The 115,343-nt window shown below is 33.2% G+C and carries 82 protein-coding genes (1 of these 82 running past the window's edge); 33 read left to right on the top strand and 49 right to left on the bottom strand.

Features of this window, described 5'->3' with window-relative positions; all coding sequences use genetic code 11:
• A protein-coding gene (gene hrpB, locus HGP29_RS20545; RefSeq protein WP_168884316.1) for an ATP-dependent helicase HrpB crosses the window boundary here: on the top strand, nt 1–1,928 show its 3' portion. The gene continues 562 nt to the left of window position 1, outside the view; only the last 1,928 of its 2,490 coding nucleotides appear in the window; its start codon lies beyond the left edge, outside the window; the stop codon is at nt 1,926–1,928.
• Between the two features lie 100 nt (nt 1,929–2,028).
• Nucleotides 2,029–2,322: a hypothetical protein gene (locus HGP29_RS20540; RefSeq protein ID WP_168884315.1), complete on the top strand. Its 294-nt coding sequence runs from the start codon at nt 2,029–2,031 to the stop codon at nt 2,320–2,322.
• 44 nt (nt 2,323–2,366) lie between these two features.
• Here the strand turns inward: HGP29_RS20540 and HGP29_RS20535 are convergent, their stop codons facing one another.
• The 4 genes from HGP29_RS20535 to HGP29_RS20520 all read right to left on the bottom strand — a co-directional run bounded on the left by HGP29_RS20535 (nt 2,367) and on the right by HGP29_RS20520 (nt 7,964).
• On the bottom strand, nt 2,367–5,600 hold the full coding sequence (locus HGP29_RS20535) for a response regulator (protein WP_168884314.1): 3,234 nt from the start codon (nt 5,598–5,600) through the stop codon (nt 2,367–2,369).
• 1 nt (nt 5,601) lies between these two features.
• Entirely contained in the window at nt 5,602–6,144 is a 543-nt protein-coding gene (locus HGP29_RS20530) for a heme NO-binding domain-containing protein (protein WP_168884313.1), read from the bottom strand.
• A 115-nt stretch (nt 6,145–6,259) separates the two neighbouring features.
• Nucleotides 6,260–7,240 (bottom strand): SGNH/GDSL hydrolase family protein, encoded by a 981-nt coding sequence (locus HGP29_RS20525; protein WP_168884312.1) that lies wholly within the window; start codon nt 7,238–7,240, stop codon nt 6,260–6,262.
• A 64-nt stretch (nt 7,241–7,304) separates the two neighbouring features.
• Nucleotides 7,305–7,964: a hypothetical protein gene (locus tag HGP29_RS20520; protein ID WP_168884311.1), complete on the bottom strand. Its 660-nt coding sequence runs from the start codon at nt 7,962–7,964 to the stop codon at nt 7,305–7,307.
• 160 nt (nt 7,965–8,124) lie between these two features.
• On the opposite strand from HGP29_RS20520, the gene HGP29_RS20515 reads away from it, so the two are divergent.
• A complete protein-coding gene (locus tag HGP29_RS20515; protein WP_168884310.1) occupies nt 8,125–9,276 on the top strand; it encodes a porin in 1,152 nt (383 codons plus the stop codon).
• 210 nt (nt 9,277–9,486) lie between these two features.
• Nucleotides 9,487–9,855 carry a hypothetical protein gene (locus HGP29_RS20510; RefSeq protein ID WP_168884309.1) on the top strand — a complete coding sequence of 123 codons (369 nt, stop codon included), beginning with the start codon at nt 9,487–9,489 and terminating at the stop codon, nt 9,853–9,855.
• A gap of 37 nt (nt 9,856–9,892) precedes the next feature.
• Here the strand turns inward: HGP29_RS20510 and HGP29_RS20505 are convergent, their stop codons facing one another.
• The 4 genes from HGP29_RS20505 to HGP29_RS20490 form a co-directional block, all read right to left on the bottom strand.
• Nucleotides 9,893–11,878 (bottom strand): TonB-dependent receptor plug domain-containing protein, encoded by a 1,986-nt coding sequence (locus HGP29_RS20505; protein ID WP_168884308.1) that lies wholly within the window; start codon nt 11,876–11,878, stop codon nt 9,893–9,895.
• Nucleotides 11,878–12,759, bottom strand: a complete 882-nt coding sequence (locus tag HGP29_RS20500; RefSeq protein WP_168884307.1) for a FixH family protein — start codon at nt 12,757–12,759, stop codon at nt 11,878–11,880. The genes HGP29_RS20505 and HGP29_RS20500 overlap by 1 nt, the downstream gene beginning before the upstream one ends.
• A 142-nt stretch (nt 12,760–12,901) precedes the next feature.
• On the bottom strand, nt 12,902–13,294 hold the full coding sequence (locus HGP29_RS20495) for a hypothetical protein (RefSeq protein WP_168884306.1): 393 nt from the start codon (nt 13,292–13,294) through the stop codon (nt 12,902–12,904).
• A 262-nt stretch (nt 13,295–13,556) separates the two neighbouring features.
• Nucleotides 13,557–13,787 carry a hypothetical protein gene (locus tag HGP29_RS20490; protein WP_168884305.1) on the bottom strand — a complete coding sequence of 77 codons (231 nt, stop codon included), beginning with the start codon at nt 13,785–13,787 and terminating at the stop codon, nt 13,557–13,559.
• 103 nt (nt 13,788–13,890) lie between these two features.
• Here HGP29_RS20490 and HGP29_RS20485 point away from each other — a divergent pair, with 103 nt between their 5' ends.
• Nucleotides 13,891–16,443 (top strand): CHAT domain-containing protein, encoded by a 2,553-nt coding sequence (locus HGP29_RS20485; RefSeq protein ID WP_168884304.1) that lies wholly within the window; start codon nt 13,891–13,893, stop codon nt 16,441–16,443.
• Here the strand turns inward: HGP29_RS20485 and HGP29_RS20480 are convergent.
• From HGP29_RS20480 to HGP29_RS20460, 5 genes are all read right to left on the bottom strand, one after another.
• Complete coding sequence (locus HGP29_RS20480) at nt 16,411–16,929, bottom strand: hypothetical protein (protein WP_168884303.1); 519 nt, start codon at nt 16,927–16,929, stop codon at nt 16,411–16,413. The genes HGP29_RS20485 and HGP29_RS20480 overlap by 33 nt on opposite strands.
• A 98-nt stretch (nt 16,930–17,027) precedes the next feature.
• Nucleotides 17,028–17,678, bottom strand: a complete 651-nt coding sequence (locus HGP29_RS20475) for an RNA polymerase sigma factor (protein WP_168884302.1) — start codon at nt 17,676–17,678, stop codon at nt 17,028–17,030.
• A 107-nt stretch (nt 17,679–17,785) separates the two neighbouring features.
• Nucleotides 17,786–18,100, bottom strand: a complete 315-nt coding sequence (locus HGP29_RS20470; RefSeq protein ID WP_168884301.1) for a hypothetical protein — start codon at nt 18,098–18,100, stop codon at nt 17,786–17,788.
• Between the two features lie 307 nt (nt 18,101–18,407).
• Entirely contained in the window at nt 18,408–20,717 is a 2,310-nt protein-coding gene (locus tag HGP29_RS20465; RefSeq protein ID WP_168884300.1) for a GH92 family glycosyl hydrolase, read from the bottom strand.
• Nucleotides 20,718–20,739: 22 nt separating this feature from the next.
• Complete coding sequence (locus HGP29_RS20460) at nt 20,740–23,022, bottom strand: GH92 family glycosyl hydrolase (protein WP_168884299.1); 2,283 nt, start codon at nt 23,020–23,022, stop codon at nt 20,740–20,742.
• 579 nt (nt 23,023–23,601) lie between these two features.
• Between HGP29_RS20460 and HGP29_RS20455 the strand changes: the two genes are divergently transcribed.
• The 7 genes from HGP29_RS20455 to HGP29_RS20425 all read left to right on the top strand — a co-directional run bounded on the left by HGP29_RS20455 (nt 23,602) and on the right by HGP29_RS20425 (nt 42,884).
• A complete protein-coding gene (locus HGP29_RS20455; protein WP_168884298.1) occupies nt 23,602–24,672 on the top strand; it encodes a PorP/SprF family type IX secretion system membrane protein in 1,071 nt (356 codons plus the stop codon).
• A 21-nt stretch (nt 24,673–24,693) separates the two neighbouring features.
• A complete protein-coding gene (locus HGP29_RS20450; protein WP_168884297.1) occupies nt 24,694–31,623 on the top strand; it encodes a PKD domain-containing protein in 6,930 nt (2,309 codons plus the stop codon).
• A 191-nt stretch (nt 31,624–31,814) separates the two neighbouring features.
• Entirely contained in the window at nt 31,815–32,873 is a 1,059-nt protein-coding gene (locus tag HGP29_RS20445; protein WP_168884296.1) for a PorP/SprF family type IX secretion system membrane protein, read from the top strand.
• Between the two features lie 11 nt (nt 32,874–32,884).
• Entirely contained in the window at nt 32,885–39,337 is a 6,453-nt protein-coding gene (locus tag HGP29_RS20440; RefSeq protein ID WP_168884295.1) for a PKD domain-containing protein, read from the top strand.
• Nucleotides 39,338–39,455: 118 nt separating this feature from the next.
• Nucleotides 39,456–40,673, top strand: coding sequence for a M20 family metallo-hydrolase (locus tag HGP29_RS20435; RefSeq protein ID WP_211093353.1), 1,218 nt, complete (start codon nt 39,456–39,458; stop codon nt 40,671–40,673).
• 118 nt (nt 40,674–40,791) lie between these two features.
• Nucleotides 40,792–42,192, top strand: coding sequence for a YfcC family protein (locus tag HGP29_RS20430; RefSeq protein ID WP_168884293.1), 1,401 nt, complete (start codon nt 40,792–40,794; stop codon nt 42,190–42,192).
• Between the two features lie 32 nt (nt 42,193–42,224).
• The gene (locus tag HGP29_RS20425; protein WP_168884292.1) at nt 42,225–42,884 is read left to right on the top strand and encodes a cysteine hydrolase family protein; all 660 of its coding nucleotides are present in this window, start codon (nt 42,225–42,227) and stop codon (nt 42,882–42,884) included.
• Nucleotides 42,885–42,913: 29 nt separating this feature from the next.
• On the opposite strand, the gene HGP29_RS20420 is transcribed toward HGP29_RS20425, so the two are convergent.
• The 6 genes from HGP29_RS20420 to HGP29_RS29125 form a co-directional block, all read right to left on the bottom strand.
• A complete protein-coding gene (locus HGP29_RS20420; RefSeq protein WP_168884291.1) occupies nt 42,914–43,801 on the bottom strand; it encodes a DUF3307 domain-containing protein in 888 nt (295 codons plus the stop codon).
• Between the two features lie 10 nt (nt 43,802–43,811).
• Nucleotides 43,812–44,441: an AsnC family protein gene (locus HGP29_RS20415; RefSeq protein ID WP_168884290.1), complete on the bottom strand. Its 630-nt coding sequence runs from the start codon at nt 44,439–44,441 to the stop codon at nt 43,812–43,814.
• Nucleotides 44,442–44,532: 91 nt separating this feature from the next.
• Nucleotides 44,533–45,126, bottom strand: coding sequence for a hypothetical protein (locus HGP29_RS20410; protein ID WP_168884289.1), 594 nt, complete (start codon nt 45,124–45,126; stop codon nt 44,533–44,535).
• A 98-nt stretch (nt 45,127–45,224) separates the two neighbouring features.
• Nucleotides 45,225–49,466 (bottom strand): DEAD/DEAH box helicase, encoded by a 4,242-nt coding sequence (locus HGP29_RS20405; RefSeq protein WP_168884288.1) that lies wholly within the window; start codon nt 49,464–49,466, stop codon nt 45,225–45,227.
• A gap of 2 nt (nt 49,467–49,468) precedes the next feature.
• Nucleotides 49,469–50,569, bottom strand: coding sequence for a hypothetical protein (locus HGP29_RS20400; RefSeq protein ID WP_168884287.1), 1,101 nt, complete (start codon nt 50,567–50,569; stop codon nt 49,469–49,471).
• A 644-nt stretch (nt 50,570–51,213) separates the two neighbouring features.
• Nucleotides 51,214–51,288 (bottom strand): DegQ family regulator, encoded by a 75-nt coding sequence (locus tag HGP29_RS29125; RefSeq protein ID WP_394354073.1) that lies wholly within the window; start codon nt 51,286–51,288, stop codon nt 51,214–51,216.
• A gap of 100 nt (nt 51,289–51,388) precedes the next feature.
• Between HGP29_RS29125 and HGP29_RS20385 the strand changes: the two genes are divergently transcribed.
• A complete protein-coding gene (locus HGP29_RS20385; RefSeq protein ID WP_168884285.1) occupies nt 51,389–51,871 on the top strand; it encodes a hypothetical protein in 483 nt (160 codons plus the stop codon).
• Between the two features lie 487 nt (nt 51,872–52,358).
• A complete protein-coding gene (locus tag HGP29_RS20380) occupies nt 52,359–52,709 on the top strand; it encodes a DUF6984 family protein (RefSeq protein WP_168884284.1) in 351 nt (116 codons plus the stop codon).
• A gap of 82 nt (nt 52,710–52,791) precedes the next feature.
• Here the strand turns inward: HGP29_RS20380 and HGP29_RS20375 are convergent, their stop codons facing one another.
• On the bottom strand, nt 52,792–55,476 hold the full coding sequence (locus HGP29_RS20375; protein ID WP_168884283.1) for an alpha-L-rhamnosidase-related protein: 2,685 nt from the start codon (nt 55,474–55,476) through the stop codon (nt 52,792–52,794).
• Between the two features lie 296 nt (nt 55,477–55,772).
• Here HGP29_RS20375 and HGP29_RS20370 point away from each other — a divergent pair, with 296 nt between their 5' ends.
• Entirely contained in the window at nt 55,773–57,347 is a 1,575-nt protein-coding gene (locus HGP29_RS20370; protein WP_168884282.1) for an arylsulfatase, read from the top strand.
• Between the two features lie 90 nt (nt 57,348–57,437).
• Here the strand turns inward: HGP29_RS20370 and HGP29_RS20365 are convergent, their stop codons facing one another.
• From HGP29_RS20365 to HGP29_RS20355, 3 genes are all read right to left on the bottom strand, one after another.
• The gene (locus HGP29_RS20365; RefSeq protein WP_168884281.1) at nt 57,438–57,836 is read right to left on the bottom strand and encodes a hypothetical protein; all 399 of its coding nucleotides are present in this window, start codon (nt 57,834–57,836) and stop codon (nt 57,438–57,440) included.
• 16 nt (nt 57,837–57,852) lie between these two features.
• The gene (locus tag HGP29_RS20360; protein ID WP_168884280.1) at nt 57,853–58,971 is read right to left on the bottom strand and encodes a M48 family metallopeptidase; all 1,119 of its coding nucleotides are present in this window, start codon (nt 58,969–58,971) and stop codon (nt 57,853–57,855) included.
• Between the two features lie 63 nt (nt 58,972–59,034).
• Nucleotides 59,035–59,982 (bottom strand): YjgN family protein, encoded by a 948-nt coding sequence (locus HGP29_RS20355; RefSeq protein ID WP_168884279.1) that lies wholly within the window; start codon nt 59,980–59,982, stop codon nt 59,035–59,037.
• Nucleotides 59,983–60,200: 218 nt separating this feature from the next.
• On the opposite strand from HGP29_RS20355, the gene HGP29_RS20350 reads away from it, so the two are divergent.
• Complete coding sequence (locus HGP29_RS20350) at nt 60,201–61,763, top strand: protein adenylyltransferase SelO (RefSeq protein WP_168884278.1); 1,563 nt, start codon at nt 60,201–60,203, stop codon at nt 61,761–61,763.
• Between the two features lie 27 nt (nt 61,764–61,790).
• Here HGP29_RS20350 and HGP29_RS20345 read toward each other — a convergent pair whose 3' ends face one another.
• Complete coding sequence (locus HGP29_RS20345) at nt 61,791–62,417, bottom strand: HAD family hydrolase (protein WP_168884277.1); 627 nt, start codon at nt 62,415–62,417, stop codon at nt 61,791–61,793.
• 246 nt (nt 62,418–62,663) lie between these two features.
• Between HGP29_RS20345 and pyrF the strand changes: the two genes are divergently transcribed.
• From pyrF to corA, 4 genes are all read left to right on the top strand, one after another.
• Nucleotides 62,664–63,479: an orotidine-5'-phosphate decarboxylase gene (gene pyrF / locus HGP29_RS20340; protein WP_168884276.1), complete on the top strand. Its 816-nt coding sequence runs from the start codon at nt 62,664–62,666 to the stop codon at nt 63,477–63,479.
• A 94-nt stretch (nt 63,480–63,573) separates the two neighbouring features.
• Complete coding sequence (locus HGP29_RS20335; RefSeq protein ID WP_168884275.1) at nt 63,574–64,569, top strand: 3-oxoacyl-ACP synthase III family protein; 996 nt, start codon at nt 63,574–63,576, stop codon at nt 64,567–64,569.
• 181 nt (nt 64,570–64,750) lie between these two features.
• Entirely contained in the window at nt 64,751–66,298 is a 1,548-nt protein-coding gene (locus HGP29_RS20330; protein ID WP_168884274.1) for an SLC13 family permease, read from the top strand.
• A gap of 32 nt (nt 66,299–66,330) precedes the next feature.
• Nucleotides 66,331–67,389, top strand: a complete 1,059-nt coding sequence (gene corA, locus HGP29_RS20325; protein WP_168884273.1) for a magnesium/cobalt transporter CorA — start codon at nt 66,331–66,333, stop codon at nt 67,387–67,389.
• Between the two features lie 87 nt (nt 67,390–67,476).
• Here corA and HGP29_RS20320 read toward each other — a convergent pair whose 3' ends face one another.
• Nucleotides 67,477–69,030: a sulfatase family protein gene (locus HGP29_RS20320; RefSeq protein ID WP_168884272.1), complete on the bottom strand. Its 1,554-nt coding sequence runs from the start codon at nt 69,028–69,030 to the stop codon at nt 67,477–67,479.
• A gap of 610 nt (nt 69,031–69,640) precedes the next feature.
• On the opposite strand from HGP29_RS20320, the gene HGP29_RS20315 reads away from it, so the two are divergent.
• Both HGP29_RS20315 and HGP29_RS20310 read left to right on the top strand, forming a co-directional pair.
• Nucleotides 69,641–69,922: a T9SS type A sorting domain-containing protein gene (locus HGP29_RS20315; RefSeq protein ID WP_168884271.1), complete on the top strand. Its 282-nt coding sequence runs from the start codon at nt 69,641–69,643 to the stop codon at nt 69,920–69,922.
• 199 nt (nt 69,923–70,121) lie between these two features.
• Nucleotides 70,122–70,358 carry a hypothetical protein gene (locus HGP29_RS20310; RefSeq protein WP_168884270.1) on the top strand — a complete coding sequence of 79 codons (237 nt, stop codon included), beginning with the start codon at nt 70,122–70,124 and terminating at the stop codon, nt 70,356–70,358.
• Between the two features lie 69 nt (nt 70,359–70,427).
• Here the strand turns inward: HGP29_RS20310 and HGP29_RS20305 are convergent, their stop codons facing one another.
• The 5 genes from HGP29_RS20305 to HGP29_RS20285 all read right to left on the bottom strand — a co-directional run bounded on the left by HGP29_RS20305 (nt 70,428) and on the right by HGP29_RS20285 (nt 80,453).
• Nucleotides 70,428–71,681, bottom strand: a complete 1,254-nt coding sequence (locus tag HGP29_RS20305) for a cystathionine gamma-synthase family protein (protein ID WP_168884269.1) — start codon at nt 71,679–71,681, stop codon at nt 70,428–70,430.
• A 179-nt stretch (nt 71,682–71,860) separates the two neighbouring features.
• Nucleotides 71,861–74,320: a glycoside hydrolase family 95 protein gene (locus tag HGP29_RS20300; RefSeq protein WP_168884268.1), complete on the bottom strand. Its 2,460-nt coding sequence runs from the start codon at nt 74,318–74,320 to the stop codon at nt 71,861–71,863.
• A gap of 28 nt (nt 74,321–74,348) precedes the next feature.
• Nucleotides 74,349–75,929, bottom strand: coding sequence for a right-handed parallel beta-helix repeat-containing protein (locus HGP29_RS20295; protein ID WP_211093352.1), 1,581 nt, complete (start codon nt 75,927–75,929; stop codon nt 74,349–74,351).
• Between the two features lie 229 nt (nt 75,930–76,158).
• Nucleotides 76,159–78,726, bottom strand: a complete 2,568-nt coding sequence (locus tag HGP29_RS20290) for a carboxypeptidase-like regulatory domain-containing protein (RefSeq protein WP_168884266.1) — start codon at nt 78,724–78,726, stop codon at nt 76,159–76,161.
• A 104-nt stretch (nt 78,727–78,830) separates the two neighbouring features.
• Nucleotides 78,831–80,453, bottom strand: a complete 1,623-nt coding sequence (locus HGP29_RS20285; RefSeq protein ID WP_168884265.1) for a hypothetical protein — start codon at nt 80,451–80,453, stop codon at nt 78,831–78,833.
• A gap of 263 nt (nt 80,454–80,716) precedes the next feature.
• Here HGP29_RS20285 and HGP29_RS20280 point away from each other — a divergent pair, with 263 nt between their 5' ends.
• Together HGP29_RS20280 and HGP29_RS20275 are read left to right on the top strand one after the other, a co-directional pair.
• Nucleotides 80,717–81,691 carry an oxidoreductase family protein gene (locus tag HGP29_RS20280; RefSeq protein ID WP_168884264.1) on the top strand — a complete coding sequence of 325 codons (975 nt, stop codon included), beginning with the start codon at nt 80,717–80,719 and terminating at the stop codon, nt 81,689–81,691.
• Nucleotides 81,688–82,494, top strand: a complete 807-nt coding sequence (locus HGP29_RS20275) for a 3'(2'),5'-bisphosphate nucleotidase CysQ family protein (protein WP_168884263.1) — start codon at nt 81,688–81,690, stop codon at nt 82,492–82,494. Before HGP29_RS20280 ends, HGP29_RS20275 begins: the two co-directional genes overlap by 4 nt.
• A 22-nt stretch (nt 82,495–82,516) precedes the next feature.
• Here the strand turns inward: HGP29_RS20275 and HGP29_RS20270 are convergent, their stop codons facing one another.
• Entirely contained in the window at nt 82,517–84,685 is a 2,169-nt protein-coding gene (locus tag HGP29_RS20270) for a hypothetical protein (protein ID WP_168884262.1), read from the bottom strand.
• A 771-nt stretch (nt 84,686–85,456) separates the two neighbouring features.
• On the opposite strand from HGP29_RS20270, the gene HGP29_RS20265 reads away from it, so the two are divergent.
• On the top strand, nt 85,457–86,620 hold the full coding sequence (locus HGP29_RS20265; protein ID WP_168884261.1) for a T9SS type A sorting domain-containing protein: 1,164 nt from the start codon (nt 85,457–85,459) through the stop codon (nt 86,618–86,620).
• Between the two features lie 45 nt (nt 86,621–86,665).
• Here HGP29_RS20265 and HGP29_RS20260 read toward each other — a convergent pair whose 3' ends face one another.
• On the bottom strand, nt 86,666–87,295 hold the full coding sequence (locus HGP29_RS20260) for a hypothetical protein (RefSeq protein ID WP_168884260.1): 630 nt from the start codon (nt 87,293–87,295) through the stop codon (nt 86,666–86,668).
• Between the two features lie 225 nt (nt 87,296–87,520).
• A complete protein-coding gene (locus tag HGP29_RS20255) occupies nt 87,521–87,925 on the bottom strand; it encodes a hypothetical protein (protein ID WP_168884259.1) in 405 nt (134 codons plus the stop codon).
• 124 nt (nt 87,926–88,049) lie between these two features.
• Between HGP29_RS20255 and HGP29_RS20250 the strand changes: the two genes are divergently transcribed.
• The gene (locus HGP29_RS20250) at nt 88,050–88,679 is read left to right on the top strand and encodes an SRPBCC family protein (protein WP_168884258.1); all 630 of its coding nucleotides are present in this window, start codon (nt 88,050–88,052) and stop codon (nt 88,677–88,679) included.
• A gap of 2 nt (nt 88,680–88,681) precedes the next feature.
• On the opposite strand, the gene HGP29_RS20245 is transcribed toward HGP29_RS20250, so the two are convergent.
• Nucleotides 88,682–89,101, bottom strand: a complete 420-nt coding sequence (locus HGP29_RS20245; RefSeq protein ID WP_168884257.1) for a hypothetical protein — start codon at nt 89,099–89,101, stop codon at nt 88,682–88,684.
• Nucleotides 89,102–89,228: 127 nt separating this feature from the next.
• On the opposite strand from HGP29_RS20245, the gene HGP29_RS20240 reads away from it, so the two are divergent.
• A complete protein-coding gene (locus HGP29_RS20240; protein WP_168884256.1) occupies nt 89,229–89,576 on the top strand; it encodes a tellurite resistance TerB family protein in 348 nt (115 codons plus the stop codon).
• Nucleotides 89,577–89,615: 39 nt separating this feature from the next.
• On the opposite strand, the gene HGP29_RS20235 is transcribed toward HGP29_RS20240, so the two are convergent.
• The 6 genes from HGP29_RS20235 to HGP29_RS20210 form a co-directional block, all read right to left on the bottom strand.
• Nucleotides 89,616–90,368: a class I SAM-dependent methyltransferase gene (locus HGP29_RS20235; protein ID WP_168884255.1), complete on the bottom strand. Its 753-nt coding sequence runs from the start codon at nt 90,366–90,368 to the stop codon at nt 89,616–89,618.
• Between the two features lie 114 nt (nt 90,369–90,482).
• The gene (locus HGP29_RS20230; protein ID WP_168884254.1) at nt 90,483–91,445 is read right to left on the bottom strand and encodes a transglutaminase domain-containing protein; all 963 of its coding nucleotides are present in this window, start codon (nt 91,443–91,445) and stop codon (nt 90,483–90,485) included.
• A 32-nt stretch (nt 91,446–91,477) separates the two neighbouring features.
• A complete protein-coding gene (locus HGP29_RS20225) occupies nt 91,478–92,092 on the bottom strand; it encodes an alpha-ketoglutarate-dependent dioxygenase AlkB family protein (RefSeq protein ID WP_168884253.1) in 615 nt (204 codons plus the stop codon).
• Between the two features lie 17 nt (nt 92,093–92,109).
• Nucleotides 92,110–92,877 (bottom strand): LytR/AlgR family response regulator transcription factor, encoded by a 768-nt coding sequence (locus tag HGP29_RS20220; RefSeq protein WP_168884252.1) that lies wholly within the window; start codon nt 92,875–92,877, stop codon nt 92,110–92,112.
• Nucleotides 92,877–93,923, bottom strand: coding sequence for a sensor histidine kinase (locus HGP29_RS20215; RefSeq protein WP_168884251.1), 1,047 nt, complete (start codon nt 93,921–93,923; stop codon nt 92,877–92,879). The genes HGP29_RS20220 and HGP29_RS20215 overlap by 1 nt, the downstream gene beginning before the upstream one ends.
• 71 nt (nt 93,924–93,994) lie before the next feature.
• Nucleotides 93,995–94,654 carry an outer membrane beta-barrel protein gene (locus tag HGP29_RS20210; protein ID WP_168884250.1) on the bottom strand — a complete coding sequence of 220 codons (660 nt, stop codon included), beginning with the start codon at nt 94,652–94,654 and terminating at the stop codon, nt 93,995–93,997.
• A 221-nt stretch (nt 94,655–94,875) separates the two neighbouring features.
• On the opposite strand from HGP29_RS20210, the gene HGP29_RS20205 reads away from it, so the two are divergent.
• Nucleotides 94,876–96,189 (top strand): O-acetylhomoserine aminocarboxypropyltransferase/cysteine synthase family protein, encoded by a 1,314-nt coding sequence (locus HGP29_RS20205; RefSeq protein ID WP_168884249.1) that lies wholly within the window; start codon nt 94,876–94,878, stop codon nt 96,187–96,189.
• A gap of 76 nt (nt 96,190–96,265) precedes the next feature.
• Here the strand turns inward: HGP29_RS20205 and HGP29_RS20200 are convergent, their stop codons facing one another.
• Together HGP29_RS20200 and HGP29_RS20195 are read right to left on the bottom strand one after the other, a co-directional pair.
• Nucleotides 96,266–96,628 carry a phage holin family protein gene (locus HGP29_RS20200; protein WP_168884248.1) on the bottom strand — a complete coding sequence of 121 codons (363 nt, stop codon included), beginning with the start codon at nt 96,626–96,628 and terminating at the stop codon, nt 96,266–96,268.
• Nucleotides 96,628–98,172 carry a serine hydrolase gene (locus HGP29_RS20195; RefSeq protein ID WP_168884247.1) on the bottom strand — a complete coding sequence of 515 codons (1,545 nt, stop codon included), beginning with the start codon at nt 98,170–98,172 and terminating at the stop codon, nt 96,628–96,630. The genes HGP29_RS20200 and HGP29_RS20195 overlap by 1 nt, the downstream gene beginning before the upstream one ends.
• 134 nt (nt 98,173–98,306) lie before the next feature.
• Here HGP29_RS20195 and HGP29_RS20190 point away from each other — a divergent pair, with 134 nt between their 5' ends.
• Nucleotides 98,307–98,987 (top strand): hypothetical protein, encoded by a 681-nt coding sequence (locus HGP29_RS20190; protein ID WP_168884246.1) that lies wholly within the window; start codon nt 98,307–98,309, stop codon nt 98,985–98,987.
• Between the two features lie 2 nt (nt 98,988–98,989).
• On the top strand, nt 98,990–100,702 hold the full coding sequence (locus tag HGP29_RS20185) for a hypothetical protein (RefSeq protein ID WP_168884245.1): 1,713 nt from the start codon (nt 98,990–98,992) through the stop codon (nt 100,700–100,702).
• 90 nt (nt 100,703–100,792) lie between these two features.
• On the opposite strand, the gene HGP29_RS20180 is transcribed toward HGP29_RS20185, so the two are convergent.
• From HGP29_RS20180 to HGP29_RS20155, 6 genes are all read right to left on the bottom strand, one after another.
• The gene (locus HGP29_RS20180; protein WP_168884244.1) at nt 100,793–101,734 is read right to left on the bottom strand and encodes a DNA-processing protein DprA; all 942 of its coding nucleotides are present in this window, start codon (nt 101,732–101,734) and stop codon (nt 100,793–100,795) included.
• 187 nt (nt 101,735–101,921) lie between these two features.
• The gene (locus HGP29_RS20175) at nt 101,922–102,692 is read right to left on the bottom strand and encodes a GNAT family N-acetyltransferase (RefSeq protein ID WP_168884243.1); all 771 of its coding nucleotides are present in this window, start codon (nt 102,690–102,692) and stop codon (nt 101,922–101,924) included.
• 1,430 nt (nt 102,693–104,122) lie between these two features.
• The gene (locus HGP29_RS20170) at nt 104,123–104,674 is read right to left on the bottom strand and encodes a DUF1572 domain-containing protein (RefSeq protein ID WP_168884242.1); all 552 of its coding nucleotides are present in this window, start codon (nt 104,672–104,674) and stop codon (nt 104,123–104,125) included.
• A 1,779-nt stretch (nt 104,675–106,453) separates the two neighbouring features.
• Nucleotides 106,454–107,320, bottom strand: coding sequence for a hypothetical protein (locus tag HGP29_RS20165; protein ID WP_168884241.1), 867 nt, complete (start codon nt 107,318–107,320; stop codon nt 106,454–106,456).
• Nucleotides 107,321–107,410: 90 nt separating this feature from the next.
• Nucleotides 107,411–108,295, bottom strand: coding sequence for a ParB/RepB/Spo0J family partition protein (locus HGP29_RS20160; RefSeq protein ID WP_168884240.1), 885 nt, complete (start codon nt 108,293–108,295; stop codon nt 107,411–107,413).
• A 4-nt stretch (nt 108,296–108,299) separates the two neighbouring features.
• Nucleotides 108,300–109,163 carry an AAA family ATPase gene (locus tag HGP29_RS20155; protein ID WP_168884239.1) on the bottom strand — a complete coding sequence of 288 codons (864 nt, stop codon included), beginning with the start codon at nt 109,161–109,163 and terminating at the stop codon, nt 108,300–108,302.
• Nucleotides 109,164–109,982: 819 nt separating this feature from the next.
• On the opposite strand from HGP29_RS20155, the gene HGP29_RS20150 reads away from it, so the two are divergent.
• Nucleotides 109,983–111,050, top strand: coding sequence for a replication initiation protein (locus HGP29_RS20150; RefSeq protein ID WP_168884238.1), 1,068 nt, complete (start codon nt 109,983–109,985; stop codon nt 111,048–111,050).
• A 122-nt stretch (nt 111,051–111,172) separates the two neighbouring features.
• Here the strand turns inward: HGP29_RS20150 and HGP29_RS20145 are convergent, their stop codons facing one another.
• Entirely contained in the window at nt 111,173–111,610 is a 438-nt protein-coding gene (locus tag HGP29_RS20145; RefSeq protein ID WP_168884237.1) for a plasmid mobilization protein, read from the bottom strand.
• Between the two features lie 213 nt (nt 111,611–111,823).
• Here HGP29_RS20145 and sbcB point away from each other — a divergent pair, with 213 nt between their 5' ends.
• Complete coding sequence (sbcB, locus tag HGP29_RS20140) at nt 111,824–113,284, top strand: exodeoxyribonuclease I (RefSeq protein WP_168884236.1); 1,461 nt, start codon at nt 111,824–111,826, stop codon at nt 113,282–113,284.
• Nucleotides 113,285–113,353: 69 nt separating this feature from the next.
• Nucleotides 113,354–115,105 (top strand): hypothetical protein, encoded by a 1,752-nt coding sequence (locus HGP29_RS20135; protein WP_168884235.1) that lies wholly within the window; start codon nt 113,354–113,356, stop codon nt 115,103–115,105.
• Nucleotides 115,106–115,343: the final 238 nt, after the last annotated feature.

Here is a 115,343-nt window from a genome sequence, read left to right as displayed (position 1 = left end):
ATCCAGTGGATTTGCAATATATTGGAGATATTGATCGCTTCTTGATCCCAGAAATGACAGCAAAAGCAGCTATCGATGCCTCAAAAAAACATGAGGGTGATATTTTATGCTTTTTACCTGGACAAGGTGAAATAAAGAAGTGTGAAGGTATTCTTAGAACACAACTAAGAGATTTTGCAGTACACCCTCTTTATGGGCAGCTTCCCCATAGAATGCAGCAAGCTGCAATAATGCCTAACAAAGAAGGTAAAAGGAAAGTAGTATTAGCCACATCAATTGCTGAAACTAGTTTAACAATTCAAGGTGTAACAGTTGTTATTGATACGGGGTTCGGTCGTACTCAACAGTTTGATCCCAACTCCGGTTTATCTAGATTAACTACAGTACAAATTTCTAAAGATGCAGCTGATCAAAGAGCAGGTAGAGCAGGACGTTTGGGTCCAGGAACATGTTACCGTTTATGGAGTAAAGCCACCAATGAGCGTTTAGATGAACAACGTATTCCCGAGATCGAACAAGCTGATTTGTCTTCATTAGTATTAGATATGGCACAATGGGGTATTATCAATCATTCTGAGTTATCATGGGTAACCCCTCCACCACAAGGTCATGTATACCAAGCTAGAGAAACCTTAGAGCAACTTGATGCAATTGAAGATAACCAAATTACAGACCATGGTAAAAATATACATCGATTACCTTGTCATCCTCGTATTGCCCACATGTTATTGTTTGCTGAAGAAAACGATCTTCTTCCTTTAGCAACAGATCTTGCAGCAATTGTTGAAGAAAGAGATCCATTAGGCAGAGAAGCAGGTGTAGACATTAACTTAAGAATAGAAGGACTTAGAAGGTTCCGTAAAGAAGGGCAAAAGAATAGAAGGTTTAATCAGATCGAAAAAATTGCCAATCAGTATAGAAAAATGTTTGATATCAAGGATGATAATTCTTCTGTAGATGATTACGAGACAGGTATTCTATTAGCTCATGCCTACCCCGAGAGAATTGCTTGTTCAAAACCTGGTAATAATGCTCAATTCCAATTGGCTAATGGTAAAATTGCAATGGTGGGACATAAAGATGATCTTGCCTATGAACAATGGCTGGCTGTCGCTCATATCGATGCTCGAGACGGTATGGGGAAAATCTTTATGGCTTCAACATTAGATCCCAAAGATTTGGCTCCAATGGTTAAGGAAAAAGAAATAGTTACATGGGACTCTGATGATGGTGGGTTAATCGCTACAAAAGACCTTCGTATTGGCAATATTGTTTTAAGGAGTGTTCCTCTTAATGATCCAGATCCAGATTTGTTAGAGGAAGCAATTCTGAATGCCATCAAAAAAGAAGGAAAACAACTCTTAAACTTTGATGAAGAAGTAGAACAATGGCAGGCTAGAATCATGTCATTAAAAAAGTGGAACCCACAAGACAAATGGCCTGATGTATCTACCGAAACACTTTTACTTACATGTAAAGATTGGCTACTGCCTTACCTTGATCAGGTGAAAAAACCATCTGACCTTAAGAAATTGAAGTTAAAAGATATCTTGCACCATTCTTTAGATTGGGAGTTACAAGAAAAGTTAGATGTATTGGCTCCGCAACGAATAGAAGTGCCTAGTGGGTCAAATATTAAGATAAAATATCAGAACAATGGAGAGCCAGCAATACTAGCTGTCCGCTTGCAGGAATGTTTTGGTTTAGAAAATACACCGAGCGTAAATCATGGAAAAAATAAAGTGCTTATGCATTTACTAAGCCCTGGATTTAAACCCGTACAGATCACTGCTGACCTAAATAGCTTTTGGAACAATGCATATTTTGAAGTGAAGAAAGACTTGAAACGTAGATATCCTAAACATTCATGGCCTGATAACCCTTGGACTGAAGAAGCGGTTCGAGGTGTTAAAAGAAAGAAACCTTAAACATCTCACTATGAGGAAGTATTAACATTGATTAGAATGTTTTAACTCAAACTTTATCAGTCAATTTCGTATATTTATGTATAAATAATTTATAAACGAAATGGCTGTTATTATGAAAGATTTTAAGGATTACTTTCTAAATTTTATAATAGGCGTATTTCCATTTCTAGCATTAGCTTATCACTTATTTTTTGTGCACAAAGCTTATCGAATGGAAGGTTTATGGGTTGCCATTGTATCATTCTTTACACCTGTAATCAGTGATATATTTTGGTTTATTACTACATTAACACATTACGGTTATCATGTATATCATACGCTTGGAATTTTAGGAATTGGATTTGGAGTATTATGGTACTTCTGGGGTAAAAAGAATCAGCATTTAACCACTTAACTAAAAGAGAGTGAAGCATTACAATAGCTTCACTCTCTTTTCTTTTATAAATATTTCATGATTGATTTTTGAAGTTGTTCCTGACCATATGGTTTAGGAATACAGGCGTTCATACCCACCTTCAAATATTTTTTAACTAGCTCTTTTTCTGAGTTGGCTGTGATTGCAATAATTGGAACATCAATATTAAGTTCATCCCTCATTATTTTCGTAGCATCTACTCCATCCATCACTGGCATTTGAATATCCATTAATATAATATCAAATTGATGTTTTTTACAGAGATCAACAGCTACTTGTCCATTCTCTGCTTCCATTATGTTCATCTTCCAACCTTCTAAAATTCCTTTCAATAATAATAGATTAAAAGAATTATCCTCTACGATAAGAACTCTAATACCTTCCCAGTCCTTTTCTTGTACCTGATTTTTATTTTCATGGGCCTTGTCATTCGTTTCCTGTAAGAAACCTTTAATGGTCTTTTCGAAATCTTCTAGATCAAACGGTTTAGAAACACACGCATCCATACCTGTTTTCATATATAGGTTTTGTTCAGAACGGGAACTATTCGCTGTTAACGCAATTATTGGTAAATTTTTATGCAAGTCTCCTCTGATTATCTTGGTCGCCTCTACTCCGTCCATTACAGGCATTTGGATATCCATAAGAATGATATCAAAATCGTTTTCTTTCACTAAGTCTACTGCCTTCTGCCCATTTTCAGCGGTTTTGATTTCCATTCCCCAACCTTCAAGGATATTGACAACTAATAGTTGGTTAAACATATTGTCTTCAACGACCAAGACTTTCTTCCCTCTCCAACTATCTTCAGGTCGGTGTAATTCAGGTTTAGTTTCATTGGGTTCAAAGTAGAAAACATCATGGATCACTTTCTTAAGTTGCCCTACTTTAAATGGCTTTGGAATACAACCATTCATTCCTACTTCTAAGAATTCTTTCTCGTACTCAGGAGTTAGATTGGCAGAAAAGGCAATAATAGGAACATCTTGGGTAAATGATTTTCTAATTTTCTTAGACGCTTCTACCCCATCCATTTTTGGCATCTGAATATCCATTAGAATAAGATCATATTCTTTTCTTTGGATAAAGGATATTGCCTCATCTCCATCATCGGCAGTATCAACATTCAATCCCCAACGGTTAAGGATATTCACTACAAGAAGTTGATTATATTGATTGTCTTCTACCAACAAGATATTTTTACCAGACCATTTCGAATGATCTACACCATGTTCATCGATAATTTCCTTCTGATCAAAGATCTTACTAAGTTCTCTTTGAAGATCGTCTTGTTGGAAAGGTTTGGTTACACAGGCCTCCATTCCCTTTTCCCTGTATGAGTCTAGATCACTTTTCATTGCATTAGCGGTTAACGCAATAATTGGTGTACCTATCTGAAGTTTATTTCGTATATATTGGGTTGTTTCTATACCATCCATTTCTGGCATTTGAATATCCATCAAAATGACATCATAATTCTTCTTTTTAAGCTTTTCTATCGCAATTTTTCCATTATCAGCGATATCAATATTTAGCTTCCATTGTAAAAGAATATTCTCCGCTAATAATTGATTGAACTGATTATCTTCTACTAAAAGTACATCAAAATCACTCCAGTCAATATCTTCTGAATTCAATAATGGTTTTTCTTCAGTAGTAATTGATTCACATTTTTCGAATGGAATAGAAACAATAAATGTAGATCCTTCGCCTACTTCACTTTCTAGCGATATTTCACCACCCATCAATTCAATAAGGCTTCGACTAATTGTTAGGCCTAAACCGGTTCCTCCAAATTTTCTCGTTACAGAGACATCTGCCTGAGAGAAGCCCTCAAATATTTTATGATGTTTCTCCTTAGGAATCCCCTCACCTGTGTCAATCACTTTAAAAATGATATTCTGAATTTCTTCATTACTCTTTTCTTTATCGATTAAAACCTCAATTTTTACTTCTCCTTCAGTTGTAAATTTGATGGCATTACTGACTAAATTCGTCAAGACCTGATTAAGCCTGTAGGGATCTCCTTTTAGAGTTGGATGAATATCTTCATCCATTGTATGATTTAATAGAATATTTTTTTCTGTTGCTCGGATCTCTAATGATTTTACAAATGATTTGATTCTATCCGTCAAATCAAATTCAATACTTTCTATTTCTAATTTTTCAGATTCAATTTTTGAGATATCCAATACATCATTAATTACAACCAAAAGGTTTTCGGCTGATGTTTTAATGGCATTGATAAATTCAGATTGCTTAGGTAATAATGGTGTTTTTGTTAATAGGTTGGATAGACCAATAATAGCATTCATTGGTGTTCTCAACTCATGTGATGTATTGGCAATAAATCGCTCCTTAACTCTAGAAGATTCAATTGCTTTTTCCCTCGCTCTTTCTAGTGTTTCCTCCATCTCTTTTCTTAAAGAAATATCTATCCCTACGGAAGTATAGCCAATGATTTCATCATTTTCTCCTTTGATAGATATTACCGTTTGGTACAACCATATTATTTTTCCATTTTTATTTGTAATACTAAATTCATAAACATCTTTATCTTTCTTTTGGAGCGTTTGCTGTAAGAACTGTTCAGAGATCTGTTCGTACATATCAGGAGTGATAAAATCAAAAAATGTTTTACCTAGAAGTTCAAATTCAGTATACCCTGTAATACTTTCGGCAGATGGGTTGACATAAAGTAGCTTACCTTCCTTATTGGTTCTAACAATGATTTCCGAAGCATTTTCTACCAGACCTCTATATAATATCTCTTTTTCTTCAACGATACTTTTTTGCTGCTTCAGTTTGGTAGTTAACTCTCTCAATTCCAGTAAGTTGATTTCATTCATTTTTAATAGTTGAACGGCATCAGGAGTTGGGTCATTTAAAGCAAAATCGGTAAGTGAAAGTTTATGGGTGACTAGTTCATCAGTACTTTTCATCCATGGTGAACCCAAAAAAAGTATATTTTTATCTTCCTCAAGAATGATAATCTGTCCTCTTAAGACAATATCTCTTTCTTGATTCTGGAAAACAAATACCTTTTGTAACTGGGTTTGTACCTCCTCATAGCCAAACTCGATGCTCCAAGGACGAACAAGTTTTAAGACTTTATCTAACTTTTCAAATTTACAGTCAGGAAATAACTTTTCGAAGCTTTTCCCGACTGATAATATTGATAGACTTCTATCAAGAAGAAAATGAAATGGATAAAGTTTATTGAAATCTAATTTCGTATTACCAATTTTAAAATCCATACTACCACTTTACAGAAAATTCATCGTATTTTAAGCCATCCTTTCTTCCTTCCAAAAGTTCAGTTGACACTTCAGTATCGAAAGCTTCTCCTAAACCAAGAATTAAACCATGAACAAAATCCGTTAGTCCTTCTCTTTTAGAAAAATATCTTAGTTTCAGCTCATTCTCACTTACACTTTCTACATCAAACTCTGGAGGCTGAATATTTGGATAGAGCAACATTACTCGGCTATGAAAATTTGGTAGATTAACAAAGAACTCTTTCAAGGTATTTCCTCCTGTATCCATTAATGAACCGTAATGTTTCTTTGCTGTATTTAAGACCCAATACTTTCCAAATGCTACTAATACATCCGATAATGGTAATTCTAAAACTTTAGATGCTGCTATCGCAAGATCGAAGGTAATACTATCATCGTAAATCTCATTTCCGGCGAACATATCTATACTTACTCCACTCTCTTTCAAAATTGATCGCCATTTATCCTCTCCAAAGTTCTCAATAACTAGCCCTTGAATCGCCTTGTTTACAATTCCATACATACTCTAAGTAGTTTACTGTTAAGTGTAAAATATTGACAGAATAGAAAATAATCAAAAGCAATTGAGGATCAAAAGTTCACCTAGAAAAGTGAAGTATTATCTCATAATCTTACAACTATATTAATTGATGTTTCCGAATAAACTCAACAAGATATTGAGACATCTTTGTATGCATTTCTACAGATGGATGAGCTAACTTAGCCAAGAAAGGATACTCTAAGTAATAAATTTGGTCATCCCTCATATAATGAATAGCCGACTTGACATATTCTGGAAATACTGATGATTTGCTTGAAATATCCATACAACCTAAAGTACAAATGATAGGTGTATTAGGATACTTTAATCGTATACCCTGGAGAAATTGTGAATATTTTTCAATGATCTCCTCTCCTTCCAATTGCCTTCTTCCAATACGCTTTAAGAAGTTTTCATTATCAGGGTTTTGCATCAACCACTTGTCATTTTGCATTAGGTTAATAACAACAAGATCAGGAATTTTCTTTGAAAAGTCCCATTTTGATTTTTTATCATTTGGGTTTAATCGATCATATAATTCAGGCATAATCAAATCAAACCAACTGACCATTAAACCTATACCACTTCTTGCAATAATCGTTTGTTCTGTATTTAATGCCCTAGATGTTTGTGAAGTATATGCCCAATAATTATTAGTGAAATAACTATCATCATTACCTGTTGTATCTTCATTGGCATATCCTACAGAAATGGAATTTCCATAATATTCGATATGTTTTTTATTGGGTTTTATTTCATCTAGATCTCCATCACAAACTACTGCGTAAAGTGTAGAGGTTCCTTTTGAAAAATCGTTTTTGCGATGTAATTCAACGGTATGATCTTTTTTATCTTTAGGAGCATACAACACATACCATTCTTTATTCTCTGTGGGCTGAATATCCTCTATTTCTTTACCATCAACGATGATTGAGTACCTACTTTCTCCTAAATCATCAGATAGCTGAACTTTTAATGGGCCTCCATTTATTTTGAAAGTGAGAATGGTACCTGGCCAAAATATTTTTATTTGTTCATTACTTTGTTCGACTCTACCTTGTATATATATATTTTCCATTTTTGTTTGGCTAGTTGATGTTTGACACCCCCCAATTATTAGGAATAGTATGGGAACTATTAGATTAGTTTGCAAATACTTCTTGTAGCATTTCTTCTGCTTCATCTTTGTTGTCTTCTTTTATGATCAGTTCACCTTTTGAAAGTAGTTGATGTACCATTTGAAGGTCTTCAAAATTAGCGTTTGAGAGGTGTTTGGGTACTTTATATATTCTCTCATCTTTTTTATCAAACGGACAAGCCACCTTAGATGAGTACAAATATGGAATAAGTATTTTTGAACAACTAAATGCTATTTTTTCTACTGTATTATCCTTAAAATACTCGGTAAGTCTTTCATTAATATGTTCAAAAAAATTGATGGTATTCGCCAACCTTAACCTTGATCCTGCTTTTGACTTACCTCTGGTTTTTAAATACTTTATCTGACTTTTCCCTTGTTTTTTCCTCACTGCATAAGTTGAAAAAGTCTTATGCAACACGATCTCATCGTTTTTTACTAACCCAACTGAAGCACTTTCTGTTTGGATAATACAGATGACATAGACAACATCTCTTGCTTCAAATTGTGTATTTAATTGCCAAGGTAACCTTAATGAATATTGTATCTCAGAATTTTCAAGATATTCTATCGTATGGGAATCCTTATTGTAATGACTTTCAAAATTTTGAAGCTTTTCGCTTAATACATCTAACTTCTTTACCGGAATAGTCCTCGAAATCATTTGGTATTATCTGATTAAAATATTGGTTAATTCTATAAATATACAAGATTGGTTGGCTAATTAATGAATTTTATTTGGGGTAAATGTGTTTCAAATTTGATATTACACTAGAACCATATTTTTAATTGAAGCAATCTCTTGAATTTTATTACCTACTACTATGCAAAATTCGATGATCCTCAGAACTATTATTCTACATCTCTTTTTTCTTGTTCAGGCTATTCCTGTTCTTTCACAATCACATGATAAAGAAGAAAGTGGATGGGAACAATTTACTAGTAGTCTAGATATGCCTATTAACGGGCGCTTTGATTATAGAAATATTCAGTTTGGAAATGATATAGACGGTTATGTAGATGATAGTAGATTCAGAATGTCTTCATTACTCTTTATGTTGAATGGTAAAATAAATGAAAACTTCACTTTTAATTATCGTCAAGCTTTTAACCAAACCGGTGTAGATGATTCTAACTTATCCAATAATATTCAAGTAGCAACAATTAACTATACAACAGATAACAAGAAGTGGCTTTTTAAAGCAGGGAAGTTCTTCTACGGTTATGGTACCATGGAGCAACAGTATTGGCCCTACGATGTTTACCGTTATTCATATGTCAATAATAATGTAAGATTATGGAAAACTGGAGTACATGCGGAACATATTACAGCATCTGGTCAACATATAGCCTTCCAGGTAGCTAATGGAGTGAATGAAATTGATTCTCTAGGGAAACAAATACAAGCTACTCAATTTAATGTGTATTGGTGGGGACATATTGTAAAAGATTTTATCAAGGTATATTCTAACGTTACCACCTTAAGTAACTATAACCTGTATGATGGCATGCCCTTCGCCTTCTCTTTTGGCTTACAATGGAATTTTGATACATTCTGGATCGATACAGATTTTATCACAGCGCGAAATATGCCCAATTTTAATAAAAATGGCACCTACTACTCGACCCCTATTAAGTTTAAATATAATGGTAAACATTTCAGACCTTTTATAAAATTAATATTCGACCAAGTGATGTTCGACTCTGAAAATGATGCTGTAATTGTGACTAATCCCGTTACAGAGAAGCCAGAGTTAGTAAAGAATTCTCTTATGATTACCTATGAAGTTGCTTTGGAATTCTATCCTTGGGAAGACAAAGATTTTAACCTTCATATTGTTGGAACGTATGCGGATGCAAACAATCATTATTTCCAACAAGAAAACACAGATCCATCTTCAAGGAATGAATACAATACACAGTTTCAGTTGTTGGCAGGTATCAGTTTTAACTTCGATGCTTTTCACTTAAAATAATAAAAATCACATTTCACTATAAACCTTACTTTATATGTAACCCTAAAAATAAGGATTAAAAAGAGATAACAATTGTACTTTACTAATAGGTTACATCTAATTTAGTCATCAATGGATATTTTGGTTTGTATTCTCATGTTAATCTAACATTACAAGAATTAATTTTTCTTACGTGATGTTTAATTAATACAACCAGATCATTGACCAGATATGAAAGCCTTACTTACTTTATCAATTGCACTTACTCTTAGCTTTTCTTCATTTGCAGATGTAAATGATTGGTATTTCAAATACATCCGTATTATTGATGTTGAATTGAATGACCACCTTGCTCAAGATATTTTACAGCAATGGGTAGGTATCACTGAGGAAGACAACGCTACATATCTGTACAATTTGACAACTAAAAATATATTCTGTGAATTTAAATCGGGGATAAAAACGGCACAAATTCAAGATGTAATCACAGAGTCTGGAACAGTACATGTAAGGCTTGTTGTCAATGAGTTTGTAATGATCAATGTTGCACTATGTAAACAGTCTGGAAAAGTTATTTATACTAAAGCTTCACATATATAAACGACAAAAGCCTCACAATTTGTGAGGCTTTCCTTTTTTAGAAATTATAATTAATTCCCAATTTTATATTTCTTCCACTACTAGGTATTTCATTCCAGGCAAAAGGGTCTATATAGTAAGCATCAAATATATTCTGAACAGCACCAATAAACTTTAATTCTCCTTTATTTAAATCTAGAGCATATTCTCCTTGTAAGTTAAACAAGTGATAACTGCTCGTTGGCAGCTCTCCTAATTCTTCAGCAGGAGTTGACATACCAGAATTGTAAACATATTCTACCCCAAAAGCAAAGTTCTTTAACTGTAACTGAATATTCTGTTTCACTGTCAAAGGTTGCATATAAGGCATAGAAGAATGTAACTCTTCAATTGTACCATTATCAAATGACAAGTGAATACCATATTTCAACCAATTGGAAATTAATTTACTACCATAAATATTTAAATGTGATGAATTCGCTTTACCCACATTCATATATTTCTTCACTCCTAGTGCTCCTATAGTCATTGGTAATAAGTCTTCTTGTACAATTCCAACAATATAATCATTGATAAATACTTTTCTTGCACTCATACCAAATACCCAACCATCTGAATTATATTCAAGATTAAAAATAAAATCAAATGCTTTTTCTGTATCCAAGTCAGGGTTTCCTATATAATCAAAGCGATCTCTTGCATTAAAAAGGTAATAACCATATAGTTCTGAAGCAGTAGGTAATCTATGCGTATAATCTATTCCAAATGATGAGGTAATTGATTCTGTTAAATGATAGTTGAAAGCAGAAGAGAAGGTACCTCCCAATTGAGAAATTGGACCATCTACAGTATAGTTTAATGTTTCAAATTGTTTTCTTGCCAATTCATTCGATAAGTTAATTGAATTGGCTTCAATACGAATACTGTTTTCCCATTCTAAACGGTCGTCCAGTTTCCAAGTATCTTTCAAAAATGTTGCTATTGAATATCTTTGAATATCTCCCCAAGTGATCATATACATATCCTTTCCACCTGTTGGAGAATACATCGTCATATCTGCAAATAAGTGGTTTGCGAATGCATCTATCTTTAAAGAAAACTGATGTTTCTCTGTTTTTCTACCCAATTTAGCCCAAGCTCCAAAAGTATTGCTCCTTCCTGGCATATCCATACGAATTGCTACATTCTCACGATTCGTATCGTCCATGATATGCTCAATAAAGTTGTAATAAACCTTAGCTTCTAAATGCTGAAATTTTGCTTGGTCATTATGTTTTTTATAACCAATGTTACCCATTATCCCAGTAGCAGAACTTACATCCATTGGTAATGCTGGATAACCAATATTTTTCCCTTGATCAAACATCAACATTGCTGTCAGTGTTTCGTTTTCAGATAATTTATACCCTGAAGTTAACGTATGGTTCTGTCTCTGATATTGTGTATATAGTACTAATTCTCCATTTCCATCTGTATAACTTTGATGTTTTCTATATGCACCAGAGTACCTTACTCCAAACTTCTCAGACGACTTTTCCAAGAAAATATTCCCATCATAACCGTTAGTATTTGTACTATAAAAGTTTTGAATACCAAAGTGTGTTTCCCCATCAAAATTGGGATATTTCATACTTGCGTTGATACTTCCTCCTAAAGAAGTTCCAAATTCTTGTGCGTCAGAAGATCTTAATACGTCAAATGACTCTAGATTAATGGGCTCAAGATATGAAGTAGCAGGGTCCATCTTATCAGTACAAGCACCAAATACTCTCATCCCATCTATCACAACAGCTATCTGTCCATCAGAATATCCATTGATAATGGGCTCCCAAGCAAAACCACCTCTTTTTACAATATTCAATTCGGGCTTTTCTGCCATTACTTGATCTATTGTTAACTGATAGTCTTTGTTTTCTATAGTATCTGAAGTAATTGTCACCTCACCTAAATAATAAGTCTTTAGTTGAGCTTGAGCAAACGTTGAAGTAATCGGTAGTAGAACTAAAAATAGTACACTACCGATTAATAGTTTAATACTTTTCATTAAAACTCAAGGTAAAATGATAAACCTTCTTCATTAATAATTTCTGTTTCTCCGTCTTTTACATTTAACTGAATTTGCCAGTCACCAGTCATAGAGAAATTCACTACACCAGTATAAACTCCTTCTTCCGTTTCTTCTGGATCAACATTATTTGACGAACCATGTGACATTGAAGGCATCCATGGAGTTGTTTTAATTGATAATTGAGTATATGGCTCATATGTTTCAAAATCATGACCATGTCCCTCTTCGTGGTGACCATGATCCATTGCTGGAATTCTCTTAAATGCTAAGATTTCAATATCGTTTGCTCCCATTTCTGGCCCACCAGATAGGAAGTTATATCCTAAGACAATTCTTTCTTCACTACCATCTAATTGTTGCATAATCACTGTTTTGTAATTAGCCTCTGATGTTTCGAATGTCACCGCATTTACCTCAATTGGCATCATCCACATTGCTTCGACAGCATCATTTACGATATATTCAATATGTAATTCCCAAGCTCCCTTTTCTACTGTAGGCATTACAAATAAAATTTGGCCTTCACCAGAAGTGGTATTCGAACTACCAATATCAAATCCTTTTATTGGTGTTGAGTGCATGTGTTTCATCCCATTATCCATCGTCATTTCCATAACAGGAGTAATTTTCCAAGTACCACCTTCAGATAAAGATTGACCATTACCAAGAGAGAACGTTACATTATTAACACCTTCATAAAGTGCTTCTTTCGTTGAAGTTAAGTTTAATACAACCCCCTCATCCGTTGTTGAAGAACCTATAACATTTGATCCTTCTTGTGGGTTGGTTTCATCTTGATTACATGAAATAAAAAATAATGCAAAAATTGAGATTAGTAAAAAAGATACGTTTTTCATGATTAAAATATTACGACAAAGGGTATACAATTCAACCCTTCATAAAGTTTTTATGATAGATATAATGATTAGTACTCAATAAATTGAGAAAAAAAGGCATGAGTTTTAGACCTTTAGATAAAAGGTGACTCATTAAAGTTATCTATACTATTGGAGGTCGTAATAATCGATCGACAAGATCTTTAGAAGTAAGAAGTACTTCTGTAGAATTTTGTACCACTCTTACAGGCAATACTTGGGTTTGATCTAAAGTAGGAATTAAAGTTTCAGAAGCACATAACGACATTACTACCTCTTTAGTAGAATGCATATTAGACTCTTTTTGCTTCTCTGCTTCCTTCTTAAGTTGTTTGTTGATAAAACATTGTCCGTGACAAGACATTTCAGGTTTGTCCTTATTAATACAAAAGACCTTTTCGATAAAGTCTCTTTGATCTTCAAGATCCATTTTAAGTAAGGACACAGAAAATGCATTGAACAGAATGGCTACTGCACAGACAAGGTGTAAACCGAATTTGAAATAATCTGTTTTCAATACATTTAACTTTGATTCGCGTCAAAATTAAGATGTGAAAACAGTTAATTCAAAAAAATTGTATAAAAATGTTGATTTTTATCACTTTTTATATGTTAATAAAAAACTTTTTTATAAATTTGGATTACAAATATTAACATCATGAAATATTAGGCTAAAGTCTTACTTCAGCCTTGAATATAAAGATTAATTAATAGTTAGTTTTCAGTTTTAGAGTTATACTCTAAAACAAGTAAAAGAGGCACTTTATAAGTGCCTTTTTTTATATATCTTGGCCGAGATTTTTATCTGTTTCCGTAGGATCAGTAAAATATTTAAGCCTTACTTTTTTCTTATTACTATTATTTAGAGAATCTTGTTCTGGAAACATTACCTCAAATTCAGTATTAACTGGATTATATTCAATAGGTTCTACCTCATTTTCTTGCATTGAACATGAAAAGGCAGTTAGTATAACTGAAAAAATAATTAACTTTTTTGATAGCGATTTCATAAAATTTCCCGAATTACTTGTTAATAAAAACTTTCTAACTAATCTTAGTAGTACTAGTAAGACATGTTCCTAGATAATATGTAATCAGTACTCTAAATAAATTATGATATTTTTTCTAATCATATTACAAATTCTCAATTATCCTTTTCTAAAAAACGATGATAGTAAATTAGCGGATGATGCATATATCAACTTTAAAAATAAAAACTATGAAACCTCTATTAATAGGTTTGAGTCTTTGAAAGAAAAAACCACTGACTATAATGCAAAGACATTTGCGTGTTTCTTTCTTGGGCACCTTTATTTAAAAGAAACATTAGAAATAGAAAAAGGAATTTGTAACTACAGAGAAGCTATTCAAATTCAAGAAAAGAATGGAATAAAATACGAATGGTTATATTCTAATTCTTTGAAAGCTATTGGAACCTATCACAATAGAGTAGGTTCATTAGATTCAGCCGAATATTATTTCCATAAGGCAAATAAATCATTTATCAAGCAAAATTCGAATGTTCAAAATAGTATGGCAGCAAAGCTTGGCCTTATCTATTATTTAAAAAAAGAATATTCATTTGGTGATTTATTATATCAAAAATACCATTCAAATATAAAATCACCATCCTCTGATTATTTTAGTTACTTGACACTTACCAAAAATGATTCTGTTATTGATGATTATTTTAAACAATGCCATGAATATTATAAAAATAAGAAGTTCAACAGAAGCAACTATTTTTACTTTTATGCTAAATATCAATATGAGAAAAATAAATTGATTGAAAGTATTACTATAGTAGATGAGTTCTTGGAATTATCTAAAGAAAATATCACTAAAAATATTAATGTATATAGTACAGATGAATTACTAATGACCCATTTCTACTTCTCAAGAGCCCACTTATTAAAAGCATTAGCTTATGAGAAGTTAGAAAAGAATGATCAAGCACTCACAGAATTCAATATTGCTTTAAATGAAATTAACCTCGCACTACCTGCCAAATATCAAAGAAATCTAATTCTCAAGAATTTAATATTTAGGAACCTTACTCAATTTCATCATGATCGTGGTAAAGAGTATCTTCAATATTTAGATAGTTCTGAATTGGTTTTGGATCAATATGTAAATGTAGGGAAGGACAGTACAGGTGTGGTTCATCATGAATATATGGAGCACTATTACCTAAAAGGCCTCTATGAAGATGATGAACAATTAAAAGACAAATATTATTGGAAAAGTTACCATCACTTTAAGAAGTTTATTGGTAAACAGCATGGCGACAAAGATCAATTAGTATCCTTTATTTCTCAAAAAGATTTACAGGATGAGTTTATACACTTTTATATCCATCAATATCAAAAAAATCAAAATGAAGATGATCTATTAAAAGCCTTAGAAATTATTGAAAATACAAAATCAACTATTCTTAATAAAAGAAGTTCTAACGTTAAGAATTTGTCTATTGATGAATATTTTGCCTTGGATAATGTTTTTGATTTCAAAAAGAAATTAAAAGAGACTCCACTACTCACACCAGATATTCTTAGGTCATATTTTAAAGAAAATTTTGAGGAGAAGAATATTGGATTTGTTTCTTATTACCAAGACGAACATAACAGGTTTGTTATCATTTCTTATAGCAAAGGGAAGTTTAATCTTGAAGTAGTGAATGCCCAAGAAAGAGACTTTAATTTACTGAAAGCATTTTCTGCAAAATTATATCAGAGTGATTATTTTATTGATCGAACCTATATTAATCAGTTAGATTCAATTAGTCATTTGTTGTTACCTCAAAAGGTATTCAACAATCAAGAAGATAGAATAATGATATCTGCTGATCAATTAACATCAACTATACCTTTGGGTATATTGAACCTTTCAGATGGAAAGAAGGTGATTGAAGAACATAGTATAAGCTATGCTTTTTCTTTACATCATGAGTACTTTATTTCTTCTCTCCCTAAGGTAAAGAATGATCAGATTGATATTCTAGGTATTGCACCTTTTGCAAATAAGGATTTGAAATTTTCTCAAGAAGAAGTAGAAGGCATCACTGAGAATACTTTGATCAATGAAGAAGCCACTAAAGAAAATGTTATCAAGGCAGTTAATGATTATGATATCATCCACTTTGCTACACATACAGTAATTGGTGACGATGAACAAAGTTCTCGAATTTTCTTGTACGGTCATGATTCCCTTCCGGAAGGTTTTACCTTTGATCAGGTAGAGGAAATGGATTTTTCAAAACACAACTTAATCTCTGTTAGCTCTTGCTACTCTGCTAACGGTAAATATATAAAAGGTGAAGGTTTGATGAGCTTTCAGAGAGCATTTGCCTACTCACAAGCTCCTTCGGTTTTAGCCGGTCTTTGGAAAGTAAATGACCAAGCCTCACTATATATTTCAAAGAAGTTCTTCAAGTTTTTAAAAGATGGATATGAAAAAGATATCGCCTTACAAAAAGCCAAGTTAGAATTCTTTGAAGATTTCCCTGCGCTAAAACAGAACCCAATGTTCTGGGGGAGTTTGATTATCAGTGGAGATATAGACCCTATAACAAAAAAGAGCAACCATTGGTTATGGTTACTCTTCCTCATTCTAATTCCCTCAATTTGTTACTTCTTATGGAAGAAGTTCAAGCATAAAGACCTTTAGTTTTAATGAATTGGTTATTTCTCGATGGTAAAGGTGAGCAGGATCTTTTTCCATTTTTTCCATAAGAACTTTCGCATCTTCATAATTTCCTGCACCTATTTCTGCCATGCAAAGAAAGAAATCTTTATGATCAGACTCTTTCGCTGTCATTAAAATCATTTCTGCATCATGGAACTTCTGTTCGTGTAAAGCTTTTACACCAACTTGTAGCGGTAATCGTTCTTCCGTTAATGTGTATGATCTGTCCGATAGGTTATACTTATCGATTGAATCATTAACAACTGATTGGGGCGAGATTAGTAAGGTTACATAAACAGAGCCAAGCAAAAGCAATGTTGTTGCAGCAACAGAAGCGACCTTCATTGATTTCAACCACACTGAAGAAGTCTTCTTCTTCATCTGTTGTCTAATCTTTCCGATTTCTTCTTTCTTGAATTCAAGATATACCCTTTGCTCAATCTCCGTAAAGTTATTGAGTTGTTCCATAGTTTTATTTTCTTAGCATTGAAAATATTTGACCATAAATGTTTTTCTATACATATATGACACAAATGCTAATAAATGTAATCACTTAGATTAATTTTTTATTCCTCTTTGTCCAAGCAAGGTCCTATCATATTGATCATATCCTCTTTACTAAGATCCTTGTCATCACCAAGACTTTTTCTTAAATATTTAATACAGCGGCTCTTCTTATTACGGATTGCCTGCTCAGAACTATACTTGTCTTTATGGGTTGTTAACAGCATTTCATAAGTCATAAGGTCAAAGTACAGTTTTTTTAGTAAATTCCTACAATCTGTTCCAATGCTTTTAAATGCTTCCGAAAATTTCTTTACAGTTTTCTGGTCTTCCTCGATAAAAGGTATTTCATCTATTAGGTCATAATCTTCTAATAGATGATCTGCACTTTCATCAAAAAAGCTGTACTTGTTCTGTTTTTTTTGCGTATTGATCCATGCATTTCTACAAATACTGTATAAGTACGTGGAAATGTTCGCCCTTCCTTTAAATTGAGATGTTTCAATACTCATAATTAGTTTTGAAAGGCTATCCTGAAAGATATCTTCAGCATCTGCTTCGCAACCACCCATTTTTATGATCATCCTTAGTATTTTATCAAAGTTGTCTTGATAAATAAATTTGATAGTATCTGAGTAGTTTTGCTTACGAATGATGTTATTGATAATCTGTTCAGAAGTATAGTTAATTTTAGATTTAAAAATCTTAAACATTATACATGTTATTTATGTCGTCTTACAGCACAAATAGTGATTTATTAATTTGTGATAAAAGATATATTTAATTGACACTTAAATAAGTTCGAGTAGTGTTTCAGCTCTTATTTATTGTTTTCAAAACAAGCTATTATCAAATCCTTTGCCATTTCAAGCGAATCTTCTTCTTCTAAGTTTCTTAACTTCAGCTCGCCTTTGTAGTAATCCCCTCCATCTTCTAAAAACCCTTGTCCTTTGGGGGTAAAAACAGGAAAGTTATCAGGAGTAGATACTTCATATCTTCCATCATCGTTGACTGTCAGAGTTGTTGTTACCTGAAAGTAAAATGCTTTTGTTCTTTCAAACATATTTTTTAAAGCATTCGAGATGTTGATGAGTTGTTCTGTGTTAAGATAATTGATAAGTTCTTCTCTTGTCATACTATAAATCCTATTGTATTAAACAAATTTAGAGATTTCTACATAATAATAAAGTTTTATTGAAAATGTTTTTAATTATTTATCCTTTCGGTAAAAACATTACAACATTACTATTAATGGCATGAATTAGTCAATTTATAAATACACCTTTATATCTATAACAATTTCAACCACTTAATGTTCCCTGTAGTTAGATTAATTATAATTTGCTATAATTTAATTCCTTACATGTAAATTGAGTTACAGAAAATAATAAAGGCACATTAACAACCGTAATGTGCCTTTAAATATTATATCAAAAATTGAATTATTTTTCTCTTGACATTGAATAAGGTGCACTATCTTCTGCAGTACCCCAGTTCTTATTTGGTTGATCACCCATTTCAAAAACTAACTCACCTCCAGCCATAATTTGATCATGTGTGATGAATGTTTTATTAAAGTCTTTCCCATTTAACTTTGCTGATTGAATATAAACATTCTTTTCATTATTGTTATTGGCAATCACTTTGAATGTGTTTCCATTTTCTAAAGACATTGTTGCCTCTTCAAACTCAGGTGAACCGATGGCATATTCTCCAGTTCCTGGAGCAACTGGGTACATTCCTAAAGCAGAGAATACATACCAAGCAGAAGTTTGTCCATTGTCTTCATCACCACATAAACCATCAGGAGTTGGGCTGTAAAGGTCTTTCAATACTTTTCTTGTCCATTTCTGTGCTTTCCAAGGTTGACCTACATAATCATATAAGTATATACCGTGTTGTATAGGCTGGTTACCATGTGCATATTGGCCTGTTCCATATTTTTCATCAGCTACTTTCATTTCAGTAATCTCATGAATTTCGAAACCATAGTAATCATGATTGGCAATAGATGGAGTTGAGAATACAGAATCTAATTTTGCTGCAAATGCTTCTCTACCTCCCATTAAGTCTGCTAAACCTTCTGGATCATGGAATACTGACCATGTATAATGCCAAGATGAACCTTCAGTAAATGCACCACCCCAAGCTTCTGGGATAAATGGAGTCTGCCAAGAACCATCTTTCATTTTTGCTCTCATAAAGTTTGTTGATGGATCAAAAACATTTTTATAATTATCAGCTCTCTTACGGAAAAGATCAATCTCTTCTTGAGGTCTATTCAAAGCTTTAGCTAATTCCATGATTGTAAAATCAGCGTAAGCGTATTCCAATGTTCTTGCTGTGTTCTCATGGATGCCTACATCGTAAGGGATGTATCCAAGATCATTATAATAATCCACACCCATACGACCGACAGAACCTAATGGACCATGGTTTTTAGTATTCTTGATAATTGCAGCATAAAGTGTTTCAATATCGTATCCTCTGATACCTTTAAGGTAAGAATCAGCGATAATAGCTGCAGAGTTTGAGCCAATCATACAATCTCTGTGACCCGGTGAAGCCCATTCTGGCAACCAACCACTTTCATTATATGTATTAACTAAACCAGCCATAATATGACTATTTAACTCCGGATACATCACTGTAAAGAATGGGAAAACAGCTCTAAAAGTATCCCAGAAACCATTATCAGTAAACATATACCCATCTTCTACTTGACCGTTATAAGGACTATAATGCACTAGTTTGTTATTTGCATCATACTCATAGAATTTTCTAGGGAAAAGCAATGTTCTGTACATTGAAGTATAGAAATTCTCCATACTTCTTTGAGTACCACCTTTCACCATTAACTTATTAAATTCTTTGTTCCATGCATATTGTGCTTCTTCTTTTACAGTAGTGAAAGATTTCTCACCAATTTCTCTTTTTAATGTAATCTCAGCCTGATCTATTGAGATAAATGAAGAAGCTACTTTTGCTGTAATCACTTCACCATCTTTTGTATCAAAGGTAACATAACCTGCTGTTCTATCTGCTTTTACCTCTTTTGATGAAGTAGCATCTTTACCATTCCAAGTACCTTGTGTTTTAAAGGGCTTGTTGAAAACAATAACAAAATAGTTGGCAAAGTTATCTGGCACACCACCAGAGTTGTTTTTACAATAACCGACAATTTTATTTTCCTCTGGAATTATCTTCACATAGGAACCTTTATGATATGCATCTACTAATACACTACTTTCACCTGATTGAGGGAATGTAAATTGGAAGACAGCACCTCTAGTTGTAGGTGTTACTTCTGCTCTTGTATTATATGTTTCTAAATCTACACTATAGTAATGTGGCTTCGCCGTTTCAGTATCATGAGAATATTTTGATTGTCTTTCTTTCTCATTAAACTTCACTTCTCCTACCATTGGGAATAATGCAAATGCTGCATAGTCATTTATCCATGGTGATGGTTGGTGCGTTTGTTTTATTCCGTTAATACTATCTTTTTGGTACATATAAGCCCATCCATCTCCATTATTATTGGTTTGTGGAGTCCAGAAGTTCATTCCCCAAGGAGTTGCCACTGCTGGATAAGTATTACCTGTAGATAATCTAAAGTCTGACTTTGACCCTACTAATGTACTTACGTATTTGGTTAAGTCTTCTAATTCCTTTTTTTCTTCTTTCTTCTGTCCACAGGACATAATCGTAATAAGAAGAAGTAGATAAGGTAGTATTGTATTTTTCTTCATTATGATAATAGGATTGTAGTAATTATTGTATTGGTGATTTAGGAATATCATTAACATCAGTTCCCCAATTTTTATTTGGTTCTGGTCCCATAACAAACTTAAGGATACCTCCTGCCATTATTTCTTCTTGTGTAATATAGCTTCTATCTAGGTCTTTACCATTAAGAGAAGCTGCTTGGATATAGACATTTTTATCCGATTGATTCTTTGCTTCGACAGTAAAAGTTTTACCATTGCTTACTTGCATTGATACTCTATCGAACAAAGGAGAACCAATAATATATTGTTTATCGCCTGGGCAAACAGGGTAGAATCCCATTGCAGAGAAAACATACCAAGCAGACATTTGGCCACAATCTTCATTATTAATCATGCCATCGGGTTTATCTGAATACATCTCGTCCATTATTCGGCGAATCATGGCTTGGGTTTTCCAAGGTTGACCAGCAAAATTGTACAAGTATGCATTCGCATGCCCTGGTTCATCTCCATGTGCGTAGCTACCGATAAATCCTGAAATATCTACATGTTCTTCACCTTTCATATCTAACTCTTGTGAAAATAAAGTATCCAAATCAGCAGCGAACGCATCTTTTCCTCCTTTCATTTCGATGAATTGAGAGATCGCTTGTGGAACAAAGTAATCATAAGCCCACTTATTGCCAGAGATCCAATGTTTCTGTAAAGGTTCCCATTGATCCATCTCTATATCACCAAACCATTGTCCATTTGACTTTCTTGGCCAGAATGTTTTTTTCTCTGGGTGATAAAGATTCGTGAAGTTCTGGGCTCTTTGCATGTATTTTTCATACAGTTTTTTATTACCTGCTTTTTGAGCTACTTGAGCAATTACCCAATCTTCGTAAGCATATTCTAATGTCTTCGAGACGTTTTTGGGAATATGAGCTGGTACATAGCCTAACTTGATATATTCATTTAATCCACCATCGCCATCAGATGAAGAAATTTTATTAAAATGTGCAATATCATCCATAGCAGCCAAAGCCTCATTAACATCAATTCCTTTGACATCTTTCTGCATTGCTTCATAAATCACTGGTACTGATGGATAGCCAATCATACAAGTATTATCAAACCCTGCTAGTTCCCATAATGGTAAATGTTCTTTTGCATCTCTATGTCTTGAAATTAATGATTCTACAAAATCAGCAGAGTAATTAGGCGTCAGAAAACTGATAAGTGGTTTTGTTGCTCTAAAAGTATCCCAAGTAGAGAAGTTTGAATAGTTCGTAAAACCATCTGCTTCTAACTTCTTACCCATGGCTACATACTTCCCATCAACATCCATTGAAAGATTGGGGGCAATAAAGTTATGATAGATACCTGTATAGAAGATTCTTTTCTGTTCTTCTGTTCCTCCATCAATAGAGAATTTATTAAGAACTTCGCTCCATTGTTCCTGTGCATGTTGTACCGCTAAAGCAAATGAATTGTGACCTTCTGATAATAGGTTTTTTCTTGCTCCATCTAGACTAACTGCAGAAATAGCAACTTTAACTTCGATAGGATCATTTTCTCCCACTTTAAAGGTGGCAAAACCTTTTACATCTTTATCTTTTACTTTTAGATGAGAAGATATTTTCCCATTTCTCGAAATTTGAAACTTATCATAAGGCTTTGTAAACTTAATGATGAAGTATACATATCTTTTACCTCCCCAACCATTTGATTTACAATAGCCCACAATTTCAGTTGGATCATCAGTTGATATTTGAGTTTCCAGAACCTCACCAAAAATCAAGTTAGTGGGATCTATAATGATATTAGCTGAATCGGTTGCAGGAAAAGTATATTTATGAAAACCTACTCTTTGCCCGGCTGTTAATGCTGCAGTAATTCCATAATCTTTTAGGTTTACCTCATAAAAACCTGGTTCTGCTATTTCTTCATCATGTGAGAATCTAGATCTCCATCCTAAATCTGGCTGATCTTGTGGTCCCGATTCTAATTGAATATCTCCAACAGTTGGCATAATCAATATATCACCTAAATCAGACCATCCCGTACCACTTAAATGGGTATGGCTAAAACCTTTTATTGTTGAGTCATTATAATGATAACCACTACAATGGTCCCACCCTTTTGTGTCTGTATCCGGGCTTAATTGGATCATAGAAAACGGGATCGTTGCCCCAGGAAAAGTATGCACGATTCCTCCTGTTCCAATAAATGGGTCAACATAATCAATTGGTTTTTGTTGTATTTCTTTAACTACTTCTTTTTCACAAGATAATGTGATAATAGTTAATAGAACTGATGATAAAAGTAATATAGATTTCCTCATTAAATTACGATGATTGATGAATCATAACTGCACAAACAAGCAATTTCATGCAACATTACGCAAGATATCTTTGAAAGATAAATTATCAAAATGACACTTATAAGAAGTTGGGTTTTCTTTAGAATTATTTACAGGAAATATGATTTTTAAAGTTTCTCAACCAACAATTGGGTTGCCATAACATTGAGATATCTTTAATCACAAAAAGATGGTCTTGTATAACGATTACCTATATTTCATGACAAAAAGGATTTTTTTTCTACATGTGAAAGTAAAAAAGAATATTTTTTTGAATGAGAGAAGTACAACATTTGAAAAATAGTAAGTGAAGGGTAAAACCTTCAAATTAAAGGTAATGAATCCACATTAAGAACAAATGTAAGTTCTTTCAAAAAAGGTTCTATCTAGGAAAAATTCAATCATATCTCACCTTAATCTTACAATTGAACTAATTTTTCTACTCGTATACACAAGTACTTATCGCATTAGGTACGAAGATTGCAATTATATCGATACTACTAAATAATTGTATAATTCTAAGACCATGTACTGCAATACTTAACTTAGAAGACGAATTCAATGAGAAAGCAAATAACAAAAGTTATCCATTTTTTTTTCTGGTTGACTTTACTACTTTATAATCAATACTCTCACGCTCAAGATGCACATCTGTCACAATACTATGCAGCTCCATTGTATTTAAATCCTGCATTGGTGGGCACAGCTGGCGATGGGCGAGCAAATATTAATTACCGTAATCAATGGGTAGGATTACCTTCTAATTACAGTACTTTTTTGGCGTCTTTCGATACTCCTATTCCAAAGAAGAATATTGGGGTAGGTGTTTCTTTGCATCAGGATGTTCTTGCTCAGAATTCTGGAGCAGTAATGGATCGATTTATTTTTAATGCGACAGGCGGTTATAAACTACAGATCACAAATAAGTATCAGTTAAGTTTTGGATTACAATTAGGTTTTGAACAATCATCTTTAGGGTTTTACCACCTTCTTTTTGGTGATCAAATTGATGACGATGGTATCACTGGTAATCCAACTGGTGATCGAGTGGATAGGGATAGTAGGATTTACCCGGATATTTCTGCGGGTACAATGTTTTATGGAAAAGACTTTTGGGTAGGTGTTTCCTTCTTCCACATCAATCAACCAAATATTTCAAGATATGAGGTAGGGCAAGATAACCTTCCTCTTCGCTTCAGTATGAATGCTGGCTATAGAATTCCCCTTACCTATCGTTGGCATGGCACTATTGGAAACTATGATGATAGAACGGTAAGTTTTATGATGCATTACCAGTCTCAAGGAAGAAAAGATCAGCTGTCAACTGGCGTCAATTTAAATTATCATCCTATTATTTTAGGATTATGGTATAGAGGATTAATAATTAAAGATAACGAACACCCTTCTCAATTTAATCAAGATGCAATTGTCATCATGAGTGGTGTACAATTAAAGCGATTTACTATTGGATATAGTTATGATCACCCTATTGGAGGTCTTAGTGTTTCTGAAGGAAATTCACATGAATTATCACTTAGATATGATATGAATTTCTACCCTGATTACAGAAAGAAAAAGAAAAAAGGCAAAGTAGGTGTACCGACAGATAAATGTCCTATTCCAAACCTGTAACATTGATAAACGACATACAAAATGAAACTGAGGATTTACGATATATTACTTTTATTTTTACTTACTTTATTTTTTGTTCCTGATATATATGCACAGCAGCTCATGGTGGGTAACCAAAATGCTGGCAATCCTTTTCCAAGTGACCTTGGTGGATGTAATAACTTCAATTCAAAATTCTATATTGATGAACAAGGTAATGGTAGTATCACCAATTTAAGATGGGATTTTGGTGATGGTAGTCCCATTATTTATGGCAATACAAACCCTACAAAGATATTTTTCAATACTTCTGACAATACCATTGTATATACCATTACGGCAACATTCGATCAAGGTGGTGGAGAGAAAGTATTAACAGGAGATGTGACGATCTTCCCTGCTCCAGAAGTAGAATTTGAAGCAAGTGTTTACCAAGGATGTACTGGAACACAGGTCGCATTTACTAAAACATCAACTATCAATGTTAATGGACTTCAGTTTCTTATCAATGGTCAAACATTAACAGAAGGTGTCTATTCTAACCCATTACCTGCTAACCCCGGAGGATATGTCGCTTACCTGGTTGGTACTACGGACAATGGTTGTTATATCAATAGTGAAATTCACACAAAAATTGTCATTACTGATATTGTAGAGCTTCAATTAAACCCTGAAGAGGTTGTTAGTTGTTTAAATACTCATACTGAAAACTTTTCCGTCTCTGCTATTCTTGCTGATGGATCAAATACTCCCGTGACACTACCTGATGATGAGTATATTTGGGACTTTGGTGATGGTAGTACAGCTACTGGTCAAAATGTGTCTCATACTTTTGACATTGCCAATGGCGATAACTATACCGTAACAGTTTCTGCTGATAATGGCGGTTGTCCTGTAAGTGAAACTATTCCAGTTTCTATTGGAGTTGGTACAGATATGTTTACTGTGACCGAACCTTCATCGTTTTGTGCTTTTTATCCCGTTACTTTTACTCCTACTCTTCCAAGTAATTTAGACGGTGATAATATTACTTGGGATTTTGGTGATGGCAGTTCAACACAAACTACACAACTTCCAAACAGTGTAAGTCACAACTTTACCAATTCTACAAATGCTAATATTCAATATACAATCACAAGTACATTGGATAATGGATGTGCTTACAGTGAGGTGATTACTGTACCTCCTATGACGTTAAGCGGAATTTCAATTACCGCAGATCAAACAGAGTTTTGTACTGATAATAATTTCACCGTTAATTTAGGAATAGATAACCTAAATAATGTGACCAACTTTTTTTGGCGATTAAAGGGTACTAATGATCAGGATGAAGTGAATAACACCACTCCTTCCTATACATTTTCTAGTTATGGAACTTATACTATCGAATTAGTTGCCAACGACTTTGGTGAGTGTGTGATAGACGAAATAGTTATTACATCAACTCCCATTGTTGTGTCAATTGACGGTATTATTGATGATTGTGAATTTCATAGTTTAGATTTAGATTATTCTTTAACTCAAAATGGCAGTCCTATTACTGATACATCGGTATCAAGGACTTGGACCATAAATGGTAGAAATACAGGGTTTAACGACAATAGCTCAAACACTACCTTTAATTTAAGTAATCTAGCAGCAGATGAATACGACATCACTATTGATCTAGATTTTGGTAATGGATGTACTTCTACTGTCACTGAAGTATTAAGAGTTGGGGAGAAAATCAACCTAGCTTTCTCTATTGAAATTGATGGAAATGATGGATTGATAGAACCAAATGTGTGTAATGGAACAGTAGTCGACTTTAATAACACAACTGTTAGTTCGATTCCTGATAATGATATTCAATACTTTTGGGATTATAACGTAGCGGATGTCAATAACCCTAATTGGACTCCAGCTAACAATGTTGGTGGTGATGGGCAATTTACCTATGACGATTTAGATGATGGAGAGTATATCGTTGGATTTTGGGCTAGACAAGATGGTTGTGAAACCGATCCAGTGTTCCAAAAGATCAATGTTATTATCCCAAGAGCTAATTTTGACCTCCTCATCACAGATGTCTGCGATCCTAATTCTATTACAATCCAAAATTTATCATCGGGCGCATCTACAGGAGGTGAATATGTCTGGGATTTTGAAGTAAATGGTAGAACTGAACAGATTCGTACCACTGATGAAAACCATGATATCATTAATGATCAACTATATAAAGATTTAAACGTCACTTATGGTGAGACGCTGAATGTGACATTAACTGTGTACAATACTGGTTCTCAACCTACAATTCAACCTCCAACTTATTGTGAGGATGAATTTTCTAGTAGTGTTACAGTAGCTTTAAAACCAGACCCACTGGCCATTACTTGGGGAGAATCAAGTACTAACTATAATATGCCAAGTGATGTTTGTACAAGCACCCCTATCTACTTTAATCCAGGTGTTTCTGATGCAGGAACCTATGAGTGGACTTTTACAAATACAAATACAGGATCCATAGTAAATATTACAAGTAGACGCCCAAATTATACATTTACTGAAGAAGGCACATGGGAATTTGAAGTAGATGTAAACTATGATAATGGTTGTTCTGATCAATTAAAGAGCGGTACGATCAATGTATACGAAATGACACTCTCAATTAGTGATAGTGAAAATAATATATGTTTGGGTGAACCAGTAACCTATTCAGTAGATGCTGGTAGTATTTTAAATGCTCCAAATATTACTTGGGAATGGTGGGTCGACAACCGAGATGGATCTACAGCTATTATGGAATCTTCAGGATCAACTAATGTTATTGATGATTTTACATACACTTATACCTATGTAAATAATCCACAAAGGAGGTCTAAAAGAGTTTACCTAAGAGTTTATTCGGATGCTTGTCCTTTAGAAGTTTTTGAAAATACTAGAGTGACGCAACCTCAACTTGATTTTTCAGGTGATGTCGATGATTATATAAACTTCGTATATAAGTGTGATTACATTGAAACATATGTTGATCCAAAAATTACTGATGAAACCGTCTACAATATTCAAAATGGTTCAACATTGTGGAATATTACAGCTCCTGACGGAAGCACAACGACAGTAACACCTGATGCACAAAGCAGTAATATCTATCAGTTTAATTCTTTCACTGAGGGGCAATACACCATAGAGTTAACGATTACAGACCAAAACGGATGCTCAGTCACTGATGAAATCACTTTTGATGTCCCTGAATTACCTATTGGAGAAGCTAGGTTTACACCAAGTGAGTTATCACTTGACTGTCCATCATCAATTACATTTACTGATTTGGCAGATAACACCGATGGAAATTCCATTACTCGAACAGATGCGGATGGTAATATTGTCCCTATCACTAAATGGACATGGGCCATTGAAAAAGGCGGCAGTACAGTATTCATGTTAGAAGAAACCTCAGGATCAATTAGTTATTTCTTTGAACCTGGTGATTATATAATAAAATTAACAACAGAAGATGCTGAAGGATGTACTTTCACTGCAGATGACTTTGTTTTAGAAGTTGGCGGAGTTAGTGGCTCATTTTACATCTATAAAAAAGCAGGTTATGCTCCTCTAACTACTTCTATGGAAGCTATTCCTGGATATGTTTCTGATGATGTAATTAGTATCGAATACATCTGGGATTCAGATTATGGTGATGGTGGAGACAATCAAATTCAGGAGTTTACTTATGCTTTAAATCAAGATGTTAGTTATACTCCTAAGTTGATTTTCCAATCTCAAATTCAAGCGCCTAATGGCACTATATCCAGCTGTGATTATGGTGCTGTATCAGATGAATTTATTTCAGTTTTCCGTATTCCAGAGGTTGTATTGGGTGATATTCATTTATGTACATCGGCAGGAGATACAACTGTAGAAGGTTATGATAAAACTTTTGAAGTAGCCAATGTAGACATCCCTGGGAAATTTAGTTATAAAGGAGAAACTAAATACCAATGGTTTGTAGATGGCAACCTTATTCCTGAAGCTGATGGAGGTATGGATTCTGTTGTAACATTCACCTATGGAAATACCGGTGGATATTTTGAAGTTGATCCTGACGATGAGGATGGCCGCGATTATACATTAAAAATTTGGGTAGATGCTGAGTATGTAGACTATGTTAATCCTGCATATAATCATACTGATACAGAAACTGCATCTTCAGAAAGGACATTTAATGTGAAGTATGATCCCACCTTAACTCCAGAATTAGAAGAAATTACCTCTATCTGTTTATACGATTCTGCAACATTCGATGCCAGTGCGTCTGGTTTTACACCATTCAGTAGAGGAACGATCACAAACTATACATTTGAAATTTCTGATGGTTCAAATATCATTGAGACAATAGCTCAAGAAGATAGTGTATTAAAATATAAGTTTACAACCGAAGGAACTTATGATATCACTATGACCATCACTTCTGATAATCTCTGTAACGAGGCATCAATTACAAAACAAGTTGTGGTTGAACCAATTCCAACGGTTGATTTCTCATCAACTACTGTTTGTCTTGGTGAACCTACCACATTCGATAACCTATCTTCATTTAATGGAACATTACTATCAACAGATTCTACAACAATACAAGAAGTTCGTTGGTATTTTGATCATTTAAATGCTCCTACTGTTGTACATTCAAATACCATTTCACCAGAGTATATTTTCCCTTCAGAAGGAACTTACGAAGTGAAATTGGAAGTATATACTGTTTTTGGATGTGTAGAAGAAATAATAAAGGAAGTCACTATCAACCCACTTCCATCAATAACACCTGATGAAGACACCTACATTTGTTTTGGTGAGTCTATCACTCTATCAGTTATTGGAGGCACAACATACGAATGGAGTACAAGTGAAACGACACCTAGTATTACAGTCACTCCTACCGCAGATTCTACTACATATTATGTTAAAGCATGGAATGAATTTGGTTGCTTAACAGAAGACAGTGTGAAGATTTATATGATTCCAACTTTCAGAGAATCACTTACTGAATTTAGAGCCTGTGAAGGGGAAACGATTGAGCTAGACGGTAGTATTAATGAATTTGAAGGGACAGTAGAAAATTTTGATTGGTCTAATGGTGAAACTACCTCTAGTATAACAGTTACTGAAACTGGTGATTACACAATAACAAACAGAGTACTCAGACCTGATGGTCAGTATTGTACTTTAGTAAAAACATTTAGAGCAGTATTTAATGAATTGCCTCAAGAATTTGATCAAGATACTTTAGTACATTGCTTTAATACTGGAGACATTACTATTCAAGCACCAGAACAACCAGGTTATACTTACTTATGGGATCAAGGAGAAACTACTTCGTCAGTAACAAGGAGTCAAATTGGCGTTTACTCTGTAACTATTATCGATACCTCAGATACAACCAATTGTGAAACTTATACTTCTGTTGAGGTGATTGATCCAATCACTGATGCCAATTTTACAGCGACTAGTGTTTGTGTTGGTTTCCCAACAACATTAACGGCTGACTATATTAATACAGATGATATTACAGTTGAATATGCTTGGAATTTATCTGGATTTGATACCACCACAACTACTCCAATACTAGAATATACTTTCCCTACACACGGTATTCAAGCGGTTTCATTGGTAGTTACTCCAGTTGGAGGTTGTTCTTCAGAAGAGATCATAAACAATGTTACGGTTTTTGAACTTCCCGAACCCTCTTTTAGTGTTGAAGATATCTGTGTATTTAATGAAGCAGAATTTATCAACCTTTCAACGCTTGAAGGGAGAAATCTTCGATCAGGTGATTTTGGTATAGCTAAAGTAGAATGGGACTTCAATTATGATGGTGTATCGGACAACTTTACCTCAGAAGAATTTTCACCAAGAAACTTATATAATGAAGTCGGAACATTTAATGTCTTACTACAAATAACAACTACTAATGGGTGTATAAAACGCTTCGAAAGAGAATTAAATGTACATCCTGAACCAACGATTACCATTACTGAAGACTTCTATATCTGTGAAGGTGAAACAGCAGATTTAACAGCAGAAGGTGGAGTCGTTTATTTATGGAGTAATAACCAAACAAGTGGAAATATTACTGTTCAACCTACAGAAGATCAAACGTATTCAGTTATGGTTACCAATGAATTTGGATGTGTTAGCTATGACTCTGTTACTGTATTTGTTATTCCAAAAATCGAAACAGAACAAGTAGTTTATGAAGTCTGTGAGACTGAAGAAGTAACATTAGATGCAAATATTGGAAACTACTCTGGAACTACTCAAGGTTTTGTTTGGTCAACAGGAGAAACTTCTTCTACAATTACCGTTAGTGAACCAGGGGAATATTCTGTTGTCAATACAGTATTACATGAAAGTGGAAAGGAATGTACATTTTCTCAAACATTCGAAGTGATACACCGTCCACTACCTCCTGAATTCGCTGTAACAGATACAGTCATTTGTTTTGAAACGGCGATAGAAATAGAACTTCAAGCACCGCAAGACAATGGCTTTTTATATTATTGGGAAGATACAGGAGAAACTACTTCATCCGTAAAAAGAGACGAAGAAGGTGAATATACTGTCAGAATTATAGATGCAAATTACGATACTGAATGTGAAACAATAACAAGTATTCAGGTCACTGATATTTGTCCACCAAAAATGCATACCCCAACAGCAATGACTCCAAACCAAGATGGTTTAAATGACGAGTTTCTGATTAGATCTAAATATGCATTAAACATCGACTTAACCATCTATAATAGATGGGGTGAAATCATCTTCAACCGAAGATATGCTGACTCCGATCAGGCTAGGACTGAAGGTCAAGGTTGGGACGCTAAGTGGAGAGGTAAATTAGTACCTGGTTCAGTGTATACGGTTATCATTGAGTACGATAGTGAGCTTGATGGCTCCCATCATAGAGAATCGTCTCATGTTACCGTTATTCGATGATTGTAATGCTCTGTAATGGGTAATTACAAAGGATGTAACTATTTGTAACGCACTTTGACTACAGAAAAAGCCTTTTTGGTAAAACGATTATTTATATTTACCGTACGATTTATATAAATAAATGTACCGAAAAGGCTTATTTTTTTTGACTGATTAGTACTCTATTCTCATTTCATTGCTTTATATACTACATGAGAAACTACTTTATTCTATTTACTTTCACGATACTATCTTTCTATAATGTATCATCGTACGCACAAGATGCACAACTATCACAATATTATGCATCGCCTCTATACCTGAACCCCGCTTTAGTTGGAACAAGTGGAGATGGAAGAGCTGTGTTAAATTATAGAAACCAATGGGTAGGTTTACCTTCCAACTACATGACAGTGATTGGTGCATTTGACACTCCTATTCCTAAGAAGAATATTTCACTGGGGTTTCAAGTACATGAAGATATAATTGGAACAGGAACTGGGGCACATTACGATAGAACTATTGTTAACGCTACAGGTGGATATAAACTAAAAATAGATAAAAAATACACACTTTCGTTTGGCTTACAAATTGGGTTTGAGCAATCATCCCTTGGATTCTACAACTTGATATTTGGTGATCAGATTGATGATGATGGAATCACAAATAATGCTACAAGAGAGAGTGTTGGCAATACTTCTCTGATTTATGCAGATATATCTTCAGGGTTACTTTTTTATGGAAAAGATTTTTGGATTGGTACTTCATTTTATCATATCAACCAACCTTCTATTACAAGGTATGAAACCGGAAATGATCAATTGCCGTTGCGTTTCTCAATAAATGCTGGGTATCGCATTCCTTTAACTTATAGATGGCATAATTCTGTACCTGATTACGATGATAAAACCATTTCTTTTATGATGCATTATCAAGCACAAGGAAGAAGTGACCAATTAAGTACAGGAGTAAACTTTAATTACAAGCCTCTAATTCTAGGTTTATGGTATAGAGGCTTAATTGTAAAAGAAAATGACCACCCTAATCAGTTCAATCATGATGCTATTGTGATTATGTCTGGTGTTCAGGTGAAACGAATAACTTTCGGTTACAGTTATGACCATCCTATTGGAGGGTTAGCTGTCTCTGAGGGAACAAGTCATGAAATATCATTGCGCTACGACTTTGACTTTTATAAAAACTACAGAAAGAAAAATAAAAAAGGGAAATCAGGTCTTCCATCAGATGAATGTCCGATTCCTAATTTTTAGATGAAATAAATATGCGAAATATCTATTGCTTACTTTTTATCGTACTAACACTAACGGTATTCCATACTTCAGAAGCTCAAGTTCTTAAAGCTAGAAACTTAAGTGTTATTGGAGATGATAATGAATTTAATATTACTGAAGGAGACATTGTGCAAGGTTGTGAAACTTTAAGTTTACAATTTTTTATCGATGGACTAGATCCTACAAAAACTTATACTTATTCTTGGGATTTAGGTAAAAATACATCTTTGTATACTATACCTACTCCAGCAGAGCAGTATCAGCAAAGTGGGGATTATTCAATCTCTGTAACAATTTCAGATGGAGAAAACTCTACTCAATTAGATGGAGTACTTCATGTTGCAGGTATTCCAGATGTCACCTTCACGATTACCAATATTTCTGGGGAGGACCCACAACAAGGGTGTTCTTTAGATGAATATCAATTTTCAGTTGATGATCCATCCGGATTGGCAAGTTATAAATTTAGTGTGGGACAATATCTGATTGATGAAGCACCTTACCAAAAAGAATTGCTAGCCGGTATTTATAATGTTACATTAATTGGTATTACAAATGAAGGATGTCAGGTATATACGTCACAATCCCTTACTGTTCATGATGATATTGAAACGACAATCACTTCTTCACCTTATGTTTGTGAAAATACTGCCGTTATTTCTGCCAATTCAATCGCACAAACACTAAAAAGAACAGCCCCAGATGTAGTTTACTTGTGGAATTTTGGTGATGGCACCCAAGCTACAGGAAACAATATCACACATACATTTAACAAGGAAGGACAATTTATTTATGATGTATCTTTAGTCGCATATAGTGGTTCTTGTACTCCAGTATTAACGACACAACGCTTTTACACTGCAGTTGAGGATAGTTTAATACAAAAACATATTCCTTCAAATTCATGTGAGAGTTATCAAGTGATGTATACTCATAATACTTCTATTTACCCTTCTGATTTAGAGATTGTCTATGATTTTGGAGATGGAAGTGAACCTGTCACTCATTTCGCAAGAGATACAGTATATCATACTTATACTAATATTACTTCGGCAGATATTGACATGTATCCAAAAGCCTATGCTGGCGGATGTGTAATTACAGATACTGTGACTGTTCCTACTTTTAAAGATGCCCTTGAAATTGCTTTTACAACAGATCAAGAGGTTTATTGTGGTGAAGATTTTAGTGTAAACGTCGAAATAGAAAATCGTAGACCATTAGCTAAATACGAGAGCTATTATTGGAAAACCTATCATTATGTTGATGGTGAAGTAAGTACCGTTTCAACTTACGATGGGATCGATGAAACCATAATTTTAAGTGGTTATGGTGATCATACTATTCAACTTATTGGAGTGAAAAATGGTGGAGAATGTACTCTTGATCAGAAGAAAGTTTCGTCTAAAGAAATAAGTATCAAACTAAAAGGAAAAATAAAAGGCTGTGCTCCTATTTCATCTGACCTCAGTTTCACATTATTCGAAGATACTTTAGAGTATGAAAAAGAACCTGAGAGTATTGTATGGACCATTAGAGACCTAAAGACAAATGAATTGTATGAAAGTAGTGTCACCAATTCAATTTCTTACACCGACCTGCCAATGGGACTTTACGTCTCGAAGATTGTTGTTAAGCTAGAAGAAGGTTGCCGTTATACTTTTTTTGAAGTGCTTCAATCTGGTGGAGAAGTGTACCCGAAATTTCATATTCCGGATACTACAATTTGTAATGGCACCTCCTTCTATTTCGAAAACTTAACGACTGATGCTGAAGATGGTGTCAACCTCAATGAAACCATTTATGAATGGAACTTCGATTTAAATAGAGGTGGAAAATGGGAAGTAACTGAAGAAAGAGATGGTTCGATTACACATGAATTTATTGGTGTTGAAGAAGGTACTGTAACTGTTGGTCTAAGAGCAAAACATTATGGCTGTACGTCGGAGGTATTTACTCAAGAGATTAACATCTTAACACCAAACCCTGATTACTCTGTAGTTAAAACACTTTGTAATGCATCCAATTTTTATATTCAGAATACCTCAACAGGACATGATGGACCATTTGACTGGACATTTAGGGTCGGTTCAAGTAAACATAATAAAGCTGATCAACATCTTACATTAACAACAACAACCGTAAGTGAATCTCCAAATGATCATCCAGACTATAATCTTATTGTGCAGGATGGTGATACAGTATATACTGAATTATACCTTGACGATCCTACTTCTTTATTAGAGAATAGCTTAGAATATTGTGAGGTAATTCGTTATGACACCACCATTTTCTCATCCGCTCCGATCGTTTCTGAAATGATTTGGGGGCTTGATGAAACAGACGATAGATCACCTAGTACTATCTGTTTAGGTCAAACTTTCAACTTCCGAACAGACTATGAGCATTTTGATACCCATCCAGTAACCTTTCTATGGATCATCAATAATGATAGTATATATGATCAGCAATTCGATTATTCTTTTAACCGATTAGGTTCTTATGATTTGCGTTTAGAAATGTACGACCGTAGAAGCCGTTGTGAGGTTGAGTTTGATACTATTATTGATGTAAAAGGTTTTCAGATGACTTCTACAGCTGACTCTGTATGTGCTGGTTCTACGATTAACTACTCGATGTATGATCTTAGAATTGAAGATGATGAATTACAATCTTGGGTCTGGTCTATTGATGGTGTTCCTATCGTAAGTGGTACAACAGCTCCGATACAAGACTCTTTTGACTATACTTTTACAGATACAAAAGCCAACCAACATGAAGCTTATGAAGTTTCATTAGAAGTCTTTATTGATGGATGTAGTGTAAAACAAACTATACCTACATATATTACGGGGCCTAAAGATTACCTCTCTTCTGCAACTGCGAGTTATTATTATCAGTGTGATTATGTAGAGGTTACTATCGACCCAAAAATCACATATGAGAACTTTTTCACTTCTTATGAAGAAGAAGGCATCTTTATTTGGGATATTACCAACCTTACTACTGGCGAAACAGAAACCATTTCTCCATCTAATACTGTAAGAGGCATACATAATGATTCTATCTTTATTTTCTCACAAATTGAGACTGGGCAATACCAAGTAACATTAACAGCTGAAGACATTATTGGCTGTACATCAACAAGCTCATTTAATATTGATGTCCCTGCAGTTTTAACAGCTGAAGCTGGCTTTACTCCAGAATACACCTCTGTCTCTTGTCCTCAGTTTATTCAGATTCAGGATCTTGCTGATGGTACTACAGGAAATTCAAGACCTAGATACGATGATATCAATAACGCACAAATTGATATTGTTACTTGGCACTGGAATATTGAAAGAGAGGATGGAAAAGAAACATATTTCCCTACTTCTGAAGGAGCCTTTATCAATTATTTTGAACCAGGAATTCATAAGGTAAGCTTAATTACAGAAGATGAACGAGGTTGTTACTTCTATTCTGATACAATAGATGTAGAAGTTGGTGGTGTAAGAGGTATCACTGATATCGTTCAAAAAATCGGGTACGCTCCTTTCACTGCAGAAATGAATGGTATTATCGAATATACAGCTACAGATGTTGTTGATATTTCACAATTCTGGACCAGTGGACATGGTTATACTGCCACAGATAATCCACAATCTTTTACTTATGAAAATGAGACCAATGAGGATAAAAGCTATTTACCAGAATTAACCTTCGTATTTAAAATTGGTTCTGGTCAACAATGTTCTTATGCATCGCAAAATGATGATACCGTAACGGTACTTCGATTACCTCAACGTACTGTATCTGATATTTTCAGGTGTGCTTATTTGGGAGACACCACATTAGCAGTTTACGACTCTACTTTTACTCCTGCTAATAAAGTAACCGATTCCTATAGTTACATAGGTGAAATGACGTATCAATGGTATGTTGATGGAGAAAAAATAAGTGCTGATCTAGGTGGAGCTGATTCTGTCGTTACATTTACACAATCTGATGAAACTTCACCATTTTATGTTGATCCAAATGGGTCATCTAAAACCTTTATTGTAGAATCTTGGGTAGACGCTCTTTATACTGATTTTGAAGATGATAGTCGTACTCATTGGGACTATAAACAGGGATATCAAAAAGACGAATTTACTGTGCAGTTTGAACCAACTGTAATTCTAGATTTATCACTCGACACACTCAGTTGTACTAATAAATCGATGGTTTTTGAAGCTTTCGAGACTTCAAATTATCAAGGAGAAATCAACAGTTATTTATGGTCATTCTCCAACGGGTTGGATACCACAACCACATCCAATGAGCTAGATATTAGTTTTGTAGATGAAGGTGATTATTCTGTAACTGTTGCTGCTATCACTAACCTATCATGTGAAACGAGTAGTGCTACGGCTTCATTCAGTTTACTTGAAAGCCCTATTTTGGCCTTTTCTGTCCTTCCTACCTGTGAAGGATTGCCTTTAAACATCGAACAACTTTCGACCTACAATACAGACCTTTTAACTGTAGACTCTTCTTTGGTAAGTTCAGTCCTCTGGAGTATAGAAGAAACAGGAAGTCAGTACTCACAGCTCACACCGGATATCTATCTTGAAAATTCTGGAGATTATACCTTCCAATTGGAAATTGCTATGGAAAATGGGTGCTCGTTCTCTTACTCTGAACTTGTTACCATAGAAATCAACACATTACCTACTGATTATTCTTTCGATACATTACATTGTTTTGAAGCATTAGGAGACCTTACTATAGAATTACCCAATAACAGCAATTATGATTATTCATGGGAAGGGTCATCCAATACAACCCCTATCCATACTGTTTCTGAAGCCGGCACCTATTATTGTACAATTGTAGATAATAGTAAATCAACCGCCTGCGAAAGAGTAGTTGAAGTGGAAGTAATAGAACCAAGAATTACCCCTGTGCTTCAATGGGAAAATGTCTGTTTAGGAGAAAGTATGACAATAGACGCCTCTTCCTCATTTAGTAATGTCGATGAAGATACGCTTACATATCAGTATTTCTGGAATATTAATGCATCATTTGACACCGTGACAACCTCTCCAAGTCTATCGTATACTTTTACGACAGAAGGAACGCAAAATATTTCATTGGCATTATTGCCATCACAAGGGTGTTTATCACAAACGATATCACAAGATGTAGAAATTCATTATTTACCAGAAGTTGCCTTTGAAATAGATACGGTTTGTCAAAATGAGCCTGCCTATTTTATTAATTATTCAAGACACCTTGATCAACTGATCAACCGCTCCAGTGATCAAATCGCAAGCGTACAATGGGATTTTGAATACAATGGCACTACTCCAAATTATACTTCCACTGATATTAATCCAACACATCAGTACGATACACACGGTGATCATAACATTCTTCTTTCAGTAACTACAATCTATGGATGTACAGTTAGTTCGGAGGGGCAAATTCATATTCGTGAGATACCAGAAGTCGATTTAATAGAAGATCAAGTCATTTGTTATGGAGAAGTTGTAACACTTACTGTTAATGGAGGTATATCCCAACTCTGGAGTACCAACAGTAATGAAAAACAAATTACTGTAGCTCCAGAAGAAGATACCTTCTATACCGTTACGGTTGACAATGAATTGGGTTGTTCGGTAACAGATACAGTTTGGGTATATGTGATTCCTACTTTTGAAGATACCGCAACTGTATATGAAGTATGTGAAGGAATTGAAATCGAACTATCTGCCAATGTTTCAGAGTACGAAAACATTACGCAAGCCTATTCATGGAGTTCAGGTTCTACCAATCAAACAATTTTGGTGGATCAACCTGGAAATTATACAGTAACCAATACGATCGTTCATGACAGCGGAAAAGAATGTATCATCACAAAAACATACGAAGTTATCTATAGAGATCTTCCTCCTTCATTTGCTAGTATTGATACCGTTGCTTGCTTTGATGATGGTTTCAAGATTGAATTACAAGCTCCACAAGGCGATGGATATGTATATTACTGGCATGATACAGGAGAAACTACGTCATCTGTACTAAGAAGTGAACAGGATACTTATGCGGTGACTATCACTGACACCTCATACCCTACAGCATGTGAGACTTATACAGAAATATTTGTCGATGAGATATGCGGTGACGATTTCTTCAATCCAACTGCTTTTACTCCTAATGGTGATGGATTAAACGATGAATACCATGTCCACTCGAAACATGCTGTTGATATTCAAGTGAGTATCTACAATCGTTGGGGTGAAATCATCTTTGCCAAAAACTATGAGAATTCTGATGCTGCCAAAGAAGAAGGTGAAGGTTGGAACGGCACATACAAAGGTAAAACGGTACCAAGTGGTGTTTACACTGCCGTAGTTAGTTATACATCAGAACTGAACGGCACACAACACCGAACAAGCAACCAAATTACTATTTTACGTTAATTTTTTAAGAAGTCGTATCAACATTTGTGATATTTTGAAACGAATTGTTGATACGACTCGTTACTTCTATACTTTGTTAAACCTACCCATAAGACATTCAATGTCAATTAAATTACTTATGCAACTAGGAAAAGAAACATACCAAGTATTAGAAGAATTATCTAAATATTCGAAAGAAGGTCCCGGTGTAACTCGATTATATCTGACTGAAGAACATAAAGCTGCTTATTCGTACCTTGAAAAGTTAATGACTGATATCGGATTAACGGTTGAAGTGGACAATATCGGTAATATGATAGGTACATATACCTCTCCTGAGAAAACAAATAAAACAATTGTTTTAGGATCTCACCAAGATACGGTTAGAAATGGAGGTAAATATGATGGAGCAATGGGTGTCATTCTTCCATTGATCGCACTAAAACACTGTATTCAGAATAATATTCCCCTTAAATATAATGTCAAGATCGCTTCTTTTGGTGATGAAGAAGGCGTCCGTTTTGCAACTACATATTTAGGATCTAAAGTACTTGCTGGAACTTTTACAAGTGATTTACTTGACAGAAAAAGTGAATATGGAAATACTCTTAAAGAGGAACTTATTTCTTTTGGTCTTGACCCTAATAAGATTCCTGAAGATAAATTAACAGATGATATTGTTGGTTATCTCGAAGTACACATCGAACAAGGGCCTGTTTTACAACATAAAAATTTAGCCGTAGGAGTAGTGAATGCTATACAAGGTTCACACAGATACACTATCAATATAAATGGTATGGCTGGTCATGCAGGAACAATACCGATGCCTCTACGTAAAGATGCAGGTGTTGGTGCCTCTGAAAGCATGGTCGAGTTAACAAGATACCTTGAAACTATTGAGAATATTGTAGCAACATTTGGGATCGTTGAGTTTCTACCTGGGTCCATTAATGTTATTCCTGGTGAAGCCAATTTCACTATGGATATTCGCTCCCTAGATGAAAAGTTGATCAAAGATACTGTCACAAAATTTGATCAAATCTTGAGAGATGTCTGCAACAAAAGAGGGTTAACATACACCTTGACAAATACCAATGAAGCTCCTCCTACAACATGTAGTGATACTATCATAAAGCAACTAGAAACAAGTGTTGCTAATGTAGGGAGCGATGTTTTTACTTTTCCAAGTGGAGCAGGGCATGATGCCCAAGAAATGAAAAACATCACTGATATGGGGATGCTTTTTGTACGATGTAAAGATGGTATTAGTCACAACCCACTAGAATCTGTTACAGAAAATGATCTTGATATTGCAGCAAAAGTTGTCGTTGACTTCTTAAAGAACTATCAAGTATAATATTATAACAAAACACTTTAATAACCTTTTCCCGTCACATAATAGTGATTCAAATACGTAAGTATATCACCCAATACACTTATAACTAAGCTATTCTATGTGAAATAATTAATAACCTATGACACAAAATAAGATATCATGGATAGATAAGATCCCTCACCCATTAGCTATTCTCTTTTTTATGCTAATTGGTGCTTCTGTCCTTACCTATATAATACCTGCAGGAGAGTTTGATAGAGAACTTGTTGATGGCGTTGCGAGAGTAGTCAATGGCACATTCCACTCTGTAGATCAGACACCTGTAAACCTATTTGACACCGTTATTGCCATTGGTATTGGTTTTCAAGAAATCGCAGATATTGTCTTTATCGTTTTTGCCAGTGCAGCAATGTTTGGTATTTTCGAAAAGAACGGCATGCTCGAAGACGTTGTGGGTTCATTTGTAAAAAGTTTAGGACTAAAAAGAAAATATCTTATAGTAGGGATGATGACCTACATGTATGGTTTACTAGGTATCTTCGTAGGTTATGAAAATAACATCGCATTAGCACCAATAGCGGTGATCGTTAGCTTAGCTATCGGTGGAGATGTTCTGCTAGGTGCAGGTATGGCTGTTGGCGGTATTTCTGTTGGTTTTGGTTTGGCCCCTTTTAACCCCTATACGGTAGGTGTAGGACATCAAATTGCCGAAATGCCGTTATTCTCAGGTTGGCAATTTAGAAGTGTATTGGTCTTCGCCTTGCTTACGGTATTGGTGTATTATAACATCAGTTATTTCAAAAAGATATTAGCCAATCCAGAAAAGAGCTTATCTAAAGGCATTGATACACACGGTTTAGAGTTATCAAAACCTCTAGAAGAATATAAAACTTCTGCAAGAGATAAAACCGTCCTTGGTATATTCCTTTTAGGGCTATTAGTTATGCTTTATGGGGTCTTTAACTTGGGATGGTACATCAATGAGATTTCTGCCATTTTTATCATAATTGGTATTGTCAGTGGACTAATATCTAGAATGAGCATTGAAGAAATTAGTCAGGTGATGTCTAAATCATTTGAAACTTGTGCTTTGGCTGCAATACTTATTGGTGCTGCCCAAGGGCTAAAAGTTGTGATGGATGCTGGTCATATCAGTGATACCATTGCCCACAGTTTTATTGGCTTATTAGAATCTTTGCCTAAAACAGCCTCTGCAGTGGTTATGACAATGACTCAATCTATAACCAATATCTTTATTCCAGGTGGTAGTGGTCAAGCATTAGTAACTCTACCAATTATGATCCCTGTTGGCGACACAGTTGGAATTACTCGTCAGTGTACAATATTAGCCTTCCAAATTGGTGACGGAATCACAAATATCTTTACTCCAACTCTAGGTGGTCTAATCGCCATGTTAGGGTTATGTAGAGTTCCTTATGGAAGCTGGATCAAATATATATTCAAGTTTACAGCAATGGCTTATGTCGTTTGTTGGATCGCCATGGCTATAGCAGTAGCTATTAATTATGGTCCTATGTAATCATTTAGAAATGAAATTTTGAGATTAAGAAAATGGAAAATCCAATTGAAGATATGTATGAAGGACAAAGTGTTCCTGAACTAAAAAGAAAAAAGGTAGGTTTAATTTCTATAGATATTCAATATCACGATGCTGCAATCGGTTATGGCTTCTTTAAGGATGCAAAAAGAGAAGACCATAGTTACTATTTTGATCGTTTAGATGATGTTGTTTTTCCTACCGTCAACAAATTACAAGAACTCTTTAGAAGCGAAGGTTTAGAGGTGATCCATGTAAGAATTGAAGCACTAACAGCTGATGGTCGCGACAGAAGCTTAGAACACAAACGTATTGGTTGTCATGTTCCTAAGGGATCAAAAGCTGCTGAAATTATGCCTCAGGTGGCTCCAAAAGATGATGAAATCGTATTAAGCAAAACGGCCTCAGGTGTTTTTAATAGTACAAACTTAGAATATGTACTCAGAAACTTGGGGATCGATCAATTAGTAACGGTTGGTGTGCTTACTAACGAATGTATTGAAACTGCCGTTCGAGATGGTGCCGATAAAGGGTTTACAATGTATATAGTTGATGAGGGAACTGCTGCTTTAACTCCAGAGTTACATGAAAGTTCTATGAAAGTACTCAATGGAGTCTATGGTTACAGAGTTTCCGCCGAACAAATCATCGATATGGTCAAGAATTCAAAATAAGAAGAAGCTACCTTAAGGGTAGCTTTTTTTTAAAACAAGCTTTTGGCTTCTTCACTCGTTAGGCACATCAAACCAGCAAAAATGGCTAAACCAAAACTAATCAGCGTACCTATTAAAATATACTCCGTCATCTGACGGTCTTTTCCTCCTTTCAAGTCGCCAAAACGGAAAACAGATTTTGCTGTTAAGAGAAATCCTATTGACTTAAGGTCTCCGTTTAATACAAAAGTTAGGATCAATATTCTTTCTAAAATACCAATCCATTGTCCTGCATCTTGTAAGGATGCATAAGTAGACCGATCATTCTGAAATTTTGTATTCTTCTGAAACTTAAATTTCTTTTCCAAACGTTTTGGATCGTTACGGTTGAGATCAATTTCAACTTCCATAAGGTTATCATAAGCATCTTGAATAATCTGAGAACTCTCAGGCGTCCAACGTTTCAATAAAACTTTCATGATAATCCCTGCCGGAGTTGTCACAAATAAGTAAGCGACAATAATCTTCCAGGGTATTTCTACATTATAAATCTTAGCGAATAGAAAATTCCAATCGAAGTTAATCGAAAATAATGCTAGAATACCGATATGGATGAGTTGATCTGATGTAAATAATAATACCCCTTTACCTGGAAACTTCTTTGAAAAGTATGTCTTTGCGATATCTACTAACCCATGCAAAGAGGTTAAACTTAGTGTGGCCACCCCTGTCTGAGATAACCCAGAAGCTTCCCAATGCCCAATAAGATGATAATGAAACGCAAATACTACGAAATAACACAAGCCATGTATCACAATATGTTTCCAAAAAGCCGAGGAGAAATAATATTCAGCCTTCTCCACAGCCATTTTCTCTGATTGTAATAAAAAGTCTGCTGTTAAGTGTGCGAACAAAAGTTGGAAAAAGAGTGTATTCATATTAGTTCTGTTAGCTTGTCAGTAGGAGTATTTTCTGTGAAAACCAATTCAAGTAATTGATTAGTCCTTCCATATTATCTTTTTGGATTCTTTTGTGAATGGCAGGCTGTGATACTCCTACTAATTCTGCTAAATCCTTCTGCTTGGTAACACCTAAAAGATAATGTTTTCCTACCGTAAAGCTACTGAATGACCAATTGGAAATCAAATGTTCTATTAGTTGAACACTCTCTTGGAACCCCATAAGATCATAATCCCATGCGGTTGCGATCATAAGTTTTCGATTATTGGCCTGAAGTTTATCAAATGTTCTTCCAGAAAGTTTGTATGCATGTCCATCAGAACTCATTACGTTATCACCTTCATAACCTTCTTTACCAATGCCAATACTTATTCTTACATCTATTTTTAAATCGTATAGTTCTTTCTTTGCATTAATAAATACGCGTAATAAAATGGCTAAGAAAAGGCTTCTACTAGGGTCTGATAATTCTATCTGAAAACTATCTCCTCTAAAAATATCCCATCTTGTATCTTCGAAAAATGGTAAATCCATCACTTCCTCTATGCATGATGACCATAACGCATTATTTTGAGTTTTTGTCGAAGAAACGATATCAGCGGTAAGTATTGCAATCATAATATCAATTTTCAACAAAAATATAACCCATTTATTTATAATCAAAATATATAACCACATGAGTTATAATTAAATTAAATAACCTATTTGGTTATAAACCTAAATCTACTTTTCTGTCCTTGATAAGTTGTGCGACATCAAGCTTCGAATTCATCTCAATAGATTGATCTACGATCAAAAGTTGATATGTTTTTCCCTTCTCCTTGAATAAAATTTCTTGACCAATTTTTAAGTCTACACCACTATTAGAAAAAGGAGATAAATTAGGATTCATCACACCTGGTATAATCAGAGGGATGGATTTAGCGGTATTATTTCTTAAGGTAAATGTAACAAAAGGTTCTTTCATCGCTACAGCTTCTCTTGTCGTTTCTTCAGTAGAAAGAACAATTTTTATAGGTTGGTTAGACGTGTTTTTTAATGTGAGCATTCCTTCTTTTTCAACCAGCACTATTTCTTTAGCATGATGATTCAAGCCAAATCCTCTAATATTTTCTCCAGAAAATTTATTGATTACTTGAACTCCTACTTCTTGGTTACTCTTATTGTTGATTTCACATGCGTAGATATCAAGATTTGATAGATCATAGTTTAAAGTTTGTTGGGCAGGGATAACCACTACAGATTTAGATGTAGAACATGATATCAAAACAATAAATAGCAGAAAGATGGATAGCGTTTTCATAGTTACAGATTTTTGGTGATTATATTGTTTAACCTGTAACCCAGAAAATTGTTTACAAATCATCCTGATTTACAATTCAATAAATCAGGATGATTTGGTTACACATCTAGTAAAACTTCATTATTCTGAAGTAATTTTAATAGCTCCTGTGTATTTAGTTTCGAAGCTTTTGAAGTGCCAGAAAGTAAATCATCTGCCAACTCTCGTTTATCCGCATGGAGGGCTATCATTTTCTCCTCAATAGAATCTTTTGTTATCATTCGATACACTGTAACTGGTCTTGTTTGACCAATACGATGTGCTCTATCTGTTGCCTGATCTTCTACGGCAGGGTTCCACCATGGATCCATATGTATCACGTAGTCTGCAGCTGTGAGATTCAGTCCGGTTCCTCCTGCTTTCAAAGAGATAAGAAATACATCCCCTTCTCCATTTTGAAAAGCCTCGATCCCTTTCTTTCTATTGCTCAAAGTTGTCGAACCATCAAGGTATTGGTAAGATATCCCTTCCTTGTCTAGAGCATCTTTAATTATATGTAAGAAGCCAACAAATTGACTAAATATTAAAGCTCTATGTCCGCCCTCTTTCAATTCATGGACGGTTTCTAAAAGAAGTTTTACTTTATTTCCTTGAACAGTCCAAGTGTGATCTATAAGTCGAGGATGACAACACAATTGTCTCAACTTGGTTAATTCAGCGAGTACTTGAAGCGTAGCATCCTTATTTTCATTTTTCTTAATTATCCCCTCAATTTCTTCCAAAGCAGTTCTTCTGTGTGCCTCATATAGTGTCATTTCATCATCAGAGAAATTCACAGTTAAGACTTGTTCGGTCTTTTGAGGAAGTTCATCCAATACTTCACTTTTCTTTCTTCTTAGGATAAAAGGAGAAATGAGTCTTCTTAATACCTTTTTAGCAGATCTTGCATGATGCTCTTCTCCTGATTCAGAGATTTTTAATACAAAGTTTTTATTAAATGACTCCCAATTTCCTAATAGACCAGGATTGATGAACTCAAACAAATTCCATAGTTCTGCCAAATTGTTTTCTATAGGAGTACCTGTAGTAATAATTCTGGTATTCGCTTGCAATTGCATGGCTATTTTAGAACGTTTTGTCCCTTTATTCTTGATAGCCTGTGCTTCATCGAGCAAAACAATGTTCCAATCTTTATCAATTAATTTTTTATTATTTGATTGTAATAAACCGTAGCTGCAAATGACAAGGTCATGGGGCCCTGCTTCTTTAATTACTTTCTCTCGTTTCGTAGCTTGTGATAACAAATGGACTTTAAAAGTAGGAGCAAATTTTCTAGCTTCATTTACCCAGTTAAAAGTCACAGAAGTTGGAGCAACCACTAAACAAGGTCCTTCAGATGCTTTACTAAGCATTAATGATAAGCCTTGTATCGTCTTTCCTAACCCCATATCATCCGCTAAACAGGCTCCTCCTCCCCATGAAGCTAATCTAGACAACCATTGGAAACCTTCCTCTTGATAGTCTCTCAAGTCTGCCTGTAAGGTAGTAGGTATAGAAAATGACTTCTGATTCGCTTCCTCTATTTTCTCCTGCAGATTTTTCCAGGTATCATCAGAACGGACTAAAGCTTCTTTTGTCAACTCATTTAGAACACCATAAGAAGCCAAACGGTGTACTCTTAATTCTTTATCATCATCTATTGCAACACTTGTAAGAGCAGTAAGTTGCCTTCTTAGTTCATCAGTGAGTGCAATAAATTCATCTTTCTTTATTTCTACATATTTGCTATTCGGGTCATTTTTGAATTGACGCATTAAATCGGCTAAAGAAGTCACCACCTCTTCATTTAGTTTCACATCTCCACCAATAGCAAACCAGTCTCTTTTTTTACTTTGGATGTTTACTGTAACATTACCGCCAGTAACTTTTCCAAGAAGCTTAAAACGAATGCCTTTCGGCCATTCAATAACAGGTTGTATATCTCCAAATTGAAGTTCATTTAAAGCATTTAGGGTTTCTTCTCTATCTGTCAGTTCCCAAGCATGGTGTCCGTCGTTGGTCATATCCAATTGCGGGCGTTGTGCATAGAACTTATGTAATACCTCCTGTTCTTCTTTTAATTGTCTTATGACCCTAGTTCTTTCTCTGTCTACTTCCTCCACTAAGATCTCTTTTCCTTTTCCTGGAACAACATAAGGAGGTTGTGTTTTGAATGGCTTCATGTACAACTCCAAAAGAATATTATTACCTCTTGGTGTAAGTAAAGCATGAAGGGTCTTATCAGCTACCAATTCTGGTAATTCCTCTTTGATATCCTCTACATGTGAATGTACAATTAAAGACTGTCCTAAAGAGGAAACTACCTGTTTTAATTTTTCCTTTCCATTTTTTGGGATGATAACATCAGTAGGGAAATTCCTTGCCCAAGATTTAATGTTACTATCTACATCATACAAAATAACCCTAGTCGGTGTTTCTCTTTTTAAGGGAAAATCGATGTTGACATCCTTATCAAAAAACAGTTTATAGTTCTCCCCTTTCTCTGTGATCTGTAATTCTAATGGTCGTTTTTCAACAATAACAGATACATTATCATCACTTTCCAAGACCACGTTTGGATGATTAGGAAGAAGTTTCCAAACCTCTAGTACATCATAATCAAAGTATCCTCTTCCATAAGCTTTAACTGCTTTATCAAAGATCTCATTATCAATGTCTAACATCCCTTTGATTGACCTTGATAGCATTCGTCGATCGGATATTTTTTTAGGTTTAGACCAGATACCACTTTTCAATTTTGTCTGCTCCATAGGCTGTACATATAACCTGTGGTCGGCAACAACCCAAAGTAGTCTGCTTTCTGATTTTGTTGTTTTCTTTTTCTTGTTGGTCTCTTTAAAGTTTTCTGCTAAGCCTTCAATTTTCTTTAAAACCTGTTCCCACTCTTCTACTTCAGATACCTCTAAAATATCTTTCAGCTGAAGAATATCTTCATCCATTAAATACTCTAGGTCGATATCACTATCAAACTCAAACTTTTTAGCTAATTGGAAAGCCTCAGCAAGGATTGAGGCATACCATAAAAAACCAGATCGATAAAGTTTTAAAGCTCTACCTCCAACTGGATTAATCAAATGGTCTGATAACTTAAACTCTTTACCAAAAACTTGAATATATAGCCAAACCAAATAGGCATGCGAAAAGGGATTCAATAGGTTAGGTTCTTCCAGAAACTCAATAATTTTAAACCTTAGATCATATTTATCATAATAACAATCTAGACTATTCTTATTCTTAAAAACACTCTCTAGGTCCAATTGAGCATGAAGTAATTCTTTATTGATTAAAAGCTTTTTAGCAAGTGCTGAATTGTATCTATTTCTATTTAGAGAAGTCGCATCAGGGATCTCTTTTAAGATGATGGCAGAAAAAATAAATTCTAAGCTATTAGACAAAAACTGCCATGATTTAGAAGATTTCTTCTTTGCATCTTTACTGAGGTCCTTTACTCCGATGGCCTCTAGAAAGTTCGGTAATGCTTTACCATTGCCCTTTCTGATAAAATGACCTAAGCCTACATATTTCTTATCAAGGTGATGAGAAGTAATTTTCTGAAGAGCAGTATCGACATCTCCTCTCAAAATGAAATCAAGTAATTCAAAATTATAGATCACATGAGCATTTGAAGGGAGGAATGTTATAGCATTTCGGAAAAGTTGAATATCTACCTTAGCATCAAAAAAGTCTGCTAAGAAATATTCTACCATTTCATGTAGACGTTTTTCAGGAATTTCATTTAACCATTCTCCTTTATCAAATCCCGCTTTATAAACGGAAAAAACACCAAGAAGTAGTGTTGTGATATAATCAAAATGGCCTGCTTTATTCTGAAATATATTCATGAAAATAATTTCAGAAAGCTGAGAGTTTCCCAACATTAAGTCTCTTACCGAATTTTCAGGTTTATAAACAGAACGCCCAAATGAATGTTCATATGGAGGGAAAGTATCACTCAACTTTTCAATAAAAGAGCCATGAGGTGCATGTTTTTTAATATAAATCACGCCCCAAACAAAAGACTCTAAATCTACTGTATGGTAATATTTTGTCTGTCGATATTCAAATGAATGTAGAAGACCTTCTCCTTCTAATGTATCGAAGAATGAAAAGACTATTTTTTTTACTTTAGATTTTGTTTCAGACAAATAGAACAAACGTTCAAGAACTTCAAGAATTACATTCCGAGGTTCTCCTTTATAACCACTACAAGTATATATTGTAGCAATTTGTAATTTCTCTTTATCAGAGAATACCGCTAACTTTTGATCTATTGATGAATAATTATCTAATGAAAAAAACATGCTTATAGAATGTAGTACCCCGAAATAAATTTATCTTTCTTAGCGTAAGCTTCGTATTCTTCTTCTAATTCCTTCTCTGTTCGTAAGATAATCGAAGATTTACTACCACTGTTTAGGTGTTCAAGCACTCCCCAATAATTATTATTTTTGGCATCTAAATAGTCTTTACTTTCAGGGTCCATCCAGATAAATGCAACATTTTTATTCATTACTTTCAATGCAGAAGACATGAAGTCTTGGATACGATTTTCGTAACCTTTTTTCCAGAATAAACCTTCTACCGTCACAAAAGAATGATTTTTGAAGTTGAATAAACGGTTGGCTAGAGGTATGTAAGGTAATAAGTATTTTGCGACCACTCCTTCAATACCAGGAAGGTGTTTGAATTGCCAATTTCCAACAAACAGTTGTCCGCCTGCTACAATCTCTCCATTTTCTTCCAAGACAAAAACATCTTCATTTTTACAGATATTTTCTGAAGAGAAAAAAGCATAATCTTTATAGAAATCATCAACAAGAGACATATACGTACTCTTCTCTGATTCTTTTATCCTTCTAAAGTTGTTATGAATAGATGGAGAAACCCTACTGTAAGTTAAGGTTGTCATTTTGCCAATCGTTTGGAAGCCTACTTTTTCAGTAAACATCTTCGATCTCAAATTGTCGTTCTCCACTTGTGCATGGAAACATTGAGGTGTACCATTTTCCTTGCTCTCAGGCATCCGGTAATTATTGAAGAAATCGATAAGTTGTTGATCCAATAAACTTACTTTTCTCTTCTTCTTATTTGCTGCCTGCTTAGCACTCTGCATCGTTTGCATAAATGCAAAGTAACGAATATGATAGGTTTCTATTTGTTGTCCCTCATAAAATGTTTCCTTATGGATAAGTGTAATAGTACTTAAGAGTTTATTATTTCTTCTAAGGTTAAGAAAATATGCCTTCTTAGTATCTACTAAACTTTTTCTTGTTTCTGTATGGACATAGCGTAAACCACCCTCAGTACCCCAAAGAGTTCCTTTGAGTATGTCTACAACATCATCTTCGATAATATCTGTTAGTTCTAAAGTAATTGACCCTAATTGGGTAATTATATCTTTCATTTGACTTCCTAAAAATTTCGTATTAAAAACAAAGTAACACTTACTTCTATCCTAATGACATTAGGAGGTTACGATCTTATTCAAATTTAAACCTTTCATCACTGATAATAAAAACCCTTGTAGTGTATTAGATTACTATTAACATTGTTGTGATTAAGCTTCTCACTTCAAATTGAAACAAAAATATTGTTATTTTTTTCATTTCTAAATGAAACCATGAAAACATATCAAAAAAAGACAAATATTCTTTACTTATTGATGTAACATCATAGAAAACATGTTGTATTAAAAAAGACATTATTCATTTATAAAGAACTTCAAGTGATATAAAAGTATAAATCCTTCGTACAGAATAACATACATTAAGAAAATAAATCTTCGATTATGTTAATTTCAATCGGTTGCACTAGTGCTCTAGCATTTATTTACTTACATTTGCATTATATAATAATAACCTAAACCTACCATTAAATATGTTCAACTCGTACTCCATCAGCGAGAACACCCTAAAGTGGGGTTCTGAAACTCTTTTCAATTCTGATAAGAGAAAAGACAATCGCGAAAACAAAAACCAAAAAGGTAAACAACAGAAGCTACAGAAAGGAAAAAACCTTTAACCTTATCCGTAGACTGCATAACCAGAACTAGATATTACTATTACGAAGAGAGGCATTTGTCTCTCTTTTTTTGTTCTTTAACTTTTGTAATAAACGTTTAATGTTGTTTACACTCCAAAAAATGCTGTTGGTCGAAAAGAAATTGTGAAGTAAGGTCTATTCTACACTTTTGTAATGTAATCGTTACAAAATGATTCAGATTATGAGAAAAGGCTCAATTTACATATTACTATTACTGTCAATATTTAGCTGTATTGAAGTAGACCAACAACCCAATATTCAGGGTACATGGGAGCTTATTTCAGCAGTTACCATAAAAGAAGATACAGTAGAGCATCTTGAAATGGATGGTATCAGAATGATTAAGATAATTAATCAGAACCATTTTGCCTTTCTTAATCATGACGAGCACAAAGGAATTGACTCAACCAAAGCAAAGTTTATTGCTGGTGGAGGTGCTTATACTTTAAAAGGAAATCAGTACAAAGAAAACCTAGAATACTGTACTCACAGAGCATTTGAAGGTTATGATTTCGATTTCACTGTAACGATAAAAGGAGACACTCTGACACAAGAAGGATATGAGATTGTAGAAGAGAAAGATATCCATCAAAAAATCATTGAGAAATACGTTAAAGTTCAGGGAGGAAAGGCAAAAAATATTTATGCATTTCCACTGATGTAACGAAAGATATATTATTAGTAGTTTTTCATTTCATTTCATACGATTCTATTTGGACGATAGAAGAGAATATTGAGAAAGCCATTCTATATTTATAGGGTGGCTTTTTAGTTTGTAGACAGGCAATTAGTAACATTTTTCGAATCTATTACTTAATAATTATTGTGTTTTAAAAATAAAGTATCATTGTTACTTTTGAAGAAACAACATTATGGTTAATAAACTTTTGTATCAATGAAAAATACATTAACAACGGAGATTCTTTCCACAATTATCACAACAAGTATTATCTTATTTACAGTTATCGGTTCTATCATTATTGAATTAATCAAATGAGAACCTATTCTGTAGAAAACAGAAAAGTATGAATGACATGTGTACCAACTGATTCTGAGACTAATATTTGAATAAAGAAATATTATATATGCCATCTTACCACAAAGGATGGCTTTTTTGGCTATTTACTTTAATTTTGTTGAAAATTATAATTATGAGTCAAAGAAGAGAAGTGAGACAGGAGGAAATAACTCTTGTACAACACCTAATCACTTTAGGAGGATTAAAACCTGAGAGTTTTGAATTACCAACCATGGTAGATGATTATGAAAATGCTGTTATGGGAAGTATAAACTTTACACCACCTGAAAAGGCGGCCTATGCAGGGGATATTGTCCAAGTGGTTTATAGAGATAGTGATGAAGTTCCTGTAGTGATTACACTCACGAAAAATGTCAATAATGAGATCCTTGACATGGATTTTTGGAAGAAAGATTTCTCAAAATTACAGACTTACCCTATTCCAGAAAAAGTAGCCCTCTTTAATAATAATGGGATGATATAGGGCATTTCGACGATAAAAAAATATAAAAAAAGGAGGTGAAATCTTAATTGATTCTACCTCCTTTATTTTCTATTTAAAGACCTTATTTACTCGCTTTACCGTAGTATACGTTTTCTATAAGTGCTGTATTTACATCAACATTCATATTTTCATCGTACGATTCAAAACGGATAGATAATTTATTGGCTCCTTTCTTTAATTGTACAGGAATATGGTTTGTCATACCAATACTTGACCATTCTTCAGTACCTCGCTGTGCCATAACTAAAGCACCTTGATCCGTTCCATTTACAAATAAATTACGTATTGCACATTTATTATCTGTATTCCATGGACCGCTACCATTTGTGTAAGAGAACCAAACCATATATTCTCCAGATTCTGGAACAGTGATTTTAAAATCTACTTTCTTATTTCTTTTCTTAGAAACTTCTACCATTCCTGACGGAGCTGCTTTAATATCGATTTTCTTACTTGCACTCGCAATTCTCGAAACATTCTTGATTTTGATATCCCCTACTGAAATTGGTTCAGAAATATATGATGGGAAATTATCACTATCTATTGCTCTAACAGCATACTCATCTACCTCTTTCTCTTTCTTGATTGTAAATGACGTTTCATTCTGAGTGGCGATTACCTTACCATTCTTGATGATTTCGTAATTAACTGCTCCCTTCACTGCTTTCCATGTTAATTGATCACCTTTATATGTAACATTTGGGTTTTCAAGGTGGAATTTATTAGCTACTTTGTTTGATGTCGTTCCTTCAGTAATATCATTATCAGCTAAGACTATATCAATTTTATGATTTCCTCCTTTTTTCAAGTTAAAGGTAAATTCATCAGATGCTTTTCCATCTATTGTAAATGATTTGATCTTACTACCGTAACCTTTTAGAGTGATATCAAAGTTATTTTTCCAAAGCTTTACGTTTTTCAATTCTTTGCTACCTCCATATACTTTTGGTACTACAGGATTAAAGCTTAAGATGCCTTTTTCATCAATAGAAATACCAAAATATACTTTGTAAATCATCGCCATGTTACCAGACAAACTCCATAACATCTCATCAGAGTTAACCTCAGTATCCATATAATCACCATCTTCTGCTACAAAATTCTCTTTGTTGGTTAAGAATAAGGCCGCAGGTCTGTAAATCGATGCCAAACCTTGCTCTAAAGCAGTACCATTCCCTGCCTTTGCTGTTGCAATGTTCCAATAAGCCTGTACAAATGGCCAAATACCATTGTTATGATAAGGTCTAATACCAGGAATCTGAGGATAAACACAAGCAGCACCATATGGAGTGATTGGTGAATTTTCTACAATGCTTTTCGCTCTATTTTCATCAGCAACATCAAAAATTACAGCCAATGCCTCACCTAATGCTTCATATTTTGGAGAAAGGATCATATGATCTCTACCGTATAGATATTGTGCGTAGTATCCCTCTTTTTCTAACCAAAGGTGATTATTAATGGCATTTTTAAGGTTAACAGCATACTCATTATATTTTTGGTAGTCTTTTTCTTTTCCTAATAATCGAGCCATTCTAGCAGCGATATTCATGGCCTCAAAATGATCCACATTTGTTCCTAAGTTCAATGATCTGTAGATATCAACGTTATCCATCCATCTAGGGTAAGTCTGCTTTCTCCAATCCAAGAAAGATGACTCTCCTCTCATTAAACCTGTTGCTGGATCATAAACAACATGCATATCATCGTCTATGGTATTTGCAATAACTTTGTATGCTTCTTTTAACCACCCCTGATCACCAGTTGTAGTATAAACATTCCATGCTGCTAAAGCCCAAGTTACTCTATCAGAAGAGACAGGCCATGCTCCACCAGAACCTGTATCTTGAATAATTCTATCTCTTTTTACCTTTCTTCTTAAAGAAGTAATAGCTCTTTGAGGGTCTAAAATTGATAAGCTTAAAACAATAGAATAAGAAATATCTCTTGTCCAAACTCCACCCCATTCTTTACCAGTTCTAAAAGTACCATCTGCTTCAGAATCGGCCACAAGTTCGTTCAATGCTAAATTATAAAGAGCATCTACTAAAGGAATATCAGAAGTAAAGGTTGGATACTTAGATAGATTTTTAGTTGATTTCCACACTGGTGAAGTGATTTTTTCAGGATCTGGCTGATTCATCACTAAAGTGATTTCATAAATACCATCACCATCCTTATCCGTCAGTTGTTCTACATCTCCTAAATTGTCGAAGTCCCAGCGCATTGGAGCACTTCCTCCTGCTACATAAACCCCTTTAAAGTCATTTTGGTAAATCTTCTCACCATGAATATCTTCATAATACCCTTTTGTTTTGAAGGCATTTAATACAGGCGACATATCTAATTTGATAGTTACTTCTGTATTCTTTTCCAACCAATCCATTTTGTCGACCTTCTCATCGTCCAAATGATGTTCTCCAAAAACAATTGTTGGTGAAGTATAGTTTCCATCTTCCGGATGAATAACTAGGCGGTGGTTTTTACCATAGGCTAGTTCATCATCTTTTCCATTTATACTGAATTTAAATTCGATTGCTCTGCTGTATGCATCTTGAAGTGGACTCTTATAGTTAGATGTCATTTCTTTTGGCGATACTACTGTGGCAGTAAAATCTCCTTGGGTAACATGATCTTTATACACATTGTATGTTTCGGATTCATATAAAGTATTTTCATTTCCAGAATCACATGCAGTAAAAGCCATTAGACAGCCTGCTGCCAACAATCGTAGGGTTCTATTCATTTGGTTTAAATTTGATTTTCCTCGATGAATTTAATCTTCAGTAATTTACAACAAGTTTCTATTTAGTAAAATTCTATTCTCTTTTGAAATCGGTTTCGAAATAAAAATTTATCAACCATTAAGAGTTTGTAACATCAAATATTTTGTCAAATTCTCAGTCAGGTTCTCTTAAGCCTACTTTTACTCAACTCCTATTCAAATTATGGGAATCGTCTTTTCTTATCATACCTCAATTTCATTGATATTTTTTGTGATCATATTTGTATTATTAGTTTAACATTAAACAATGAAGAGATATGAAAAAGATACGTTATTACTCCATTTTCAACCTATTCATATTATTACTTACTTTTCATCAAATAGAGGCAAAATCAAAAAGACCCAATATCCTTGTGGTTTGGGGTGATGACATTGGCTTTAGTAACGTTTCTGCTTACAATTTAGGAATGATGGGGTACCAAACACCTAATATAGATAGAGTTGCTCATGAAGGTGGACTATTTACCCATTATTATTCTCAACAAAGCTGTACTGCTGGTCGAGCATCATTTATCCTAGGAGAAGAGCCATTTAGAACAGGTTTACTTACCATTGGTCTTCCTGGTTCTCCTCATGGTATTCCCGAATGGGCACCTACCATCGCAGACCTTTTAAAAAACCAAGGATATACCACAGGGCAATTTGGTAAAAACCATTTAGGAGATAGAGATGAACACTTACCTACAGAACATGGTTTTGATGAGTTCTTCGGTAACCTTTACCACTTAAATGCGGAAGAAGAACCTGAATCTTATTACTATCCAAAAGACGAAGAGTTCAAAAAGAAATATGGACCTAGGGGTGTTATTCATTCTTATACAGATGGTAGAGTCTCTGATACGGGACCACTGACTAAAAAAAGAATGGAAACTATAGATGATGAGTTACTGCAAGGTGCTACTGATTTTATTGAAAGAGCCCATAAAGCGGATAAACCTTTTTTCTTATGGTTTAATTCTACAAGAATGCACATCTGGACACACTTGAAAAATGAATCTGAAGGAAAAACAGGTGTCGGTGAGTATGCTGATGGTATGATTGAACATGATAGACATTTAGGAGTCTTACTAAATAAACTGGAAGAGCTAGGGATCGATGATAACACCATTGTCATTTGGTCGACTGATAATGGTACTCAAAAATTTACTTGGCCTGACGGTGGAGTATCACCATTTAAAGGAGATAAAGGAACCACTTGGGAAGGTGGGTTTAGAGCTCCTTGTGTAATTAAATGGCCAGGAGTAATTAAACCGGGTACCAAATATGATGGAATGGCGTCGCACATGGATTGGATGCCTACATTATTGAGTGCAGCGGGTGTTCCTGATGTCAAAGAACGATTAAAGAAAGGATATAAGGCTAACGGAAAAACATTTAGAGTACATTTAGATGGTTATGATTTAACAGATTATCTAGCAGGAAATGCCAAAGAATCACCTAGAGAAACGTTCTACTATTTCTCATCTACAGGAGATCTAAATGCAGTAAGATGGAAAGAATGGAAAGTAAGTTTTGCTGTGCAAGAAGGTGATATGTCAGAAGCGTATAGAGCGGTACCCGCCTTTCCTAAGGTCGTCAATTTAAAATTGGATCCTTTTGAAACAGCACAAGATCAATCAAAAACTGCATTTAAATGGTATGTTGAAAATATGTGGTTATTTGGTTCAATAGGCGAACAAATTACAAAATTTGTCACCACAGTACCTGCATATCCTTTCCAACCTGCAGCTCCAAGAGCAGACAATATCAATTACGAATATTTCAAGAAAATGGAGAGCATGCAACAGTTAAAAGCACTTGACGATGAAGTTCAGAAATTAAACAGTAAATAAGAGTTGATAAAAAAGGTTTCCTTATCAGTAAAGTACAACTTTAAGTGATAAGGAAACCTTTCATAGTATTAGTGAACTATATAGAAATATCTAGCTTTCTGAGTAAACATTTTCTTCTACCTCTGCTTGATTTCTTTCTCTCCAATACGATAATGAACATTTGATCATTAGATATTCAACAAAGATGACATAGCCCATCAATTCCACATCAAAAATATTTTCAGATGATATAGAATCAGAATAATAGAGGTAAAGTAAAAAAACCGGATATAGTATAGCTGAAAGTCCAAAAATATAGACATTGGCCTTTTCAAAAAGAGCAGATAATACTAAAGCGATAAAAATGATTACAGCAGTAGATATGAGTAGTTCGCCTAGGTAAAAATTATCATCAAAGTAAACTACAAATCCTGCAATTAATGAAATAAAGAATAAACAGGCCAAGACTATGACACCGTTTAATTTTAATTCGTCTTCTGTATTGTTCATAGTAATTGTAATTAAGTTATTCTATACTAAGTGAAGACATAAGGTCTTCATACAACATCAATTCTTTATCAGATACATTATTTTGGTCAGAAGAAATTTCCTTTTCTGCATTTTTCTTTCTCTCATGAATATCAGGGTGCGTCGAAAGAAAAGTCACTTTACTTGCATACTTAAGCACCTCATTATTTTCATATTCATCAATAAGAATATCAAATAAGTGCACCAAACCTTCTTCGGAAGCATGTACATCCTTTAGGAAATAAAGAGCATATTCGTCAGCTTCACTTTCCATACTTCTACTGTAAGAAAGTTTATTTAAATTATGTAGCTGATCTGTAATTACAGCTGTTAAACCATTAATGTCACTCAGCATTAATGATAAAATAGCATACCCAGCAGCAGCTTCAACCAAGGATTTACTAGAATGTCGTTGCTCTACATGGCCTATTTCATGACCTATCAACGCATAAAGCTCATTAATATCTTCCATCTTTTCCAAGAGGCCTGTATACAATACAATCTTACCTCCCGGTAGCGCATAAGCATTGACGATATCACTGTTAACAACGTAGAATTCGATTGGAAACTCTGAGGTAAACCCCGTCTGATGAAACAGCTCATTAGCAAGTAAAGATGCTTCTTTATTGATTTCCTCCTCATCCAAAATGATTTCTGCCGACTTTTCTCCCCATTCAACATCATAGGAAATAGGTAAATTATCTACTAAACGGTGTGATAAAAAAGGAATGGCAAAAAAATAGAAGCTCAATACAGCTGCTAAAAAAGTGACACCCAAGCCCAATGCTTTTAAGGGTGAATTAAAGATATGATAGAAGGATAAATCTCCATCTATTTTTACATCTTTCTCTTTAAGTTCTTTATAAAAATTGATATCATCGACTTCAAGAATAGGATGTGGAAAATCATCAAATATGATTTGTACCAATCCTTTTGTAATCAATTCTATAGTGTCGATTTTTTCGTAGGTAAATGAGTTATTGACGATGACCTCCAGATCTTCTTGTACAGTGATTGTTTCGTAAGTAATCTTTAGTTGGTCTCTGTAATCCCAGGTTACAGTAGCAGTATGAGATTTAGAACTTTTACCGTTATATAGTTTACCTTTGTACATCATATTATGTAAAAAAGCCTTGAAGAGCTTTGATACTCTCCAAGGCTTGTTATTATTGAATTCTTCCTAAAGTTCGATTTCAAGTGCATCTAGCATATCTTCGCCAGTAGCATCCTTGTAATCTTCTTCAGTTTGCTGTACAATATCAAGATCTAACTCTCCAATAATTGTAATTCTCTCAGCAATGAATTTCATTGTTCTAATAGTAACAAATGGAGCACCTAAACCAAATGTAAACATCACGATAAGTAAGTTAACTAAGATTAAACCAAATAGCTCCCCACCAGTTACATCTAGGTCCATATCAAGCTCTTTTCCATTTTGTACTACTTTCATATGTTCATATTCGTAGCGTAAAACTGCTGCTTGGAACCAGAAACCATAGATACCAAATGTGATCATTGTCAAGATTAAACCTTTAAGGTAAATTTTAAATAGCTCCTCACCTTTACCTGTAAACTTCATCTCTACATCTCCATATCGGATATTTCCAATGATGTACTTTCTCAGCTCAACGATAAACCAAGGTGCATAGAAGTTCAATGTAATTAAAGACAAGAACAACCCTTTAAAATACTTTTTAATAAGTTCACCTACTTCACCACGGTAACCAAAATGGATACTCTTCAGAGAAGTTCTCGATAAGCGGTACCTTAATGATCCATGAATTGCAATTGGAATTAATAAGAATAAACCAATATAAAAAACACCAATACCGATAGCCAATAATGTGGAATCACCAGTCATTGCAAGACCCACCATACCTACATAAAAAGCGATCATTAAAGCGACTACTTTAATAAAGCCTTTAAACATTTCTTTACCAGTACCATGAAATGTAAAGCGTTCATTTTGTAAAGAGGTCGAACCATAAAGATATTTAAGTTTCTTAGCCTTTGCCCACGGGTAATACATACCCAAAGTAATACCAGTTAGGAAATAGTTGACGATTTCAATACCAAAGTATTCACTCCCACTCCCACGAAACTGAAGTCTAGTTTTTGTATTCTGCATGATATAAAAAAGTTGAGTTAAGTTTACTTTTTGTTTATATAAAAATTTAAAATGTCTTTCTGATTTATAAATAGTCTGCTTAGCAAATTTAAACACATAATTGAGGAAAAAAAACATTATTACATATTTCAAAGTTAGGTTTAAAAAAATTGGCACTCTCAAGTAGTAGAATTACTTTTGCTGCTTAACATCAGAGTATTTCACAAACAATCTGTACGATGCATCTTAATATCACCAACACTTTTACTTCATTACCAGCAGATCCGGATAAAGAAAATACAAGGCGTCAAGTAATTAACGCTTGCTATTCTACTGTTACGCCTAAAAAAACTGCTCAACCTCAAATTCTTCATCTTTCTGATGAAATGAGAGAAAATCTAGGAATTAGTGAAGAGGAAAGTAAGAGTGAAGAGTTTAGAGATGTCTTTACTGGAAATAAAATTTACTCAGGAACCCAACCTTACGCTATGTGTTATGGTGGCCATCAATTTGGTCATTGGGCAGGTCAACTTGGTGATGGAAGAGCTACCAATCTATTTGAAGTAACACATCTAGACAAACTTTGGGCGGTACAATTAAAAGGTGCAGGTGAAACTCCTTATTCTCGTTCTGCAGACGGGTTGGCGGTACTTCGATCTTCCATCAGAGAGTATTTGATGAGTGAAGCAATGTTTCATTTGGGAGTACCTACAACTAGAGCACTTTCATTGGCATTATCTGGCGATCAGGTAATGAGAGATGTAATGTATGATGGCAACTCTGCCTATGAAAAAGGGGCCATTGTTACTAGAGTTTCACCGAGTTTTATAAGGTTTGGTAACTTTGAAATTTTGGCAGCCAATAATGATGTGGTCACACTTCAGAAATTAGCCGACTATACTATCGAAAATTTCTATCCACATTTAGGAACGCCAAATAAAAAAGTCTATCTAGAGTTTTTCAAAGAGGTAGGGGAAAGAAGCTTAGATATGGTTATCGAATGGTTAAGAGTAGGTTTTGTTCATGGTGTGATGAACACTGATAATATGTCTATTCTTGGATTAACAATAGATTACGGTCCCTATGGTTGGTTAGAAGGTTTTGACTTTGGATGGACTCCAAATACTACAGATAGAGAACATAAAAGGTATCGATTTGGTAATCAAGCCGAAATTATAGCATGGAACTTATATAAATTGGCCAATGCTTTGTATCCACTTATTGGGGAAGCAGAAGGTTTACAAAATGCACTTGAATCATTTAGTGCCATCTATCATCAGAAATATGAAAAAATGATGAAGAGTAAGTTAGGTCTTTTTGAAACGGATACTAATGATAAAGAATTAATAGATCAACTAAATAAGACATTACATTTAGTTGAAACGGACATGACCATCTTCTTTAGAAACCTTGCAAATATCGAAAAAGATAAACCCTTCATTCAACAAACTGATATCATCCTTGATGCTTTCTATCATAAAGAGGAATTTGATGGTAAAGTAAAAGAAGAATGGCAAAATTGGTTTGATAAATACTTGGCAAGATTAGAAAAAGAAACGCATAGTGATCAACAAAGAAAAGAGAAGATGAATCAGATCAACCCTAAATATGTTCTGAGAAATTATATGGCACAGCTTGCTATTGATGAAGCAGATAAAGGGAATTATGAATTAATTGATGAGCTTTTCCAATTATTAAAGAAACCATATGATGAACAGGAAGATGCAGAAAAATGGTTTGCAAAAAGGCCAGATTGGGCAAGACACAAAGTAGGTTGTTCGATGCTATCTTGTAGTTCATAAAAAAAGGAGTCCATTGTGACTCCTTTTTTATAGAAAAGCTAAAATCTGATCAATTGGTTCTTCTTCAATACAGAAATCAGCCGCTTCTTTAATAAACGGTTTTCTTGGAAAAACAGCTACAGATTGTGCCGCATTTTTAAACAGTTCAACATCTGCTTCACCATCACCAAAAGCTACAATATCTCCTGTGATAGAAAATTCTTTCACCACTTTATCCAATATCTTGTCTTTATGAAACTCTTCGACATGAATAATACATTTCCCTGTACAAACATTATCTTCAAAGACAATTTCATTACTATATACCTTATCTAAACCTAACTCCTCTGCCGTTATATCATTTAGAAAAGAAAGTCCTGTTGAAATCCCAACACATACATATCCCCTATCTTTATAAAATTGGATCACTTCCTTTGCACCTTTTCTTACAGGGTTATTCACTAAAGGTTTAATCATTTCTTCTTTAGACTTACCCTTCCACAAAGCGGCATCTTGATCACACATTTCTTGATAGGTGATTTTCCCTTCTCTCCAATTTGAATAAATTTTTCCGCCTTCTTCCTCAGTATTAAAGTAGTGATGCAACATCATCCAAGGATCAAAAATTTGGCGTAAGGTACCATCAATATCAAAAACTGCTAATGACTTTTTCATAATTATATGAATCGATTATTTACTTGATTTCAATTGTGCATGATAAAGCTGATTGAAAAAAAAGTAAAGAACAAGCACTCTCATTCAAAACACTTAAAATCAGCATTGTAAAATTGATCAATAGATTTTAATACGTATAATATCAGCTTCTTTTCATTCTTACGTTATATTTCCATATTTTTACTCGATTTTAAGTGATTCAAATTTGGGAGACCAAATACAAATAATGTAACTATATATAGCATCATGACAAAAGAAGAGTTATTTGGAGAGATCAAGAAAAAAGAAAGTTTCCTATGCGTAGGCTTAGATACTGATCCGACAAAAATTCCTGCTCATTTACACAAAGAGGATGACCCTATTTTTGCTTTTAACAAACAAATAATTGATGCTACTGCAGATTACTGTGTGTCTTATAAACCTAATATTGCATTCTATGAATCATTAGGGCCTCAAGGATGGGACTCACTTCAAAAGACGTTGGAGTATATGCCAAAGACTCACTTTTCAATTGCTGATGCAAAAAGAGGTGATATTGGTAATACATCAAAAATGTACGCAAAAGCATTTTTTGAAAACATGGATTTTGACTCTATTACTGTTGCTCCTTATATGGGAGAAGATTCAGTGACTCCGTTCTTAATGGATGGTAAATGGGTGATTGTTCTTGCACATACTTCCAATAAAGGTGGATTAGATTTTCAAAAAATCATCAACAAAGACACCGGCAATTACTTATTCCAAGATGTAATGCTTAAAAATCAAGAATGGGCTACTCCTGAACAATTGATGTTTGTGGTAGGTGCTACAAGAGCAGAAAGCCTTCTTGATGTAAGAAAAGTGGCTCCTGATAATTTCCTTCTTGTACCTGGTGTTGGTGCTCAAGGTGGTGACTTACAAGGAGTGGCAAAATACGGAATGAACAAAGAATGTGGCTTATTAGTCAACTCTTCAAGAGGTATTATATATGCATCTAATGGAGAAGATTTTGCAGAAGTTGCTCAACAAGAAGCAAAAAAGCTTCAGGCAGAAATGTCAGAGCTTTTAGATAAATATTTGTAACATAATAGTCAATGCAACGACTTAATCAGATTTCGTTGCATTGACTCTTTGTTATAAGCTTACTAACATAAACACATAGAAAACCGAGTAAAGTATGAAAAACGCCAAAATTGCAGGCTTAGGGTTTTACGTACCCGAAAAGGTCGTTACCAACGATGATTTATCGAAAATCATTACTACTTCAGACGAGTGGATTCAAGAGCGTTCAGGTATTCAAGAAAGAAGGTATGCAGCTCCTGAAGAAGCCAACTATCACCTTGCTGCCAAAGCAACACAAGAAGCTTTGGATATGGCCGAAATGAAAGCTGAAGATATTGATCTCATTATTTATTGTACACTAAGTGCCGACTATATTTTCCCTGGTTCTGGTGTGCTTTTACAAAGAGAATTAGGTTTCAGAACGGTACCTGCATTAGATATCAGACAACAATGTTCTGGTTTTGTATATGGTATTTCAATTGCTGACCAATACATTAAGACAGGTATGTATAAGAATGTCTTAGTGGTAGGTTCGGAAATTCACTCCCGAGGCTTAGATTTCTCTGATGAAGGAAGAGCCGTAACCGTATTATTTGGTGACGGAGCGGGTGCTGCTATACTTACAGCAACAGATGAAGACAGAGGTATTCTTTCCACACATATGCACTCTGAAGGTGAGCATGCCGAAAAGTTAGCCGTAATTGACCCTGGTTTTACAAAACCTGAAAGAAATAATCCAGACTATTGGAAACCTGGTGGTTCTGCTTTCCCATATATGGATGGTCAGTTTGTCTTTAAAAATGCTGTGGTAAGATTCCAAGAGGTAATTGCCGAAGCACTAAAGGCTAATAATTTACAACCTGGCGATATTGACTTATTGGTACCTCACCAAGCTAACTTAAGAATTTCAAACTTTGTGCAAGCAAAGATGAAATTGCCTGACGAGAAAGTAGTCAATACTATTCAGAAATATGGTAATACTACCGCTGCTTCTATTCCGATCAGTTTAACTACTGCCTTTAAAGAGGGTAGAATAAAAGACGGTGACATTATTTGTTTGGCTGCATTTGGTTCAGGTTTCACTTGGGCTAGTGCTATCATCAAATGGTAAAAATATATCAGGCTACTTCAAATATTTTGAGGTAGCCATTTTTTATACTTAATTATTTACCTCTTCAACAACTTCTACTTCTTTTCAAGTTCCTTTTTTTTAGATAAATTGTCATACAAATAAATTCACTATTTAATTCATTGCTATAGTGATATAATCTTAAAAGCTACTCTCAATCTACATGAAAAGAAGTGACATCAATCCTGATGATTTAAAACATAACCTCAACGACTTAAAACATCCTGAAAATCCGGTAACTACACAAGCTCCTGATCTTGCTGGATATTCTCTAGAAAAGAAAATTGGAGGGATATTAGGTCCATTATTATTTATACTCATAAAACTATTACCATTATTTCCAGATGGTATCACAAATAATGGAATAACCGTTATTGCTCTTGCTGCTTGGATGCTTGTTTGGTGGGTGACTGAAACAGTTCCTTTGGCCGTGACAGCCTTACTCCCACTAGTAGTTTTTCCATTTTTTGATGTGCTTTCTATTAAGGCAACAGCGGCTCCTTATGCCAATCCAATAATTTTTCTATTTATGGGTGGTTTTATTGTAGCACTTGCCATGGAAAAATGGAAACTACATCTAAGAATTGCATTGAGTATTGTGAAGGTTACAGGAACAAGTGCTAATCAGATTATTTTAGGGTTTATGCTCGCTACTGCTTTTTTAAGTATGTGGATTTCTAACACAGCGACTACAGTGATGATGCTTCCTATTGCTACGTCAATCATTCTTTTATTGTCATCAAATAATGAAAAAACACCCGAGAAGAATAAAAAGAACTTTGCCATTTCAATGATGCTAGGTATTGCATATGCTGCAAGTATTGGAGGAATTGCCACATTAATAGGTACACCTCCTAATGCCATCTTTGGTGGATTTATGAAAGAAACTTACAATATTGAAATAGATTTTTTTCGTTGGATGCTGATCGGTATTCCGTTTTCATCAGTAATGATGGTTATTCTGTATTTTGTCTTAACGAAACTCATATATCCTAATCACCTAAAAGAACTTAAAGGTGGTAAAGAACTCATTGAGGAAAAATACAATGAACTTGGTCCGATGGGTTGGGAAGAAAAGTCTGTCGCCATAGTTTTTGTATTGTCCGCTTTTCTTTGGACTTTCAGGTCATTAATCAATCAGTATGCTCCTATTCAATTAAATGATTCCAGTATAGCTATCTTTGTTTCTGTATTACTTTTTATTATTCCCACAAACCAATCTGATGGTACTTTTATTTTAGCATGGAAAGACACTGAGAAATTACCATGGGGAGTGCTAGTTTTATTTGGTGGGGGTTTAAGTATGGCTTCTGCTTTAGGAAACGCTGGTGTAATAGAATTTTTAGGTGAAGCCATATCAAATAGTACTTCGATACAAGGTGTATTCATGATGTTGCTATTAATTACAATTATGTTATTCGCCACTGAAGTGATGAGCAATACAGCATTAGCGACAATATTTCTTCCAGTTGTAGGCGGTGTTGCCGTTGCATTAGGTCATGATGTACTTACTTTTGCAGCTCCTGTAGCAATGGCCGCAAGTTGTGCTTTTATGTTACCAATGGCTACACCTCCAAATGCTATCGTTTTTGCAAGTGGACATATTACAGTAAAACAAATGGTCCGAATAGGTATTATTCTTAACATTATTAGCGTACTATTGCTTACCTTATTATCGCAAACACTTGTACCTATCGTTTTTAATGGGTAATCGAATTGACAATCTTTTTTATTTTTTAATTAATGACTCAACAAGAAAATACTAAAAAATATATTTCCCCTGATGAACTCGTATATATTGGGAAGCATAGAAATACTGAAGTAGATGTTCACTTAATGGACTTTGGACCCGACCATTTTGAAGAATTTTCTATCAATAATATTTCAGAAGCAAGAGGATACCTAGAGAAGAAATCTCTAACATGGATCACTTTTAATGGTTTGCATGATGTTGATCTCGTTGAACAATTAAAGAATAACCGTATCAATTCCCATATATTATCAGATATTTTAGATACTTCCTTACGTCCAACCTTCCAGGAATACGAAAATGCATTCTTTATATCATTGAAGATGTTTGATTATGATAAAGAGAAAAAAACGATATCTACAGATCATTTCAGTCTTGTGATTCATAAAAATGCAATTCTCTCTTTCACAGAAAAACCTACAACTATTTTTGATCCATTAATTGAGATTATCAAGAAAGGCAAAAAACGTATTGTTGAGAATTCAATGGACTATTTAGTTTTCAGAATCTTAGACATTGTTGTAGATCACTATATACTGTTGCTAAGAGAGTTAGGAGATGATATTGATGCATTTGAAGAGATCCTTCTTACTGAGCAGAATATGGAAATCTTAGATCAGATTATCACCTACAAGAAACTTGTCAATAGAATAAGAAGAAATATTAAGCCTGCATTAGAAACGATTACAATGCTTACAAAATACGATGTAGAATATATCAACGATAGTTCTAGTGTCTATTTCAATGAGCTTTTGAATGATTTAAAACAATCGAATGAGATTGCTGACGGATATAGGGAAATTCTTTCTGATCAGTTAAATATTTATCACACTACGATCTCCTCAAAACTCAACAGTGTGATGATGACCTTAACCATCTTTTCAGTCATCTTTATTCCACTCACTTTTATTGCCGGGATCTACGGTACCAACTTCGAAAATATTCCAGAATTGAGGTTCAAATATTCTTATTATTTCATGTGGGTATTTATGATAATCATTACTCTGTTTATGCTCAATTATTTTAGAAAAAAGAAATGGATAAAGTGGTAATTAATTTTTATCATACAAAATAGTTATAAAAAAATAAGGGGTGATTGTATAATGCAATCACCCCTTTCAAGTTATGAAAAGTCAATATTATTTTAATTCTAACTTAGAAGTTTTCTTATAATTAGTTCCTCTTTTAGCTTCAAAGTCTTTCAATAAAGATGCTGTAAGCTCAGGGTTAGCTTTGGCAATATTGTTTTTCTGAGCAGGATCTTCTTTTAAGTTGTAAAGGGCAATTTCATTGCTATTTCCTAATTCGATGTCCACTTTAGTATTTAATTTTGGTCCCTTATATGAAGGAATCAAAACGAAATCACCTTTTCTATATGAAGTTCTTGTAGTTGCCTCTAAAATCAGAGATTCTCTACCTTCTTTAGACTTACCTACTAATGCATCCAATACATTTTCAGAATCTTGCGATTTCATATCACTACCTACTAATGCTGCTAACGAAGCAAATAAATCCATTTGACAAACAAGTGCCTCAGATTTCGCGGGTTGAATCTGACCTTTCCAATAAGTAATAAAAGGAACATGTGCACCCGCATCATATAAAGAATATTTTCCTCCTCTTAATCCTCCGCTTGGATCATGATCTCCAAGTTTTTCAACGGCATCATCATAATAACCATCATTCAATACTGGACCATTGTCTGAAGAGATGACAATTAGTGTATTTTCTTCGATACCCGCTTCTCTTATCGTTTTCATTAATTCGCCTATACACCAATCTGCCTCAACGATAACATCACCTCTTGGTCCCATTCCTGATTTACCAACAAATCTTGGATGTGGCGTTCTAGGTACATGTGGTTGCTGCATTGTATACGTTAAGAAGAATGGCTTTTCTTCTTTCGATTTTTCTTTGATGTATGTTTTTACTTTACCTAAGAAGTGATCCGCCATATCAACATCACTCCATAATGCAGCTTGACCACCTTTCATAAAACCAATTCTAGGAATACCATTAACAATAGAACTATTATGACCATGGTGCCATTTCATTGTCAATAATTCAGGATTATCTTTACCTGTTGGTTGACCTTTGAAGTTCTTTTTATAATTGATTTCAATTGGATCATTTGGATCTAAATTAACTACATCTCCATTTTCAATATAAACAGTTGGAACTCTATCTTGAGTAGCAGCCATAATATAAGATTGATCAAATCCTACCTCGTTTGGACCAGGTGAAATATGTTGATTCCAATCTTTATCGTGTGTACCTAAACCTAAATGCCATTTACCTATAATTGCTGTATTATACCCTGCCGCTTGTAGCATTTTTGGTAAGGTTACTTGAGCAGTATCGATTAACATCGGTGCGGAACCTGGAAGAATTTTAGCATTTTTTCTCCAAGGATATTGACCAGTAAAAGCAGCGTATCTTGAAGGTGTACATGTTGCCGAAGACGCATAACCATTGGAGAAGTTTATACCACCATTCGCTAATGCATCAAAGTTTGGAGTGTTTAAGTTTTTAGCCCCATTTGCACCAATATCTCCGTATCCCAAATCGTCTAAATAGACAAAAATAATATTGGGTTTACTCGTTACCTCTTTGGTTGCTGTTGAAGTATTTTTTTGACATGATAATCCGATTAAAGATATACATGCCAGTAAATAATAGTTTATTCGTTTCATTTCAAAGTGACTTTAAAAAAATATATTTCTTGTATAAATCTATTAATATAATGCCGTCACGCATCACTTTACTTGATAGTTATAAATGTCACAATTATAAATAAAAAGTGTTTACCTCTGCGTACAAAAAATGTAAAAAGTCAATTTTATATTACTATTTGGTACAAATGTGTAAATTTTATGTACTATCAGAGACATAATACCCCCCTCACCTTTAGTTTCTAGTCATAAAGAAAGGTTTGGCAAATTTGCCAAACCCTGTAGCAGAAAATCAATTTAATTAAGATTTCGAACAATATATATATGAACCTATTGAGGTTCTTCCGTTAAAGCTTTAAAGAGAGAAGTTTTTTTTTCTCCACTTAGTATTTTGAAAGAGAAGACATCCAAGGTTATATATCAAACTTGATATACTATGTATGGCCCCATTTAGACAATTGTGTATTTGGGGTTATTTTTTTGAATTGAACAATTCTTAGATATAAAGGGTTCATTAAAACTATCAAGAATAGAAGAATAGTTTTGTACATTTCTAACAATCACAAAATGACTATTGTCTAAAATAAAATCACATTGTTTATTTGTGCTCGCTATAATTTATTCTACCACAATGTTACTCGAAAAATTAACGCTTTCTGCACCCAAATGGGAATTAATTAACTGGAAATTATACCCTACACTTGTTACTGATATCACTACTATATTTCCCCCCAATAAAAATGATAAGTATCTCATAGAAATATGGGATTTAGGGAATCTTAAACAATTTTTCTCAGAATTTTCTGAGGGAGAGACAATTTTAGATACATCAAAATGGGTAAAAGGCACCTATAGAATTGATATTACTTTTAAAGAACAAAGGCATAGTTATAAAGTATTAAAGACAACTTAAAATGATTTCACTTTTTTATATTTCTAATCGCATAGTCAAAATTTAAATTTCTCTTTTCAAGAAACGGGCATAATAAAATTTGTACTTTTTTAATTTTAAATTTCTTAAAATATTTTGATTTACATTTATTCAATAATATACTTGCAGTATAAATATTATAACAAACGAACACTTTTTTAACTCATAAATCACCTAACTTATGAAGAATTTATTATTAATCACTACTACTTGTATTATTGCCACCGCTACTGCAAATGCACAAGGTTTAAACATTAAAACTGTGCAAGCTGAAAAGGAAAATAAAACGATCCATCAACTTGTAGAAGACAGGGCACAAGTAAGAAAAGAAAAAAGAGCAGCAAAAAAGAAGGAAAAAGAATCGATCTCTTTCCATGAAGCTGTAAAAAACATCGTTAGGAAAGAAGATTTATCGTAAGTAAATCCTTATTTCTGCAAAAGATAAATCCTCCTGCCTTATAAGAAGACAGGAGGATTTTTTTATACTTTATACTTTTTCCAAAGCTTGTTGGATATCCCAAATAATATCGTCTGCATGTTCGACTCCGATGGATAAACGAATAAGACTCGAGGTGATTCCAAATGCCTTTTTATCCTCATCGGATACTCCAATATGAGTCATTGAAGCAGGATGTTGAGCTAAACTTTCCGTTGAACCTAAACTAACAGCCAACTTAATTAGGCTAAGAGCATTTAGGAATTTAAAACTTGCCTTTTCTCCTCCTTTAATTTCGAATGAAACCATTGCTCCTGGTGAAGAATATTGCTTTTTATATAATTTATACTCCTTTGTCCCTTGAGGAATACAGCCTAAATAATGTACTCTTTTTACCTTAGGATGGTATTTAATAAAGTTGGCAACAGCTTGAGCATTTTTCATTTGTGCCTCCATTCTCACCTTTAACGTTTCCAGAGAACGTAAGAGTAGCCAAGCCGTATGTGGTCCTACCATATTTCCTAAGAAAGTTCGTAAGACTTTAATTCTACCAATCACTTCTTTACTACCTAATACAGCACCTGCAATTAAGTCTGAATGACCTCCTATGTACTTTGTTGCTGAATATAACACGATATCAGCCCCCAAAGTAAGAGGATGAGACCATAATGGCCCCATATAGGTATTATCTACAGCAACATGAACTTTCTTGTCTTTGTATTTTTTATTGAAGTGCTTCGCTACTTTTGCACATCTTCCAATATCGAAAAGGTCATTGGTAGGGTTAGCTGGAGTTTCCAGATATATCAATGCCAATCGATCTGCTTTTCCACTCTTCTCAATCATTTTGATCATGTCTTTTTTGGTATGATCAGGTCTGATTGGCAAAGCTGTAACATTAATTTTCACTAGTAGGTCATGGATAAAATGATCCGTACCACCATAAGTAGGTGTACTATATAGCATCAAATCTCCTGGCTTTAAGAACTCAAGAAGTACTGAACTAATAGCACTCATACCGCTTTCAAATACGGCACAGTCTTCTGATTTATCCCACAAGCAAAGTCGGTCCTCTAATATTTCAAGGTTTGGATTATTAAGGCGTGAGTAGATAAGGCCTAAATTTTCATCCTGTCCTTTCTCTCTTAATCCATAGGCTACTTCAAAAAATGCTTTACCTTCTTCTGCTGTTTGAAAAACAAAAGTAGAAGTCTGAAAAATAGGAGGTTTAACAGCTCCCTCTGATAGTTCTGGTTTGTAGCCATGAGTCATCATTAACGACTCTGGTCTCAACTTATGTGACATATGTGTAAAGGTTGTATGTGTTTATTAACCTACAATATTAAATGTTTATTTTACAATTACTAATTCAAGATTGTTCTATTTCTAGCCCAATCGATCTTTTTTTATTGTCAATCAACAAACTTGTCTCCCTTATATTATGCTTTAAACACTACTAATTACCTTCCCTCTTACATTAAGTTTTAATTACTCAGTACTTTTAAGTCTTTGTTCAATTGAATTATTTCACCTTTCATCAAATCCAAAGAAATAAGTTGATCATAATATATTACATCGACCTTTCGACTTGTATTCGCTTTTATAGTCACAGTATCTAATTCATTATTACTCCACCTTAAACTCACCTCAAAGTTACCTCTTGCTTTCAGCCCTTTTACTTTACCTGTGCTCCATTCTTTTGGTAAAGCAGGAAGCAGTTGTAAGGTATTCATATCACTCTGAAGTAACATTTCTGCCATTCCTGCAATACCGCCTAAATTTCCATCAATTTGAAATGGTGGATGAGCACAAAATAAATTTGGATAAGTACCTCCCTGAAGTGTCATTCCTCCATGATTATGATAGTGGCATTCTTTCAATAGATTTCTAAAACACAAGTATGCATGATTTGCGTCTTGTAACCTTGCCCAGAAGTTTACCTTCCAAGCAATTGACCAACCTGTGCCTCCGTCTCCTCTAAACTCCAAACTTTTTCGGGCTGCTTTAGCTAATTCTGGAGTATCTTTCAACGAAATCTGCTTTCCGGGGTATAAAGCAAAAAGATGAGAAACATGTCTGTGTTTATTATTTGGATCATCTCTGTCTTCTTTCCATTCTTGTAATTGACCGTATTGGCCTATTTTAGGCCCTAATAATTTTGACCTACTCAGCTTTATTTTTTGTAGAAACTCTTCATCGTTATGAAGTACATCTTGTGCAGAGATAATATTGGTAAACAAGTCCCACACAATTTCTTGATCCATCATTGCTCCTATTGAGATACCACCATGTTCTGGTGAAAATGATGGCATTGATACTAACTCTCCATTTTCATCTTCTACTAAATAATCTAACCAAAACTCAGCTGCTCCTTTCATAACTGGATAAGCTTGTTCATGTAAGAAAGGTATATCTTGTGTAAATAGATAGTGTTCCCACAAATGTTGACTTAACCATGCCGCTCCGGCGGGAAAGTATCCCCAACTACCCCAATTATTTGCCGTGTACCCAAAGATATTGTTCATCGTATTTACAATCCATCCATTTGCATTGTAAAAATCGTTGGCAGATTGTTCACCAGGCTTTTGAAGTGAAGAAACATAGTTCAATAACGCCTGATGAGATTCTGAGAGGTTTGCCACCTCCGCTGGCCAATAATTCATCTGAACATTAATGTCTGTATGATAATCACAAGCCCATTGAGGATTCATTTCTACATTCCATTTACCTTGAAGATTCGCAGGTAAAGAGTTTTCTCTTGAACTACTAATCAACAAATAGCGTCCATATTGAAAATACAAACTTTCAAAACCTGGATCTGTTTCTCCTTTAGAATACTTTTCTAATCGCTTATCAGTTGGCATCTGATCTAACTTCGAAGAAGATTTTCCTAACTTAAAGCTCACCCTATCAAATAGATTTTGATAGTCTATTTTATGATCCTTGTAAATTTGCTCTAGACTTTTCTTATCAATTCTTGATAGCCGTTCTCTATTCACCTTTCGAAAGTCAGTTCCTTTATAAGTAGGATATTCATTTTTATAATCAGAACTCAGAGTCACCAAAATAGTCAACTTATTCGTATTAGTGATTTCCACTCTTTTTTGATGAAATCTTATATTTTCTGAGTCTTCAGCAACAATTTTAGCTACTGCTTGAAATTCCATTCCATTATTTTTCAATTGGCAGTCCAAGTAATAAACCCCATCTTTAAAAGATGCATTTTTTACTTGATGAAACGTCTCAAACCAAACATTATACGTTATCCCTTCTTTTTTATTATTCTCAAAATCAAAGACAAGGAAGTGGTCGGGATAGCTTGCAAATGACCTTCTTGAATGTGAAGTATTACCCACAGAATAATCAAGTGTTGAGACACTATTCTTAATGTCAAGAGACCTATTGTAATTTTCGACTTCCCCAAAGTCCTCTACTTGTACGAGTAAATCTACTGCTGTCTGATAAGTTCCAAAACCCTTAAAAGAGATATCCTGATGTTTAGGGTTTCTTGTCACAGGACGGTTGGCACTTACAGGAATATCCGTTTTTGGACCTTTTTGGACCACTCCAAATAGTTCGTCTTTCGTCAGTTGATACGCTTCCTTTTTCTTCCCTTCTTTAAGTAATTTTCTGACAGGTTCTAAATGTTTGTATGCTCCTGGTTTATTCCCAAAATTATACTCTTCTAATTCGCCAGGTCCCCCTGCCCAAATCGTTTCTTCATTTATTGGAATGCGCTCAATATCCACTTTACCTCTGATTAAGGCACCCATATATCCATTACCGATTGGTAAGGCTTCTTGATACCAATACTCTGCAGGTTGTTCATACCGCAATTGAAGTTGTTGTATATCTATTTGAGTTTTCTCTTGGCAAGAAAGCACCATGAATATACTTATTACCTTAATGAAGTATTTAATAAAGTTATTGTTCGATTTTTTCAATTCCAGATCATTAATTAGTTAATAAGAATTACATGATTTCAATTGCACCGATACTTGGTATCTCTGAAATTGGATTACCTAAAATATCCTCAGATACTTCAAGGCCATAAATTAGCCCTATACTATCTTGTTGTATAGTCTGAATTTGGATGCCTTTTTGTTTAATTTCTTTGCTATTATGAGGAATAAAATCTTCAATCGATGATCCTTTTACATTTGCAAAATGTACATCTGCATACTTTGATTGATTCGGTTGAATGAGTACCTCTTTTGGCCAATTTGATCGAGAATAAAAGATATTATTTTTGAAAGTTATATTCTCTACTTCAGAGTCACCACCTTTATCAGGTGTATATTGGTCTCCTAATACCAGCTTGGCATCTCCTTCGAAGTGAAAAATATTATTGGCAATAAATACTCCTTTTGTTGCCTTATCAACAGCAATTTTTGCAGTGATTTTGTTATCCAAGTAGATTGTATTGTTATAAATATATGTATTAAAAGGTCCTTTTCGTTTTTTATTTCCTTGGTATCCCGAAAGCCAAAAGACTTTTCCCTCTTGAAAAGCACCATCTTCACCTTTTGTTCTGTACCCATCATTTACACTTACATTATAGCGATAACTACAATTATAATTATTGCCTAATACCTCAATAAAACCTCCTGCATTATTCTGACTGTAATTGTATTGTAAAACAATGTTGCTGCAATTATAGTCAATATGTGCTCCTGCGGAATCTCCCGGACCATTGGCATTTGTAAACCTGTTCTTTTCTATTATAATACTATCAGAACCCCAAGTCCATAATCCACTTCCTCTACCCCATTTTCTAGAGTCGTTATCACTCCCAGAGTGGTCAACAGTATTATTATAAACATGTCCTTTTTTAACTCGAGACATTTGTATTCCAGGCCCACCAGTATATTCTACTACACAGTTTTTAATCACAAAATTTTCGATTCCAACATTTGCATTCCCTGTTAACTTAATACCCGTATGGGCTACATTCCTAACATGGCAATCTTCAATCAAAAGGTTGTGAAGTGTTGAATTTTTATTTTTAAGAATTGCTCTGATACCCCATCCATACTTTTGCGTTCCATTGGCTGTATTCACTTCTTTAGCACCACGTTCAATCCCTGGTTGGTTGTAGAAAATATCTTCGACTTCTAGGTCTTTAAAAGTAATATTTTCAAAATCACCCTCTTTAGTTGTAGTATAAAGTACTCCACAACGCATTGCTTCTTCCTCATCTACTTTACCAGCATTACCCACTAACCTAAGGTTTGTAGCCTTTATATTCGAGCAACTATTGATATATAATGCATGTGTTCCACCCTTTGCATCAATTGTTGCCTTCTCTTTTTCCGTTGAAGTAATAACTAATGGAATTTGCCAGCCTTTACCTAAAAATTCCAAAACCACACCACCATCAAACGTTTGTCCACTTTTGAAAAGTATACTATCTCCTGCCTCCAGCTGAAGCGATTTTATCTTTTCCAACGATTTAAAAGGTGATGCCTTTGTTCCATCATTTAGGTCATCTCCAACAATAGTATCAAAATAATAGGCTGCTGAAGTTTGCTCTTTTTGAGTGGTGCAATTCATTAAAAGTAAACCCACACAAAATAAAATTAGTTTATATATTTTCATTGCTTTAAACTTTGATGATTCATTTCATTTTTTCTAAAGCAATTTCTTAAATCAAAACCTGTAATAAGGGGACAAATCCATCAAAGATGAGTCTAAATTAGGATTTTTACTTTGTGTTAAAGTTCATTAGGGTTAATGAACGATTCTTAATTGAGTTGAGCATGACAAAATCAACTCTTGGGAATTAAAGCATCCATCTAATAGACCCTAAAACCTGTCTTCCTCTAAGCTGAAAATAAGTATTTGTTGTTTGATAAAACATCATTTCATTGGTAGCAAATGATTTCTCATCTAAGAGGTTTTGAATTTCGATGCCTATCCTTACTTTTTTTGATGTAAACGTATAGTCATAATTCATATTCATCATGATAATACCATCAGCTAAAGCAGAGTTTTCCAAGTAGTTATTTTCCCAATTAAAATGATGCTTTGGTGTAGTATATTCCAAGGTAGCCCCAACACTGCTCTCAGTTATTGAAGCCAATTGGTTGAATTGAAAGGAGTTTCTTTGTGTAAAATATTGATAGTTGGCTATGAGGTTCAACCTGTCACTCATGGATAAATTAATTGAAGCATTCGCCCTTTGGTATTCTCCTAAGTTATTACTCAAAACCTTTGTCACCATAATATCTTCAGAAAGTTGTCCAAAGGTATAACTACCATTAATTTTAGTATGAAGAGAAGAGATATCCCAACCCAAAATAGCTTGAATTGATTGGTTATCTTTTAGGTTTTCATCAAATACAATGTACGATACTCCATTCAATCCATCTTCTTGCACTTCAATGCTCGATATCCAATTTCTTTTGACTGTTTCATAGTTATAGTTGACAGTAAGATCTAACATCAACAATTCCAAAAAGGTATTTATTTGTGCATGATAATTATTCACAGTATTGGAAAGCAAGGGTAAATTCTTTTGGAGGAAAGTTCTATAATCCGTCAATATATAACCGCTGTAAATATCAGGTAATGAATTAAATTCCACATCTCTCCTGTGATAAAGCTCAACAAAGAAGCGATCTGATTTATAATGAAATTTAGTTGCAGGTTCGAAGGTGAGCTTTGCAACATGATCACTCTCGGTGGTAATACTATTATTCAACTCTTGAAACTGATAAGCAAATTGAGGTGTCGCCGTTAATAAAAACCTTCCTTTCTTAAAACTAAACTCTGGTCGAATAGAAGGTATAAAAGAGTTTGATTCTATATCATTTACATAGGTATCACTTCTTGAAACCTGTTCTCTGAGACCCAAGGATGAGGAAAGTTTTTGGTGACTATAGGATAAATCCATTTTGGTTTCCAGAGCGATATTATTCCATTGCTTTTTATAAGCACTACTAACATAGGCTTTTGAAGTGGTCGTCTCTACCTTTTGATCATATTGCTGATCATCCCAAAATAATCTAACATCTTGTAGTGGTCCTCCATTAACAAATAAATCCTCAGGCTGATGTTGGTATTCTATAAATGAGTTAAAGCTTAACCAACTATCTTCTTTTAATGAATACAATACATCCAATTGATTGCCTACAGTATAAAAGTGGCTATTATGATCTTGCTGTACTTCCTGATTATTCCAATCTATGATTGATTGTTCCTGATGATCTAGATATTTGAAGTAAATCTTATTATTAATTTTTTTAATATCATCGACAAATTGATAGCCTAATTGTGCTGCAACGTAATTATTCTTAAAGTTGGATTGACATTTATCAGAAAAGTGGATTGTATCACTATGTGCAAAGTACATGTCCTCATTTTGAATAGCTTGTGATCGTTGATCCGTATATCCACTCAAATTAACTTGAAAGGTAGAATTTCCTTTTTCAAAAAGAGAGTTCGATTGGAAGGAGTGTGTTTCTTGTGTATTTATAAAATCATTAGACAACATTTTACTATTCACTTCATCTTGGCCAGAGATAAATAAAGGTACACTTTCTATAGAACCATATTTAAATAAATTCCTTAAATCAACTTTCTGGAGTTTCTTGATATCATTTTTCCCACTATTAGAGGAATGAAAAGTATTGGTGCTTCTAAAGTTTTCTTTTTGAATTGTAGGTTGCAACATAATATCCCAAAGAAAAGGTACTCCTCCACTCATGATCATTTCTGTGGTGAATTCTTTCGTTGATTTATCTTTTGCATCTATACTATTGCTCTTATTGGTTTCAATACTTGAAAAAGAATCTGTAATCGATAACAGAGAATCATTTTCCAATGATAACACTGGCTCTAAAGTAATTGTATAATTAGTTAATTCTTGTCCATAATAGTGTAAAGTACCCTTTGGAGAAATACTTACACCTGGATAATTATAGCCTAAATCAGTATTAATTCTAGGAATCTCTTGTTGTGGAATATTTTGTTCTAATACTTCCTGAAACTTTGTAAGTTTCTTCTCCTGAATTATTTCTTTATCAAAATCAGTCCCAGATTTTGAAAGGGTAAATTCTGAAGAATGATCAATGTTAGGTAACAATAAAGTTTGAGACTTAAAACCTATCATTTGAAGTAAAACTCGGACACTATCTACCTTAGTACTCACATCAAGTGTGAAACCACCTGCTGTATCAGTAATATCATTGCTCAATAAATAATCGTCTTGCATTTTATAAGCAAGCACTGTCACTCCTTCTAAAGGTTTTCCATTTGAATCTCTAACATTTCCTGAGATAATAGTTTGCGAAAAAGAAAGAGTAGAAGTAAAAAGTAATAAGAAGTTAGCTAAAAAAAATCCTTTCATACTTTATAAGTTACAAAAAAATGCAATCAATAAAATAGTATGAAAGGATTTGAATTTATTTTTATAAAGAAATATATTCTATCAATTTTGTATTTGAAGAAAAATTAATCTGACTTCAAATCCATCATTAGGTTATCAAAACTTACGATATCGATTAATTCACTAGAACTTTCATCATAGAAAATCCTAACACTATCATTTACATTTGTAATCGGTAACTCATTGGAGATCATTGAAGAACCTACAAATAATTTAGAATTTTGATCTTTTAGTAATAGGTAATAATTTGTATTCCCATTTCTAATATCTTTAGATATTCTTTCTACAACAGAAGAGATAGATTTTGAATCAGCATATCCATTAGTATGAATAGAGTTGCCTTTACTATTGATACTGTTTTTATAAGATCGTAGCGCTTCTTTGATATTATTGCCTACCCCAACGATAGTATAATCCTCAACAGAGACCATCGCAATCATTTTTATCAACCCTGCATTATCTTTTAATGACATCACATAAGTCGGGATACCAGTAATATTATATGTTATGGGAAAAGAAGCTACATATCTCTTCTCTTGTACCTTACCCATTGCTGACTGTCTTGCTGCTTGTTCTGTAGCACCTACTTGTTTGTACCAAATTGTTTCTTTTGTTCTAGTATCTACCAAAACAAATCCAACTGTACCTTCATCTCCACCGACAGATGTTAACCCAGTATACCAATACGATCTATTATCAACTCCATACACTAAAGACATTCCCTTTGTTGTGGTTAGCTTATTCTCGTTAGAAAAATTAAAATAACCATGAACATATTCACCCCAATCATCTAATTGAGTCACTATAAATGATTCCGGCTGAATTCTATCTATCCATTTTGGAGCATCTTCAATACTGTACTCATGGAGTGCTCCTGTTTCTACATCAACAACTAAAACTCCTTTCGCATTTTCTCCGGAGAAGCCTACTTTTCGGTCATATAAAGTAATAATCCAATGAGGATTACCTTCATCATCTACCTCAAACGAATAGTCATCGTAACCTTGAGTGACATAACCATTGAAATAGATATGCCTTGAGAGGTCAGTTGTAAAAAATGCTTCCGGTTGATATTTTATTCTTACTGGCTTATTATTCACTTCTTGTACAAGCTTTACATCTCTTTCATTTGTAGCAGAAACCATTACGTATCCTGGTGTTCCTTCTTTATTATTGTTCCACTTGAAAAACCCCGAGTGTAATAGTGGAGCCACCCAATATAATTGTCCTTTTACATTCTGAATACTGAATGAACCAAGGTAGGCTTGAGACCCTAAACTTGGTATTGAACCTAGTACTTTATCACCTAATCGGGAAGCTGTATATTCATCAACAATTCTGATTTCATCTGTAGAAATTGGAGCTACCTGACTAGAAAAGTCTTCTCCCATTTTCACAGTACCTATCATATTTCTATAGGCCTTACTTCTTAAGATGGGTGTGGTCGTAACAAATGGTAAAACGAAAGTATAAAAAAGTAAACCGGTGATTAAGCCTATATTTATCTTTTTAAAAGTAGTGATGTCATTTCCTGTAAACGAAGTTTCGAAAATAAATAGTACTCCTAGAATACAGGTAAGTGCCATCGACCAGCCATTGAAACCATAGGCAATAGTTGGCATCATGAAGTAAAGAACAATCGATGAAAGTATTAAAAATGTAATACTTAAAATAAGAGATTTCTTCATTGTTAGTTTTTAATGATTATTGATAGAAGCAATATACTAACTACTAAAATAAGAACATAAAAAAAGCAGATACCATAAATATTATCGTATCTGCCCGTTTAATACTACTTATTTCTTCATTAAATTTTATAGTAGAATAAATTGCTATCTGTAAATAAGACATAGCCACATCATTTTTGTAATCACTTTTATTGAAAAAAATATTTTTTCTTTTTCATCTTTCTTCAAAAACAGCCCTATCTTTACCAAAAACCAACATTTTGATGGAAAAAGAAATTGAAAAATTTATTCTTCAGGAAACGAAAGCTGAAAGAATTAATGATAAAATAATGATCCAAAGCTTATGGAGTGGTTACGGATCTATCGTTAGGTACTCACTTGATGGGTATAAACAAAAGAGCATAATTGTAAAACATGTCCAACTAGGAGCACAAGGAGATCACCCTAGAGGATGGAATACTGATATCTCACATCAACGAAAATTAAAGTCTTATCAAGTCGAGACCTACTTTTATAAAAATTATAGTCATCTCACTAACGACAATTGTAGAATCCCAGATTGCTTAGGTATTACTTTTATTAATGATGATGTTGTGATCCTCTTAGAAGATTTAGATGAAGTAGGTTTTGATCGAAGAGTATCTGAAATCACATGGGAAGAAATTAATGCTTGTTTATCTTGGTTAGCTAATTTTCATGCCGTCTATCTCCAAAAAGAGCCTAAGGGTTTATGGGAAATTGGTACGTATTGGCACTTAGCAACTAGACCAGATGAATTAGAGGTATTAGATGATATTCCTTTAAAAAATTTAGCACAAGTTATCGATCAGCGTCTTAATAATGCTAAGTACAAAACTTTTGTTCATGGTGATGCCAAAGTGGCTAATTTTTGTTTCGATAAAGAAGGTAATAAAGTGGCTGCTGTAGATTTCCAATATATAGGAGGAGGTTGTGGAATGAAAGACCTTGCTTATTTTATTGGTAGTTGCCTCCATGAGGAAGATTGTGAGAAGTATGAGGATATTATTCTAGAAACTTATTTTAATTATCTAAAAGACGCTATTCAAGAAAACCATATTGATATTAACCCTGAAGAAGTAGAGGAAGAATGGAGAACTTTATTCCCTATTGCCTGGACTGATTTTCATCGTTTTTTAAAAGGGTGGAGCCCCGGACATTGGAAAATTAATTCTTACAGTGAAAAGATGTCAAAATTAGTAATTGAAGCCCTATCATGATAGCACTAAAACCATTATTACAATCTACAGAGGAAGTTGCTAGAAAAGCCGGAGCATTAATTATGACGTATTTTGATAAGGACATTGAAGTCTTAATCAAAGAAGGTGGGCACAGTTTAGCTTCTCAAGTTGTGACTAAAGTTGACAAAGAGGCACAAGACCTTATTCTTGATTTACTTTCGCCATACACAAAGGAATATAATTTTGGTATTCTCACAGAAGAAAGTGAAGATAATAATAGCCGATTCGAAAAAGACTATTTTTGGTGTATCGATCCTTTAGATGGTACCCTTCCTTTTACAGAAAAAAAAGAAGGCTTTGCTGTAAGCATCGCCCTAGTAAATAAAAATGGACAGGCTGTTTTAGGGGTAATTTACAATCCTATCACAGAAGATATATATAGTGCAGCTTTAGACCTTGGTGCATACAAAAATCACCAATCGTTTAGTATTACCTACAACAATTTCTATACATTAGTTTGTGATAGAAGTTCAAAATCTACTGAATGGTTTAAAGAAGCAATTCATAAATATCAACCTAAAGATATTATTGATTTTGGTGGTGCATGTATGAATGCAATATGGGTTCTTGAAAATGCTCCTGCATTATATTTTAAACCAACAAAACAAAAATTAGGTGGAGGTAGCATTTGGGACTATGCCTCCTCTTCTATCCTATTCAAAGAGTTAGGATTGCACGCGACCACTTTCGATGGTCAGGAATTACCACTAAATAAGAGAAACCACACTTTTATGAATGATTGTGGCATCTATTATAGTAGTGAAAAGCCGTCTATTTCATAATTAAGACGGCTTTTCAATTTCTTTATTTATATAGCATTATTGGTGAATCATTAAACTCTTCGGGAACGACAAACGGGGTTTTGTTTCCTACAATATATATAAGTTCCAATGATTCCAACTCAGTCAGTCGAGCCGGTAATGTTCCTGTAAAAGAATTAAAAGGGATGACCATTTTTCTTAAATATTGAAGATCTGCTAATTCTTCTACAAAATCACCATTTACATTTAGATCAATCAGCTCAATAACATTTACCCTTCCCTCTTCATTAGTACCGATACCATACCATTCACTAAGTGGTTTATCAGTTCCCCAATTGGTATTGTGTCTCCAATTATCTCCCCCTGTAGAATTGTAGAATAACATAAGGATTTCTCTATCTGAGAGAGCTTCTTTTACTATTGGTTTTTCATAAGTAGCAACAAAGTTAACATCAAAACCATCGCCTGAAGTAGAGCCATTATCTACGATTTTCACCCAAGAAATCTCAGTTCCTTCAGGCAAATCAGTATTACTTGACAAGTGGAATTCATTATTGGCGATATATGCATCTCCAATTTTCACCCACTCACTATCTTCTTCTAAACCATCATAGTAGTATCTTCCTGTATATGATCTATGGACATAAACTGCTGCTTTTTCTTCATAAGCAGACCACGCATCTTCCCATACTTCATAATAGGGTTGCTTGCCCCAAGTCGTTTCTACTACTTGTAAAGTTGTTTCGTCTGTAACTGTTACTTTGTTTGGAAGTTGTAATAGAGTATACCCACCATTACCTCCTAAAGCCACAAATTTATTGGCATTCTTTCTAAAATCAGCGATGTCAGCATTTGCTGAATTTCTTCTGGACTCTTTTGAAACATTATAATTATCATGAGAAAGGTCTTTCACCGCATAATTAAAATCTTTCGGTCTATATAGCTTCATTTCTGCTAACTGATACCCTTCTAGGTTACCTCTAAACCAATCTCCAAAATATTCCCCTTCTATAGATCTATTATCTAATATGATATCTTGTGTATTCTGAGAGTTCTTATCAAATGATTGAGTTGATGCCATATCACCCCAGTTGTGGTATAATGCTCCTTTTTCATTACCATTTCGGTCTAATAGAATCATACGAACATCATCTTTAATGATCTGACCATTTAATGTTCTTAGTTGTAAATATTCCGAATAGTGATGTGAAGTAAAGACCATATTATCTCCGGTTAAAGCAGCTCCAGTTACTCTTCCACCACTCTTTTCTGTGATTTTATTGTTCAACCCTGTATATAAAGTTCCTGCATTGAATGTAACTTTTTGATCGTCCCAATTCCAATCTAAGTTATTGAGATAAATAGCAGAACCTCCATTCCATTGAGAAAAAGAAATTAATCTTTGCTCTTCAAACCCGTCTGTTTCTAATGAATTTTGGGTAAAAAGAATATCTCCCCCTAAAAACTTTACCGTATTTAATGTTGAAATAGTATTTTCTTCAAAGTAAGTTTCTTGCTCAAAAAACACCTCATCTTCGGCTCCTTCTACAGCAAGGTTTCCAGAAAATTCAAACTTTACAGCATGAGCCCAAGTCTGTCCCGCAAATCGAGTTCCATCCAACTCAGGATCTTCATCATTCCAAATATCTCCATTACTATTTTCAACATTACCCCAATCTGTAATCACTTTATAAAACCCAGATTTTCCTGCTAAGAATAGGTATCCATCCTGATCTACATCTACTTGGGTAATTTTACCTCTAAACTTAAATTTTTTAAGGTTTCTTCTCATATCTGCACACTTTTTATTCGGAAAGTACCCAAATAGATGAATCACCTTAACTTCTAAAGAAGTGATATTTACTAGATATATTTTCTTTAATCTACTTACAACAACAGTAATAAAATCGTTATTTGGACTAATACACATATGTCCCCCTCTAGGTATTCTAAATGGACGGCCATTTTTTGTTAATCGTAATTTTGTAAGGTATGCATCATCTTCTAGCCCTTGAAAATCGTAATCGATTTTATAAATTTCAGAACCTTTCTGACTTGAATTAAGGATAAATAATTTTTGATTAAATGGCATTCTAACAGATGAAGGAGTCGGATCATTATTAGGCATAGTATCTACATCTCTTTGGCAAGAGGTATTTATGAGTAGTATTGAAAGCATCAATACGAGAGATCTATAGGGTAATATTTTCATGATTAGTTTTAATTAGGATTGAAAAAAGGAAAATCTTTAAGGGGGTGTTCAATCGTAATTCTCAGACTTCTAAAACTAATCGACAAAAAATGATATGAACCAAATAAAGGCAATTTCAAATGAAAATCAAATTATTTACTTTTTTTGAATTCTAAGATTTGATTTGCAGATGAACAGAATAAGCAACTTATTATCAATTTTTTAAACCAAGTATCAAATGTGATGAAATTAATAAATAATCAAAATTTTGTATTGCTAATAAGGCTTCTTCTATCCTGCAGTAATCATCATTGATTGGAATCTTCATGTTATTTCTTTTATAAGAAAATATATTTATGGCTAAACTTTCAGATTCTGATTTAAATACCACTCCACCTAGAAATTATTAAGTATTCTATTTTTTTATTATTCATCATAATTAAGAATTTTAGAATTGAACTTTTAAAAGAGGCATATATCATTTTGTTTAGAAAATTGCAGAATACTTAAAAAAAATAAGATGTAAGAATTTTCTTATTACTTAAAAAAATTGTCTGCGTTCAGACTGATATGGCTTATCAGACTCTAAAAACATGCATTTTTAAAGAGTACTAAAAAGAAGAAAAGTATAAATATTTTTACTTTTTTCACCTTACCTCAATAAAAATAAAACTTCAACAAATATCTATTCGGCAACAGAATTTATCATTCACCGTTCATCACATTACGATTCTCAAAGACTTCTAAATCAAACGATAATAAAAAGATGAATAGCCCTTAAAAACAAAAATCATGAAAACTATTACGCTTTGTATACTATTAATTTATTGTCTTCCTCAATATCTGTTATCACAAAACTTAGTTGGAGGATTTACTCCAGCTAACTCAATTACTTATGATACTGACCCCGATACTGAAGCAGATGAAATATCTTCAAATTATAATTTAAAAACAGATATAGATGTTAGCAGTGATACAGAAGATAATATTGTACTCAAAGGAAATAGTCCAGTTAATACAATCACGGTGGAAAATGGCGAAGATGTTACACTTACAGCAACAACAGTTCTCCTATCACAACTTACCATCGCTGTTAATGCTGGTGGTAGGTTAACAATAGATGGAAATTTAAATGTTGCCAACCTAACTACCCTTACTATCAATGGGACTTTTATTGTCAATGGAGATATCTCTACCTCAAAAAGTGCAATAAATGGAGGAAGTGCAGATCAAGGTGAAGGATCTCTAATATTTTTCAATGGAAGTGGAAGTATTACTGTTGGAGAAGCATTTAATGCGGGAACTATTTCTGATGGGAATGTAAGTAGTTCACTATCCTGGACAATTGATTGTGGTAAATTTAATTCTGGTGGAGGTTCATTATCATGTGCAGATGACCTACCTGTAGAGTTACTATCTTTTGATGTTTCTTCTGAAGATGATAATGTATTGATAAAATGGATTACGGCACAAGAAATCAATAACGCATACTTTGAAATAAGAAGATCAAAAGATCAGAAAAATTGGGAGCAACTAGGAATAATAAAAGCGAAAGGTGTTAATAGTAATACCACTATTCACTATAAGTTTATCGACCAACAACCTCTAGCTAAAAGCTATTACCAATTAATTCAATACGACTTAGATGGTACTCAAGAGAACTTATCTATTGTAGAATACCAATTAGAAGATAGTAATAATCTAACTTTTAATGTTGATATACTACCAAATATTATTGATTCAAATCAAGAATTTACATTAAATTTCAATAGCAATTACAGTACTTTAATATGGGTAAATATAATAAATATTAAAGGAATTTTAGTTGATCAATTTAGTATTAAAAATGAAAATAAATTAGCAGTTAGACTATCAAAAAAATATCCGAAAGGTACATATATTCTTCATGCAAGATCAGGTATACATGAAGCAAATAGTAAATTTATTGTTAAATAAATAGGTAAGAAAAGGGCTAGAGTGATCTAGCCCTAATTTATTTTTTTAGAAAGTAGTAGGTAACTCAGAGCAACCTTTTATACTTCCGCCTGATTCTTGCCAAATTTTTGGATATACTGCATTTCCTGGATTTCCAAAATCAAAATCTGGAATAAGTAATCCAATGATATCTTCTGAATCGATATAGTATTTTCCTGCTGAATCATCCCATTGAATAAAGTCTTCCAATACAAAAGAAGAAGCTACAACACCATTACTAAAACCTGGGTCTAAGTCTGGTACATCAACACATCCAGAAGCAAATTTTAAAGATTGGCTATAAGTTGCCCCTTCATCTACATTAATAGTGTAATCATAATCATCAGATCTTGAGTTACTTGTAGCATTTAGAGTAAAATCAAGAACAACATCTAACGAAATCGTCTGACTTGATCTTGATGAAGTAGGGAGGTTATCTATGTTACTTGGATCTAACTTTCCAACAACTCTCACTTCGTTTGTTTGATGATCGAAATTCAACTGAAGATATACTTCACCTAAATCACCAATTTCCACTTCTCCATCAGAGGCGAAATAAATAGGGTTAGCATCTTTAGGGTTAGTGTCGTCATCATCATCACATGAGAAAAAGAATAAAGATAAACCGAGAAGCAATGACCATTTTAAGAGTTTCATAATTAATTGATTAGGTTCAAATTTTTAAGTATCTGAATTTATGTAATCAAAAAATGATGTGAAAACTTTTCAGTAAAATATTCAATAATTTCGTATAATATTAAAAATAAATAATCAATAATATAAAATATAACAGCTAATAACGAAAGATAAATAAACGGAAATTAAATTAAAATTATATACATCAATTTGTATTAAATAAAAGCAGAATGTGATTATTCCTTTTTAGTCATTTTCTACTTTTAATAAGAAATCTATTTTTTCAAATCCCATCAGGTATTGCATTATTGCCACAGCCCCTGCTCTACTTAAGTCATCTACTAATTCTATATGAATATCAGCCGTTTCGCCGTCTACTTCTATATAGGTATGGTCAAAAAATTCTCTTGGAAATGCTGAATGCGTCATTTTAAATATGTTGTTTTGGAATATTTGCTCTACGATATATGCTATTCCTAAAAATACAAACTCTGACTCATCGACATCTGCATTACGCATCAATGCATCTATTTGTCTCTGTAAAGCATCTGCTTCATCTCTGTCGTGATTGAGAATATGAAAAACCTCCCAACAATCGTTTAAATCGAAAGTCAAGATTAAACCTTTATGCTTATGTGTAAGTTGTTCCATTTGATGGGAATAAATTTGATATGATTGATTGACCGAATATATCAGTTTTATTTCACACTGAAAGATTTTTATTTTTGAAGTTCAACAATATTGAATATCTTCAATACAGACTAAATTAAAGAGAATGATTTTTTCAAGATATATTATTGTATCAATTTTATTAAGCATTAGTTTACTTACAAATGCTCAAGACGCTCAGTGGAACACAGAAACTACTGAAGAAGGAAGTATCACAGTAACAAGTAGAGTATTTACAACAAAAGTAGATGGAAAAAATAGACAAATTGTAGAATATAAAGCCTCAACAATCACTGATATTGAATCTGAGAAAATTTTAGCTCTTCTAAAAGATGCTAGTACTCACAAAAATTTTAGTAAAGACACGGAAGAAAGTAAAAAACTTAAAGACCTTCCCAATGGCGAATGGCTCGTTTATTACTTTATTGATGCTCCATTCCCGATTCCAAATAATGATCTCATTGTGACAATGAAAGAGGTGCAAAGAGAAGACTCCACTGAATTAATTGGATGGTCAACACCAAACGCACATGAGAAAGGTGATGTTAAAAGAATGGTGCATTACAACTTAAAATATATCATTACAAAATTAGAAAATGGTCAGTCAGAACTAATCATGGATGTAAGCATGACACCTGTTACAAAAGCTCCTGATTTCCTTGTGAAAACTTGGTTACCAGCAGGCCCTTCTGACATGATTGTCAACATACTAAAAGAAGCAGAGGATTATAAATAAGATTAACGTTCAATTTTATCAATCACCTTGCTCATTAGTAAATAATTAAGTTCCTGTACATCATTTCTATCAATATTTTTTAATGATATTTCAAACTCTTCTTTACTTTTTAAGGTAATCGTTAAGATGTCTTTTTTAAGTGAAGAAGATAGAATATCCTTAAATCGAAAGCGTATACCTTTCTTTGTATTCACTTTAATATAAATACCCGTTTTCGTAATATCTACTACATGTTTCCACCAAAATACCTTACTTTGAAAAATAATTAATACGGCAAACCCAGTACCCATAATTATATTTCTCTCCGATGCTGAAAGAACTGATTCTATTGTACCACTACCATAAACAACCAATACTATAGCAAATGCATGCATTAGTAATTCTGCCCATTGTGGCACTTTTATAAACTTGATTTTTTCCATAAACTTAATTCTTATTACAAAGGTAAATAGTAATTGACCTATATCAAGAATTGTTAGGCTTATACTTATAAATATCGACGTTTACCCATGATTTTATGTTATTAAGGTAAGATGAAAACTATTGCTTATGAAGAATTTTGTAACTGATTTTGATTACCCGGAAAAACTATCATTTCTTAAAGTGATAGAAGACATGATCCACGCTGACTGCAAAGTAGATCAAGCTGAATTACTATACCTTGAAGATTTTAAACAACAACTAAGTTTAGATGAAAATTGTATTGAGTTGGCACAGTCATTAAACAAAAAAGAATGTATTAAGATTCTAAAAAATATGCCTACAAATAAAAAAGAAGTGGTATATGAAAAGTTAATTGAAATAGCGAATATCGATAATGAATTCCATCCTTCTGAGGAAGTATTGATATTAAATCTTTGTCAGTTAATTGATTTCAAGCCAGTGGCTTTATTATAAAAAAGGTGGATAAAAATTAATCTAACCACCTCTTATTATTTATTTCTTTATTCCAACTTTTAAAAAGACTGGAAATACGACTTCATGCTTACTTTTTTCTCCCCATACAGGTTTAAGATGTTTAAAAAGATCATCAACAGGATCATGGGTTGGATTTTCTTCCATGTACTTTTTTACACTTGACCAAGTATGTAAATACCCATAAAGTTGGTCTAAATCCCAATTTACAACCATATCAACAACCTCATTTTGTGGAATTTCTTCAAAATCAAAAGGTATATTTTTGTATTCCTCTTCTAGAATTTTTCTTTCGTCATCCCAATAAGGGCCAATCACATCGTAATAAAAGTAACTGATCATTTCATCTATTTCAGGATTCACTTTAAATAGATTATATCCGAAAAGTGCAATTACTCCTCCAGGTCGAAGTAAACGAATTGCTTCTTGATTAAAAGCCTCTAAATCAAACCAATGTAATGACTGTGCAGCCGTAATTAGATCAAAAGATTCATCCTTAAATCGAGTGGCATTAGCATTTCCTTCCAAATACCAAATATTCCTTTCACTTTCAGCATTATTGATTTGATTTTTACTAATATCAATTCCTATTACACTCTTAAAATTTTTCGAAAGGTATCTTGTAGCCTGCCCATTTCCTGTACCACAATCTAAGACATCATTAGTATCTTTTACATGCTCCATAATCTTTTCAAAAAGACTATCAGGGTATCTAGGACGAAATTTTTTATATGATGAAGATGAAGAAGAAAACTTATCCAAAACCTGTTTCATGGTTATATTTTTATAACAATAGTTGTATTGAGTTCTAATTATACAAGTAAAATTTATTCGAAATTAATTCTAGCAATAAAGACTTCCAAGCGATTCCATATATTTTGGTAGTGACTAGTTCGTAATAAAGGTTACTATACTTTCATTCTTATAAAAAATAGTAAATAATTCTGACCTGTACTCTGTTGACGGTACATTTATTAATATTTTACTATCAATTTCTTCGATTTCTACATCTAGTGCATATTTATCACCAGAAAAGCCGAATAACATTTGTGATACATCTGTTCCTTTTTCAAAAACTAATTGTCCTCCTTTTTTATCGGAGAATACCTTACTTTTTGGAGAGATCAGTTTGATATTATTTTCGAAGTATGATAAATAGTAAATTGGAAAATCTAAAAACTGTTGTTTAGTAATATCACATAACGTCCATTTCTGATCAGAAGGGTAATGATTTAGCACAAATTGTTCTGGATCCATCATAAAGTAAATGTCTGTATACTTTTTATAGAATTTTAAATTCTCGTCTATCCCTCCAGAAGCCCACGTTACATCTATTAAATGCCATTGATCATCAATTTTTATCACATTCCAAGCATGATCATTTGTTATTTGTTTTGGGTTTGATTTTTTCAAATCAGAAATAAAAGCTTTTGAAGTCCCCTCAATAGTTTGACATTCCACCCCTACCTTTACACACAAAACTTCAAATAATTTAGAGTAACCATCACAAACTCCTTTTGCCTCTCTTAACGTTTTTTCTGCTGTGTTGTATTTATATTCTTCTAATATTTTCTGTTTTTCTGCTTCATTTGAATAGGTATAGCTGAAAGGTTGACTTGGACGTTGCCATGCCTCAACATCATAAGCGATAGTGTTTCCTATATAACAATATATTGCTCTTACTTTTTCTAAATCTGACGTAAAAGTATGATTAATCTTTTCTGACAGATGCTCAATGTTTTTGATTTTCAGTAATTTATCAATAACTATTTCATCTACTTTTGATAAATCTTGAGCTACAGTAAAAAAAGGAAAAATGAAAAATAAGTAGAAAAAATGTAAGTTCTTCATATTTAGGATTTTCAAGTAAAATAAGTTCGTTTTTATTTAAGATGAATGGAACGGAAAGTCAGGTTTATCCTTGGATAAATTACCTTTTTAGATTTTGGTAATGCATGTTTCCAATATTTTTGTGTTTCGCCTTTCATTAATAATAAGGATCCATGCTCAAGAAGAATATCGATTCTCTCTTTTGATTCTTTATGTTTAAAAGAAAATTTTCGTTCCGCTCCAAGCGATAAAGAGGCAATGGTTCCAAATTCTTTCATGTCTTTTTCATCATCACTATGATAACCCATCCCTTCTGAACCATCATGGTAGAGGTTCAATAAACAAGAATTATAATTTTCTTTACTCACCTCCTCTACTTTACCTAATAATTCTTGAAGTTCTTTTGTTAACAACAAAGACCTTCTTGTAATATTTGAATAAGTATAATCGTAAACAGAAGTGCCATACCAAGCCATTTTCCGTTTGGTAATAATTTCCTTTCCAAAAATATTTACTATATCATTTTGCCATTCAATAGTTTTCATCAAGTGTTGAAAAGTATGTGTTGCATCGGCTTGAGAAAGAATTTTACCATAATAAAGAACTTCTCCATCATATGGTAATAAGTTTTTTTCTTGGTTGAAGTTTTGGTCAAAAAGGCTCAACATAATTATTTATTTTAATATTAATCCGTTTTAACGACCCATTGTTTAAATTTCGAAACTTTCTCCTTTGGAATAATAATTTCCTCTTGCTCGAACCCTTTTATCCTCAAAACCCATTTTCCGTTATAATAAGGTTCTATTGATTTTACAGCATTAATCTGAACAATAAACTGCCTATTCACCCTAAAAAAGTCTTTTGGATCTAACTGATCTTCCAATTTATCCAATGATAGATCTAATGTAGCATTTAGGTCACTATTGGAAAGAACATGAACAACTTTATTTTTAGAGTAAAAACAATTGATCTCATCTACTTTTAAAACCGAAAGGTTAATTGGTAAGTTGACCCATATTCTTTTTCGATAAACCTCTTTCTGATTTTGAATAGTATCTGAAATGCTACTTATCAACTCTTTTGATACTGGTGCAGACTTTCTAGTCTGAAATTTATCGATAGCATTTTGGATATTCTCTTCATCAAAGGGTTTTAGTATATAATCAATACTGTTTACCTCAAAAGCTTTTAGGGCATATTGATTGTATGCTGTCACAAAAATGATAGGAACATCTATTTCTACTTCTTTAAAAATATCAAAACTCTCACCATCTGTTAGTTGAATATCAGAAAATATGAGGTCGATCTTTGTATTTTCTTCTTTAAAAAACTCTAATCCCTCTTCTACCGATTGTATAGGAAATAAAAACTCCGCTTCTGGTAATAAGGTTTGCACTGTTTTTTTAAGATAACGTTGTGCAGGAATTTCGTCTTCAATAATTAAGATCTTCATTATTTATCTATTGTTAGTAAAGGTATTTCTACTATAAATTCGTTTTCATTTTGTTCAATCTTGACTGTAGCATTTGAGTCAATATGATGAAAACTATCATTTAAATATTTAAGGCCTATGTTATACGATTCAGGTTTCTGTGATTTTAATTGAACATTATTCTTTACAATCACTTTATTTGTATCTGAAATGATACTTAAATGTAATGGTTTTCTTAATGTAGCTTGATTGTGTTTAAAACAATTTTCAAGAAGGAGTTGTAAACTAAGTGGAGGGATTTTCTTATCCAATGAATCTTTATGTATTTCACTTTCAAATATTAAACCTTCACCTAATCTCACTTGATGCAAATGTATATACCCCTGCATTACTTCCCATTCTTCTTTAAAAGAAACTAATTCTTTGTCCTTACTATTTAAAACATATCTGTAGATCGTTGATAAATCCAATGCAAATCTTTTCGCACTCTTAGGATCATAATCTATTTCAGATATCAACACATTAAGACTGTTAAATAAAAAGTGCGGATTAAGATGAGCTTGTAATGCTCTATTCTCTGCCCTCAGTTTTTGTTTTTGCAATTCTGAAATTTCAATGGAACTCTGACGCCATTTGTTCAAGAAATCTTGTGTGATCGTTAATGAAGAATATAGTAATAATACCAATCCTTGAAATACTCCTATAATAGTATTATTCTTAGTAAAGATAATCGCATCTCCCCTACCGCTCATCACACTGGAAGTGATTAAAGTAACATAAAAAAAGATGAAACTCATTGCGAATAAAGACATCAACTCAACAAATAACCTTGTATTTGTATGTATCTGAAAGTATTTAATATTATAGAAAAACTTAGATAACTTAATACTTAAGTAGACAGTCCCATTAAAATAAATGAAATATAAATAAGTGATGGGATACCCCAACATCTCCCGGATCATAAATTCTTTCGACGCCGCCCAATACGTAAATACAAATAGTATTAAGGAGATGACAAAAGAAAGAATTGGAGGAAGCCATTTATAGTTCCGTTCTAATAAAATCATATAACAATTGATGTTAGACTAATTTATACTAATCTATAATAATTCCTCCAAAAAACAGTGTTAAGCAATGTTTATCTTATAAATCTCTTTCCTCTGATTCTGTAAGCAACACCTATTTGGAATGTAGCATATAAGTCAGTTGGTGATTGTTGTGTTCTGTTTAAATCCAATGTATTTGATGAAGTCACTCTACCCATTGCTTCGGCTGTTAAAAACCAATTGTCTTTGATTCTATGTCTCATACCGATACCAAAATTTAAAGTTCCCCCTGCTTTATTGGCCTTAGTATTCAATAAATGATGGTTTACTTCTGCTAAAAATACACCTGTACCTCCCATTAAATACCATTGTGTATTTCTATTATTTAATCTCTCAATATTACCTAAATCGAAAATAAAAATAGGTGCGACTTCTAAAATTGTAGTATTAAAAGCATTTTGGCCATAGGTTTCGCTATTTGCCCTTAAATCTCTAGATGATAAACCAGATAGAGAGGTTTGGTATCTTAAATGAAACCTTCTTGATAATCTTGTTTGATAATACAGCTGAAAAGATGGCTGATGACTTTTCCCATCGAAGATGCGTTGGTTTTGATTAACATAACCACCTGAATATAAAGAAGTACCAATACTACCACCTACCATATGATAATTAGTGAAATCAGCAGTGGATTGCGCTCTCACAGCAAATGATAAAAGAATTGAGAAAATGAATAAAAAGTTATTTTTCATGTCGATTGTTTTATGTTTCAATTACTTAAGCGACAATTCCTCGAAAAAACCCTATAAGTAGCATATAAGTCATCTATATTTTTCTGATTCTTAAATTTTCTAAACCCAAATTCCATTATATTAGTAATATCAAAAATGTTTACTAGATTTACCTATAGACTGACTAGAGTATTCATTTCTAGTAAAAGTTGTAATCAAAAATTAATCTAACCTTTTGAACTATGAGCGAATATAAATTCGAGACCCTCCAACTACATGCAGGACAAGAAGTAGACCCGACAACCAACTCAAGAGCAGTGCCTATTTATCAAACCACTTCCTATGTTTTTGATAATGCAGAACATGCCGCAAATTTATTTGGTTTAAAAGAATTTGGTAATATTTATACCAGAATCATGAACCCAACTACAGATGTTTTTGAAAAAAGGATTGCAGCCTTAGAAGGTGGTGTAGCCGCTTTAGCTACAGCCTCTGGTCAATCGGCACAATTCCTTGCATTAACAAACATCTTAGAAGCAGGAGATAACTTTGTATCTTCTTCATTTTTGTATGGAGGAACTTACAACCAATTTAAAGTACAGTTTAAAAGATTAGGTATTCAGGCCAAGTTTGCAAATGGTAATGATCCAGAATCATTTGCTGCACAAATCGATGATAAAACAAAAGCCATCTATTTAGAAACAATTGGCAACCCTGAGCTATGTATTCCTGACTTTGAAAGAATTGCAGAAATAGCAAAGGCCAACAAAATTCCTTTAGTAGTAGATAACACATTTGGTGCTGGTGGATATGTATTCCAACCGTTAAAACATGGTGCTAATATTGTTACTGCCTCTGCTACCAAGTGGATTGGTGGTCATGGTACTTCAATTGGAGGTGTAATTGTAGATGGTGGTAATTTCGATTGGTCAAATGGCAAATTCCCTATGTTTACTGAACCTTCTGAAGGATATCATGGACTAAAATTCTGGGAAGTATTTGGTGAAGGTAACCCATTAGGATTACCAAATGTTGCATTTACAATTAGAGCAAGAGTAGAAGGACTTAGAGATTATGGTCCAGCCATTTCTCCATTCAATTCTTTCCAACTACTGCAAGGTTTAGAAACACTTTCTTTAAGAATGGAAAGAATCTGCCAGAATGCTCAAACTTTAGCAGAAAAATTAGAAGCACATGATTTAGTGGATAGTGTAAATTACCCTGGATTAGCTTCTAGTAAATATAACGACTTGGCCAAAAAATACTTCAAGAGAGGTTCTGGTGGAGTGTTTACTTTTGAGGTAAAAGGTGGATTTGATGCTGCGAAAAAATTTGTTTCTGAACTAGATTTAGTTTCACATTTAGCTAACGTAGGTGATGCTAAAACATTAGCAATTCATCCATCATCAACAACACATGAGCAATTAAGTGAAGAGGAACAAATTGCAAGTGGTGTAACCCCAGGTATGGTAAGAATTTCTACTGGTTATGAGCATATCGATGATATCATTTCAGATATTGAACAAGCTTTAGAGAAGACTACAGTCACAGTTTAGGATATATATATAATTCTATAATACAAAAAAAAGCCACTAAATAATTGAATTTAGTGGCTTTTCCTATTTGTGGTAATTAATCTCTTCTCACTCCAAAAAGGGAATCTAAAAACGTTAGCACTGTTGAATAAAACAAACTAAATACAAACGATGTACCTAATCCTCCTGTTGAAAAACCATCTACCCAACTACCTGCCCAATAAAACATTAGTGCATTGATCACTAGTAGAAAAAGCCCCAAAGTAAAGACAGTAATTGGTAATGTCAATAAAGTTAAAATGGGTTTAACAAAGGCATTTAGAACACCTATAGCTAAAGCTGCCCATATTGCAGTTCCATAATTGGTGACACTTACTTCAGTTGTAAACTGTCCTAGCACACCAGCACAAGCCCAAACTGCTATAGCCGAGACTAATATTCTTACGATAAATTCTTTCATTACTGTATTCTTTTTGCTTTTATTTCATTAAAATAGAAATCGTTATTCGGAACATCAAATGAAAGCCCAATTATCTTATTTTGGTTATCAGTATCAAATTTTACAGTACCAAGAGTAAACCAAGGACTTTGTCTATACCATTCCATCTTAAAAGTATCATAATTCCAATGTGTCAACTTTGCATTTAACATGTTTTGGTGTTCAAACTCTATAGTAAGATTTCCATCCTTTAGTCTAACTGTAATATCCCCATTCAAGTCAGAATGATACACCCCTTCATAAGAAGTCAAGTCAAGTGTTGGTTTTGTGCCCTCAACTTTACTATTTTCTATATCTTTTATTCTATGATCATTTTTATATCGATCATTAGAATATTGTAAATATTTTGAACTATAATCAGGAATTTCATCCAAACCCATAAATAAATCTACAGCATAGTTTGATGCTGCACTGATTGGTGACTTTAGACCATTCGTCAAAACAATTACACCAAGATTTTCATCAGGTATCATAGTCACCATAGTAATCATACCATCATATCCACCTGAGTGACTTACCCTCATTTTACCATGATAATCCTTAATCCCCCATCCAAGACCATAACCTGAAAAATGTGTATTTACCTTTGCTTTTGTTAAGTCAGAGGTATAAACATTCTGTAACTTCCAAATTGTATTTCTTGTTGAAGCTGTCATTAAAGTATCTTCACCAATTATTCCATTATTCATGTTAAAGGTAAGCCACTTTGAAAGGTCTTCTACAGATGAAATTAAACCTCCTGTCGCTGCTATTTCCTCCCAGCTTGTCCATTCAATAGGTTTGTTTACAGTATTATCAATAAGCATATGAGGTGTAGCATAATTTCCCTTTTTATCTAGTTCTTTTAAAGAATAGATTGTTCGGTCCATACCCAATGGATCTAGAATTCTTTCTTGAACGTTTTCTCCCCAAGATTTACCAGTCACTGTCTTTATTAATTCACCAGCGGTGATAAACATAAGATTCGAATACCCGAAGCCATCTCTTAGTTCGAAACTCTGATCGACGTATTTAATTCTTTCAATAATTTCCTTTGATGTATAATCTGATTGATACCACATAATGTCACCAGAAAACGTACCTAGACCTACTCTATGTGATAAAATATCTTTAACAGTAATCATCTGAGAAATATATGGATCATACACTGCGAAATAAGGAATATAATCAACAATCTTATCGTCCCAATGTAGTTTTCCTTCATCTACTAATTGGCCTATTATTGTAGCTGTAAACCCTTTTGAAATACTAGCGATAGCATATAATGTGTTTTTATTGGGAACTTCTTTTCCCCCTTCTTCTTTTGTTCCATAGCCTTTAGAGAAAATTAATTCTCCGTCTTTTACAATCCCAACAGTCATACTTGGAACTTCCCAAGAAGCAATAATCGATTGACAATATTTGTCAAGTTGTTTTATTTCAGACTTATAATTTGCTTTTTTCTGTCCAAAAGAAAGATTTGAAAGCAAAAAAAAAACTAAAAAATATAATGTAAAGTGTTTCATATAATGGTTTTATAATCAATCTTTTTTATGATTTGACCTAAAAATACCTAAAAAGGGGGATACCCAAGAACCGATATGAAATTTAATTTTACCCTTGTTAATATAAATTAACATATAACAATAACTAATTTTTAATGAAGACGAAATTACTCTTGCTATCTGCCTTGCTATTTTCTAGCATGGTTAGCTTTGCCCAAGACATGCCTTACGATCACTATGGAGAAAAGTTTGCGATTGGAGTTAGCGGTGGCTCCCACGGTATTGGTATTGATGTGTCCAAAAATCTACACAAACATTTTAATGGATCTTTAGGATTCAATTACTTCAAAATCAACGACTTTTCTAGATCAATTACAGTTGATGGTAAACAATTGAAATCAACTGTTGATGTAGAAATGGTAAACGTTGATCTAAGAATCGAGTATCTACCTTTCAAAGGTAGTAGCTTTAAAGTAGTTGCAGGTCTTGCTTACATGATGAGCAGTGGCGTCAAATTACTTGGTGTTTATGAAAATTCTGTAACGTTTGGTGAGTTAACGATCGATCCAGAAGACATTGGTGAGTTAAAGTTTGACGCTGAATGGAAACAAGTTTCACCTTACTTCGGAATTGGTATTGGTAGAGCAGTACCTAAGAAAAGAGTTGGTTTTGGTTTAGATATCGGGACTTACTACTTAGGAAAACCAAATGTTCAATTAACAGGAACTGAATTGTTGAGTGCAATGGGTACTCAAGAAGCTCAACTTCAGTCGAACATGGAAGAATACACTTGGTTCCCACAATTAAAATTAAGATTAGCAGTTAGATTAAACTAAACATGAAAAAATTATATATTCTCTTATTCTGTATTGCAGCAACATTCTATCAGTGTACAAACCCATTGGAAGGTGTTGATATTACTGTAAATTCATCTACATCTACCCATTTTGGTATGATTGAGATTTCTGATACTACTCAGCAAGATCTTTCTCAGGAACAAATTTCTGTAGAAATCATTGGAGAAGGTGCTGAATACTTATATAACGAAGCAGGCGATAAGAACTTTACTCCTTCGAACGGTATGTTATCATTTGTAGTAGATCCAGACTACACTTTTGCCGCACCTTTAGAATTTACTGTAATGGTACGTGGTGATAACTATATCGAACAACAAATCCCTGTTACTTTAACTGAAAGCGATACACTAAGCTATACTCGTATTGAGTTAGATCGTTTAGATAACGTAACTCAAGGAGAAGAGGTTGACGAAGATAATTTTGATTTAAGCTCAGGAAGATTTTCATCTACAGCGACATTTAGTACACAAAGAACTTACTGGAATAACAGTAGCTTAAGTGCTGAAGTGTCAATTCCTGCAAGTTCAGGTTTCACTGATTTCTATGGAAACAACATCGATGCAAGTGGACTAAGAATGGGTCTTGGTGCATTCGATTATGAATCGTATTCATGGAATGGTTATTCATATAGAATGTATATTCCTGCGTTAATCAGAAATACACAAGGAAACTTACAAAATGATAGAGGTATTTACATGTGCCAATTCTTATATTTCTACATGTATGCTTATACTTCTTCATACCAAAGAGTATATCAAACTTCAAGTTCTTTTACTGTTAGAACTGATATTAACCCTAATACTGTCAATCAATTAACTGGTAACAGAATTCAAGCAGGAGATCAAATCTTTGTTTACAGAATGTCAAATAATAATAACTATTATGATTGGTACGTTCGTGAAACTGAAGAAGCTGCTACTGTACAAGAAGATGGAGATGGAAGCCTTTATATCTCTTTTGAAACTAAAAATGCTTCATACTTCTGGATTGGTTATGATATGCAAGTTTGTAGATCATACCAAGCACAAACTACACCTAAAACATACACTAGTAGCTATTCGAACTACACTTATGTTTACTATCCATGGGTAAGAAATGAGGACTTTGGTTCAATCAAATTCTCAATCGATAAAACATATAATGATGCTGTTCTTGCTGGTGTTAGAGTTTTAATTACTTTCCCTGATGGTACTAAGCAAAGAGTATATGATTACTATGGTATGCGATTGTACGATGGTTTAAATATTCGACCATGGTATAGTTTAGGAAATAGTAGTATGACAGTTGAAATCTATGACAGATTTGATGCATCTAAAGTTTATTATACTTCAAATGCTTTCGACTTATGTAATGGTGACGTTACATTAAATGTCGATGAAATCTTAAGTAAATTACCAGATTATAAAACGGTGACGATTGATTACACAGGCCGTTGTGGCGATACTGTAATCCGTCCAACTGTACCTCTTTACGTTGAATACGATGTTTCAAACAGCTTCTATTGGTGGTCTAGATACCAATATTACTATGTTCGTAATGGTAAAGTAACATTATACTATATGGAAATCGGTAAAACATATAAATTCCACACTGTTTACAATGGTAAGTGGTATACTGAAGATGTTACGATTACTAGCGAATTAATGAAAGATGATGATTACGAAATTCCACAAAGACTTTGTGATTTACTGTAACATCCACTAACATTAAGCCTCAAAACTTAATGAAAACAAAAAGCACCATAAGAGATTATCTTATGGTGCTTTTATTCTTTATAAGTCTTTTTAAAAAGGTAATTCTTCCTCCAAAAAGAACTGAGGAAAATCGTTTTTATTCTCCAAAACCTTAATGGTACATTTAAACGTCTTATTATTTACGTCCTTAGCCTTACAATAACTTATCATACCATCTTTACCTTTTTCTATTAAAAGTCGATTACCGGCGTTTTTAGGGTGGTTTAAAGTATTATTCACTGGTAAGATAACCCCCAGTATTCTTTCCATTCTAGAGAAGTAACTCAATACAAATCTTGTGTCATCAGTAGGTGCATCCTGTACTAGTACTAACCTATTTGACAATGAAGCAACCACTTTACAAGCTTCAATATATCTGTATTCATCATAAGTAACAGTAGGGGGAAAAGGAGATACTACACATTTCATTGTAGCACTATGTATATCATGGTCTGGTGTATAAAGTTGGTCGAGACTTGAAGCTGCAACACCAACAAACGTTCCATCAAACTCTTTTAGTACTTCTATGGTAACACCTTTCTGTTGATTTAAAATGAGATTCACTTCTTCTTCTGTACAATACTCTCCAATTCTATTTGAAATTTTCATACCTACCTGATCTGGAGTTCTTGTACCAATAATTCCAACAGAGTATCTATTTAATAACTTATGATTACCTACTGCGTAAAGTAAAGGCCATAACTCGGTTACTTCAGCAACTTGTTGAGGGTAATCCTGAGATAAAAAATTCAATACTTCAATATTATATGATGAACAATCTTCAAGTATCTTATTTGCTACATTAATACCTTCATTGATTTCTTCTAAAGCCACCTTTTGAATTCTATTGGTTTTCTCAAAAACAAAAGAAATTGCCTCTAAAACAGTTTCACATGAATTCTCTGCCTCAATTAAGTAATCTTTATATCTGAATAAGAATTTTGGACCAAAACCCTTGATATTCAATATGGAAAGTAAGAGTCTATCTAGCATTTCATTAAAGTTAAAACATTGGTGCAATGTAACATTTTTCACAAATACTTACATTTTTTTGTGATTTTAATTTTTTTGGTTTTATATTGCGTTTGGGTAAAGAATCATAGGTTAGTCACCTATATAAAAAAATCAACTAGTTAAGCATTCGTGCTTAGCTAAAAGCATCTTGCATTGCAGGATGCTTTTATTTTTTCCCAAACTCAAGAATTATACCCGTTTCATTAAATTTGAATTTCTTGAATATGCCCAATGAATCTTCAGATGCCTGAGTTACTACTTGCTCCACATTCATATTTTTAGCAAAATACAATGCCGCTTCTACTAGCTTTGTTCCTATTCCATTTTTTCTTTGATCACTAAATACAGATAGATTATAAATACCTGCAACCTTAGGATTTTCTGGATCAAGAAATAATTCTATCACTCCAACTGTACTTGTTCCATCAGAGTAATTTAAAAGAATCGATTTATCCTGCTTTAAGATGAATTCAACATTCCTATTATAATGATGTAAAACCTCGGTATCAAATGGATCCCAATTGTTTGCTATAACAAAGGCATGATCAATGATATCTTGTTTTTCTTTTGCCTGAAAAATATTTTTATCGACTTCATATGGTTCTACAAGTGATAATGTTGGTAATTCTAACATGACACTTGATCCCGTTTCTTCTAAGTCCAAATTTTGGAAAATATCACTTAATGTATCATTTAAGTCACTCTTATCAAGCCAAACACATGGTTTTCTCAATCTATTCTCACAAAAGTCAATTGCCTCAGAAACTTCATTTATTACAATTTTGTCTGTATCATGAATATGAATGATATTATATGTATCAGACTTAAAACCACTATCTATATAGGTTAATGAATATGTATTTAGAACCCTCATTAAAGCATTATTTGAGGGAAAGTAATTTGCATGATTTTTAAAATTTCTATTTGATAAATTCATTATCCTCACTTTATTTTTGAATAAAAAGCTAAATATAGTACAAAAAATAACATTCTGTATAAAGACATATACTTCATTATTCTACAGCAACTGTCCTCTAATACATCATAATTTGGGTATAAAGTGATTAAAAATCTCGATTTTATGAAGGTAAAAAAGAAAAATAGTCCTAAAGTGCTCAAGGTAGGATTGCTTGAAAATCATGCTACACATTTTCCTAAAAAAATTACAACTGAAATTATTTCACTAAATAGATTTAATACTTGGTGAACCATATTCCTATTAGATAAACTTATTATCAAAAAGTTTTCATCTTCTGAACTAACTTTAAAATATATCTCAAATGCTACATGATAATTTTTAGGCTTTGGCAAATTTGCCAAACGTATCATTCTAATATCGTATTCATAAATAACGTAAAGCTCATATGTAGCATATAAGTCACTTTTTGCTTACTAAATTTATAAGTAGCATTTAAGATACTTTTTATTATTAATACTTATCTGTAACAATTTATTATTGAACACTTACTTAGAAAAGTATCTTATTTGATACTTTCAAATACTCATCATTTCTATAGTCTTTTATTAATCAACTGTATTTTCATTTCTGAATATATTGGAAATAGCCTTTGGTAAATTTGCCAACCCTAATATAGAACTGAGACTATTTATCTAATCGAATAATAATGTTTAAATAAAATCTGATTGTAGTGTCCTTTTCAAGCAAGTAATACTTATATATCTTTAGTGCTAAGTATTATTTTGTGTTGGAGTAATATTATGAGATCGTTTTTCTTATACAATAGATGATATAAATCGTTCTTGATTTAGTAAGCTTAATATACTAAGTAGGTATAGTTTTTTTCAAAGTTCAATAATTCATATTTCTAGGATATTCAAAAGTTGTCAGGTAATTTCATTTATCATTTTGCATAGAGTTATTATCTGGATAAACTATCTAAATGAACTAAAATCTTCAAAAGTAAAATTACAGTTTATCAATATCTAAACTTGTAGTACCTAATTTGATTTTCCTAATTCAAATAATAGAAGTAGATATAATATTGAATTAACGCTAACACTGAGAAACATCGGTAGAGTAATAAAAATATCATTTTCAAATAGAGTTCTATTGAAGAGAACATTTATATAATCTATTTATGATAAATATCAGAAAGTGAGTAATAATACCTTTGTAGCTTTTAAGATACTTTTCTAAGTGTGTCAGAATTCATGAGCCTTAATATTTAACCATTGGCAAATTTGCCAAACCTAACATCAAATGGAAAATATAAGATGTAATAAATCAAAACTGATATAAAGATAAACTCATAATAATAGTTTTTCAACCTCATAAATAGGATAGATGATATGTTATGACTTTCCTCACAATTGATAGAGTTTAGTTATTAATTAAAGCAATCTTCTTTATAGATCGTCAGTGTAATGTTTATTTCTTTTTTGTTTAGAAAACTTATTCTGATTATACTCTTTTGATTTTCCTTTTGGTATTGAAAGAGATTTCCAACTGTCATTCTGTATAACTTTCCCAATAAAAACAATTTGTCCTATATGATATGGATAGTGTGCTAATTGTCTATTTATTGCTTCTGATACTGAATGTCCCATATTACGAATGTATACTATTTTATCAAGGTCTTTTTCAGTCAAAGAATTTATAGCATTAAATAAACATTCCCATCCCTCGTTCCATTTCAATAATAATTCTTCTTTAGATTTTATATCATTATCAAATTCTTCATCTCGATTTCTCCATTCTTTTTCTCCATCAGATGTTAGAAAGTTAGTCCAACGAGAAATCATATTTCCATGAAGATGTTTAACGATTATAGATATACTGTTACTTTCTTTATTCAGTTGCCAAAATAATTTCTCCTCAGGTACTTGCTCAAATGTTTTTTCTCCAAGGAGTTTATAATAATCAAACTGTTTTTTTATACTCTCTAGGTATGTATTCATAGATGTTACTTTTATAATAATTAGTTTCGACTTACACTAATAAAAAACTTTCTCAAAGTTGCTTTATAATACTAATGGAATCCTATTAATTTACTGTAAGCAAAAAAATATACTTGTGAAATTTGAAGGAGTAATTACAACAGAATTTAGATATACAATTCAAACTCTACAATGTTTCTATTCATTATTTTAAATAATTCAGACAAGTTGAAATTAATATATCCCCATAACCTTTGGCAAATTTGCCAAACCATAAAGGGAAAGTATCTTAAATGCTACTTCTATACCAAGAGATTGATTTGAAGTATTAAGAATTCATGAAACAAAAAATAGATTTTAAAGTTTTTGATACATTAAAATAATGGTGATCAAAAGAAATTTAGGAACTTATATACTAACATAATTAACACGGACTAATAGTAATTTTACTTGGTGAACTACTCCAATGATACCAATAGATATTATGGCTGGTCGATTATTAATAATTCATCTTATTCAGAATTTATGTGAATTATCACAAAACAGTTTTTCCAGGTAGTCTAAGTTTCACAAATGAAAAATAGATCTTCAATTAATTTTCTGTAGAAGATTCAACTATGATAAATAATGTGTATCTATATATCGATCAAATAAGAATTCAAATAATCAAAGCTAGGTTAACTTTATAATCTCTAGTATAACTTACACCAAGAACAATTTAAAAAGACAACATAAAGCCTTTGGTAAATTTGCCAAACCCATTCACAAAGTAATAATATCAATCACAGTACTTATAATAAATGTAGCTTTTAAGATACCAAGATTCGATAATAAACTTCTTATAAATCAACCTTTGGTAAAGCCTTAAAAGGAAGAATCATAATAAGTAATCACTTTAACTATATCATCACTAATTTGATTCAAATTTTGAATAGCTACATATCTAATTAAAATAGCAATTTATATCAGATGTAGCATATAAGATACTTTTATGCTACCATAAATAAATTAGGAATTTAACCTTTGGTAAATTTGCCAAACCTGTTGAGAAATAAAATATCTAATAACTAAATACAGTACTTTGTAGCATTTAAGATACTATACATATGAATAAATTCTGAAATCATTAATATACCAACCTTAATTATATAACCAACTTGAAAATAATGAACTAGAAGCTTAATGAAGGTATTTGAATAATATAAATAAAGTATCTTAAAAGCTACCTTTGGCAAATTTGCCAAACCATGTTCTGGGACATATATCTTATATGCTACAAATCAATTCACTTTAGAATAGTCTAGTTACGACTTATTAGAACTAATATTTCCCGAAGTACAAATGTGATCAAAAAGAAATATAGCTTTGGATTGAAAATTTTTTAATAGTCTAGTTCTTTACGATAATGAATAAAACCTTAGTAGTAGTATAATTGTTTGAAGATGTTCATTGCAATGACTCTAATAATCATTTTTAGGTAAAATAAATATTTCACCCGAACATCTTTCAATGTTAAGTCCCTATTGATTGTTCATTTTATAGAAAATTACCTAAATCAAAAGATACTAGTTTCAATTGATGATTCTATTAGTAGAGGCTAATTTCTTATGATATTATAAAGTCGCCATTACCCATATACAAATACTTTAAATAAAACTGTAAATGATAAATTGATTTGATGAAGGAAAAATAACGCTTGATTGATCGAGTAGGATATAATAGTAGAGTATAAAAAAAGTAAGCCCCAATAACTAACTATTGAGGCTTACTTTTTTTATTGAAAAACTTTAATGAACTAAATTAAGCTGCTATAATCTTAACCATAGCTTTAACTCTTTTCACCGTTGTAGTACTGACATTGTGTTTCTCAGAAAGTTTAGAGATAGACAAGTGATCTAATTCAATATCTCTAACCAACAACGGGTACCTTTCGAGGTAGTTCCCATTTTGAGTCGCTTGAGGTTTTGAAAAACTAAAACCAATATTACTTTCTTGAGTAGGTGTATTCAAATTGATTTCGTTCAATGGAACCCTCTCTTTAAACTCCGGTTGAAAATAATTGCTCTGTGAAACATTAGATGTTTGTGGATATGTTTTCATAGTGGATCCTTCTAATGTAGACCAACTAGCCAAAGCTGACAATAAAAACAATGCAATAGTTAAACCTTGTAGGTGATTTGTTTGGCCTGATATTGCCTTCATTTCTGCAGCCTTCTCATTGACTTTCGTAGACAATTGTTCCTCTAACTTTACAATCTGTTTTTCTATTCTTGATGCATTACTGTGAGACTTCCAAGAGTTCTTCTTTGATGAATTCTCTAACAACATATTTTGAGCATCTAATAATGATTTCTCAAGAACTGAAATTTCCTGGTCGAACTTTGAATTGATTTTTTCATTGGCTTGAACATGGATTCCTAAAAAATCAGATGATACAATCACACCACCAAGAACAATCGCTACAAAAAGAGAGGGAGATAATCTCTTTCGTTTTAGAGCAGTCATACCTTCTACAAGGTAGGCATGTGCTAACAAAGAGAGAGTAGAGGAGCCTAAATAAGCGATCCATAAGTTTACATGTTGAGCTAAAAAAGCGCCACTCACATAAGCACTGTAAGACACCGATAGTGTAATTAACACAAAATGGTGTAACTTTGAGATGTTCATTTTACTTGAAGATTTAAATTGGACAAAATAGAAGGATACACAAACTTTGGTCGGGGAGTGTATCCTTTTTTGTATTAAGAATTTTGAATATTACTGATTGTAATAACTCGATAGAATTTTTACAATTGTTTCTTCTATTGATTGCCCATATTGAGAGGCATCATTTGCAATTGCTGTTTGAATAGAATTTGGTAATTCTAATGCTACATTAATGGTATTAATATCTGAGCTAATCACCTTTTTCTGATCATTAGATACAGTTGGAGGTGTTTGGGTTACTGTTTTTTTCTTTGGCTCTACTACTTGTGTATAGGCCTTGTGAATGGACTTTTCTCCAGCAAGAACTTCGTTGACTAATTCATCATCACCTAGCTCTTTAATTTTTTTATACTTTCCTACATTTCTTGCAGAAGTATTAGATAGTTTGGCTACCTCTTCTCTAGTATCAATTTTTGGTAAATTACTCTCACCTTTACCTCCTGCTACTAGATTAGCTTTTGCTTGCTCTTGAATCTGTCCTTCTAATGCTAAAGCAATCTCAATACGTTCAGCATCTAGTAAGTTTCTACGTCCTAATTGGTTTCTCAACATCCACTGTACAGCATCAGACTGAGATTCAAACTCAAGACGTTTAATAGGGACCCTATCAATCCCAAGGTCTTTCGCCGCTTGCAAACGGTGGTGTCCATCCACAATGAATGTCCCTAAGTTATTATCATAAACAACTAGAGCATCACGAATACCTTCATCATTAATTAATTTCCTAAATTGTTCTGCCTCCTCTTTTCTTTGGGGACGGATAGTTCTTTGATAAACTGGGTCAATTTGTAGTAAAGAAGTCGGTACTTTTTCTACCTGTTCAGAATTTCTTTCAGCTTCTAATTTAATATCTAATCTCTGCTTCTCTTTTGTAGTATTATCTTTAATACTTTTCGCAGTGAGTAGATTCGCTATTGAGCTTCTTCCTTTTGCCATAATATTACAGGCCTAAATGTGTTATTAATTCGTTATAAAGGTCATTGTATTCATCTTTTGCTTTCGCCTTTACAATCTCATGTTCTAAACTAAGATCGCGATGATATCTTACCTTTTGCTTTAAAGTAGTATTTAATAGCTTGATGTTATCGAAGCTTTTTAAAGCCTTAAGATCTTTACTTTCTAATGTATTGCTGTCTTTATTTATAATTCCTAGAGCAATGAAACTTCTACCTTCTTCTTTTCTTTTTTCTTCAATATCTGGTAAAACAGAAATCGTTGCAAACGAAGATGATAAGGCTACTGTTGTTGCTTCTAATGGTAAAATAGCTACATCAGAATAAGCTAAAGTGGTAATGATAAAGTCAGATTGTTGTAATGAACCTGCTGTATCAATAGCAATAATATCGTAATTATGTTTCTCCTTTTCTAAGATTTTAATAAAGTCTAAAACGGGTGAGTTAGATCTATTTAAATCGAAAGTAAGTAAAGAAATATTGTCATCAATACCAGCTGTTTCTACTATCGTAGATATTGTTTGCTGATAATCACAATCGATAACAAGAATTTTAAGATTTTCTCTTTTAGCTATTGATGTCATAAATAAAGTCAACATGGTTGATTTACCTACTCCTCCTTTTTGATTGGCAAAAGTGATAATCTTTGCTTCTTTCTTTTTCATCAATTCCTCAAAAGAAACACCTAAAACTCCAGCTATATCTTCAATCTTTTTGATCGATAAGTCTGTATCACCACGTTCAATTTTGGTATATCCAGACATAGACATACCTAATGCCTCAGCCATTTTACTCTGACTAATTCCTTTTGTGGAGCGTACTCGTTTAATATTTTCAACTATATTACTCATAAGGATAGAATGTTTATTATTTGATGCAAATATATATCACTTTTAAGGAAATCAAAATTAATTTTGAAAAAAATTATATTACTTTCAGTGATAATATTATTTGATAACATGACATACTTATCAGGTAGTTAGTATAAAACTATCACTTTCAAGGCATATTTATTAAATTTTCACAGAAAATATGACTTAAGTGCTACAATAAATCAATAAAATTGTTGTTTTTAAGTATCTAACATGCTACATTAGGACATTGAAATTAATGTAGCATTTAGGATACATCGTGTAGTCCTAAATTTTTTTAGGTATAAGTATCTAACTTGCTACATTAAAATAGACTGAGCAATAACGATTGTTTACTCGTATTTCTATAGAATGTATCATTTAAGTCATATTAATTAATCTACTCCTATATTTTTAAAGTAGCATTTAAGATATCTAAGGTAAACTATTTTAATTTTTATGTAGCAAATGAGATACTTTCAAAAAATAAATTGAATTATTGATTAAATGAATCCTCATTGTATCTCAAATGATACTATAACTATTCATAAAATACTCAAACACATAATAAATTAAGTATCTTAAATGATACATAAATTTAAGTATGAAGTGATTATTTAATTATTAATAGTTATTACCTTATATATTATAGCATTCATAACTAACTGATATACAGTTATTAAGAGGTCGTTTCTGTAGCATATAAGTCATTTTCAAACAGCATTTTAGATACATTGAGTAGCATTTAAGTCATATTAGCGTAGCATTTCAGACATCACAAGTAGCAAATAAGATACTTGGGTAGCATATAAGTCATATATGAAAGATTTAATAGTTAATATTAGTAGTGGTAAACAGAAAGTCAGGAGATCTAACCACTTTATTAATGCAGAAGATAGAAAAACTCTTACTCCATTGGCCCAAAAAGTATTACTATACTTTTTTACAGTAGTTGACCGATCGAAACCAGAAGATATGGTAACGTTCGATATCAAAGACCTATATGGTATAAAGAAACTAAACAGATCGCATTATGTGAATGTAGATAAGGCGTGTAGATTGTTATCTGAGTCGTCTCTAAAGTTTACAACAGGTGAGCCCGGTAAACACTTCAAAGGAAAATATATTCCTATCTTCAGTGAAGTGAATATCGATGGTTGTATGGTATCATTTGAGTTTAATCAGAAATTCTCAAAGTTATTGACACCTTCTGATAACTACACTGATTATATGTTTCAGAATATTAATGAAATGCGTTCTACATTCTCTATGAGGGTATATGAGCTCTTGAAACAGGGTGTAGGTAGATATAAGACAAGGGAGTTTACTGTTGTAGAGTTAAAGAAACTATTGGCCATAGATGGAAAACCAACTTACAATAGGTTTGCTATGTTGAAAAATAGAGTCCTTGATGTAGCTTGTAGAGAGATTACAGAAAAAAGTGACCTAAATGCTACATGGGAGATCAGTAAGAAAGTAAAAAGAACTGTAGTAGCAGTTAAGTTCCACATGGAACTCAAAGACCAGACACTTGAACTCGATACAGTTAGACAAGATATCACATCGAATGTATCATTTGAGTCACAAGCTGAAATAGAAGAAGAACCTAAAACAACTCAAGCATCAATAAACTTTGGAGGAAGTAACTTAAATGCTACAATAGTACCCCCACAAAATGATTTTGATGATAAAGTTGAGAAGTTAAAGTTACGTTTAGAAGAAATAGGTGTCTCAAAAGCTACAATAGCTGCAGCAGTAAAAAAATACAGAACTTTCCCTACTTGGAAAATATGGCCAGAAGTAAATGCGGTAAGAATGGCCGTAAAAGATGGCAACAAATTTCCAAACAAACATACATTGCGAAAATTTATACTAGGAGAGGAATAACAATATGACTTATATGCTACATTAAGTATTTACTTTTCTAGAATTATAAATGTTGGAATACAAAAAGGGTTGACATAATTATAAATAATGTCAACCCTTTTTCAATATCCTTGTAATAATATCTATTTCTTTTTCATATCCTCTTCAATCAGAGTTCTAATATAATCCGATACCTTCTGATTTTTCTTATTCGCCTGTGTCTCTAAATCATTATATTCTTCCTTAGACATACGGAAAGTGACAATCTTATTCGATCCACCTTTCTTTCTTGGCTTTCTACCTCGGTGTTGGATGGCAATACGATATTCCTCTAAAAAATCCTTTGTAGATAAAGCATACGGTTTAACACCATCTACGAAAATCATAGATGTTGCTTCGTCACCTTTCCAGGCGGCTTTTCTTTTAGACGTAAAACTTTGGAAGAAGGCCTTTCTAGTTTCAAAGTTTTTTATATCTGAAGATGGAAGACCCTTAATATAATCTTTCAAAGATTTCTTATCGTTCTTCGCTAACTTTTCAACCTCTTCAAAAGGTTTTTTATAGTAAATATACTTTGCCATTTGAGATATATTCGTATTACGTTATATACAAATAATTAATTTTCACAGACAATTGCAACTTATTCGTAATGAAAATTTTATATTTAATATTTTTTTTTAGATACATTATTTGAGTGATGAATATTTCTAATTAATGTACAATTCATTAGTTTCGTAAAAGTCATTACTTTTTGCATGTAATGTTAATGGAGAAGAAAGCTATACTTTTTAATAATGAACCCGACATCATTCTTTTTTTATGATTATGAGACTTTTGGGAGAGACCCAAGAAAAGATAAAATTGCACAATTTGCCGGAATCAGAACTGATATTGATCTAAATCCGATTGGAGATCCTATCACTTTATTCTGTAAGCCATCAAAAGACTTTCTTCCAGATCCGGAAGCTTGTTTAATAACAGGTATTACACCACAAATAGCAGATGCTCAAGGGATAAAGGAATTCCAGTTTATGGGACAAATTAAAAATCTGTTGGGAGCCAAAGGAACTTGTCATATCGGCTATAATAATATCAAGTTTGATGACGAATTCACTCGTTTCGGATTCTATAAGAATTTTATCAATCCATATTCTCATGAATGGGCAGACAATAATTCAAGGCTAGATGCATTAGATATCTTAAGATTTACTTATGCCTTAAGACCGGAAGGAATTGTATGGCCTGAAAATGATGAAGGAAAGAAAAGTTTTAAGCTTGAACATCTCTCTGTAGCAAATAAGATACTTCATGAAAATGCACATGATGCTACTGCAGACGTTTTAGCAACTGTTGAAGTATTGAGACTGGTAAAAACTCATCAACCTAAGTTGTTTAATTATGCAATGAAGATGAGAAATAAGGCCGAAGTAAAAAACATGATCAATAATGCAATGTCGAATCAACAATGTTTATTGACAGTTTCTCCTTTTGTACCGGTAGAAAATGGTCATCTCGCATTTATGTATCCTATATGCTACGATACTAAAAATAGCAATGCAGTAATAGCATACGATTTAAGAACTAATCCAGAACTCTTAAAAGATATTTCAATTGAAGATTTGAAGGCACTAATCTTTAAGAAGAAAGAAGATATGAAGGAAGGAGATGTAAGGCCTGGATTACAACAGTTATATATCAATCGCTCGAGTATTTTTGCAGAAACTAGAACTTTATCAAAAGCAAGAGCATTGGAATTGAATATTTCATTGGATACCATTGAGGAAAACAGAAAGAAAATGACAAGTATCTTAAATGATACATCTATAATGGAAAAAGTCAAAGAAGTTTTTAACTCACAATATGATATTGACCCAGATGTAGATACTCAGTTATACAATGGTTTTATTTCTAATAATGATCAAAACCTTGCTAATAGAATTGATAACATTGCTTCTAATGCACCTCAAAATTTAAATGCTAACTATTTTCCATTTTCTGATGAACGTTTAAAAGAAATGTTATTCAGGTTCAAAGGACGTAACTTCTTTGAGATTTTAGACCATCAAGAAAAGGAAGAGTTCAAATCTTTCTGTAGATCAAAAGTGATGGATGTGACTAATGATAGTATTGGTATCACAGTCTATAAAGAACAAATAAAGTCTATGATCGAAGAGGATACTAAAGATGGTAGGGCCAAAGGTATTTTGACTTCCTTATTGGTTTATGCAGATAGATTAGAATCAGAGCTTCAATAGAAAAACTAAAAAGCAATATTCATGAATCGCTTATTTTTTAAATATATATTTTTGACTTTTATTATTTCATTGAGTTTTCAAATAGCAAATGCACAGGTATTTAAATTTGAGACTCCTAAGAAGAATGAAGGAATTCAAGTAAGAACATTACCTAACGGAAATAAGATTTCAAATTGGAAAAAGGTAATAGAGAAAAAATCTAAAAAACCTTCTTCAAATGATCTTATTGCTGATGCATTGTTTGTAGATTTTGGTAAAATTAATCTCAATTCCTCGAAAAGTATCACTATAAAGTGTATAGCTGGAATTGAAAGCGAGGATATTGAGTTATTTTATATTGGAGACACTGATTTGTTCTCTATAGACATCGGTGATGACCAAAACTTTTGGCAGACAAATGATAGTACTGTATTTCATCAATCACCACTTGAGGATATCAGTATAAAAATAAGGCCGAAACCAATTAAGAAAGGTACAAACCAGGCCTACATGGCTTTTCGTATTGATAAACGATTGGTAAGAATTGCGATGAAATCAAACGTTACTGAAGAAGTAACCTTTCATCAGGATACAGTCAGTATCAATTTAGGTTTAGTGGAAGCAGATTCTATTGGGTTTACAGATTATACATTTTTTGATTTGCAAGAACTCCCACTAAACTTTGAATACTCAGGAGATGCTAATGCCTTTCAGTTTATGGTAGATGGAGATTCCATTTTAGCAGACAGTATATCTCAAGTGATACCGAATTCAGATACACTGACTTTATCCATTGCACCTATCGCAGATAAACTCGGAGATCATTATGGTGCAGTTAAATTAGAGAATAACTATTTACAGCAAGAAATAACGATAACCTCAAGAGTTGAAAAAGTGCGAGGAGAAATCTTCTGGGCAGATACAAATCATCTTGAAAGAAATATTGAATATTTAGAAACCACTTTATATTCTCCTCAAGACACACTTTATGCACAATTGTCATTATATAATGATAGTGATTATGACACTCTATTTGATATCTCACATTATATAAATATAAATACTGATGATTGGTTGGATTATAGTTTGCCTGTGACTCAAATGCTACCAAGAAGTATCACTATGATCCAAGTTCCATTTTATCCGAACAAGAAATCAAATTTGGATAATGACTTAAATGCTACGATAGATATTTTAATTTTAAAGGATTCTTCTACAAATACTCAAAAAGTAAATTACAAGCCAGTAGAGAAATTAAGAGAAGAATTGAAAACTAACTTTCCTTCTTCATTAACCTTTACTTCTAAAAAAGATACACTTGAAATAAGAATTCCTTATTTGAATACGGGTAAGAATGCTGTTTATCCAACAGTTAAAACTTTTATGGATGAGATAGAATTACCATCAGCAATTCAAGTATATTATGGAACACCTAGAATCAAGTCTTGGAGAAAGGGATACATATCTATTTATATGACACCTTATGATTCCATCAACTTTCACAAAGAAAAAACGCAAACATTAAAATATAAGGTTTATGATGAAGTGGTTGAAGCAGATATTCATATAAAGCAAAAACCATTATCTGCGATTATTAAAGATTATACCCAAGAAATTATATTAGGTATCATTTCAGTCACTTTATTAATTTTATTGATTTTTTCACCTAAGATCTATAAGTATGGTAAGAGAGAATATGCAAACTATCTTATCAAGGCGAACCTTAAGAAAGATATTTTCTCAATAAACAGAACAATAGGTATCATTCAAGATACTTCCATACAATCTGCCTTAGAGCAGGACCTAAATAAGAAGAAAGAAGAGTTAAGTAATATAACTTAAATGCTACATTGAAACTCTAAATTCGTAAAGAGTATATTAAAATGTGTATTTGAATTTATTTTGAATAAAAAGGTAATGGGACTATTGTTTTTTAAAAATGACTCATTACCTTTGTCATCCCTTCAAACGGAAGGCGATATGAAAACAACATTTTTAATAAAATGCTAATTCATTTCAACATTTTGCAAAGAAGACAGTGATGTAAATTAAAATTTCAAATGAAATCAAATAAGCATTG

The sequence above is a fragment of the Flammeovirga agarivorans genome, assembly GCF_012641475.1.
Taxonomy (GTDB): Bacteria; Bacteroidota; Bacteroidia; order Cytophagales; family Flammeovirgaceae; genus Flammeovirga; species Flammeovirga agarivorans.
This window is presented reverse-complemented; position numbering and strand designations above follow the sequence as displayed.

Bases quoted from the DNA above. Each gene is read 5' to 3' on its own strand.
- HGP29_RS20540 (WP_168884315.1), top strand. From the start codon at position 2,029: ATGGCTGTTATTATGAAAGATTTTAAGGATTACTTTCTAAATTTTATA.
- HGP29_RS20535 (WP_168884314.1), bottom strand. From the start codon at position 5,600: ATGGATTTTAAAATTGGTAATACGAAATTAGATTTCAATAAACTTTAT.
- HGP29_RS20530 (WP_168884313.1), bottom strand. From the start codon at position 6,144: ATGTATGGAATTGTAAACAAGGCGATTCAAGGGCTAGTTATTGAGAAC.
- HGP29_RS20525 (WP_168884312.1), bottom strand. From the start codon at position 7,240: ATGGAAAATATATATATACAAGGTAGAGTCGAACAAAGTAATGAACAA.
- HGP29_RS20520 (WP_168884311.1), bottom strand. From the start codon at position 7,964: ATGATTTCGAGGACTATTCCGGTAAAGAAGTTAGATGTATTAAGCGAA.
- HGP29_RS20515 (WP_168884310.1), top strand. From the start codon at position 8,125: ATGCAAAATTCGATGATCCTCAGAACTATTATTCTACATCTCTTTTTT.
- HGP29_RS20510 (WP_168884309.1), top strand. From the start codon at position 9,487: ATGAAAGCCTTACTTACTTTATCAATTGCACTTACTCTTAGCTTTTCT.
- HGP29_RS20505 (WP_168884308.1), bottom strand. From the start codon at position 11,878: ATGAAAAGTATTAAACTATTAATCGGTAGTGTACTATTTTTAGTTCTA.
- HGP29_RS20500 (WP_168884307.1), bottom strand. From the start codon at position 12,759: ATGAAAAACGTATCTTTTTTACTAATCTCAATTTTTGCATTATTTTTT.
- HGP29_RS20490 (WP_168884305.1), bottom strand. From the start codon at position 13,787: ATGAAATCGCTATCAAAAAAGTTAATTATTTTTTCAGTTATACTAACT.
- HGP29_RS20485 (WP_168884304.1), top strand. From the start codon at position 13,891: ATGATATTTTTTCTAATCATATTACAAATTCTCAATTATCCTTTTCTA.
- HGP29_RS20480 (WP_168884303.1), bottom strand. From the start codon at position 16,929: ATGGAACAACTCAATAACTTTACGGAGATTGAGCAAAGGGTATATCTT.
- HGP29_RS20475 (WP_168884302.1), bottom strand. From the start codon at position 17,678: ATGTTTAAGATTTTTAAATCTAAAATTAACTATACTTCTGAACAGATT.
- HGP29_RS20470 (WP_168884301.1), bottom strand. From the start codon at position 18,100: ATGACAAGAGAAGAACTTATCAATTATCTTAACACAGAACAACTCATC.
- HGP29_RS20465 (WP_168884300.1), bottom strand. From the start codon at position 20,717: ATGAAGAAAAATACAATACTACCTTATCTACTTCTTCTTATTACGATT.
- HGP29_RS20460 (WP_168884299.1), bottom strand. From the start codon at position 23,022: ATGAGGAAATCTATATTACTTTTATCATCAGTTCTATTAACTATTATC.
- HGP29_RS20455 (WP_168884298.1), top strand. From the start codon at position 23,602: ATGAGAAAGCAAATAACAAAAGTTATCCATTTTTTTTTCTGGTTGACT.
- HGP29_RS20450 (WP_168884297.1), top strand. From the start codon at position 24,694: ATGAAACTGAGGATTTACGATATATTACTTTTATTTTTACTTACTTTA.
- HGP29_RS20445 (WP_168884296.1), top strand. From the start codon at position 31,815: ATGAGAAACTACTTTATTCTATTTACTTTCACGATACTATCTTTCTAT.
- HGP29_RS20440 (WP_168884295.1), top strand. From the start codon at position 32,885: ATGCGAAATATCTATTGCTTACTTTTTATCGTACTAACACTAACGGTA.
- HGP29_RS20435 (WP_211093353.1), top strand. From the start codon at position 39,456: ATGCAACTAGGAAAAGAAACATACCAAGTATTAGAAGAATTATCTAAA.
- HGP29_RS20430 (WP_168884293.1), top strand. From the start codon at position 40,792: ATGACACAAAATAAGATATCATGGATAGATAAGATCCCTCACCCATTA.
- HGP29_RS20425 (WP_168884292.1), top strand. From the start codon at position 42,225: ATGGAAAATCCAATTGAAGATATGTATGAAGGACAAAGTGTTCCTGAA.
- HGP29_RS20420 (WP_168884291.1), bottom strand. From the start codon at position 43,801: ATGAATACACTCTTTTTCCAACTTTTGTTCGCACACTTAACAGCAGAC.
- HGP29_RS20415 (WP_168884290.1), bottom strand. From the start codon at position 44,441: ATGATTGCAATACTTACCGCTGATATCGTTTCTTCGACAAAAACTCAA.
- HGP29_RS20410 (WP_168884289.1), bottom strand. From the start codon at position 45,126: ATGAAAACGCTATCCATCTTTCTGCTATTTATTGTTTTGATATCATGT.
- HGP29_RS20405 (WP_168884288.1), bottom strand. From the start codon at position 49,466: ATGTTTTTTTCATTAGATAATTATTCATCAATAGATCAAAAGTTAGCG.
- HGP29_RS20400 (WP_168884287.1), bottom strand. From the start codon at position 50,569: ATGAAAGATATAATTACCCAATTAGGGTCAATTACTTTAGAACTAACA.
- HGP29_RS20385 (WP_168884285.1), top strand. From the start codon at position 51,389: ATGAGAAAAGGCTCAATTTACATATTACTATTACTGTCAATATTTAGC.
- HGP29_RS20380 (WP_168884284.1), top strand. From the start codon at position 52,359: ATGAGTCAAAGAAGAGAAGTGAGACAGGAGGAAATAACTCTTGTACAA.
- HGP29_RS20375 (WP_168884283.1), bottom strand. From the start codon at position 55,476: ATGAATAGAACCCTACGATTGTTGGCAGCAGGCTGTCTAATGGCTTTT.
- HGP29_RS20370 (WP_168884282.1), top strand. From the start codon at position 55,773: ATGAAAAAGATACGTTATTACTCCATTTTCAACCTATTCATATTATTA.
- HGP29_RS20365 (WP_168884281.1), bottom strand. From the start codon at position 57,836: ATGAACAATACAGAAGACGAATTAAAATTAAACGGTGTCATAGTCTTG.
- HGP29_RS20360 (WP_168884280.1), bottom strand. From the start codon at position 58,971: ATGATGTACAAAGGTAAACTATATAACGGTAAAAGTTCTAAATCTCAT.
- HGP29_RS20355 (WP_168884279.1), bottom strand. From the start codon at position 59,982: ATGCAGAATACAAAAACTAGACTTCAGTTTCGTGGGAGTGGGAGTGAA.
- HGP29_RS20350 (WP_168884278.1), top strand. From the start codon at position 60,201: ATGCATCTTAATATCACCAACACTTTTACTTCATTACCAGCAGATCCG.
- HGP29_RS20345 (WP_168884277.1), bottom strand. From the start codon at position 62,417: ATGAAAAAGTCATTAGCAGTTTTTGATATTGATGGTACCTTACGCCAA.
- pyrF (WP_168884276.1), top strand. From the start codon at position 62,664: ATGACAAAAGAAGAGTTATTTGGAGAGATCAAGAAAAAAGAAAGTTTC.
- HGP29_RS20335 (WP_168884275.1), top strand. From the start codon at position 63,574: ATGAAAAACGCCAAAATTGCAGGCTTAGGGTTTTACGTACCCGAAAAG.
- HGP29_RS20330 (WP_168884274.1), top strand. From the start codon at position 64,751: ATGAAAAGAAGTGACATCAATCCTGATGATTTAAAACATAACCTCAAC.
- corA (WP_168884273.1), top strand. From the start codon at position 66,331: ATGACTCAACAAGAAAATACTAAAAAATATATTTCCCCTGATGAACTC.
- HGP29_RS20320 (WP_168884272.1), bottom strand. From the start codon at position 69,030: ATGAAACGAATAAACTATTATTTACTGGCATGTATATCTTTAATCGGA.
- HGP29_RS20315 (WP_168884271.1), top strand. From the start codon at position 69,641: ATGTTACTCGAAAAATTAACGCTTTCTGCACCCAAATGGGAATTAATT.
- HGP29_RS20310 (WP_168884270.1), top strand. From the start codon at position 70,122: ATGAAGAATTTATTATTAATCACTACTACTTGTATTATTGCCACCGCT.
- HGP29_RS20305 (WP_168884269.1), bottom strand. From the start codon at position 71,681: ATGTCACATAAGTTGAGACCAGAGTCGTTAATGATGACTCATGGCTAC.
- HGP29_RS20295 (WP_211093352.1), bottom strand. From the start codon at position 75,929: ATGAATTGCACCACTCAAAAAGAGCAAACTTCAGCAGCCTATTATTTT.
- HGP29_RS20290 (WP_168884266.1), bottom strand. From the start codon at position 78,726: ATGAAAGGATTTTTTTTAGCTAACTTCTTATTACTTTTTACTTCTACT.
- HGP29_RS20285 (WP_168884265.1), bottom strand. From the start codon at position 80,453: ATGAAGAAATCTCTTATTTTAAGTATTACATTTTTAATACTTTCATCG.
- HGP29_RS20280 (WP_168884264.1), top strand. From the start codon at position 80,717: ATGGAAAAAGAAATTGAAAAATTTATTCTTCAGGAAACGAAAGCTGAA.
- HGP29_RS20275 (WP_168884263.1), top strand. From the start codon at position 81,688: ATGATAGCACTAAAACCATTATTACAATCTACAGAGGAAGTTGCTAGA.
- HGP29_RS20270 (WP_168884262.1), bottom strand. From the start codon at position 84,685: ATGAAAATATTACCCTATAGATCTCTCGTATTGATGCTTTCAATACTA.
- HGP29_RS20265 (WP_168884261.1), top strand. From the start codon at position 85,457: ATGAAAACTATTACGCTTTGTATACTATTAATTTATTGTCTTCCTCAA.
- HGP29_RS20260 (WP_168884260.1), bottom strand. From the start codon at position 87,295: ATGAAACTCTTAAAATGGTCATTGCTTCTCGGTTTATCTTTATTCTTT.
- HGP29_RS20255 (WP_168884259.1), bottom strand. From the start codon at position 87,925: ATGGAACAACTTACACATAAGCATAAAGGTTTAATCTTGACTTTCGAT.
- HGP29_RS20250 (WP_168884258.1), top strand. From the start codon at position 88,050: ATGATTTTTTCAAGATATATTATTGTATCAATTTTATTAAGCATTAGT.
- HGP29_RS20245 (WP_168884257.1), bottom strand. From the start codon at position 89,101: ATGGAAAAAATCAAGTTTATAAAAGTGCCACAATGGGCAGAATTACTA.
- HGP29_RS20240 (WP_168884256.1), top strand. From the start codon at position 89,229: ATGAAGAATTTTGTAACTGATTTTGATTACCCGGAAAAACTATCATTT.
- HGP29_RS20235 (WP_168884255.1), bottom strand. From the start codon at position 90,368: ATGAAACAGGTTTTGGATAAGTTTTCTTCTTCATCTTCATCATATAAA.
- HGP29_RS20230 (WP_168884254.1), bottom strand. From the start codon at position 91,445: ATGAAGAACTTACATTTTTTCTACTTATTTTTCATTTTTCCTTTTTTT.
- HGP29_RS20225 (WP_168884253.1), bottom strand. From the start codon at position 92,092: ATGTTGAGCCTTTTTGACCAAAACTTCAACCAAGAAAAAAACTTATTA.
- HGP29_RS20220 (WP_168884252.1), bottom strand. From the start codon at position 92,877: ATGAAGATCTTAATTATTGAAGACGAAATTCCTGCACAACGTTATCTT.
- HGP29_RS20215 (WP_168884251.1), bottom strand. From the start codon at position 93,923: ATGATTTTATTAGAACGGAACTATAAATGGCTTCCTCCAATTCTTTCT.
- HGP29_RS20210 (WP_168884250.1), bottom strand. From the start codon at position 94,654: ATGAAAAATAACTTTTTATTCATTTTCTCAATTCTTTTATCATTTGCT.
- HGP29_RS20205 (WP_168884249.1), top strand. From the start codon at position 94,876: ATGAGCGAATATAAATTCGAGACCCTCCAACTACATGCAGGACAAGAA.
- HGP29_RS20200 (WP_168884248.1), bottom strand. From the start codon at position 96,628: ATGAAAGAATTTATCGTAAGAATATTAGTCTCGGCTATAGCAGTTTGG.
- HGP29_RS20195 (WP_168884247.1), bottom strand. From the start codon at position 98,172: ATGAAACACTTTACATTATATTTTTTAGTTTTTTTTTTGCTTTCAAAT.
- HGP29_RS20190 (WP_168884246.1), top strand. From the start codon at position 98,307: ATGAAGACGAAATTACTCTTGCTATCTGCCTTGCTATTTTCTAGCATG.
- HGP29_RS20185 (WP_168884245.1), top strand. From the start codon at position 98,990: ATGAAAAAATTATATATTCTCTTATTCTGTATTGCAGCAACATTCTAT.
- HGP29_RS20180 (WP_168884244.1), bottom strand. From the start codon at position 101,734: ATGCTAGATAGACTCTTACTTTCCATATTGAATATCAAGGGTTTTGGT.
- HGP29_RS20175 (WP_168884243.1), bottom strand. From the start codon at position 102,692: ATGAATTTATCAAATAGAAATTTTAAAAATCATGCAAATTACTTTCCC.
- HGP29_RS20170 (WP_168884242.1), bottom strand. From the start codon at position 104,674: ATGAATACATACCTAGAGAGTATAAAAAAACAGTTTGATTATTATAAA.
- HGP29_RS20165 (WP_168884241.1), bottom strand. From the start codon at position 107,320: ATGAACATCTCAAAGTTACACCATTTTGTGTTAATTACACTATCGGTG.
- HGP29_RS20160 (WP_168884240.1), bottom strand. From the start codon at position 108,295: ATGGCAAAAGGAAGAAGCTCAATAGCGAATCTACTCACTGCGAAAAGT.
- HGP29_RS20155 (WP_168884239.1), bottom strand. From the start codon at position 109,163: ATGAGTAATATAGTTGAAAATATTAAACGAGTACGCTCCACAAAAGGA.
- HGP29_RS20150 (WP_168884238.1), top strand. From the start codon at position 109,983: ATGAAAGATTTAATAGTTAATATTAGTAGTGGTAAACAGAAAGTCAGG.
- HGP29_RS20145 (WP_168884237.1), bottom strand. From the start codon at position 111,610: ATGGCAAAGTATATTTACTATAAAAAACCTTTTGAAGAGGTTGAAAAG.
- sbcB (WP_168884236.1), top strand. From the start codon at position 111,824: ATGAACCCGACATCATTCTTTTTTTATGATTATGAGACTTTTGGGAGA.